This is a genomic window from Pseudoalteromonas arctica, assembly GCF_012927645.1.
Lineage (GTDB): Bacteria > Pseudomonadota > Gammaproteobacteria > Enterobacterales > Alteromonadaceae > Pseudoalteromonas > Pseudoalteromonas arctica_A.
In genome coordinates this window covers 57,672-173,014 of sequence record NZ_JABBMT010000002.1, presented here as the reverse complement: position 1 = coordinate 173,014, position 115,343 = coordinate 57,672, and the positions used below count along the sequence as shown (strand labels likewise).

The window sequence follows — 115,343 nt, the reverse complement described above, 5'->3', positions numbered from 1 at the left end:
GAAGTTAATTCCCGCTTTATCAGCTGAGCTATTAATTGTATTAAATAAAGCCGTTTCATCTTCAAGTTGATAGCGTAATACTGGCATTAGACCAATTGTATAGGCTAGAGCTTTATAATCATCGGCGAATCCCCAGGCTGCTTTTAGTGCTTCATAAGATGCCAATGACGTTTGATATTGCTCTAATAGAGACGCTAAAAATTGTGCATTGTTATCATTACTTGTCGCTAAACTTTCGATCAATGGCGTAAAATCGTCTGCACCTTTCATTTGATCTGGAATCAAATTGAAATATTTACTATAGGGAAATGGTTTTAGCTGGCCATAAAATAAAGCAGTATCAGCAGGGACGTAATCAAGTTGAGCAAGCTCTAATGAGGCTGATGAACTGTCAGTTTGTGTATAGATTATTGCACCCGCTGCTACAGCAATTGCGCAACCAGCAAGTAGTTTGGTGTTCATTTGGAAACTCCTTTTTTGTATCAGTACCAAGCAGTATATTTTATCAATAAGGTATCATAAATGTGCGTAGCCTAGCTAGGAGAAAGTCTATTAGTATTGGCTTTAGTAAGGGCACGGTTTTATATTTAATTTTTAACTTTTATTGCGATAAATCAGTGACGTTGGTATAGATGCAAATGCATAGCTCAATAAAAAATGGAACGATCCAGCTATTAGTTGTGATCTTCTTATTGGAATGTTGAATCAAACACAAATCGTTAACGAAATTGATTTTTTAGGCTTTGGTTATGATTTTCTATTAGACAGTAACGGGCGTATTCTAAGCCACCCTGATATCAAATTTAACGATCAGGGTATGATGGCAAAGCTGTTTGGTAAAAGCCTTACTTTAAAGCTGTATCTATTACTGTTGTCATAAAAAGGACTTTTTAGCGCAACACCTCTGTCATTTTTCACCTTTAGAATCTCGCTCATTGATATTAAGCAACTAGCAAATCCGCTAATTTAACGAGTAAAGGTGTATGCGATGAAAGGCGTTAAACCATTGATATTAGCTAGTATTGTAGCCATGAGTGCAACAGTGCAAGCAAATGATTTAAATAAGGTTATCGATAAAAGCAGTGAAATTAACCAGTCAGCTGCACAATCACAAACAAAAATAGACAAGATTGCAGACTCAATGCAGGGGCGTTTACAACAGTTTAAAACCCTCAATAAAGAAATTGATGGTTTAACGGTTTATAACGCACAACTAAGTAAACAGCTTAGTAACCAAATAAGTGAAATGGAAGCTATTAACTTATCTATGGATCAAGTGTCTATTATTGAACGTCAAATCACCCCATTAATGCTACGCATGATAACCGGCCTTGAGCAATTTGTTGCGCTTGATGTGCCGTTTCTAACTGATGAACGTGAAAAGCGTTTAGCGTCATTAAAAGACATGATGAACCGTGCTGATATTAATTCAAGTGAAAAATTCCGCCGTGTTTTAGAAGCGTACCAAGTTGAAGTTGATTACGGCCGTACCATCGAAGCCTATACCGCGTTATTAGATGTTGATGGTCAAGAGCGTGAAGTCGACTTTTTACGCATCGGTCGTCTAGAACTTATTTACCTTACTCGCGATGGTAAAAAAGCAGGCTCATGGGATACAACAAGCAAACAGTTTGTTGCCCTGGACGACTCAACAATCAGCCAAATTAGTAAAGGTTTACGTATTGCACGTAAGCAACTTGCCCCAGATATGTTAACACTGCCAGTACACGCTGCGGATTAAGAGGTTAAAATGAAACTTTTTACAAAAATGACCAAAATTGCTTTATTTGGTGCCACCCTTGGTTTTGCGGGTAACAGTTTTGCTGCTGAAGCAATGGATTTAGACTCACTATTAAAAACCCTTGAGCAAGGTAAAACACAGCAATCAGCACAAAACAAACAACGCGAGCAAGAATTTTCTGCACGTCAAAATGAACAAGTGCAAATGCTTAAAAACACCCAAGCAAAACGTAATCAGATGCTTGCTGAGTCTGAACGTCTTGAAACACAGTTTGAAGAAAATGAAATAAAACTTGCCAACCTAACCGATACACTATCTAAGCGTATGGGTTCATTGAAAGAACTTTTTGGTGTACTGCAACAAGTTGCTGGCGATTCAAGTAATAAATTTGCAACGTCAGTAGTGTCTGCACAACTACCAGGACGTGGTGCTTTTATGGATGAATTGGCTCAGAAAATGGGCTCGACTTCTAAACTTGCATCAATTGAAGACATTGAAAAAGTATGGTTTGAACTGCAACGCGAAATGACTGAGCAAGGTAAAGTGTCACGCTTTACTACTGATGTTATTGTTGAAGGCGGCAACAAAGCTAAGCAAGAAGTTATGCGAGTGGGTGCTTTTAACTTAATTTCAGAAGGTAAATACCTTGACTATAACACCAGCACCAATACGTTAAGCGAGCTTACCCGTCAGCCTGTTGGCCGTTACACTTCAACGGCGAGTGATTTACAACAAGCTAAATCAGGCACGGTACAATTTGCGCTTGACCCAACCGGTGGTTCTATCCTGGGTTTATTGGTACAAGCACCAGATACTTCAGAGCAAGTACACCAAGGTGGTGCGGTAGGTTATGTGATTTTAGGTGTTGGTTTACTGGCATTACTTATTGCAATTGAGCGGTTTGTTTCATTGATGTTAATGGGTGGCAAAATTCGTCGCCAGCTTAAAGACGCTGTACCGCGCGATGACAACCCGCTTGGTCGTGTAATGAAAGTCAAAGATCAATACCCTGATGTAGCATACGACACACTTGAGCTTAAATTAAGTGAAGCGATTTTACGTGAAATGCCAAAAATCACCCGCAACTTAACGCTCATTAAGATTATCTCGGTCGTTGCCCCGTTGTTAGGTCTCCTTGGTACGGTAACCGGTATGATCAATACCTTCCAAGCAATTACCTTGTTTGGTACAGGTGACCCTAAATTAATGGCCGGTGGTATTTCACAAGCGCTTGTTACTACGGTACTAGGCCTAGTTGTGGCAATCCCAACAGTATTTTTATACACCATATTGAATACCCGCTCTAAAAACTTGCTGCTTATTTTGCAAGAGCAAAGCGCAGGTATTATCGCTGAGCGTAGCGAAAAGGGAGCATAACCCATGGTGCTATTGATTGACTCAATCAATGCTATCCGTGATTTTCTCGACACTGGTGGCCAAGTTCTGTTGGTCATCGGAGTGTTAATCTTCGCGATGTGGTTATTGATACTCGAGCGATTTATTTATTTTTTTAATGGTTTTCGTAGTTACAAACATGCTGTTAAAAATAGTTGGGTAGGGCGCGTTGAGCGTAATAGCTGGAACGCAGAGCAAATCCGCCAAGCAACTATTTCCCGGGCTGGAATGAAGCTAAACAGCAATTTGGCGTTGATCAATGTGATGGTTGCCTTGTGTCCGCTGCTGGGTTTACTCGGTACGGTAACAGGTATGATAGAAGTATTTGATGTGATGGCGATTACCGGAACGGGCAGTGCGCGTTCAATGGCATCAGGTGTGTCCAAAGCAACTATCCCAACCATGGCCGGTATGGTCGGCGCGTTATCAGGTGTATTTGCTTCAACCTACTTACAACGTAAAGCGAAACGTGAAGTTGCTTTGCTTGAAGACAGTATGGTTTTAGACCATTAAACAACAATTTTTAGTATGTGGCGAAAGCCACATACAATCAGGAGAATAAAATGAGAGCCCCATTAGGAAGCCTTTTTCAAGAAGATGAAGCTGAAGAAATAAATATGACCCCGATGCTTGATGTTGTATTCATCATGCTTATTTTCTTCATTGTAACCGCCTCTTTTGTTAAAGAGTCTGGTATCGATGTAAATCGCCCAGAAGCAGCAACAGCCGTTAAGAAAGAGCGTGCAAATATTCTCGTTGCGATTTCAGATCAAGGTGAAATTTGGATCAATAAACGTCAAATCGATGTGCGTGCTGTGCAAGCAAACATTGAGCGTTTAAAAGCAGAAAACCCCCAAGGTAGTGTGGTTATTCAAGCGGATAAAAAAGCCACCACAGACACCCTTATTAAAGTGATGGATGCAGCACGCGCCGCCGGTGTATTTGATGTGTCTATCGCGGCACAAGAAGCCTAAGGAAGCCATAATGCGTTATTTAGTAGCATTATTAGTTGCCGGTGTTGTGACCTTTATGTTGTTTTTAGGCATGCAGGCGCTTATCACCGGTGGTGAAGGGGCGATGACAGAGCCAGCTAAAGGCAATGTACTTGATTTTGTAAGGCTTAAAAAAGAAGAAACTGTTCAAAAGAAAGAACGGAAACCACAAAAGCCGCCAACGCCGAAGGAGCCGCCACCGCCTATGGAATCACCGCAAATGCAAAACAGTGATCCCAATGCTTCTGCGTCTAATTTTGACTTTGGTGCCAGTGTTGATGCTGATGTGAGTCTTAGTGGTGGTCTAGCTCTTGACTCTAGTGACGGTGAATATCTACCGATTGTAAAAGTAGCACCTGTTTACCCGCGTCGAGCATTGTCACGGGGCATTGAAGGCTATGTGATTGTTGAGTTTACAGTGACTAAGCAAGGTACAGTTCGTGATGCAAAGGTAGTAAAAGCTGAGCCTGAATCATTGTTTGATCAAGCAGCCATGGATGCCGCACTTAAATTTAAATACAAACCTCGCGTAGTAGACGGTGAAGCTGTTGAAGTTGCGGGTGTACAGAATAAAATTTCTTTCCAAATAAATGGTTAACACTGAATAAATGGATAGAGAAGCGAGGCGATTATGAAATTATTAAAAACAGCATTATTTTGCTCGTTAGCACTTAGTGCAAGTGTTGCTTTACCAAGCGTAGTAAGTATCTTGCCAGGTGTTAATTTAGCAACTGCCTATGCAGAGGAAGTAAAAACAAAGCGCGTGCCGGCACTGCGTGAAAAAGTATATAGCCAATTGGCTCGTGCGCAAAAATTAGCTGATGATGGTGATGCAAAAGCGGGCCTGGCGGCACTTGATAATATTAATGAACGTTCATCCAGTATGAACTCGTATGAAAAAGCCATGATGTACAATTTTTATGGTTTTATTTATTACAATGAGAATGACTTACCAAAAGCGATCGCGTCGTTTGAAAAAGTCGTTGCTGAAGAAGAGATCCCTGAGTCATTACGATTAAGCACCAGCTTCAGTTTAGCGCAGCTTGCAATGGCGAATAGTGATTACAACAAAGTGTTAGACTTTTTAGCGCAATGGGATGCAATCAATACTAAGCCTAAAACGGATGCTTACTATGTGCTTAAATCACAAGCTTACTATCAGCTAAAAGATTACCAGAATGGTATTGATAACATTAACTTGGCTATTGCGCAAAGTGATAGTGAAGGCAAAGAGCCAAAAGAAAACTGGTTAGTGTTACTGCGTGCTATGTATTATTCACTTAATCAAACTGAAAATGTTGTTGCTGTACTTGAACGTATGGTCAAACTTTATAATAAGCCTGAGTATTGGGTGCAACTCGGTGGTATGTATGGCGAAACAGGGAAAGAAAAACAACAGTTAGCAATACTCGAAGCCGCTTACCAGCAAGGTTTTTTAACCTCTAAATCAGACTTGCGTCAACTTGCACAAGTTTATTTATACAATGGTCTAGCGTTTAAAGCAGCAGATGTTATGAGTAAAGCGATTGATACTGGCGTTGCTGAACAATCGGCGAAAAATTACGCGTTTATCGCAGAGGCCATGGTACAAGCTAAAGAAGATAATAAATCGGTTAGTTACTTTGCCAAAGCGGCGGATCTTTCAAACCATGGGAAGTACGACCAACGCATGGCTGAAGTACTTGTTAATTTAGAAAAATATGAAGATGCGGCTGATGCTGCTCGCAAAGCGCTTGATAAAGGCTCACTTGATTTTGAGTCAAATGCTTATGTTGCTTTAGGTATGGCACAGTACAGTTTACAAAATTTCGATGCGTCTATTTTAGCATTCGAACAGGCTGAGAAACATAAAAAGTCGCAACGACTCGCCGAGCAATGGATCAAATACGTAAAGCGTGAAAAATTGCATGCAGAAACATTACGTACGGCGTTGTTATAAGTAAATGTGGCGCTAAAAGCACTATTTTAACTGCAACCGATTTAAGTAAAAAGCTTATTTATAATCGCAACACCAAAGCCGCCTTAGGGCGGTTTTTTTTCCTCCAAAAATATTGTAATTATATGTTATTTAAGTAAGTTACATTGTCATTTTATGTTTATTAATGTGTAACTTTATTGTCACACAGCTCCCGTAAGGTAGTGCTCGTTGAAAAATTCAAGTGACCTTAAAGCATGGCTTACGTGTTTTTACGTGACTTAGGTTTTTACTTAATGCGCTAATAAAATAATTAAATATCTTAATGGAGTGAACAATGAAATTATCTGGTTTATTTAAAGTCAGCCTTGTGGCTACTGCAATTACACTCGCTGGCTGTGGCGGTGGTGATATTAATGTTACACCAACAACAGTTGATAATAGTGTAGATAATAGTGTAGACAACTCAGTGACTAACCCAGGTGGTGATGATGGTGGTGGTGAGGCATTAAGTTGCGCTACGTACACATTAGATGGAGCTACATTTACAGGTGAAGCTAAAGGGACTAACTGTGTTTACAGTCAAGCATTTGCAAGTAATGCAAAAGAAATTACCAGTTCTTTTGTTATCCCTGCATTAGGCAATGGCGGCGCACATGTATTTGAAGGTGCATTATTTATTGGTGATGATGTAGACACATCAACTGGCGCTACAATTGATGGTAATGGCCCTACACTGTCTATTGAAGCTGGGGCGACAATTGCTTTTACTAAGCCTGAGAGTTTTATTCGTATTGCACGTGGTGCAAATATTGAAGCAATTGGTGAAGTAGACAAGCCAATCATTTTCACAAGCATTAAAGAAGTTGATGGTGATGATTCAACAACAGCACAAATAGGTGACTGGGGTGGCGTGCAAGTAAATGGTCGTGGCCAGTCTATTCGTTGTACAGCCGCTGCTGCTGCACAGGATATGTGTAACCACTCTGCAGAAGGCATTGTATCGTACTATGGCGGTAACGATCCGCAAGATAGCAGCGGTATCCTCAAGCACATTGTTATTAAATATGCAGGTTTTGGTGTTGAAGGTGATGAGCTTAACGGTTTAACTCTTAATGCTGTTGGTTCAGGCACAACGATTGATTATGTGCATGTTCATAATGGTTTTGATGACGGTATTGAACTGTTTGGTGGTAGCGTTAACCTCAAGCACATTGTTATCACTGATACAGGTGATGATGGTATTGACTGGGATGAAGGCTGGAAAGGCTATGGACAATTCATTCTTGTACGTTCAAATGAGTATGGTAACCATGGCTTTGAAACCGATGGTGCAAAGGTAGATCCATTATCTGCAGACGCACAAGACTTAGTAACGAGTGTTTCTAACCCAACTATTGCTAATGCAACAGTTGTCACTACGGGTGACCAAGGTGCTGAAGGGCGTCGTACTGGTGCGGGTATGGAAATGAAAGAATGGGGTAAAGCGCAATTAGCTAACATGTTGTTTGTAAACTCATCATCTGTAGATGGTGCTGGCTGTTTTGATTTATACAATGAAAAAGATAAATCAGGTGATGCTGGTGTGCATGCCAATGCAAATAACGGTGATATCGCATTTATGAGTTCAATATTTGCCTGTGGTAAGAATTTTGAAGACGTAAATACACCTTTAACGGGTGCACTAGCAAGTTTTGATATAAATACCTGGTTTACTGGTGGCGATAATAACCAACTGATTGGTTTTGCTGATTTTGCAAACGTGCTTGGTGCTGATGGTGTTTCAACAGCTGAAACTATTACTGATTCACAAGGTACTGCTGTCGTTACAACAGCGAAAGACATGAGTGAAGTTAACTCTTTCTTTACTAACGCAGGCTACATTGGTGCACTTAAAGACGGTGAATCAAGCGAGTGGGCTGATTTTGTAGCCGCATCTTTACAACGCGCTAGTAATTAATCTAGACCGGCTCTAATTATAAGGCGCTACGGCGCCTTTTTTAAGGGAATTTTAGGTTTAGAGGATATAAATATGAAACATCAAAAGCAGTTTAAAACCAATCTAATAACGTTATCTCTGCTCTCCTTTTTTTCTTCATTTCATGCTTTCGCTGAACAGGCACAAGAAATAATAAATGAAGATGCGATAGAAGAAGTTGTTGCAACAGGTACGCGCCTTAAAGGCAGTGCCAGTGCGGTGATTGATGAACGTAAAAATCAGGCTTTCGTTGCTGATATAATGGGTTCAGAGCAAATATCTAGAACGGGCGACAGTGATGCCGCTTCGGCACTTCGTCGTGTTACAGGCTTATCATTAGTTAATGATAAGTTTATTTACGTACGTGGATTAGGTGAACGTTACTCAAGCGTACGTTTAAATGGCGCGGTAGTGCCAAGCCCAGATCTAACACGAAATGTAATTCCGCTTGATATCTTCCCATCAAGTATTATTGAATCCCTAGCTGTGCAAAAAGCCTATTCACCAAATATGCCTGCGGCTTTTGGTGGTGGTGACGTTAATATCAGAACCAAGAGCATTCCAAAGGATACTTTATTTAAAGTTGAAATTGGCGCTAGCTATAAAGATACAAACGACGATGGCTATACATATAATGGTGGCAGTGATGATTGGCTAGGTAAAGATGATGGCACTCGTGCATTCCCTGGTTCAGTTAAGTCGGCGTTAAATACCTATATCAATGGCTTATCTGATATCTCATACAGAAATATCAGAGATGTAGAGTCAAAACGTCAGGGGACTGATATTGGCCAAGCTGCTGCGATAGACTTAAATAAAAATTTAGCAAAAGCATTGCCAAGAGATTTTGGCTTGGAAAAAGAAAGCTTAGATCCAGATGCAAGTATTAAAGCGGTGTATGGCGACCGTTTTGATAACTTATTTGGCTTAGACGGTTCTTTTGGTTTCTTGGCATCCGTTGCTTATGAAAATGAATGGTCCAATGCTGAGAAGTTTAGTGCTGTACTTTCATCTGTTGACGCATCAGAATCTGAATGTTCAACAGACGACTTTACGTGCTACTCGGCAACAGAGAAGGAAGTGTCAACTAAGCACAATATAAAGTTAAATAGCTCTTTAAATTTAGGTTATAAAATTGGCGGTCATGATTTAACTGCAACTTATATGATGTTGCGAGATACTGAAGATGAAGCCTCTGTTGCGCTTTACCAGGAACCTTCAAAGTCATTAAGCATTGATGCTGGGCAAATACAGCGTAGTCACTTAACCTCTTTTGAAGAGCGGGAACTTGAAATACTTCAACTTCGTGGCATGCACAATTTAGAGTGGGGTTTTCTTGAAGGTGTTGGTGTTGATTGGCAGTATACTGACTCAACAGCAACAACAAGTATACCTGGTGAGCTTGAAGTAACGGTTCGTGATGAGTACTTAGATGGCGAATATCAACGTACTTTTTACAATGGCAGCTTAGGTGGCAATCCGTATTTGTATCGATTTGTTGATCTAGAAGACGATGTTGAAAACTGGGGCGTTAATGTAAACAAAGTGTTTTATTTTGATAACGCTGAAGTAGAAATTGCCGGTGGTGGTTATTTTGTTGAAAAAACACGTGATTACCGTACCGACTTTTTTAACTATCGTTTTAGCCAAACTCAATCTTTAGAGCTCGCGCAAAGTGAAGAAGAAGCACTGTCAATCGGTAGTTATTTTGCTAATGATTCAGTCATTGATGCAACGGATGTCGAGTTGTTATTCCAAGAACCAACCGCCGATGATTACCTAGCAGCGCAAATGATTGATGCTTATTACGGCTCATTTGACATTACGTTTGCTCAAGATTGGCGTTTAAGTGGTGGTGTGCGTTACGAGGACTTCCGCCAAGTTGCGCTGGCTTTTTCTCGCTCAGCATTTGATCCTGCTTTGCTGGCTGATAAGTTAAGTGCAGATGCAATTGAACAAGCAACTGTGATGGAAGATAAGTATTTTACTTCATTATCTATGACGTATAGCCAAGAAGCATATCAAATTCGTTTTGGCTATGGCAGCACGGTTGTACGCCCAGATCTGCGAGAACTAAGTCCTGTTCAATTCCAAGATCCGCTTACGGGTTATCGGACTCTTGGTAATCCATTCTTAGAATCTAGCTATTTAGATAACTTTGATGCACGTGTTGAATTCTATATGGACAATGGCGATAATTATTCAGTTGGCGCATTCTATAAAGATATCGATAACCCAATCGAAGCACTATTAACAGAAAGCGACGGCCGTTTTACTCTGCAGTTTGACAATGCAGACACCGCTTATGTTTACGGTATTGAAGCTGAATGGTTAACTGAATTGCACAGTGATTTGCTTGGCGGTGCTTTCTTTACTTCTGGTAACTTAACACTCAGTGATTCAGAAGTAGAAATTGCACAGGAGCAGCGCGGCGATCTGACGAATCTAAAACGACGTATGACAGGTCATTCAAAGTATGTTGCTAACTTACAACTGAATTACGATTCACATGATGGCATGCATCAAGCCTCTGTTATCTACAATGTATTTGGTGATCGTATTTTAGCTGCGGGTGTTAATAACTTTGATGATGCTTACGAACAACCTTTAAACTCGTTAGACATGGTTTATAGTTATTACCCAACGTTTAATACCACACTAACTTTTAAAGTGAAAAACATGCTGGGAGAAAGCTTTGAAGTAGAACAGAATGATGTACTAATTCGTTCTCAAGAAACGCCTAGAGAATTAAGTGTGAGCTTTAGTTACGAGTTTTAAGTAACAGCCCAAGGATAGGATTTATAACAACACCTAACTACTTATTAGCCCTGTATTTTATACAGGGCTTTTTTATGTGTATGAAAAATATTTAAGTTACAGTTTATTAACTGGTTTTAGTGTGTTGGTGGTGTTAGCTTAGGGCTGTAAAAATTAAATCTCACGCAATGAATTTTAATTTTTAATGATTTAGGTATTTCTTATGACTCAAACAGTGGAACAAACAATGAAAAAAGTAGGATTGGTCGGATGGCGGGGCATGGTTGGCTCTGTGTTATTAGAGCGTATGCAACAAGAAAATGATTTTGCCAATATTGACACCACTTTTTTTACTACCTCGCAAACCGGTCAACTTGGCCCTGATTTAGCGGGTCCTGCAAAACCATTACGTGATGCAATGGATTTTGACTCACTTGCAAAAATGGACATCATTATTACCTGCCAAGGTGGAGATTACACCAAAGCCGTTTACCCACAATTACGTGAAGCGGGTTGGGACGGATTTTGGATTGATGCGGCATCAGCACTGCGTATGTCAGATGACAGTATTATCGTCCTTGATCCGGTCAATAAAGATGTCATTGAACAAGGTCTTGAGCAAGGTGTTAAAACCTATGTGGGTGGTAACTGCACAGTGTCACTGATGTTATTAGCGCTGGGTGGCCTATTTGAGCAAGACTTGATTGAGTGGGTAAGCCCAATGACCTATCAAGCAGCCTCTGGTGCCGGTGCGCGTAATATGAAAGAGCTGATCGCGCAAATGGGCTCTATTCACGCAAGCGTAGCTGATAAGCTGGCTGATCCACAAGCCGCTATTTTAGAAATAGATAAACTAGTCACACAGCAAATTGCCTCAAGCGATTTACCGCAAGACCAATTTGGTGTGCCGTTAGCTGGTAGTCTTATCCCATGGATTGATGTGCCAATGCCATCGGGTCAATCTAAAGAGGAATGGAAAGCACAAGTAGAAGCGAATAAGATTTTAGGATCATGTAAGCAACCTGTACCTATTGATGGTTTATGTGTGCGTATTGGTGCAATGCGCTGTCACAGCCAAGCGATGACGATTAAACTACGTGAAGATATCAGCGTTGAAAAAATAGAACACATTTTAGCATCGCACAATGAGTGGGTTAAAGTTATCCCTAATGAACGTAACATCACAGCCACCGATTTAACCCCAGTTAAAGTCACTGGTACATTAAGTATTCCGGTAGGGCGTATTCGTAAATTAGCAATCGGGCCTAAATACATTAGTGCTTTTACCGTTGGCGATCAGTTATTATGGGGCGCTGCAGAGCCGCTACGTCGTATGCTACGTATTATTGTTGATAACAAACATTAGTTTATCAGCAGGCATTTATTACAATGAATATAGAGGGCTGGCAATGTGCCAGCCTTTTTTCTGTTGTCTTTTTGCATCGCTTTAGCTTTATCCCCGCTTAGTTAATTTAGTTAGATCGTTTCTTGCTGAATACTCAATAGCTTACTATCTTTAGGGGAGTATCTATTTGGCCTCCTATAAATGAATATATCAAAAAAATTAAAACTATCTTTTGCTTCAGCCATCGCCTTACCTCTTTTTATTATTGCAGCACTTGTGATCACGCAAACAAGAGAACAAGCTATTGATAACTTTGCGCAAATGAGCGAAAGAGAAGCACGGCAAATAGATAATGGTATCGCTATATTTTTTGCCGAAATAGAAAAAAATGTTGATTATTTAGCTTCTCATCAAATGGTCTTAGCTGCCAAGCAAGATGTCAAAACTCATGTAGATACAAATAATTCGGTGATGCTAAAACATCTTCAGGGCAGTAGTGTTGAGCGTGCCGCATTTCAACAGTTTGATCATTTTGGTCAAACTCACCCAGGGCTTGCTTATATTTATATGGGGAATGAACAAGGTGGCTATATTCAGTGGCCAGCGGGAGAAGTTAACGCAAATTATGATCCACGCTCTCGACCTTGGTATATAACAGGAAAATCAGCAGGCGGTAAAACGGTTCGCACCAGTGCTTATTATTGGGCAGCTGACGATATGGTTATTGTCTCTACTGTAAAAGCAATTAAAGATAATGGAAAAATCACTGGTGTACAGGGAATGGATGTTTCTTTACAAGGACTGACAGAAATTATTGCCAATATTAAGCTGGGCGAAACGGGTTACTTAATGCTGATTGAAGATACGGGAAACATACTTGTTGATGTTAAAAATGAAGATTTTCGTTTTAAACGTTTAGCTGATATTGAGGGTGGGAAATACAGGCAGTTAGCGGCTAATACCCAAGGTCAGTTTGAAATTGTTATTAACGACAAAGACTTTATTGCCAATATATATACTTCAGTTAAGTTAGGCTGGAAATTTATTGGCTTAGTTGAAAAGTCAGAGGTGATGAGCGCCGCAAATATCATGACCGTTACAATTTTAATTATTAGTGCGGTGCTAATTATTGTATTCATTTTAATTGCAAGTTATATCTCAAAAGTAATTTCTTCACCTATAGTTGAAGTCAGTGATGGTCTGGCTGAAATTGCGCAAGGCGGTGGTGACCTAACTCGACGGCTCACAATAAAAACAAAAGATGAGACGGCAAAGCTTGCCAATAGCTTTAACCTATTTTTAAACTTGATTGCTGATTTAGTAAGACAAATTAACGAGTGTGCATTAGATGTGAGCTGTACATCAGAGCAAACTTCTACGCAAGCATCGCAATTAACTCGTTCTACCTCACAACAACAACAAGCACTGGAAATGGCGGCAACTGCAATTAATCAAATGGCTGCGACTGCCAATGAAGTTGCTTCAAGCTGTGCTAATGCGGCAGATCTGGCTATGCAAACGCAGCAAGCATCTGAAATCGGCCAAACAGTGATCACAGAGACCGTCCAAAGTGTGGTGGTTTTGAGCGAAGTGATAAGTAAAGCAACGGATGATATATCTCAGCTTGATACTGAAAGTGAGAATATCATGTCGATTTTAGGCGTTATAAGAGGCATTGCTGAGCAAACTAATTTGCTTGCTTTAAATGCGGCAATAGAAGCTGCTAGAGCGGGTGATCATGGTCGTGGTTTTGCTGTCGTTGCAGATGAAGTACGTGCATTGTCGAAACGTACGTCTGAATCGACAGAAGATATTGCTACGCAATTAGACAAATTACGTAGTATGTCAGGTCAAATCACTACTGAAATGAAACGCAGTTTAGACAGTACTAATAAAACGGTTGAATTATCCCATGCTGCACAACAGCAGTTTACGGAAATAACAGCGTCGATTGTTAATATTAGTGATTTAAACACGCAGATAGCAACCGCTGCAGAAGAACAGCAACATGTCGCTGAAGATATAAATCGCAATGTTATAGAAATCAAAAATGCGGCAGATGATGTTAGTGAAATTGCCGCCAATACCAGTAATAATGGAGATAAATTAAAAACCTTATCGCACGTTCTTACTGATCTAGTTGGGAAATTTAAAGTGTTGTAATAATATTGACTAAGAATAAAATACAAGCTGACAATACTACTCATTCGTCTTCAATGCGAATGTTTTCAGTCAGCTCAATTACTTACTTCAATGCCTTAGCTAAATATTAAACATACTGCTGCAAAATTGATCACGAAAGGTGTCAACACGCCCTAGCTTATCAATACTTAGTTTTTGGGCTTTAATAGCACTTTTAGTTCTGCTATTTGTGCTTTTAGTTCATTGACTTGTCTTTGAGTTGCAGGCAATGAGTCTAGATCTGCTTGCTCTTCTCGTGCGTTGCGATGTTCCTCTGACATAACCTCTAAAATTGCACCGACCATCATATTTAAAAATACAAAAGCGGTTAAAAATATAAATGTAAGATAATAAATCCAGCTCAGCTTATATACGACCATGGTTTCATACATAACATCGGTCCAATCTTCAAAGGTTGCGATTCTGAACAGAGTTAGCATTGAGATTGACACATCTCCCCATAGAAATGGGTTTATATCAGAAAATAACATGCTGCCAGTTGCGGCATAAATATAGAAAATAACAAACATTAACAGCGCAATGTAGCCCATTTGTGGTATGGCTTTTAATAATGAATTAACCAACAAGCGCAGTTCTGGCACCATTGAGACTAAACGTAGTACACGGAATATTCGTAGTAAACGAGCTATAAAAATGGTCGAACCAGCAGCTGGATATAAACTGCCAATGACGATTATAAAGTCAAAAATATTCCATCCTTTGCTAAAAAAGTCTTTTAAGCCTTTACTTGCAATATAGCGGATAATGAGTTCTATTAAGAAAAACACCGTGATCCCCACATCCATCCAATGTAAAGCAAATTCAACAGTGGGGTGTAACGAATAGGTATGTGCACCAACGGTGAGCGCTGATACAACAATAACTGCGATAACAAATGATTGAAATATTTTACTTTTATCGATACGCTGGAACAGCTCTTGTAACTGCGACAACATCATAATTAGCCCTTAACGGTTATAAATATAAAGCCAGTGCAATATACAGCAAAAGTAACGAAAATTAGTAGTTTTCCGGTGAAAATATAAGGAATTTTGAATGTTAAATAATAACTTAAAGTATCTACTTTCGTTATCTGTAATCGTAGTGTTAGCAGGGTGTAGCAGCGATAGCCGCTATCATGAAATTCAATCAGCTCGATTAGGTGAATGTAGTCATATGGCCGACAAGGAATACCATGAATGTGTTAAACAACAACAAGACAGCTACAAAGAATTTAAAAAACAACAAATCGCCGAGCAGTAATAAACCATGACCAAAACCCAAAAGCAGCTAGATAAACGTATTCGTCAACAATTAACAATTGCTTGCGAGCAAATAAAAGATAACGTTGAGGGCTTTAGCTTTCTTACTCACTCGGCTGATTTAAACAATTTACCTTCTAAGTTTACTGTAAGTTGTTATTTTATTGATGATATTGCACTAGAGCAGGCTAAACAAAATAATCAGCTAGATTACATTGTGCAGCTTATTTGTAATGCATTAGCTAGTTTAAATATTCATATAAAAAACAATGCTATTTCGTTTTTTAAGCAGTAAAAATATGTACTGTGTTTTTGTTTAATTATCTCTCATTTTAAGCTGTATTAGGCATTTATGGTCTTAGTAAAAGCTTTAATATGGAGAGATTTTATTAAGCAGGCTATAATCCAACAAAATAGTAAAAGAGATCCATTATGGCAGTACCTACTCGTTCAGAAATTACGCCTGGGACTGAAGTTAATATCGTCTTAAAACAAGATCAGCGTAGCGGCACATTAACGCAAGGGGTTGTTGAGCGCCTTTTAACTAAATCACCGAATCACCCTCATGGCATTAAAGTACAGTTAGAAGACGGCCAAGTTGGGCGTGTTAAAGAGATTATTTCATGAGCGCACTTTCTTTAAGCGAATTTTGGCAATTAGTTACCGTTGCAGATAGAACCGCTGAGCCCGAATCAGTGAGTGAACGTTTAAAAGCGCTACTAACTGATTTGACTGATGAACAGCTCATTGAATTTGATAAGCAATTTAGCATTTGTATGCGCCAAAGTTATACCTGGGAGTTATTTGGTGCTGCGTTTGTAATGGCCGGCTGTAATGATGAATACGGTTTCTCAGAGTTTCGTTGTTGGTTGATCTCTCGTGGTGAAGCAGCTTTTAATGCCGCACTCGATAATGCAGATTCACTCGCTGATTGCACTCCTGTTTATCATTTAAACGAGCAACCTTACCCTTACTTAGACGAGTATGACTTGATCGCTGGTTTATTATATGAACAGCGTAATGAAGACGAATTACCCTTTGTCCCTTCAGGTCTTGAGCAACCCCAAGGTAAGCGCTTTAAAGATAAGCCTAAATTTTTAAAGCTGGCATACCCGCAACTATTTGCTAAATATTGGCAGTAACATGCTATTAAAAACCAATCATTACTCAGTATTGGTTGGTTTTTATTTTAATCGCCGTAGCTATGCTATGCTGAGTGTATAAATCAATTAATGTCGGGTATTTAATGCGCTATCGTAAAGTATTACTGTGTTTAGTGTCGGTTTGTTTAAGTACAGTTGTCAGTGCTAAAACTGAGCTGCCAAGTAATAAGAGTCAGTTTATTAATTTATTCAATACCAAGGTTGGCAGTTATCAATTAGTATCTGGTGACGCTAAAATGTGTGCTGGTGGACAGTTAGCATGGCTTGATGCAAATGAGCCTGATCTTGGCTTTAAGCTCGGTGATAAAATTATTTTTAACAACTTACACCATGGCACACAAACAAATAAAGTTGCTAACTTTTGTTTAGTCACTACTAAGTATAAATACACCACGCAAAGTATTACCATGTCACTACGTCATACTCGCTGTGAAAACGAGATCGATAATGTAAATACCAGCCAAATGCTGCGTTTTATTTCGCCTACAATACTTGCGTATAGCATAGAGAGCAGTAATGTTCGCTGTCAGTTTGAGCTACAGCTTTGAATCTAACGATAATGTGGCTTTTCATAAATCACCACTTATTTTTGGTAAATGCTGCCAACGCGTTGTGTAACCATTAAGCTGTAAAAAAGCTTCATCAATTGAATATACGTGTTGGATGTCGCAAAAACGGCTGATCACATTGATCATTTTATCGCTTAAATCCGCGTATAACTCATAGTTAGATGAGCCGATCAACCAACAATAAATCGCCGTCAGAAATACCACCTCCTGCATTGATCAGCCAGGTGCCACACCAATAAACGTCGCATCGGGGTGTTTTAGTTAACTTATGCCAAATAATGAAGCGGCGATCACTGCATATTTTTAATCATTTTTTGAGCAGTATCTAAAAAGTCATTGATTTGTTGAGGGTTTAAGTTTTTACACATTTGCTTATTAACATGCTGTTCGGCATTTAATAATTTGTCATAAAGAGCATGACCTTCAGAGGTAAACGATAAGATAAAGCAACGCTTATCGTGTTCACTGGCATCCTTGTCAATCAGCTTTAATGTAATTAGTTCTTTAACTAAACGTGCTATTTGCGCTTTGTCGCGCTGGGTTTGATTCACAATATCATTAGCAGTGCAGTGAGTTGTCGCTGCAATAATATGCAGACAACGCACATGCATCGCGTTTAACCTAAGCTCACCTGCATTAATGGCTTCGCGTATGGTAACGCGATAATTTTGCATTAAAGCAAATAATGTATTAGCTAATAAAGAGTTCATAATAAATCCAAAATGGTTGACAATATCAATTAAATCACTATAGTTGATTTTATCAACCAGTTGGGCGTTGTGCAATTAAACACGTTAATAAACCTTGTGAGGAGATTAAAATGAGTAGAAAGGTACGTCGTGCAACCGTAATAAGCACAACAGCGATAGCCCCGCATTTAAAGCGTTTGGTTGTTGGCTCAGATGAGTTTCATGATTTTCCTGCGGATCAACAAGGTGCGTACGTAAAAGTACTATTACCACATACAGGACAAGATGAGGTTGAAATTGATCTCAAAGCAGCTGAACCTGCACCTAAGCGCTCATATACAATCAGAGCGATTGATACTATTAACCATACCATTACGCTTGATTTTGTTGTCAATCAACATCGTGGCATCGCAACTGATTGGGCTAAACAAGCAAAGGCGGGTGATAAACTGGCAATTGCAGGCCCTGGCCCTAAAAAGCTGGATGACTTTAGTCAGTTGCAATATCTAATGATTGCTGATTTAACCTCAGTTAATGCTATTAACGGCTATTTACAGCAACTACCTGCTACCGCTGATGTTGATGTGATCATACATGTTGCTGACTCACAAGATATTATCAGACTTGATACGATAGAGGCACATACTCAACACCGCATTAAGTGGTTGGTTACTACAGAGCCGCAAACAGAGTTAGTAGAGCAGATCGCAGACTATTTAAATCACTATATAGATACACCATTAATTTTTATGGGTCTTGAAGGATCACTAGTGCGCACAATTCAAAACCTTGCAAAAGAGCATTTTGCAGTCCCGAGTGCAAAAATAGTGTGTTCAGCGTATTGGAAGCGTGGCATTGATGCTGATGGTAAACAGGCGCTTTAGTGCAACTAATTTTTAAAATAATGCCAGCTAGTTTCTGAGCTCTCCTTATAAGTGCAAGCACAGCACTGATCTTACTTAATCTGGCGTTCTGTTTTTTTAATTAATTCGATTTATATAATCAATTTTAACGTTTAAACAAAACTTATTAGAATAAAGTGATAAACCAAATAACATAAGGAAGGCTCACCGTGAAACCTCAAGACCTTACAACTACAGAAACTTTCAATAAACTAGCATTGATCGCGGAAGGTGGTGGGCAACGAGGGATCTTTACCGCAGGTGTACTCGATGCATGGCTTGAACATGAATATGACCCATTCGATTTATTCATAGGTACTTCTGCGGGTTCACAAAACCTTACTAGCTATTTAGCTCGCCAAAAAGGGTATGCCAAACGCTTGATCAGAGGGCTTTCGCGTCATAAACGTTTTTTTCAATTAGGTCGAGGCCTAATGGGTAAACACATTGTTGACTTAGACTGGTATTTCGAAAAAACCACTGAGGTTAATAGAGCATTAGACTTTAAAACGGCAAAAAATAGCCTTGGTGATAGAGAACTACTGATCACTGCAACCAATGCACGTGATCGTAAACCGTATTATTTATCTCCTACTGGGGATGGTAAACACTGGCGAGAACTATTAAAAGCGTCAAGTGCTTTACCTTTTTTGTATAAACAAGGTGTTCAACTCACGCCATGGTTAAACGCATTAGCTGCTAATGAAATAGAGAAAACCGACGTACACGCTAAGTCAGACTTTTACCTAGATGGAGGCCTAGCTGCGCCACTACCCGTGCGTGAAGCCTACAACCGAGGTGCGCGCAAGATTGTGGTGATCCGCACAGTGGATGCCAGCTTGCCAGTCCAATCGGCTTGGGTAAATAAGCTTAAAGCGTTTGTCTGTGCATCAGGGTATTGCCCAAAAACATTAGATTACTTATTACAACACGAGCAAGCATATGAAGATGAGTTAGCATTTATTGCCAACCACCCGAAAGATGCAGAAATAATACAAATTTTTGCAGGGAGTAAACTACACAGTAAATTACTCGGTAGTACGGATGCCGATTTGCGCAACGACTACAAATTAGGCCTAGCTGCGGGTAATAGCTATCTTAGGGATCAATATGGGTTAGGTAAAACAGAGCAAAAATATTACGGGTAACACAGCCCGTAATACAGTTTTCCTACTTATTTTTATATCTTTTTCATTTTAAATCGCATTATCAACCACCCCAGTCTAACCACTTATAGCTAACCTAATATTATTCAAATAAATAAAATATAGAAGTAACAATACGTTAATATATTGAGAGCAATTGACAGAAAATATTTTAATTTATAGTATGGGGTGTTCTCTAAGGCAATATATTCTTTATACTTAGTTTGAACAATGCGAATCATCACAACTTACAGATAGCGCTACTGTAGATCGGATGAAGGTCTGTAACGTCATATTTAATTGTTGCAGTAATAAAATCAGCTATGGATTCTGAAACCAAAATGACTATTTCAGTGGATGGAAATGAACTGTTCGATAATATCGAGCAGTTTAAAAAAGTATTTTTACCTTTACATCAATTAGGCACGCAAGCAAGTGAGCAGGTAATAAAAAGTGAAAACGACAAGTCATCTCATCAAACCTTCATAAAAAAACAAATCGATGCCTTAGAACACAGAATAAAATTTATCGAAGAAATATTTAATTCAAAGAACTTTAAAATAACTGACGATCTTTTTGAGCACATAGATGAAGATGGCGATGAGGGGCAAGAAGTGTTACTTCTACGTAGTAATCTCAAAGTTATCAATGAATTACTTAAAAAAGTAACACCTTTACAAAGCTTAAACAACACAATCGCATTAGATCCTGACGTTAACGATGCACTACAGCAAGACTTGTCAGCGTTAAAAGAACGCTGTGACGCAGCTCAAGAACAAATAAATAAATTAAAATCACAAGAAATAACGTTTTATTCTCGTTATCACCAGTTAATGGAAGACGAACGGATTCGCAAAAAAGAAGAACAAAAACTATTGCAAGAACTTGCAGAAGAAAAAACAGCCAAAGCTCTACGACGTAAAGGAATTATAAAGAGGTTACTGCTAACTAGTATCTTTGTTTTAGTCGTTGCGGGTTATTTGTATAAAAACATGTTTTAAGGTTACCGAAATGTATAATGATGATGTTGAACTAACAAGCACGAATGATGCGCGAAAAACGGTACGTGAACAAGTAAAAGAAAGTGCACTTGCAACAATAAAACCGATACAAAATACAGTTGCTACATTGAAAGGTAAAGTATTGCCTAATGCAATAAATAATATGAATGCCGACTATGAAGCAAGTAAAAAGAATGCAGCAAAGGCTGCGGCTGATTTGCGAAATATATGCGCACGATTACCAGAACCGTTAAGAGCACAACTTGACAGTGTAAATTGGGAAGAATATGACTTTGCTCATAACTACTTACCAAAAAATCTGGTCGTGGGACTTGAAGAGATCACCTATAGTTTTGGGGGATCAGGAAAGCAAGTTATTCAAGTACCAAAAGAAATCCCTTTTTACGCATCTGATAATTGTTACTCATTCGCTCAGGGTGATGATTCAATAACAATCATTAACACGCTTGTGTTTCGACTTGCAGCAATGCTGCCATATTCCTCTCAGTTTACTCTCATTGATCCAATTAAAATGGGGCAAAGTTTCCCATACACTAAACGTTTACCGTTTAAACGCATGGTTGATAACGATGTTTCTCGGGTACTCGAAGAAATATTGACAGATATAGTGCGTATTCAAAACAGCTTTTTAGATAATAATACTGAACGGTTGATTGATGTAGATGAAGAGATTCTTGGTAACGCAAAGTTTGAATTAATCGTTGCAAAGGATTTTCCGCAAGCATATGACCGCCGTTCAATAGAGTTACTAGCTAAGATAGCCAGTACAGGTCCAAAAGCGGGTAAAATGGTTATCCTTGATTTAGACAGTGATAAAGCACTACCTAATGGCGCAGAGCTATCTGTATTATTTCCTGATTTAAAACATATTTATAAAAATGAAAATCAGCTACCTTGGAATTTAGGTAAAGGCTTTAGAGACTCAGTTAGAAACACTGATACAATCAACGCGATTTTAGATGGCCTAAGTCGCGCCAAGCCAAAAGAGACTAAATTAGGTTTTTCAGATGTAATTGAAATGAACCCTGAACTGTGGTGGCAAGAAGATTCAATGGAAGTTATTTCTGCACCCATTGGTGGGTCTGGCAGTCGCAAAAATGATATTGAACTGTGGTTTGGTGAACGAAATAAACAGCCATCTTCACATGGCATGTTAGCGGCGATGACGGGTGCCGGTAAATCTAATCTTTATCATGCTTTTATACTTTCATTGGCTAGCCGTTACAGCCCTGAAGATTTACAGTTTTATTTAATTGATGGAAAGCAAGGCGTTGAATTTCAAAGTTACCCTAAGTTACCTCATGCACGCGTTGTCTCTTTAAGCACCAGCCCGCAGCTTGCGCGTAGTGTTTTACAAGAGTTGCTTGACGAAATGAATCGTCGGAATGAGATGTTTAAAAATTTAGGCCTGTCTGATTTTATAAGTTATAGAAAAGCAGGATCGCCAAATGGAAAATTACCTCGCTTAATGCTCATTATTGATGAGTATCAAACGATATTTGAAGATGATAAAACGGGATTAGGATCACAACTGATGATCAGCATTGCTTCACAAAGTAGAAGCGCTGGTATTCATATGTTTGTAGGCTCTCAAAAATTCTCTGTTCCTGGCATGTCACAACCACAAGCTACATTTAGTAATATTAATTTACGTGTTGCGATGAAAATGAGCGGTGAAGAGGTGACATCTTTACAAGAGTTTGGTTCTAAAGGAAAACAATTGATCAGAGGTTGTACTGAAACCGGTCAGGTTGTTGTTAGCCACAATGGTGGCGCGAATGAACTGCCTTGTGATACCGGACGAGTTGCTTATATTGATGAACAACAAAGACAGCAAATGTTAGAGCAACTCTCAAATAAGTGGCAGGGTACAAAGAACACAATTTTACTTGATGGTTCAGAACAACCAGAAATAAAAGATAATACTCAACTACATACCCTCTTTAGTTCACCACAACGTTTAAGTGAAGATGAATGGATATTATACGCCAACAAACCACATCATTTTGGTGGTTTAAATGACAATGAATGGTATCCAATAGAGCGCCCATCAGTATTGTGGCTTGGTAAAGAAATGAATATTCATGGCCAAGCCAAAGTAATATTACGCAGGCGCGCGCATGAGCATATGCTACTTGTGGGTGACAGTAACGAAGCCCGTTTAGGTATGTTGAGCTATATGGTGGCACAATTGCCTATTAACGCTCAAAGCTCGCAATACCAAGTGCATATACTTGACCGCAGTATTAAAGGCTCACAATGGTGTGGTGTATTGTCTGCAGCGAACGACAGTGTATTAAATAATCACGCGTCATTTAGCGAAAGTTTTAAAGATTTTAGCACGCATTTAACCAGTGTAATGGCAGAGTTTACTAAACGCCAAGATATGGATGAAGAAGATATGTTGCGTGAACCTTCTATATTCCTTATCGTTAATGAAGCCCAGCGTGTCAAAGAGCTTGTTAAAAAAGACAATTCATTTGGGATGAAAGCCTACAGTGATGATGGCGGTGTTAATTTAGCCACGCTACTTGAACAAGGGTCGGAATATGGCATTCATTTGGTATTGAGCTTTGATAACGTGCGTTCTGTAACCAAAGCATTTGATCGTAATGATATTGAAAGCTTTCGCCATAAAGTTGCTTTACAAATGTCTGAAGAAGACAGCTTTAGATTTTTGAAAACCCGTGATGCAGCCAAATTACAAGCTGATGGTAAAAAACCTATTTATGCATTACATATAGATCAAATGCAAAATAGGCCAACAAAATTTAAACCCTACTGCTACTCACAAGATGTGATATTACATGAAAACTTTGAACATTTATCAAATCTTTATGCTAAATGGGCTTAGTGTATGTCATTAGATAATGTTGAAGAACAAATTCCGTTATTAGTGGCTGAAATAGAGGCATTTAGCGGCCAAATGAGGAAGCAAGTTGGCTTACTCAGTTCAGAAGCACAGCAAGAAATGATAAAGCTTACTAATGATATGCAAATGGAATTTGAAAAAAAACTATCTGAAATTGAAGATTTATCGAATGCATTAGCTAATACGCGTTGTAATGACTTATCGACACAATTAATTCAAAAGCTAGCATTAATAAGGACATATCTACATGGCTAATGTTGAAATAAATGAATCACTACAAACACTTGTAGCCTCTACTGAACGGGCTCAAAGCGGTATAGAGTCATCTTTAGAATCATTACGTGCCCGTTGGTTTGCTTTACGAGAGCATTATCTCGGTTTGGGCGCAGAGGATATTGAGTCTGAACTTAATATTGTATTTGCCCAAACAGAACGGTTGATAGAGGCATTAGAGCAATGGCAGGATATATGCAATAGCTCTTTGCAATCGGGTAAGGAAGTGAGCGATGCAACCTAGGTGGTTAGTTTCTCAGTTAGAAGAATTAGATTATCAAACTGATTATCAAATGGAATTGGCAAGTTCACTGGTTTTTGAAACGCAGCAGCTATATGCAATAACACAAAACTTTTTAGAGCTTGCAAAGGCAGATGTTTTCGCTGTGCATGAATTATATGAAACGTTAGTTATGAACTACGAGGCAGCCCTTGAACATGCACATATGCGAAATACTCGAGTAGCACATCAAGTTGAGTTTGCAACTAATACATTAAATCATAGTGAGCAAAGCTTAGAAGAGTCACGAGATTTACAAGCCTTTTGGCATAACCAAGAACACAAAGCTGATGTGTGGTTGAGTTCTGCCAATACACATTTACATCGATGTACAGCACAAAGAGTTGAAGCAGAGAGTAAATTAGCAAGTGCTCAAGCTGAATTAGCGAGAGCACAAAGTGCATTAAATCATGTTAGGAGTTTACCACCACGAAAAATATACCGTGGTAGAGATAGAAATGGTAATGATCTTTATGACTATGAGCCGGTAAGTACTTACCAAGAAGAAGCTAGAGTGAGTCGAGCTCAATCAAGCGTTAGTCAACGACATGGGGAAGTTAATTCTGCACTGAGTGCAGAAAGTGCGGCTAGAATAGAAGTTACAAGAGCAACAACTCAATTAAATGGCTCTCGCTACGCAATAAAAGATGCAGATAACGCAACACACTTAGCTGAGCAAGCGCGTGAAGTCGCAACACACACTAAACGTGAATCTCAATATAGCCAATCTTATTCTAAGGAATGTTTAGAAACGCTTGAAAAAATTAACCTTTTACTCATCGCCTTTAAAGAAACGTGTGAGCAACAAACATCGCTGATAGGCACATTATCTACAGACACTAATGATGCTTTTTTATATCTGAAAAGTTTAGAAGGGCAGCAAGAGTCACTACAGGATCAGGCGTTTAGTTTAAAATATACCTTACAAGATAAAGTTTCTTTATTACTTTCATACGATCAACCTCTGGCAATGGCGGGTTAAGTAATGCCATCATTCGAACCGAGTTTCTATCGCATGAAACTTAACACATTAAATGAAGACGTTGAAAACACAACGTTCTCAAAGTCTGATTACAGTGAGTATTGGGAGCACTTGCGTACACAATGGCATGATGCCGCTGGCCGAGGTGTAAACACGCGAGAGATGACACCATTGATCACTACGTATGATGAGCTATTAGAGCAAAATATAAAGCTAACTAACGTAAAAGAGCGTTGTGCTGAACACTTTGAGCAGCTACAAAAACTATTGAATCAATCAGCACATCAGCATGAGCAGTTTACCGATATAATGTCTCTTTTGAGTAACCAGTCACAAGAGCGAGATCGCACTTTAAGAACCAGTGAAAATATGGCTAAGCAAGTTGAAGAGCAGCAAAAATTAGTTGCGGCAATAAAACAAGCAGCTAACTCCCATGTTAAGCCAATATAGCTAAGCTGAAATTAGCATTTTTTAGTTATTTTAATTTATTAAAATCAAAGCGAGTCGAAGTTGGCTCGCTTTTTAATGCTCAATCCTAAAAATAAAATGCGCCACCGATCGGATCCTTAATTTAACAGGGCAATACCGTGTAATTACTTAAACTTATGATGAGTCTATATACGGCGTAATGTAACTAATACTTGCTAATTTATATGATAAAGATAAAGTGGATGTAATTAAATATTCTAAAATAAAGAATTTATATTCTAACGTTGTTTTATAAAAATTATAAAGGGAGCATGTTTGATTTGATTGTAGGCACAATTAACAACTTACTGTGGGGCGAAGGACAAATACTCATTTACATTTTACTATTCACTGGTATTTGGTTTTCTGTACGTTTAAAACTGATTCAAATTTTTAAATTTAAACACATGTTCAGCCTGCTCAAAGGTAGTAGTAAATGCGATAAAAACGACATTAGTTCGTTTCAAGCATTGTGTACCGGATTAAGTGCTCGGGTTGGCACGGGGAATTTAGCTGGCGTTGCTGTGGCAATATCATTAGGTGGCAGCGGCGCGATATTTTGGATGTGGGTGATTGCCATATTAGGCATGGCCACAGGGTTTGCCGAAAGCGTACTGGGCCAAGTGTACAAAGTGCGTGATAGTAACGGCGAATTTAGAGGTGGGCCTGCTTACTATATTCAACAAGGTATAGGCAGCAAAACACTCGCAATCGCATTCGCTCTGTGTTTATTTTTAGGTTACGGTTTTACCTTCAGTGCAATGCAAACAAATACCATAACCGATGCACTTAATTACGCGTTTAAAATCCCAACCTTTTATTCCGGTATTGTTATTACCATTCTTGCGGGGTCAATCATACTCGGTGGCTTTAAAGCAATCGCCCGTTTTGCAGAGCGCGTTGTGCCCATCATGGGCATTGTATTTGTATTAGCAGCGGTGATCATCACCCTAATAAATTTAACCCAAGTACCTGCAATGCTCAAAGATATCTTTTTATCAGCATTTGGCCTGCAAGAAGCAGGTGCAGGCGCAATGGGCGCAGCAATAAAAAACGGAATTCAACGAGGGCTGTATTCAAACGAAGCAGGCGCGGGGAGTGTGCCTCACGCTTCAGCCTGCGCGACTCCAATCCCAAACCATCCCGTTACTCAGGGCTACATTCAAATGTTGGGGGTGTTTTTTGACACCATCGTACTGTGTAGTTGTACCGCAGTGATCATATTATTAGCTGATGTTGATATTAGCGGCGAAATGGAAGGAATTCGGTTAACGCAAGAAGCCATGACCGCGCACTTAGCGCAAGGCGGAGTATACTTTGTTGCAGCCGCCATAACATTATTCGCATTTACTTCTGTAGTGGCAAATTATGCTTATGCCGAAAGTAATCTGCATTTATTTAAACTTGATAGCAAACTCGGGCGCGGTGTTTATACGTTTTTATACTTATCCATGATGATATGGGGCGCATCGGCCACGTTAAAAGAAGTGTGGGATTTAGCGGATATTGCGTTAGGGTTAATGACGGTGGTTAATGTTATTGCTATCATCATCTTAACGCCAACAATACTCGCTGTGACTGCGGATTATAATAAACAAAGAGCTCAAAACGCAGCGCCCGAATTTAATGCAAACAAGGTTAACATTCAGGGCAAAACAGAAAAAGGCATTTGGTATTAACTCATTTTTAAAATGTTCAAATTGCATACTTATGCAGTTTGAACGTTAAGTAAATTAAGATATTCGATGATTGTTTTTACCAGGTTCCAGATTATCAACGCCCGTATTCTTGGGATAAAGATAACTTAGATGATTTGATTGAAGACCTTACATCTTCATATTTGGCTAAGATGGAAGATACATATTTTTGTGGTTCGCTTGTATTAGTAATAAGTATCAAATTGATTTTGAAGAGACTGTTTTAAAAGGTATAAAATTCGAAGAAACAAAGCATATTGAATGATCGGGGAATGCCATTAAGTTCGATTGATATTTTAAAAGCATCTTTGATGCAAAAGCTTAATAGTAAAGAAGACAGAGTTGCTTTCAAAGCCAAGTGGGAAGAAATAAATACCTATTTATATTACAAATTATCGACAAACCCAAAAAGCCGATTAGATAAGGAACTTATTCAAATTATTTCTGATGAAGGTAAGTCATCATCAGAAATAATCAAAGAAGTAGCTAGTAGCCTATAATTTATATTACAGTGTAAGAGAAAAGGGGTGGAAACCCCTTTATTTATAAGTAATTACGGTAGTTCACAAGTTTGACAACTCGTCAATCGTTCCTAGCTCGCTCGCAAGCACCATCCATCATTAACTTATTTCTTTCAGATTTGAATTCACTATATTCTTTTGCCCAAAATTGACACGTTTGATCGTTTGTTTTACGAGCGTTGTTGATTTTATTCTGCTCAATAGTACGAATCTTAGTTTGTTCAGCTTGATATTTTTTAATTTCTTGCTCTTTTAAATTTCGTCTTACAGCTGCTGCTTTTTCATCTCGCTCATTTTGAATGGAACGTGCTTTAAGCTCCTTTTCAAGAGTATGAAGCTGATAAGACAAATAAAGTTCAACAACGCCTAATAGCGTTAATCCTGAAAGTGTAAGGCAAAAATATAATTTAATGTAATTTAGTTTCATTTCAACTCCCTGTACGTTCTGAAATTTCACCAATAATATCTAGTAATTGAGTTTGTAAATCAGATAAATATTGGTCTTGTGTTTTATTATGCTCTTTAACTTTTTTATACATTCCTTCGGATTCACGTGCCGACCATTTATAACGATGGACTAATTGAACGTCTGAAGCGCGAACGCCACCCCAAGGAGTAGACATTGTATGATCGTGAATAGAGATTTTGCAATCAGCCCACGGACCAAAGTCGGGTAGGTAGCCCCTATAAATGATATTTAAAAGTTTTTCGACAGGTTTGCTTGCTTTACCAGCTTTCAAATATCGCCTAATTTGACGTTCACTTACGCCCAATTCTTTGGCGCCTTTTGCATAATCATAACCAAAAAGTGATAAATACTGTTTATGAAATTCTGATTTAAACATTGTGATTTTTACTCCTTTTAAAAAAATCACAATGCAAAATCATAAACTCAAACTCCGAATTGGTTTATCAAGGGCGCAAGCGCGGCATCGAGTAACTAAGGGCAGGGGTTGCGCTTCGCTTGGTTACGACCGATAAGCAGTGATGCTAAATTAATAACAGTGTGCGGTCTACATGGCTAAAGCCATAAGTAATAGGTTCGTATGCTTAGCTAAGTAATGGTACGTGATAATTGAGTTAATTATTACGTACCAATGCAGAAAGTACGTAATAAGTTACGTACCACTAAACGGCCTTTTTCATGCGGCCCGTTTTAACGTTTCGCGCCATAAAGGGTATGTGGTCTGGGTTATCAATTAAAAACTCTATCATCTGCTTAATTTCAACCTCAGAATCATCAGGTATCCAAAGGGTTACTTTTTTTAACCCTTTGCCTTTTTGCTTTTGTTCGTACTTTTGATTTCTAGTCATAGTGTCACCAGTGACGGTATCTGATTTGTGAATATTTAAACGCCAGCCTACGGTTTCAACAAGTTGAAAAGCGTAGGCTATGGCGTTTAATTGGATGAATATAAATCGTGATATTGTTCGTCTGGTACTTGGTTATCAAAGTATTGCTGTGTTGGTTTATACCTAAATACTACCGCTAAATCTTTACCGATGTAGCCCTCAATACCTAATCTGGTTTTTTTTAGCCTGTAACCTAGCATTAAAAGTTCATCCCTAGTGAATGTATCAATAACCTGTTTACTAGCTGATTCAACAACAACAAGTAAATCAGCAATTCTATCTCGATAGATTTCTTCATAAGTTATCATTGCATTGTTGTTTTGTATTGTATCCCTCAATCTTTGATATGGGTCGGTACTCGGTTTAGGTTTAGGTTTTTTTTGTGGTGCTTGGTTTAGTTCTCCAGTTGTGGCAATTTGCTGTTTTTCAACTTTTGCAACGGGCCCGTTGGTGGGTTCTTTAGATTTGGTGTTTACAATTTGTGTATCACCACTGAAAAAGCTAGTTAGGAAATAAATAGCAAAAGCGATAACAGCTAAAAATATAGGTATATAAAACATAAATTGTTTAGACTTAAAAATGTTTACTCGGTCATCTGAATATACATCGGTATTGTCTGTAGTTTGCTGGTGACTCAAGTAAGAGCCAAAATATTTACTATCGTATTTTTCAGTGCCTGACTTTATTTTTTTAAATACAACGTCACCCTTAACACCATTAATTGAACCCTGATACATTTCCCATTTGTACTTATTGTCTAGGCCGACCATAGATAACTTTAAGAATGTAATTTTGCGTTCAATTCTTCGTTTCCATGTAGTATGACAATCTGCAAGAGCTTGACCCATGCAGATTATATCCATACCTCTATGGCGATGCTCAGCAATAAATTGTGTCATTTCATCGCTAAGCTTTTGCCTTCCACTGGGGAAGAAGTTTTGAAGCTCATCAAGAACAAGTAAACAATCATTTTCAACCAAATCATAAACGGTATGCACCTGATCTTCTGTTATTTCAGTGTAAAGCGCTTTAAGTTCATCAACTGTTTTGTCTGTTAATTCACTTACTTTTTCAAAGTTAAAACCGTTTAAGCGAGCGTAAACTTTACGCCCTTTGGTTAAGCTTGGAATTATATGCTTAACAAGTGCTTCATAACTTTTACCAGAGCCTGGCAACCCCTCGTGGAAAATTATCATATTGTTACCATTGGAATAACGTTAATACTTTACGAGTTAAACGGAACGTATAACCCAAACCAATTAATGCCAGTGCTTCGCTAAAACCAGTAGCACCAAGCAAGTAACCAACATCAGAAGGTATGGACGCTGTAAAAGTGCTTATGCCACCTTGAATAAATTGGGGTGGATCTATCATCGAAAAGATGTAACGAAAACCCTCTAAGCCTTTTTCAAAAACTTGTAATGAAACCCATAGCAAAGCGTTTAAAATGAATAACAATATTTCATATATCCAATCGATAAAGCCTTGCCACATTTCACCAAGCCAGTCTAATAAATCATTCAATTGCAATTCTCCACGCGAAAAAGCCAGCAACGAGCATTAGTATTGCTCTGATATATGGCAAGATTGATTGAACAGCAGAGCTACAAAACTGGTCAATTGTAACGGTAAAAGATGCATCTAAAACGGTTACTGTTTCTTGCCAGACTGGGCAGCTACCACCAAATGAAGTCGTAAAGAAATTATCTATTGCGGAAAATAAAGGTAATGTACTCATTGCATCGTTATGCTCTTCTAAAACAGTGCCAAAATTTTCATTTTCCCAATCAAACTCTAATATTTTTGTATAACCTTCCGGCTTAGTGTCATAGTCAATAGACGGCTTATCGCCATCATATTTACCGATTTTTTCTAAATTTTCATTTTGTAATTTAAGTTCATCAGTCTGCTTTTTCATTTCAGCTAACTGAGAGTCTAAAGCAGATATAATTCCATCTTCATCAACACCGTTAACTGTGGATTCAGAGCCATCATCACACGTTATTCTTGCATCGCCGTTAGCTAATTGCTGAGTGACACACGAACCGCCATCTTTGATATCAGTGGTTGATTCAGCGCAGGCTATTCTTGCACCGTCTGGAGTATTAACAACGGAGCAACCTTCACCATCTTCACCATCAATACCATCCTTGCCGTTAATGCCATCTTTGCCATCAACACCAGCTAGGCCATCAATACCATCTTTGCCGTCAGCGCCTTTTTCACCAGTTGCACCATCAATACCATTTGTACCATCAACACCATCTTTACCATCAGCGCCTTTTTCACCAGTTGCACCTTTAGCACCAGCAACACCCTGAATACCTTGTTCGCCAGTATCGCCTTTTTCTCCCTTTTCACCTTTGAGTTGTCCAGACTGAACTAATGAATCAATATCTTGCTGGGTTAAAAAAGATGCTTCAATTTCGGTTATGCGTTGATGATTAACTACTAATTGGTCAGCGTTTTTTTGGATGCCTGTTATATCAAAACTGATAGAGCTTTCTGGGCAATCAACGGAGTAAACACCAGAACTACCTGTTGCAGTACAAAATTTATCATCACCATCATCTTTTGGTTTGGCTTTGCAATCAGTAGGTTCTTGTGAATTATATTTTGATGGTAAGTAATAACCACCTGAATCATCAGTATTAATGACACATTGTGAATCATCCTCGGGGTTGTCATAACAAATATTAGCTGGTGAAGTGGCAGTACCAAAAACATAGCCATCGGTTGATTGTGGTTCTGGGCATTTGTTATCAACTAAAGGTTTTGCACACATAAAAGCATCTGGGTTTTCGGGGGTAGGTTTGGGAACTGTTAATTTATGAAGCGGGTATGCAGCAGGAGGGCAAGCAAGTACTTTTTCATCTTCTACGAAAGAACCGAAAGAAGTAAACCATAAATCATGTGACCAATGGGTTCTAAACTCAACAAAAATAGTATAACGGTCGTTACCTGTTGGCTCGGATTTTACTGCGCCAACATTACCAGCATTTCTTGATTTTAAATCGGATTGTATATAAGTCTTGCAATCCGAAAGGGATAAGTCTGACTTATTTGGACCGTTTGTATAACCGCAAGAACCAAACGGTTCTAAGTCAGGATTCTTTAAATCTGTCATATCAACTTGTGCCATTACTACAGACGAAAAAACAGTAAACAGCATTAGGAAGAACCAAAGCTTAATGAAACCGAAGGTTGATTTTATTGGGTGACGTAGAACATATTTAAAACCACGCCAAAGCCAAGATATAAATTTACGCACCTTCAAAACCACGAATGACCGCAGCGGCACAAGCAATTCCAAGAACGGCATAATAAATTCCCCAAATCATAATAGTTCTCCATTAAAAAAGCCCCGCAACTTATAGGTGTACAGGGCTTAGTTTGCGTTTTAAGTTGACTACAAAACTATTAGCGGAACCAGCCAATAACCTTGTTGTATCCCCATTTTGCAACGCCCGGTAATATCTTGATTGCTGCTAGTGCTGTGATTGCTGCAACGATAGTAGTAGCGTCAACCGCTGATGTAACTGCTGTAAAATCCATAGGTATTTCCTTTTAGCTTGAAAAGTTTAATTGTCGTTTTCTGGTTTAAACCAGTTGATTACAGTGCCATATGCCCAAGCGGTCATATAACAGATTATGACTATCGAAAAGCCACTTATAAAAAGTGCTTGTGCTTGTTCGATAGAAATTTCACTGGGGTCAAAAAGTGATGAACCCAGTAGAAACTGTTGGTACTCGGTAGGCTCTAACATGACAAAGCCTGTGCAATCCTGAATTGATTGTGCAGTTGGTTTAAGTTCGCCATATTCGAGCTGTACACAAGTAGCCATAATTTATTTACCTTTATTTTCTTGCGGTAAACTATGCAAACGGAAGCCTTTCCAGTCCATTTGACGTGCTACGTTAGCACCTTCGTAATATTCAATATTAAGCAAAACAGGCTTTAAGCCCCAGCCGTTAGGGTCAGATTGCAGATTCTCCAATTGCTGATAAGTGCCATCGTTAAATTGGTCAGCAGATACCTTTACAGATAAAATTTGAGCTGGGTTTTTTGTGTGAAGTTTAAATTCGCCAGTCGTAGGCAGGGGAGCGCCTTTATCGTCTGTGCGGTTAACTTTTACTAGGTCTGTTATAGCGCCTTCAATATTCATAATTTCTCCAATTGGGTTTAATTTTATTAATAGTTACAGTTAATGACACAAGTCCAAGCTCGCGACTTCGTCGCTCGAAATATTGCCAGCCAGAGCTTCGTAATCCATGAATAGACACATGTTTTGATAATCTTCCAGAACACACGCTTCAAGGAACTGCATATCTTCATCGCTAGGTGCGAATAAACGACCATCATCGTGCCAGCCTTGAATTTGTTCAGACACACCACACATGATTTTACGTTGTGCCCGTAAATCTGTTTCAGTGAGTATCTGGGTAGTACCGCGTCGAGTGATTACAACAACAGCATCCCATGCAACACCAAGAATACGATTTGCTGGTTGGTCGCCGTATTTAGTAGCAAAGTAGGGCGATTTGGTTTCGCTGCGGCTAATTTCCCCAGTGATACGGTCAACAATATCAGGGAGCTGGTAGTGAATGCGTAAGGTTTGGTCTTTGCGTTTAACCTGTACGCCACCCATAGCAAGGCAAAACGCTTTCCAATCTGATGAATCAGCAGCTTGGCGTACCTTCTCAAGTGCGTATTTTGAAACTGTATCTAGTGTTGTATTCATTGCGTTTGCAACCTCACATTTGCCGGTATCACCTTGGCCTAATCGTCTAAGTTCACGCCAAAGAGTGACCGAAGGGCCGCCAATTTGCTGGAAACGTCTAATATCAAATGTACTCGCCCAAGTAGATGCACGTTCTGCGGCATCCGCTGGAAGTATTTTCATTTCACCCGCCTGCGAGCAAATCACTTTATCTATGCTGTCACCAGTCACCGCTTTAGTGATGTATTTAGCAATGTAACCAGCAGCGGAGCCTTTACTTTTATTAATCGTAATGGCCTTAAAGCGGGTGGTGCTTGTTTTAAATTCAGTGGGTGTATCTTCCGTACACAGCTTTTTCATAATTGCGCGGATTTGTATTGCATCGCCTTTTTCCATGAATAAAAGCATGTGCCAATGCGGGCAGCCGTCATGATGTGGTTCAACAACACGGAATCCATACGGGCGTAAATTTTGTTTAGAGAATAGGGCGCGGGCACGTTTCCAAATACCGTTAAAATATTCCTGTGCATCCTGCGGGGTTGAACCATCATATTTATTATTTGGTCGGCCAGTATGGTGAACTGCATGAAAACGACTAGGCGCAGATAACGTATAAAACTCGCCGCGATGGCCGTGCATGTCTGCCAGTTCTTCAAAACCACGAATGCGTACCATTAGTTCAGCCGCTTGCTGTTTGCCTGATGTGTGCGAACGTTCAATAATTGATTGCAGTGTTTCGAACTCATCAAACGGGTTTGCATCGTTTGGAACAACAAATAAATCAGACATTATTTCGGCTGATTTGCGCTTACGTTCTCGGCGGTTCTGAATGGTTGGTTGTGATACATAAGCACTCGCTTTTTTATGTACGAGTCTTAAATCTCGCGCTAATTGTTCAATAGTAAACGCTTGGATTTTACGTAATTTACGACGCCAGAAAATAGGGTCAGCAAAGCGATTTAAAATACCTGTTAAAGAGTCGGCTGAAAAATGCGTGCAATAAGGTGCAACTAATTCAGGTTCTTGAATATCAAAGGAATTTAAGTATTTAACAAGGATGTTAAATACAGATAAAGTATGGCCGTTTTTACTTATTTTCAGCTCGCAATAACGCGCTTTTTGCTCTGCAATTTCGCATAATTCATCGTCTGAGCATGATAAATTTATATGCCCGTACTCAAAACTTCCCAGAGTTAAAGCGGTATCAGCAGATTTTAAACGCTTGTTTGCCTCAGCTAAATTATTGAATTTTTCAGCCAGAAAATAGCCGGTACTGAGCATGTGAGCAAGGTTTGAATGACGCTCAAAAATGCGATTTCGCCATGATTCAAAGTCAAAAAAACGCTCTTTCATTGGTTTAGAAAGGTTCTCAAAAACGTCTTTTGCAGTGTTCGCAGGGTGCAAATTTGCCGTTAAATTCATTGCAGTATTTAACGGGAAAATTTGAGCGTATTGGGCGTTAGATAATGAGTTCATTTGCTAGCCTTTAAAGTCATAGGCAAATTGATAAGCTTTTGGGATAAAGATTCGCATATAGATAATCGCTCTTTATATGAGATTAAGGCTTTAGTAAATTCAGGTTGAGGGATGGAAGATAAATCTAAATTAGCTTCAAATAACTGAATATCTGATATGTAACGAGATTCAGCCAGAGCTAAAGCTGAAATTAAAACTGTCATTTCTGAATTAGTTAAATTTAATATGTTTTTATCAGAACTCATATCCGTATTCCCCCTTAAAGTCCGATACTATTCAGTATTGGACATTGCATTAAAATATAACTCTCAATCCGAGAGTTTGAGTTATGATAGACTCTCAATTTGAGTATTGTCAAATTATTATTTATCAATAAGTAGGTCTATAATGAAACCGTCCGAGGAGGAATTATGAATTTTAGCTATGAGTTAACGCAAAAATACAAGGAATTCAAAGGGTACACACAAGATAAGCAAGTGTGCCTAGATGTTAATGGATTAACCACAGGGAATTTAAGTGACATAAAAAAGGAACGTAGACACCTAACAGCAAATCAGGTAATTTTTATTTGCAAAGAGATGGAAATTGATTTCAAGCCTGAATTAATAAAACTAGCAATTGAACGCTCAAAGACTAAAGAAGAAGTTAGCGCGTGGACTGAAGTTGCAAAAAAGATTAGCGCTGCATGTGTAGCGGGTTTGCTGTTAATTACGGCATCTTTCACCCAAGTTCAAGGGGCGCATTCGCGCAAACATCATAGCCTATAATTTATATTATGTTAAATAGGCGAGGTGAATTAAAGTGGGCGTAATTATACAAATTATCCCACTTTTAGAAGGGTTTTGAGGTCTTAATTTAGCTCAGAATCTACCCAAAACTTAGTGCCTTTTAATACGGCTTGTAATGCTAGTCCACTTTCGGTCAATGAATAAACAGTTACTTGGTCTGCAATCGCTTCAGCAACAATGGCACCGCCGGTTTCTTGGTATTTAGCAGCCACATCAGCGTTACCACCAAAGGCCCAACCATGTGCAATAAAGCGGTTTAGTGCAGCCTGATTATGAAAAACCATTACAACGTTAAAATCTTTAACACCTAAACCAAGTCCTAAACCGGCTTCACCCATATTCATGTAAGTAGATTTACCTGTTAGGTTATTTTTAACAACCCCATAACCACCACCAAAACTGGCTAATACAACGTTAACATTGGCATTATCGAAAACAGCATAACCTGCCGCATTTTTAATTTGCTCTTTAACATCTGGTTTTTCTTTGTATAATTTACTGAGTGTATCTGCTCGCATATTTTGCACTAGATTACGCTTTTCAGTTGGAGAAGCACTACCTGTTGTAGCACAACCAGACAGGACTAATGTAAGAGCAACTAAACTTAAAACTATTAACTTTTTCATATGCCTTCCTTAAACCAGCAACATTACTTGGGTATTATCTAATTAGCTTAACAATATAATCATTCACTAAGTCCAATACTAGACAGTATCGGACTTTAAAGTTAAACTGTAACTACTTTATTTTATTAGTAATAACTATATTATGCTTGTTGCTTTGGTCGATACATTAAAACAATTACGGTACCAAATTGCCCATCTTGAAGATGATACATTGCAATCAGAATACCCAGAACTTGCCATCTTTATACAGCAAGTTGGCTTGATTGTCGCTGAATCTAAGCAAGAATTAATATTTTTGTATCAATTTTTATATGTTTATGGTCGAAAATCAGAAGCGACCTATAATCGTTTTCGTAACGAGCTCGAACGTTTTTATTTATGGTCTTGGTTAATTGCAGAAAAATCAGTATTTGAATTAAAACGTGAAGACATAGAAGCCTATGTTGATTTTATGGTCGAACCCGATAAAAGTTGGACGATGACTTCAGTTCAATGGCGTTATAAAGATGAGCAAGGGATCCGTAGATTAAACGAAAATTGGCGTCCTTTTATGCTCAAAGAATCTGTTGCCAGCCAACAAACATTAGCTGCCATGTTTACTGCTTTAAATGTATTTTACAAGTTTGCTATTTTAGAGGAAAAAACCTTTGCTAACTTTGTACCGGTTGTAAAAAAGAATAGCCCTTATTTAGTTGTGCAATCACAAATAAAAACTCCTGATACCTTGAGTGATATTCAATGGGAATATGTATTTGGTGTCACACGCGATAAGTGTGAGCAACAACCTGATTTTGAAAGAAATTTATTTACCTTAGCGTGTTTAAAAGGTCTTTATTTACGGATCTCAGAACTATCAGAGCGACCACAATGGTCGCCTGTTATGTCTCATTTTTGGCAAGATAATGATGGCTTTTGGTTTTTAAGAATTATGGGTAAAGGAAATAAATTACGAGATGTAACACTCAGTGATGATTTTGTAATTTATTTAAAACGTTACAGATTATACAGAGGTTTACCAGCCCTGCCCCGCATTGATGAGTCTGATCCGTTGGTGCATAAAATTCGTGGTCAAGGCGGAATGACCGTTCGACAAATTCGTCGTTTAGTTCAACAAAGTTTTGATTTAGCCAAGCAATCTTTACTTGATGATGGCTTTACTGATGATGCCGAGCAACTAGAATCGGCAACAGCGCATTGGCTCAGACATACTGGTGCTACGCATGATGCACAAACTCGCCCTTTAAAACATTTATCAGAAGATTTAGGACATGCAAAAATTGCCACCACTGATCAAATATATATTCAGACAAATATCAAAGAACGAGCAAAATCAGGACTTAAAAGGAAAATATAAATGGAATATGTTGTATTAGCTGCTGTGGGTTTAGCCTTTTTAATTTATTCATTATCTATGCATCAATTAGAGCGAGCAGAAATTACCGGACCTATGTTTTTTGTTATTATCGGTGCGTTGATTGGGTTTTTGCTACCAAGTAAAACGGCTTATTTAACCAGAGATTTAGATCATTTATTACCGTTAATAGAATTAACACTGAGCATATTTTTATTTACTGATGCGGCAAAAACTAAACTGACGGTTTTAAAACATAGTTTTCAATACCCTAGCCTATTACTTTTTGTTGCTTTACCACTTACCTTGTTTGCCGGAATAATTATTGCGAGTTTAATGTTTACCCAGCTCACACTTATTCAAGCAGCACTAGTTGCAATAATATTAACGCCGACAGATGCAGCGCTTAGTAAAGGATTATTAAATAGCAGTGCGGTGCCTGAAAAAATTCGTGAAGGGATCAATACTGAAAGTGGTTTAAACGATGGCTTATGTGTGCCGATATTTTTAGTTTTGATGTTGTTAGCAAAAGAACCAGCATCTACATTTTCGGTTTATGATACGGCCATTGTTTTTGCGCGGGAATTAGGTGTGGCCATTTTGGTTGCAATTACTGCGATGGGATTGATCATTCCCGCGATTAAATTTGCTATGCAACGTCATTATTTTTCAAATAATAGTAGCCCTTTTTTAGTGGTTGGTATGGCAATGGCCATTTTTTCGATCGCACAAAGTTTACATAGCAGTGGTTTTATTGCGGTGTTTATTGCTGGATTAATTTTTGATAGATTTACTGATCAGGCTTTACGCTTAAAACTTGTTGAAGATAGTGAGCACATAGCTGACTTTACTGGTTTGTTGATCTGGTGTTTATTTGGTTTTGTGTGTAGCTACTTAGTTCTGCCAGAAGTATCATGGGTACTTGCTGTATTTGCACTACTGAGTACAACGCTTATTCGAATTATTCCTGTGATGTTGTCATTACAATTTACAAAATTAAAAATGAAAGAACGTTTTACTTTTGCTTGGTTTGGCCCGAGAGGCTTAGCATCTATTGTATTTACTTTAATGGTGATTGATAGCAGCATAGAAAATAAATACCTTATAGCTACGATTGCGATGACAACTATTTTATTTAGTGTTTTTATTCATGGCATGAGCACTAAGCCTATTGCTGATAGTTATTTAAAATAAAAAATATGTTATAAAAAATGCCGCATTCTTTTTTAAAAAGTGTGCGGCATTTTCATTTATATTAAATACTATTACTTAGTTTATTTGCTAGTAATTCTATTGGGTGTTTTGGCTTGAATTTTTCATAACGTTTCACTTGGCTACGACAAGAAAAACCAGTTGCTAATAATTGCTCAGGTTTATTTTTCTCTACAACACCTTGCCAACTCATTTCATATAATGCTCGAGAGTTTTTTTGGTTTTGCGCTTCATGGCCATAAGTCCCCGCCATACCGCAACAGCCTGTTGTTGTTGTATTAAGTTTTAGGCCTAAGTCAGTAAATATTGTTTGCCATACATTCGCCGCTTTTGGTAACGCGGTTGTTTCAGTACAGTGACTTAATAACGTAAATGTTATATCGCTATCTATTTTGTTAGCTAATGCTTTAAAAGATTGTGTTGCTAACCATTCATGAGCAAGTAGCACTTCAAACTCACCACGTTCATCAGCTAAAATAGAATTATATTCATCGCGATAACACATTACTAATGATGCATCTAAACCTACAAGTGGTGCATTTATTTCAGATAATGAATTTAAAAATGTTGCTGCATTTTTTGCTGTTATTTTAAATTCATTTAAAAAACCTTTAACGTGTTGCGGTTTTCCATTTGGCTTAAATGGTAACAGTATTGGCTTCTTGCCGAGTGCGGAAATTATTTTTATAAAACTTTCTACCAGCTCAGCTTCATAAAAACTGGTAAACGGATCTTGCACGATTAGTACATACTCACTTTGTTGCTTGGGAGGTAAGCCTGAAAGTTGTGCAAAATTAAATTCGTGTGTTTTACTAATCCGTTTTGTTAAACGTGGTGAACTAAGCACGGGTGTATCAACATAGCCAACAGATTTTTTTATTAATGAGTTGACTAATTTAGTTTTTACAATGGGGTTTATTACACTTGAAAATTTAGCCATTAATGGTGCGCTGGCTTCAATATTTCCGACTAGATAATCTTTCAGTGGACGTGCGTAGTAACTATGATAATAATTTAAAAAGCGTGATCTAAATGTCGGCACATCAACTTTTATTGGGCACGCTGTGGTACATGCTTTACACGCTAAACACTCATCCATTGAGGCTTTAACTTCATGAGAAAAATCATACACGCCTTTCTTTTTATCGCGGCTATGTTGAAAACGCTCCCACCAGGTGATCACTTCACCTTTATTGAGTTCCTTTTCAACCTCAATTAAATCAATCTCTTTTGCTTCTTGTAAACGCAGCCATTCGCGCATTAAACTTGCGCGACCTTTAGGTGAATTACGACGATCACCGGTTACTTTATATGATGGACACATAGGAGAATTTTCATCATAGTTAAAGCAAATACCATTACCATTGCATGTCATTGCATTATTAAAACTAGTTTTAACATCAACCGAAATTTGTCTGTCGAACCACGCCCGTTTTTGATCGTCAACACTAACTAGTGAGTCCTTACTTTCAATTGGCGTGCATATTTTACCGGGATTAATTCTATTGTTAGGATCAAAAGCTGATTTTATAAGACGTAATTGCTTAAATAAATGCTCACCAAAAAACTCAGGGGCATATTCACTTCTATACCCTTTGCCGTGCTCGCCCCACATTAAACCACCGTATTTAGCTGTGAGTTTAACAACGTCATCAGAGATCACCCGCAGTAATTTTTCTTGTTCTGGGTCGCACATATCTAGTGCCGGCCGCACATGTAATACACCGGCATCAACATGACCAAACATGCCATATTGTAAATTATGGCTATCGAGTAACGCTCTAAATTCGACAATATAATCGGCGAGGTTTTCTGGAGGGACAGCGGTATCTTCAGCAAATGCTAATGGTTTTTGTGCACCTTTAACACTGCCCAGCAAGCCAACTGATTTTTTACGCATGGCATAAATTTTTAAAATATCAGCCTTACTGCTGGTCAGTTGATAACCAATTACGCCATTTTTTTGTTGTGCAACACAATCATCGAGTAATGCACATAGCGACTCAACTTTGTCTTTTATGTCATCAGGCGATACAGCATTAAACTCAACCATGTTAAGCCCTTGCATATCTTTATTTGGTACATCAGTTATTAAGTCTGATACTGAATGCCAAATAATATCTTCACGTGCAAGATTTAAAACTTTGCTGTCAACGGTTTCAACTGAGGTAGCGCGTGCTGCAACTAAAAATGGTGAATGGCGAAGGGCTGAGTCAAAACTATCGTACTTAATATTTATAAGAGTTTTAAATTCAGCAATTGGTGTGATATTTAATTTAGCCTCAGTCACAATACCAAGCGAACCTTCTGAGCCCGTTATTAGCCTACTCATATCAAAAGTTTGTAAGTCATCACTTAGCACATGCTCTAGGTCATATCCAGTCAAAAAGCGATTTAAACGAGGGAACTTGGCTAAAATTACATCCCGCTCAGACAAGCAAATATCAAGCACGGTGGCGTACAGTTTGCCGATTGTAGTGTTTTGTTCGGCAATTAGTTTGGCTTTATCAATCTCTATTGGCGTCGTTGACATTTGTGTGCCATCGATTAAATAAGTGGTAAGTCCTAAAACATGATCGCTAGTTTTACCATACACTAGTGAGCCTTGTCCTGATGCATCGGTATTAACCATTCCGCCAATTGTTGCGCGATTACTCGTTGATAAATCAGGTGCAAAGAAAAATCCATAAGGGCGTAAAAAATCATTAAGTTGATCTTTAATCACACCCGTTTGCACTCTTACCCAACCTTCTTCAGGATTAATTTCGAGGATTTCTCGCATATAGCGTGATAAATCGACAACGATCCCAGGAGTTAATGATTGACCGTTGGTGCCTGTACCACCGCCGCGAGGGCCAAAAGTCAGTGATAGATAAGGGTCTTGTGCAGCAGTTTGTAAGGCAATTTGAATATCTTTTTCAGTTTTAGGAAAAATAACACTTTGCGGTAACTGTTGGTAAATACTGTTATCAGTTGATGCAGTTATACGAGTAGCATAACTTGCATCAGTGTCGCCAGTAAACCCTTGTTTAATTATAGTTTTTAAGTAACTTGCGACTAAATCGGTCGCGGCATCTTGTTGGCTAATAGTTGCTATCATGACGGTTGTAAATTAAGGCATTTGTTCGATTATACCATGCAAATAGCTATATAAAATTGCTGTTTTTACAGTTTGTAACACTCTTTTTATCGTATTTAGGCGTGTATTAATTATACTGAATCGTGCAAATTTTTAGACAAAAAGTTAGCTCGCTAATTTTATAAAATAATTGAGTAAACAAAAATGCCAGCAATTACGCTGGCATTTTTTATACTTTATCGATTATTTTGCTAATTTTTTAGCAAGGTATAACCAAGTTTCAAGTACTGTATCTGGGTTTAGTGAAACAGAATCTATTCCCTGCTCTACTAACCACGCAGCAAAGTCTTCATGATCTGATGGGCCTTGACCACAAATACCAACATACTTTCCTTTTGCTTTGGCAGTTTGAATTGCCATAGAAAGTAGTTTTTTGATTGCTGGATTACGCTCATCAAATAAATGAGCAATTAATCCTGAGTCACGGTCTAAACCAAGCGTAAGTTGCGTTAAATCGTTTGAACCAATTGAAAAGCCATCAAAGTGTTCTAAAAATTCATCAGCAAGTAATGCATTTGATGGAAGTTCACACATCATGATTACTTTTAAGCCATTTTCGCCACGTTTAAGACCATGCTCTTCAAGTAATTCAATAACACGTTTACCTTCTTCAAGGGTGCGTACGAATGGGATCATGATTTCAATGTTGGCCATATCCATGTCGTTACGAACACGTTTGATTGCTTCACACTCTAGTGCAAAACAGTCACGGAAATCTTCCGAAATATAACGTGCTGCGCCACGGAAACCAATCATTGGGTTTTCTTCTTCAGGCTCGTATTGTTGTCCGCCAACTAAGTTAGCATATTCGTTTGATTTAAAATCAGACATACGGACAATTACACGCTCTGGTGCAAATGCACAGCCTAAAGTCGAAATACCTTCAACTAATTTAGTAATATAGAATTCAACTGGTGATTCATAACCTGCAATCATCTGTGTGATTTCAGCTTTTAACGCATCGGTTTGAGCATCAAAATTTAGCAATGCTTTAGGATGCACGCCAATCATACGGTTGATAATAAATTCAACCCGCGCAAGACCAACACCTGAGTGTGGTAAGCGTGCAAAATCAAATGCACGATCAGGGTTACCAACGTTCATCATGATTTTCATTGGTAGTTCAGGCATTTTATCGACACGTGAAGTGAGGATTTCAAAATCTAAAATACCCTCATAAATAAAGCCTGTGTCGCCTTCAGCACACGATACAGTTACTTCTTGGCCAGCTTTAATTAGGTCAGTTGCATTACCACAGCCGACGACTGCTGGAATACCTAGCTCACGGGCGATGATTGCCGCGTGACATGTACGACCACCACGATTAGTTACAATCGCTGCAGCACGTTTCATGATCGGTTCCCAATCTGGATCAGTCATATCGGTTACTAAAATGTCACCTTGTTGAACTTGATCCATTTCATTAATCGAGTCAAGTACACGAACAACACCTGAACCAATTTTATGACCAATGGCGCGTCCTTCAACGATCACAGCACTGCTACCATTTAGTTGGAAACGTTCCATAACATTAGTGTCTTCGTTTGAACGAACTGTTTCAGGACGAGCTTGTACAATGTATAGCTTGCCATCATTACCGTCTTTTGCCCACTCGATATCCATCGCGCGGCCATAATGTTTTTCGATGATCACAGCTTGCTTTGCAAGCTCTTGAACTTCGGCATCGGTAATGGAGAATTTATTTGAAAGAACAGCATCTACATCTACGATTTCTACTTGTTTACCATGCGCTTGATCGGCAGAGTAAATCATTTGAATCGCTTTTGAGCCAATATTACGGCGTACTACAGATGGCTTACCTTTAGCAAGTGTTGGTTTATGAACATAAAATTCATCAGGGTTTACTGCGCCCTGTACAACCATTTCACCTAGACCATAACTTGAGGTGATAAATACGACATCTTCGAAACCTGATTCAGTATCAATACTGAACATAACGCCAGACGATGACTTATCAGAACGTACCATGCGTTGAATACCCGCAGATAATGCTACGCCGCGATGATCATAACCCTGGTGGACACGGTATGAAATGGCACGGTCATTGAAAAGCGATGCGAACACATGCTTAATGGCGACCATTACTGAGTCGATACCACGTACATTAAGGAAGGTTTCTTGTTGGCCTGCAAATGATGCATCAGGCATATCTTCAGCTGTTGCTGATGAACGTACTGCGAATGAAACATCGTCTGCTGCATTGCCGTGGAGTTGGCTGTATGCGTCGCGAATGGCTTGGTCTAAATTAGGTTGGAATGGGGTGTCGATAATCCACTGACGAATATCAGCACCGACTTTTGCTAGTGTATTTACATCTTCCACGTCCAGTGTGTCTAAAATGTCGTGGATCTTTGCATTTAGTCCTGATTGCTCAAGAAACTCATTAAATGCGTCTGCGGTAGTAGCAAAACCACCGGGGACTTGTACACCAGCGTTTGCTAGGTTAGAAATCATTTCGCCGAGTGAGGCATTTTTGCCGCCAACACGAGGAACATCTTGCATACCAAGCTCTTGATACCAGAGAACGTATTCTTGCACGGATCTTTCTCCAAAAAAACAAATTGTAGTAATAACTGTGAGAGTTAAGAAAGAAAACCTTCTAAAAAGGTCACCTTCATTCTACACTGGCAATAGACCTTACGTAAACCGTAGGGTGGCTATTTTAACTATTAAACGTAATAAAAAGGTTAATATGAGAACTGCATTTTATATTTCTGACGGTACAGCTATCACTTCTGAAGTATTTGGCCACGCCACTTTGTCATTATTTCCCGTTGAATTTAATCATAAAACTATTCCTTTTGTTGAAACTGAAAAAAAAGCGAACGAAATAAAAGCATTGATCAATGCAACGGCACACCGCGAAGGCGAAAAACCATTGGTATTTTTTACTTTCGTTAACCATAATTTAAGTGAAATTATTCGTTCATCAAACGCGGTTACTTATGATTTTTTAACTACTTTTAGTGAGAAAATAGAGCAAGAACTCAAAGTTGCGCCGGTGCCTAAAATTCATCGGACTCATTCAATGCATGAAAAAAGTTATGACTTTAGAATTGATGCTGTGAACTATGCGCTTACTAATGATGACGGTGCTAATATTAACAACTATGCAGAAGCTGATATAATCTTAGTTGGCGTAAGTCGCAGTGGTAAAACACCCACCAGTTTATATTTAGCGCTACAGTATGGTATTAAAGCTGCTAACTACCCTATCACTGAAGAAGATTTAGATTCGGGTAAATTACCGCAGTGCTTAATTGCCTATAAAGATAAGTTGTTTGGTTTAACAATTGATCCGGTGAGATTGGCAGATATACGCCAACGGCGTATGGCTAATTCAAAATATGCTTCGCTTAAGCAATGTCGAATCGAAGTACGTGAAGTTGAAATGTTGTATAAAAAACATAAGTTGGCGTATTTAAATTCGACTCATCATTCTGTAGAAGAAATTTCCGCTAAGATTATTTCTGATACTAACCTTGAGCGACGTAAGTACTAACTTCAATTTAGCTAATTTGGTAATACAAGGTATAAAAAATAATACCGGGCATTAAAAAAGCCGCATACGCGGCTTCTATTTTTTGGACTAACTTTACTTACGTGCGTCTTTTAATAAATCTGCAACTAAGAAGCCAAGTTCTAATACCTGATCAGCATTTAAACGTGGGTCACACTGAGTGCGATAACGTTGTGCTAAATCGTCATCAGATAATCCGTAAGCACCACCAGTACATTCTGTAACATGTTGGCCTGTCATTTCTAAATGAACACCACCTGCATACGAGCCCTCAGCTTTATGAACTGCGAAAAACTGGCTGATCTCACGTAAAATATTATCAAAGCTGCGAGTTTTATACCCTGATGTCGCTTTTTCAGTATTCCCATGCATTGGATCAGAACTCCAAATTACCTTACGGCCTTCTTGTTGAACGCGACGTACTAAGGCCGGCAACTTTTCAGGAAGTACATCAGCACCCATACGTGTGATCAATGTTAAGCGCCCTGGGATGTTGTCTGGATTAAGCGCATCAATTAAACGAATTAAGTCGTCAGGAGCCATTCCTGGGCCAACTTTTACCCCAATTGGATTTTTAATACCTTTAAAGAATTCGATATGAGCATGATCAAGTTGGCGAGTACGTTCACCAATCCAAACAAAATGTGCTGAGCAGTCATACCAATCGCCTGATAGATGATCACGGCGAGTAAGCGCTTCTTCATACCCCAGTAATAACGCTTCATGAGAGGTGTATAAATCAGTCTCTTTAAGGCTTGGTGCAATTGTTGAGTTAATACCGCACACTTCCATAAACTCAAGCGCATCTTGAATCTTATCAGCAAGTTGTTGGTATTTTTCTTTAAGTGGGTTAGCGGCAACAAACCCCATGTTCCAGCGATTTACCTGATGTAAATCTGCAAGCCCACCTTGTGCGAATGCGCGTAATAAATTTAATGTTGCTGCACTGTGATGATAAGCCGTCATTAAGCGTTGTGGGTCGGGAATACGCGCTTGTTCAGTGAACTCAAAATTATTTACGATATCACCACGATATGAAGGTAAAGACATCCCATCAATGGTTTCTAAATCTGCTGAGCGTGGTTTAGCATATTGCCCTGCCATGCGCGCAATCTTAACTACAGGGCATTTACCGCCATAAGTTAGTACAACTGCCATTTGCAATATTGTCTTAAATGTGTCACGAATATTAGCGGCATTAAAGTCACTGAATGATTCAGCACAATCACCACCTTGAAGTAAGAAGGCACGGCCTTCACAAACGTCTTCTAGTTGTTTAAATAAACTACGGGTCTCTTCTGCAAAGACCAGTGGCGGTGCACTCTTTAATTGGCCTTCAACAGTTTTCAGCGCTTCTTGATCTGGATACTGTGGCTGCTGAAGTATTGGGAGCTCTCTCCAGCTATTTGGGTTCCACGACTGCATATTAATTTCCTCATTCCTACATTTACCTGATAGATGAAAATTAACGTATGCAGTGCCCCTGTTCAAGGACTATATTCGCTAATTATCAATTATTTAGTTATGAGATAAATATTATTGATGAATTGCGATGTTCTATTACACTTCCCCTTTTTTAAATATCAATTAAGTAACGTTTAACTTATTAATATAAAACACAAAATTAAAAAATAGACCGTGCCCGTAATAAATTAATCAAGAGGAGGCTCTCTAAGTTGCAATAAGAACACATCATACTTAAACTACAATGCCACGTACACTTAACGTTACAGTGTTCATTGAGTTATTTTTCATACCAAATAGCTAGCGTTTAAAATTTGTGCTACTGCTTCAAGGGTTGTAAAAGTCATTACTAAATTGAATGACGTTCTGCTCGCCTGATGGCGCTAGTAATTACCTTGTTAGAGTCATCTTGGCACACACATATCAAATTACTGATAGTTGTTAATTTAAGCCCCAGGGTATTGCTATGAAAAAGCGGTGCCTTTTAGTAACCCAAATAATCATAATTAAATTTCAAGCTTGGTTGTTTTTAGTTGACTGATTTTATAAGCGCTCTAGCTCCTAAATAAGGAGAACACATCATACTTAATTGTTTGAAAAAATAACTTTGCATCGAGTAAAACTAATCAAATAAATAATCATAGAAAAGTACACTGACTCATTTTTAGTTTAAGTGGCGTTATGGTAAACTATTATTCTCTATTTTGTATGATGTGTTCTTATGGTAACTAAAGTACAAATTCGCAGTCAGTTCGATTTACTTAGTGATTTAACTAACCACTTTATTGATGATTTAATGCAATACGACTATTCAAAGGCTGATTATTATCAATTACCTGATATTGATAGTCATGCTGAAAAGATAGTCCCTCAATCGATCAATGTCACAAAAATTACAGGGGCTGCTGGCCAAAAGTTAATTTTAAATTCATTTCACGATATCTATAAAAAATCAAGCCTAAGTAGTCGTGTTTTAAAACGTCACCCTGGATTACTGGTGATAAAAAATGCGGATCAAAAACAGCTTGTTGCTCGTATTCAGCAAGTAAACAAAGCTAAAGCAGCATTTAAAGAATGTATTTTAGCTATTGATAATAATGACGCCCGCTTTGAAGCGGTTCATAATGCAATTCCAAATTTAATAACACTCGCCGCATACCGTAAAATTCATTTTGAAGTAAACTCTCCTTTTTCAGTTCGTTTTACATGGATGCACAAACATGCGACTAAAACACTGACAAAAAAGATGGCTCTAGCCATGCTCGAAAAATCAGCCGGTTATTCCAATCCCAGAATGATCGACCAACTCAGTTGGCAAGCACTCGTAGCTCAAGAACAATTACGAGTCGCTAGTTTAGGTGATAAGGAAAAATTACGAATAAGACGACCAACCCGCGTTAGCCCACAAGTAAATGTGAGATACACTGCGAAAGATCGCTATCATGTTAGTGCCGCGCTACCTTTTATTTTGATAAACCCTGAACCGGATGTAAAACTAGGTACGTTAGCGGATTATCAAAAACCACAAAGCCATCCGCGTAAACGTGAGTATGATTTTCTTGTTGATAGATTATATTTGGAACAAGTTGATAAATAATTATGTTAAAAGGCCTCTTAATAGCGGCCTTGAATCAGGAATAGGTAAATTAATCTTTGACTATTTCTTCAATTTTATCTTCGTCGATTAAAACAGCATTTTCAACTATGCGTTTACCACCTTGAATTTCAATACGTTTGTTATGCTTATTCAAAGTAAGTATTTCATCACAAAACTGATCTGACGGATGCATCTCGTATGTATAATCTACGATGTTGCCAGTTTTATCATCTTTAACATTCGTAATGCTATATTCTGAAATAGCACCTTTTTCGATAAGATCTTTCATCGTGGTGGTCATATCACGGCGCAATGCTTTTAATTTATTTTCAGTGATATCGTCGGTTGAATAGATTGAACCATATTTTTCCATAATAGATAACAATCTAAAGTGATATGTTTTTCCTGGTGCTGCATAGCGCCAAAGATGGTAAAGACGCAACATCATCCAGCGAGATAACCCGCGCTTTAATTCTTGCGCACTATTGAAATAGTATCCCTTGTATTCAAGGTTATCGATCATGTTATGAACAAATGCATTCAAGCACGCCACACATTTAACATTACCACCCTGCCCTTTTTTACCACTAAAGTGCAAAGAAGAAAGAAAGTTCATATTTGATTCGTAAAATGAATCATCAATATTGGTATTTTTAGTATCTGTCGCTGAATACTTAAACGATAACTTAGAACCTTGCAGTGCTTCTAATGCTTCTTTTATTTGTGGATAAGGCATCGATTGACCAACAGCTTTAAGTTCTTGCGCTAATTCGTTCATCGAAAAAACCACGGCATATTGAATACCGGACTTAAAATTAATTTTTACAATTTTACCTTTAGAAGCTAAACGAATTAGTGCACGTTCTACTTTTTCTTCACGATCAGATGGCCAAACTAAATATTCAACATCTTCACCGTCTTTACGGGTACTTACTACCGCAGGAGTAATTTTAATTTCACCATCATACAAAATTCCATCCACTTTTTCGGATATTTTTCGAGTAATAATGGTTTTTTTAGGTGCTTCTTCGAGTGGTAATTTTTTATGACCAGAGCGAACAAAACGTCCCCACAAATCATAATGATTAAAAGTATTCGAATAGGCCCTTAGTCCATGCGCTGCATTTTCTAATGAAATCCGCACATCTTTGTTGTCTGTAAATAATGCGAGGCTTTCGTTATCTATTGCGCTTTCCACCCCGTGGATCTGACCCCGTAATGTATCGGGTAAGTTATCTACCGAGATGTTGACCTTTCGGTTCATTGTTCTTATTTCCAATTTTATTGTGACAGCTAATAACAACACATTAAACAGAAAAAGTTAAATGTTTAAGTTAGTATAAAACTGATCTAGGATTAAAATATATGTTCAGATCACTATTCTACTAAGTAATCTCAATGATCTTGATTTTCAGATCAGTTTTTTACTAACACTCGCATTATAAATCTAAATTTTACTAACTCCCCCATATTTTTGTCCGTCTATTTCTGTTTTTTAACCGTAAATACACGACATAAAACTAATTTTTACTAATACCTGTGGATAATCATCGAATCAGTTAGCATAGATCTGATCTATACCTACTAGAGATCAGATCTATACTAATTAAACAACCTATTCTTCCTGATCATAAGTGGATAAGTTCTTAATAATCTTAGTAAAAAACTGATCTCAACAACAGTTTTTGTGAGTAAACTTGTGCTTAAACTGTGCATAACTTAATTATCAGATTTAAGGTTAGTAAAATAGCGATCTATTAGTTACTAAAGATCTGATCTTAACCAAGTATAAACCTGATCCACTTTTTCTATTATTATTTATATAAATCATAAGCTTAAAGTACATTTTATGCTCTTAACCTTTATTACCTATATATTTAACCACTTTTAAACTTCTTTATTTATACTAAGCAATTTTAAAATTACAAATTAATTCTAAATGTCTTGTTATTAAAAGCCATGTCGTCATAAATAGTTGTTTACAGTAAATTGAATGGACATTATACTTAATTCCTAACTTTGAGGAATTAAGTATGTCAATTCATAATAATGCGCTATCCACCTATCGGCTTTTAAAAGCAACTGCAGAAGTCGCAGAAAAATCATTAGCAGGACGCATTCAGCATTATCGTGCCCACTTAAAATCTGAAGAAAAAGAGCTTCGAACTTATACTCAAAAAGCAGCAGCAGATCTGTTAGGCTGTAACAATCGTACCTTAAAACGTCGTCATGACAATGGTGACTTTGACGAGCTAAATATCAAACGCGGTGCAAACGGCCATTATGCTTATACGCTAGTAAATATATTTGCTATGGCAGATATAATGGATATTCAACCAGACCACCGTAATGTTGACGATAAACTACAAGTTATTGTGATTAATTCTCTCAAAGGCGGCTGTGGTAAAACAACCAGTATGGTCAATATTGCTGCGGCCCTGGCTACGACTAATATTAAACGATATCGTATTGGTATTATTGATTTAGATCCACAAGGATCATCATCAAGTTTTTTCCCACCTAGTGAACCTGAGCCAATTACAGTTGGTGATTTAATGCGAGATTGCATTGATTTAGATCCAGATGAAACTTGGCAACAACTTGTTACAAATGCTTTTTTACCTACGCATATCCCAAATATACGTATATTGCCCTCAGGTATGGATGACTTTTACTTTGAACACGAAACTGCAACGTTGCTAAAAGATAGTTCAAGTTATGAAAAAACCCGTCATTACCATAAATTATTAGAGAAAGTGATTGCTCCGGTTAAGGAGCAATTTGATATTATTTTAATTGATACGGCTCCTTCTCTTAACTTTATGTTTTATAATGCTTTAATGGCATCTACGGCAATGCTTATTCCGGTTCATCCTGAAGCCGTTGATTTCGATGCTAATAATAAATATCTAAAACGTTTAGGTGAGATCTATCATACCGTTGCATCTTTAGGTCATGAAGGCTGGGACTTTATGCAATTTTTAGTAACTAATTACGTTAAAGGCAATCATTCACAGCGTGACATCGTAAAAGATGTACGCAGTGCATTTGGTCGTCAGGTAATGAGTTACCCAATTAACCACAGCTCGGCGATTACAGCAAGCTCTTCGTCATTCAATACTATTTTTGATCAAAAAACATCTGACAGTTTAGCAAGTAGAGAATCATTGATCAGAGCTCAAGAAAATATAAAAGATGTTGTTGATGAATTAGAAATGCTGATCCGTTCAAACTGGCAATCAACACAATCTCAATTGAATGAACCTAAGTAAGGTAGTTAACAAAAAATGGCTAAAAAACGTAAAAATGACACCAGCTTAGATCCTTTTGCTACTTCAATTGGTAATAGCAATCTTGATGAATTACTAGAGCAAGCAAATGCAGGCGATGTGATCAAAATGCCTGCACCAAGTGATCCTAGTCGTCAGATCACACTCGTTTGCAAAGTGATCCCACATGCTGAAATAGAAAATACCACGAAGGTGTATGCAAAAAATCGTCGTGTTCAAGTATTACTCAATGAAAAGTCTGTCGCAGATATACTCCCTGCTATAGCCGAGGACGGTCGTAACCAACATCCCGCTCTATGCTGGGATAAAGGTGATGAAACGCTGGTATTAGCCGGCTCACGTCGCCGTATGGCATGTATAATCGGCAATGCTGACTACATGGTTTTTAGTTCGAGTGATTTTACTGACTTAGATGCTAAGATTTTAGCGGTATCTTCAGACCAATATATTGCTCCGAGCCTATGGGAACTTGGCCAAGCATATCAACAAACTAAAGATGAATTAGTTGCACAAGGTAAAAAAGGTTCTTATCGAGAAGTGGCCGCCATTGAGGGTGTATCGCATACAGCCATTGCTGATGCTATTAAAGCCTTTGAGAAGCTCCCTGCTGCTGTACTTGCCCTTTATCCAACAGCGAACCATGTTGGTCGTGAAGTAGCTAAAAAGCTGATTGCAGCAAAAGAACGTGATGAACATAGCTTTAATCAGCAAGTAAATCATTTAACACACAACAACAGCTTAGAAGAGATAATTGGAGATGAGAAGCGTGCAATGGCGATCACTAAATTGCTCACGGCTGAGCCACAGTTAGCTCAACGTCGAGAAGCATTACTAGAAAATAGTTACATAAGCCTGCAACGTAATTTAAAAAGTGGTGATTTATCAATTAAAATTGATAATAAAGTGATTACAGACAAACGGTTAGAACAACTAACTAAGTTATTAAATGCATTTAACTAGTTAATAAAAATCTGATCTGAAGGCGCTCTTTTGTTAGTAAAATTCTGATCTAAAACTGTTTTTTGTTAGTAAAATAATGATCTTAAACATCAATAAATCATATTATTTAGCTCATAGATCATTTTTTTACTAACTGGTAAGCCACATTCTTCACTCTTGCCGCTATTTTTTTTATAACTTAGTAAAAATGTGATCTGTAAACACGCTTAATTATTAGTCATATGTTTATAACATGTGGGCTTGTTGTTGGTTAGTTGTGTTTATCTATTAATTTTAGCTGATTTTATATTGAGATCATTTTTTTACTAACTTATCAGTTCCAACACTCTTTTTAATGCTTTAGCTCGGCGCCGATAAATCATATACTGATAAAATTATTTTAATTTTTTACTGCCCTGAGCAATATGTCTGCTAACTTATCTAAGAATGACCTACTCGCTATTTTTGAAGAGATCAAGCAAGAACAAGCGACTCAATTTCCTTTATCTGAACGATTTATTAAACAGTTGTTTAAGCCACATGTGCTCAGTAAAGCAAAAGAGTACGTAGCAAATGGTCAAATTAATTGGTTAGAGCATAATCATGATTTCTCTGTCATTGATGCCTCAGTGTTTGGAAATCAAGGCAGCACTTTTACTCAACATATAGAGATAAAGAAGTTAGCAAATGGTTTTGCAGTTGATCGGCATTGTTCATGCAATGCCAAAACTAACTGTCGCCACTTAGCTGCTGTTTTATTAAAGCTAAAGATTGAGCATTCTGGCGATTACGGCCAAGACTATATAATGAACGATTGGTTTGAAGAGCTTAAAAAAATTAAGCAAACTCAGTCAGACATAGCAAAAAACGTTTTACTATTTGTTTTTGATGTTGACGCGTCTAAAGTTGTGTTAACACCAAAAATAGCAGCTGCTTCTAGGGAACATAATTATACTTTAGGGCGAAACCTGACGGATCAACAGCTTAATAGTTTTGTTACTCCCACAGATCTCCTTGAAAGTGATTTTAGACTTTATAGTTGGATCCGCTCACAAAATGCGCTAGGTAGCCTAGAGCTTAAAGGTCAATGGGGGTTCGCAGCGTTGCAACAACTTATTGCAACCCAAAGGTTGTTTTTTGGTCGTACGCGAAAGTCGATCAAGCCTGGTGCGGCTGTTGATTTAAATTTTGCTTGGTCTGAACCATCAGAACTTATACAGCTGAGAGTAAGTATTCATAATAAAGATTCATGGCTGCTATTAAAAACTACACCACCCACTTACCTTGATACAGAGGCACTACGCATAGGCCGGTTACGTACACCATTGAGTGGTGAAGAAGTTGCTCATATTAGAGCGATCCCAGCCATTCATACTGCTAATTTTGACCGTGTTTATAAGCAATTAGCTGCAAATTTTGGTGATGGTGTGATACCTCATTATCAATCATCTGAACGTAAAAAAATAAAACGGGTAGCCGATATTTGTGCTGTTGTGGAGGTGAGTAATAGCAATAACCAATTGCAACTTACGCTCTCCTTTAACTATCAAGATGGTAATTACGCTCCAAATTCAGCACCAGCAAGTATTCTCAATGCATCGCTTGAAAATACCGTTATCACAGAGCTGACAAATTTAGGCTTTGAATTATGTAAAGGGGCTTTACAAAATAAGTTTATTTTTAATAAACAATCAATTATTCATCAGCATTGGTTTAAATACGAGGTTTTGCCTAAGCTTCGTCAGCGTGGTTGGCAGGTAACTGATAAAAAACTTGTGATTAAAAAATCAATCACTAATGTTAGCCTAGATACTAAACGTGGTAAAGGTCATCAAGTTATTAGTAAAATAATGATCTCAAATGCTAAAGCAGCCACAGTGTTAGCAAACGATCGCCCTGAATTTCAATCACTTAACCGGCAAAGCGAACTTTTTTATTATTATGCAAATGGTACACAGTTTGGGGTAATTACTAAACCTGCTTTTGATACGCTTACTGATTTTAAAGATCGTTTTGAGTTCATAAAAACACGCGATGAATTACTTATACCTTTATCATTTTTAGTACATTTAATGAAGATGAGCTGTTTTAAAATTAACTTAGTCGACGACAGCTTAGAGTCTTATTTAGCTGAACTAGATGCACCAACTACTGCTACTACAGTGCTACATGGTTTGAATTCGGGCGTACGACTTCGTGAGTATCAACAGCAAGGGGTTCAATGGCTACAGTTCTTAAAACGCCATCAGTTAGGCGGAATACTAGCTGACGACATGGGGTTAGGTAAAACCTTACAAGTTATTGCATTTTTAGCTAACGCACGGCAATGGGAGCAAGCAGGCCCTACGTTAATTGTCTGCCCAACGAGCTTAGTCAGTAATTGGCAAAATGAAATGACTAAATTCGCCAGTAGCATTAAAGTGACGACCCTATTTGGTAGTGCGCGGATTGAGCAATTACAACATTTAGCTCAGGCTGATTGCATTCTTACTACCTATCCATTATTCAAGCGTGATATCGCTTACTACTCGCCGTTATATTTCGAGAATATTATTCTTGATGAAGCGCAGTATATAAAGAATGACAGTGCGCAAGTATCTCGTTTAGTTAAGCGTTTAAATGCACAATTTAACTTATGTTTAAGTGGTACACCGATTGAAAATAATTTATTTGAATTGAAATCATTGTTAGATTTTGCAATGCCTTCCTTACTTGGTTCACAAGCTCATTTTAAGCAGCATTTTCAGACTCCGATTGAGCGTGACGCTGATAGCGATCGTGCAAAAGAACTTAAATCACTGATCTTGCCTTTTATTTTACGTCGTACTAAAGCTGAAGTTGCGCAAGAGCTACCACCAAAAACTGAGTTGATCAAAGAGTTTGAGTTCGAAGCACAGCAAAAAGATATTTATCAAGGCATTACGCATTCTCTCGAGGAAAAAATGGTCGATCTGTTTGCTTCCCAAGGCGCACAAAAAAGCAAATTGGCCTTTTTAGAGGCGTTATTAAAGTTACGACAAATATGTTGCCACCCGCGTTTGATTGACGAACACACCTCAGCTAGAAGTGCAAAACTTGACTGGTTGAGTAGCCATTTACCTGTGATGTTAAGTGAAGGCCGTAATATTATTATTTTTAGCCAATTTACTTCTGCATTAGATATTATTGCGCAGCAGCTAGCATCATTGGAGATCAATTACAGCCTGCTAACGGGGCAAACGCGTCATCGCGAGAAAGTGATCGAAGAATTTACCAGTGGTCAAACGTCGGTATTTTTAATTAGTTTAAAAGCTGGCGGTACTGGGCTTAATCTTACGCAGGCAGACACGGTGATCCATTTCGATCCTTGGTGGAATCCAGCAGTAGAAAAACAAGCGACAGATCGTGCTTATCGGATCGGTCAAACGAATCCTGTATTTGTTTATAAACTTATAATGGCAAATTCAATTGAGCAAAAGGTATTTAAAATGCAACAACATAAGCAAGCGCTTGTTGATGAATTATTTACTGAAAAATCAATGAGTTTTACAAAGTTTGATGAACAACAAATGCTTTCTTTGATAAAAAGTTAGCATTATTTCAAAATTAGCCTAATTTATTTTGAACTAAATTAGCGTGAGGACGTCTACTCTTTTGCTTGTTGTTGAATTGCAGTTTACACAAGCATCATTGTTGATTTCCCTATTTGGTTACTAGTTTTAGTAATTATTGAGCCAGCCCATTTTGCGCTGGCTTTTTTTATGCCTGCCATTTGGCGCACACAGTATTATTTTCAATAGTTTTAAATTATTTTTGAACTAAATTAGCGTGAGGACGTCTACTCTTTTGCTTGTTGTTGAATTGCAGTTTACACAAGCATCATTGTTGATTTCCCCTATTTGGTTACTAATTTTAGTAATTATTGAGCCAGCCCATTTTGCGCTGGCTTTTTTTATATCTCATTCTTTCACTTATCCTTTTAATAAACGATTGCTGTAATAGTACGTAATGTTTATTTTGCCTTGTTGTTTCTAAAATACTGTTATCTGGCCGCAATTGTTTGCGGATTAATATATGAATACATTGAATGTTAATTTTTTGTTTTATTTTGGTTTGGTTGTGTCTATTATGAAGAATTGATTGTAATATCAATAGTTAGACACGTACCTCATCATTCGATAAAAGGTAGTGATAATGGCTTATTTAATTAATAAACATACAAATAAATATTGTTTTTTATATGCGCATCATAGTTTTGGGCGCTTTCAATATTCTGTGGATACACTTGTAAATGATCTGAGTGTGTCGAAAATACATACCATTATTGAGTGGTTAAATGGCAAGTGGTATATCCGTGATTTAAGCTTGAACGGTACTTGGTTAAATCACAAACGTTTGGTAAAGGATGACTCTGAAGAATTAAGTATTGGCGATAAAATTTACTTTGCCGGTAATTCAGAGGTTACTTATGTGGTTAAAGATCTCAGTGCACCTGCTGACCAATTAATCAAGTTAGATGATGAGCAAAGTAAAACTGCCGAGACAATTAAGCTTAATCATTACCACCTATTGCCAGAGCAGCAACCTGATAGCGTGGTTGTTTTTGAGCAAAGTAGCGGCCAATGGTTGTTAGAATCATTACACGATGATGAGTTTACGATACGAGAAGTCTTAGAAGATCATAGTATTATTACTTTAGGTGGTGAACAATGGATGTTTATTTCTAGTCATCTGGAAGTTGCAACTCAGATGAGCTCTGTACCACAATTGTATATTAGTGATTTAGATTTTATTTTTAACCTAAGTTTGGATGAAGAAACATCAGCATTAAAAGTTCAACATCACAATAATAAAGATTTTGATTTGCATGTTCGCTGCCATCACTACTTAACCTTAAACTTAGCGCGTTATAGAGCTTTAGATGCTAAAAAAGGAGTATTACCAGCTAACCAAGGCTGGGTAAATACGGAGCAATTAGTGAAAGATTTAGGTGTCGATATGCGCTATTTAAATATACAGATACATCGTGCTCGCAAGCAGTTTTCAGAAGTTTTAACAAATGTTCATGATGCTGAAAATATCATCGAAAGACAATTGCGAAAAGTACGGTTTGCTGGTGCATCCTTTATGATTTATAAAGGATGTGAATTAGAGAGTGCCTCGGATGTCGTTAGAGCATGAAACAGTATTAAAATTTAATAAAGTCATCACTAACTATAAATTAATTAAGTTACTTAACCAAGGAGGAATGGGAAGTGTGTATCTTGCAGAGGATACACGTTTAAAGCGCTATGTTGCGATTAAATTATTAAAGCCTACAGAGCATTCAATAGAACATAGCGATCCCTTAGTTGAAGCGCAGCTGCTTGCTCGTTTAAATCATCCTAATATTGTACAAATACACGATGTACTTTTGTATGAACAGCGAATTTGTATCGTAATGGAATACTTAAAAGGCAAAACATTACAGCAGTTTCAACATCAGCACATCACCACACTCTGCGAAAAGCTTAATTTATTAGCACAACTGTGTGCCGGTTTAGCCCATGCTCATAGCCAAGATGTGATGCATTGTGATTTAAAGCCTAGCAATATTTTAATTGATAAAAATGAGTTAAAAATCACCGATTTTGGTATTGCAACATTACAAAATAAGCCGCTTTGTGAGCAACGTGATGAGTCCAGCTTTGGTAGTGCTAGTGCGATGTCGCCTGAGCAGCTTAATAAACAGCCGTTAGATTTTCGCAGTGATTTATTCTCCTTTGGTATGCTGGCCTATATGTTTATTAGTGGCCGACATCCATTCGGAGAAGGCTCAGCACAAACACTTGCTAATAATATAGCTAATGGAAAAGCTGTTGATGCACATGAAATTATTCCTAAATTACCAAATGAGTTATGTGATTTATTAAACCAACTTTTACAACGAAAAAAAGCGCTTCGCCCAGTTGATGCCAAACAAGTTGAACGCAAGCTGCGAGATGTGGTGATTGCACTTAAACAACAAGAAATCTTAGCGCAAAATACGATTCCAATTGAGCAACTCGATTTACAGAAAAAATCACCTTTGAAATCTATTTTTTTTGTGGGGTTATCTGTGATTGCTTTGGCGGCCGTTGGGTTAACTTATAAACTCAATGAATCACCAAAAGAGCACTATGTTGCATTTCTACCGCCTGTAATAAAAGCACAATCAAGGTTTAATGCAGATATTGATATGGTAAAAGCTACAATTGATGATGCTGTGAGGCAAGGGGTCATAAATAGTAAACACTTACATTTAATTTCCCGAGGTGAGGTTGAAACTATAGGCAAAGGGGGAAATGAACAACTTAATTTAACTCAGAAGCTAAATAAATTAAGCCAAGTAACAGGTATGCAAGAAGCTATAAGTGCAGAACTCAGCTGCGCGCAATTGCAGTGTTACTTAACACTTGTTCGTTTAGAGGCACCTAATTGGACAGTAAAAGCACGTAAACAATGGCCAATTATTGTAGATAACTACAGCCAGATGTATCAATCAAGTAGTCAGCAGTTGACCGCACTTTTTCCTGATTTTGATAGTAAGTATTTAACGTTGTCTGAGCTTAGTGATGCTGTACAAATTGAGCATATTGCGCTTTTCCAAAAGGTGCAGCAAGTTGAGTTGCATTCAGAGCTGTTATTCAAACGTATTGCAGAAGCTGTTGAACAAACCCCTCAGTTGTATGCTAATTATGAGTTATTGCGTGAAGTTGCATTGAGCCTGTATCAACTGTCGCAACAAAAGCGATTTTTAGATATTGCTAGTAAACTATTGTTTAATGCGCCTTCTGAGTATCAAAACACCCCCGCATTCGCTAAAAATGCCATGCTTATTGCGATAGCAAAACAAGATTGGGTAGCCGCTGAGCAGTATTTAACTAAAGCAAAGCAAGTAGGCGCCAGTACATTAATGCTTTACGAATTAAAAGGAATGTTATATTTGCATCAAGATCAACTGCTTGAGGCACAGCAAGTATTTGAACTGGCGCTAAAAATACGCCCTAATCCTATAATAAAACAAAATTTAGCCCTTGTGTTGTGGTGGCAAGGCAAAATAGCTGAGGCAAAACAATTACTCAACGAAGTGATAACGATAAGTCCAAATAACTATACAGCAAATCAACTACTCGCAGATATCGCACTCACCGAAGGTGAATTGAGCACAGCAATAGATCAATATAATCAGGCAATTGCCATTAAGCCAGAAAGCACAGACTTGAGTAATTTAAGCATTGCTTATTCATTAAAAGGCGAATTTGAGCAAGCGTTACAGGTCGCGCAGCAAGCGGTTGATGCTAACCCGGAACACGTCAGTTTTAGGCTTAATTTAGCTGATATTGAAAAAGCACTCGGGCTTAGTGAGTCTTACCCAGCTAATTACTTAAAGGTGATTGAACTGACTCAGGACCAACGCACGCTTGATAGCTATTTAGAATCCGCCCAAGCGTATAGCCAACTTGGCGAAGCAAAACTTGCATTACAGGCATTAAATAAAGCCATTAGCATTGCGTCGGATCACTACGAATATGTGTTTACTGCCGCTTTAGTTTATAGCGTAATAGGTGAGTACCAATCTGCGTTAATGTACATAGAAAAGTCACTAGAGATAGGCTATCACCCAATGTGGTTTAACCTCCCTTGGTTTAAACCTTGGTGCCAAAAAGAAGGGTTTATCAGCTTAATGCAGCAATATGACCCTTCATTTAATTGTAGTGGTGTATTGAATTAAAGCGTTGCACCTGGTCTACGGACTACAATTTTTGGGTCTTGCGACATATATATTTTACCTGAGGGTAGGTGCTTAGCTGTATATCTAAATGAGATAGGTAAATATTGAGTATGTTCACCTTCGGTGACTTCAACAACTTTATCTAAGTTGTCTTCATCTACACCATTAAATTCGTAAGTTGGTACTACTTGGCTTACGCGTAAAATCAACGTGTCATCATCAGTGATCTCGGTATAAATATTATATTGGCAATTGCTATCTGCACCACAATATTCAACGCCATTACCATAAAATTCCCAATCATTAGCCACTGACGGATCTAGGCTGATAATAAGCTCTACGTATTGTCTTTTCTCAGTGCTGGTTGGGTCGTTTTTTCCCGCATTATTAAATAAAACACTTAGTGACTCAGTTGGGTTTGTTTCGTTATTAAAAAACGTTAACCAATTTTCTTGAGTATGAGGTAAAACGGTTAATGTTTTAACGGAAAAATAGTTATCTGCTTTACATTGCACTTCAATATTTGGGGTTTTGATATCGTTCATTTTTTCAGTCCTTGTAGGTGAATTACTTAAAAACGGAATTATCAAACTGTATGAGCATGTCATAAAAACATGGCATCATGCGATTGATGTAACTAACTACCAAACCTGAATTAGGTTTATTTATACCCAGTGTAGAAGATAATATTTTATATAACTAATGCAGATGAGGGTTTTGTAATGTTCTGTAATAATTTGGGGATCATAAAAAAGTAAAAAAGCCTATCTTGGCTTTTTAAGATTAGCTATGATGGATATCTTTTGGTTAATAAAGTTTATTTATGTATATACAGTTACTTACAAACATTGATAGGGTAAGTGTTGGCGTTGGTTTTGCGATCTGCACAGTGCTTTTTAGTGTTATTAGTGCCGTTCGTCGAAAGCGACTTTTATCTGATCTTAGCGAACAACAGCAACAGATGGCTTTATTGCAAACTCAATTCAATGATAAACAACAACAATATTCTGTATTATTAGACGAACACGATTTGCTTGAGCAAAGCCACCAAGAACAACGTGACGAAACTCAACACTATAAAACCCGCTTCACTGAGCAAGAAAAACAAAGCCATCAATACAATCTTTATTGGCGCAAGGCTGAAGCTGATTTAACAACACTACGAAGTGAATACAATGCCCGTGATGTTGAGCTCAATAATATGCGCACTATGCTTGAGCAAAAGCAAAGCCATTTTGAGCAACAGTTACAACATATTAAAGAAAGCAAAGAACAACTTAAAAAAGAATTTGAAAATCTTGCTAATCAAATCCTAGAAGAAAAATCGCAAAAATTTAAAGTCCTTAATCAAGAAAGCATTGAGCAGCTATTAAAACCTGTCCAAGGTGAGCTAAAAGGCTTCAGGGATAAATTGGAATCAATTCATGTTGAAGATGTAAAACAGCGTGAAGCCCTGAAAATAGAGTTATTACATCTACAAGCGAAAAGCCAAGCAATCACCGAACAAGCTGATAAGCTCAGCAATGCGCTACAAGGGCAAAAGAAAACCCAAGGTAATTGGGGGGAATTAATGCTCGAAAATGTCCTCGACAGTGCAGGGTTGCGTGCTGGTAGTGATTATAAACGCGAGGTATCGTTTAATACCGAGGAAGGCCGCCTGCGGCCCGATGTGGTGGTGTATTTGCCTCAAGGCCGGCATTTAGTGATTGACGCTAAAACATCGCTAAACGCTTACACACGTTACGTAAATGCTGATAATGAACTGGAGGCGCAACAAGCAATTAAAGAGCATGTTGAGGCCGTAAAAGCCCGTATTAATGAACTGGCCAGTAAGTCATACGACCACCTACCCGGGCTTAACTCGCCTGAAGTGGTGATCATGTTTGTACCGATAGAGTCAGCTTTTGTTGAAGCCCTTAAATATCAAAGCGATATTTATCAACAAGCGATAGAAAAAAACATTTTGGTTGCCACCCCTACTACCCTTTTAACCAGCTTAAATATTGTTAAGCAATTATGGCGCTTTGAAGAACAAACTAAATATTCAAAAGAGCTGGCAAACCGCGCGGAACGTTTTTACAGCAAACTTAATGGCTTTTTATTAAGTATGGAAGGCGTTGGTAAACAGTTAGATAAAGCCAAAGAAAGCTACGATAAAGCGTTTTCTCAGTTATATCGTGGTAAAGGTAACCTAATTAAACAAGCTTCTGAGTTTAAAGAGCTTGGTGTCTCTGTGCAAAAAGAGTTACCCAAAGAAAGCGTTGAGCGGGCGCAATTAGAGCTGGATTAAAACTCATATGAAAAACCTGCTAAACAAAGGAATAGCTGCGATAAAGTCGACGTCGGGGCAATTAATAAATGAGCTTAACAAAGGGGTGGTTTTAGTCACTGAAAAACTTAATGGGCTGCCAATTTTTATGTCTTTGGAGCGTTTTGGTAAGCAAACCCCCACTTCTTATGATGAGAAACACTATTTTGTCATTCCTTTTGAGTTATCAGAATATAAATTTGCACTGCATACCATGCGCCTTTTTACCGAAAGGCGTCCCTGAAGTAAATAATCTACCAAAGCGGCGTATTTTTCACTTTGCTCATGAGCATGCAGAAGCGGGTCTTCGCCAATACATGCTACACAGCACCGATGAAATAATGCGTGAACAAGCAAAGGAAAAAACCAATACTTTGCAAGAGTTGGCAAATAGTATTGATGAACTAGACCGAAAGCTCACTTATGGTATGCTGTTGGTGGGTGGCCTAGCAGCTATTGTAAATCCTATAGTAGGTGCTGGTATCGCAGCTAAAGCAGTGTTACCTAGCATAACTGGCTTACTCAATAAGTATGGCTTGCGTGCTTCTGCAGATAAGCTGTCTCGGTATCAGCTTGAAAAAGAAATTAATGCAGCGCAAAAAACGATTATCGATGAATTTGAAGCAGCAAACACGGTGCAGGCCATCAACCCTATTCTACAAGAGCTCGACCTTACTCTCAGAACAACAGAGGTTGAACACGATCCGCTTTCCAGCTTTAATTTAGCGGATGCGCACTTACCCGAGTTTAAAGATGATAAGTGGCGTGAGCTAACGGAAGTAGCTATTTGCCACGTTTATAAAGAGATTTACGATGACCCCTCACTCCATAAGCAAGCTAATTTAGAAGCAAAAGATTTAAGATGGCTAAAATTAATGTTTGCTGCAAATAAAGTGAGCTAACGCAAAGCTAAACATAGGAATTTATATTTACGATGATGCAGAGGTGCTGGACTTTGCTAGCCCTTTTGAAGTGTTTAGTGTAAACCCCCATTACAGTTTTGTTTGAGTTGATGCGATATATGATCGCGCAGCGCTTGTTGCCCTCCCCCATGAAATGAGAGAAAACTACAGCCAGCACCTTATTGAAATAACAGGCAATGCGCCGCAACTTCTGGCGGTATTTGAGTGAAATGGCAGGCTCTCCTTTTAGTGTCGTAGCGAGCGAAATACAAGCACTTTATGCAGCGCATTATAAAGTTAACTTATTGTGTGAAGAGCCTGTTGAAGGTGGTTTAAAAAGGCAAGTGAGTGCTAATAATGTAATTTGGTACTTAAATTAAAGTTTGCAGTGAAGGTTGCGCTGTGAAAAAGCTGAAAAGCACTTTGTGCAGCTCAACCTACAATTTATTTACGAGGAACTTTTAACTTATCGCTTTTGAGCTTAATCTTATCTATATTGCGATAAAGGTTCAGATCTTAAACGTATTTTTTGCTAAAGTGATATAACTCACATAAATAACTACAATAAGCGCTATGCGCATTTAGGATCTCCATATGAAATTACTTAAATCTTCGGCTTTAGTACTGTCGGTACTGGCCGGGCTTTCGTTATCAGGCTGCTCTGTAACGCAAAATACCACAGGGAATACTACGGTGAGCCAAGTTAGTAATCCGCTTACCCTTGAACAAATCTATAAAGATAAATATTTCAAAGCGCAGCGTAGCACTTACTTTAAATGGCTAGATGATGGTACTGGCTACACAGTGCTTGAAGCGCGTGAGAGCGAACAAGATAAAAAAGACGACGCTGATAATGCTAAAGCTGATGACGACAAAGAGCACGGCGTAAAAGGTAACGACATTGTATTTTACAACGCTGACGGTACAGGTCGCAAAGTTTTAGTTGAGTTTGAAAAGCTACTGCCAGAGGGCGCAGATGAGCCATTTGCAATCGAAAGCTACCAATGGTCAAAAGACGGTAAATGGCTTATGGTATTTACCAATAGCGAGCAAGTTTGGCGCTCACGCAGCCGTGGGGATTTTTGGTTACTCAATCTTGAAACCAATCAATTACAGCAATTAGGTGGCGCAGACGTTGAACCTACCAAATTAATGTTTGCTAAGTTCTCACCAGATAGCTCAAAAGTGGCTTACGTGCGCGATAACAACATTTATATGCAAGCGGTTGGTAGTAACGATGTAACAGCGCTTACAACCGATGGCAGCGCCACTATTGTTAACGGCAACTTTGATTGGGTGTACGAAGAAGAGTTCACCATTGCTGATGGCTTTCGTTGGAGCCCAGATAACAAATCAATCGCCTATTGGCAGCTTGATACCAGTGATGTTAAATTTTTCACTATGATCAACAACACCGATGAGCTCTATCCTACTCTCAAAGAATTCCCTTACCCTAAAGCCGGTGAAACTAACTCAGCCGTACGTGTTGGTGTGGTGAGTATTGCAGATAAACAAACCCGCTGGGCAAAACTTGGAGGCGATAATCGCGATCGCTACATTCCGCGTATTAGCTGGGCAGGCACTGGGAATGAGTTAATGATCCAAGATTTAAACCGCCCGCAAAGCCACAATAAAGTGTGGTTATTTGATTGGCAAAAGCAGCAACTGACTAAAATTTTAGAAGATAAAGACGATGCGTTTATCGAATGGTTTTATAAAGCCAATTGGTCAAAAGACGGCGAGTTTTTTATTTGGCACAGCGAACGTGACGGCTGGCGTCATCTTTACCGTGTATCGCGCGATGGCAAAACCATTATTGACCTAACGCCTGGCGATTACGATATTGTTGATATGCTCACGATCAATGAAGACAAAAACGTCATGTATTTTATTGCTTCACCAAACGATCCAGGTCAGCGCTATTTATATAGCACGCCACTTGATGGCAGTAGCAAACCTGTGCGTGTAACCCCTGCTGAGTTTGAAGGCTCAAACAGCTATTACATGTCTAAAGATGCCTCATGGGCAATGCACAGCTATTCTAAATTTGGCACACCGCCCACAAAGCAAATCATTAACGTGAACGATCACACTAATGTAAAAACCTTAGTTGAAAATAAAGAGCTAAAAGAAAAACTGGCTGAGCAAAGCTTACCAAGCCACGAATTTTTCAAAGTGAATGCGCAGGATGGCACCGAGCTTGACGGCTACATTATGTTCCCAGAGAACATGGATAAAAGTAAAAAATACCCAATTGTGTTTTACGTATACGGTGAACCGTGGGGCTCAACAGTACAAGACCGCTACGAGGGCAATAGCTACTTGTACAAATCACTGTTAACCCAAAAAGGCTTTATTGTCGCATCGGTTGATAACCGAGGTACTCGTGCGCCAAAAGGCCGTGATTGGCGCAAATCGATTTATAAAAAAATCGGCTCTGTCACCGTGCAAGATCAAGTTGATGCGCTAGATGCTATGGCAAAACGTTGGGATGTAATAGACACCGACCGCGTTGGCGTGTGGGGCCACTCAGGTGGCGGTAGTTCAACCCTTAATTTACTGTTCCGCCACGGTGATAAGTTCAAAGTGGGTATTGCCTCAGCGCCCGTGCCAGATATACGTTTATACGACACTATTTACCAAGAGCGTTATGCGGGTAACCCAAATACTGACCCTGAGAGCTACGATAACACCTCGCCTATTACGTTTGCTAAAAACCTAACCGGTAAGCTATTGCTGATTCACGGCACTGGGGATGATAACGTGCACTATCAAGGCTCAGAGCGTTTAATTGACGAACTCGTTAAGCACAATAAACAGTTTGAGTTTTTCTCATACCCAAACCGCTCACACAGCCTACGTGAAGGTAAAGGCACTACCTTGCACTATCATACTATGATGGCTGAGTTTTTTGAAAAGAACTTATTAAATCAATAACTCAGAAAGTTAGTTTAGAGACTAAAAAGCCACATACTAATTATTAGTGTGTGGCTTTACTAAACGGACATGTAAGGTGAAACTGGGATGAGACAAATAAAAAAGCCAGCATAACTATGCTGGCTCTATTATTTTTTGCTGGGGTTGATCTTAATTACTCGAACCACCACCGATACAGTTAATTTTTCTATTCATTATTACTCCCCCTTTCATGTTTTATTAATCTATTGATACCTATATTAGTGTGACTTTTCTTTAAATGCTAGCTAGTTTTTCTTGACCACCAAAATATGACAGATTGATATGGAAATATTCCATTCGCATGATCCCAGTGGTAAGTACCTGAATCTGGATCATTTGAAATGACTTCTAAGGGCTGTGAATTATTAACTTTTGCATCAATACCTAAGTTATCAATAGCACTTGTAACTCTTAGAGTCATACCATCAGAAGGTATTAATGATGCCCATAACTCAGAGTCTGTATCTCTTTTAACTAGCTGACCCTGCATATTTACTCTAATTCGGTCTCCAATCCGTGATCATTTAAAGTTTTCCTCATTGTCTTCCCTAGGAGTGTTTTGAATTACTTTATTTTATGGGGTAGTGTGGATTAGGGCAAATTTTAAATCTCATAATTATTGTTTAATCATCTAGTTTTTTTACTGATTCCATAGTCCAATTATTAAAAGACCAAAAGCCATTACTATCTTGAAATTGGCCCATGAGCTGTTTGCCAGCATACACATCGAGTGATCTATTACTCATGATCCGCAACCATGTTCTGGATTTGCGTTATTAATTTACTTTTAGCCTTTTCATCGTGTTGAGGTACAACTACGTCTATTTTTACTTCTAAACCTAAAGCTTTCATTAAATCGAACGCGCGGCCAATTGATAACGATTCCTATAAATTGAATCAATTATCTAATTAAAAACACCTATAACCTGAGGTTATAAATAGGCTACTTTTTGTCAATTGTCTTATTAGATCTTATTGTGCACTGTGTGAAATGCAATCAACTTACAAACTATAACCATTAAAAACATAAGTAGTTAGGGGAATCACATGTATGCATCTCATCAAGAAAAATATCAGTTAAATAAAATTAGTTTATGTTTATTATCTGCATTAGGCGTCATGTCTTTACCTGCAGTTGCTGAGCAAAGTAATCAGGTGAATGTGAAAGAAACTGAGGTTTCAAACCAACATACTAAAGTAGATGAAGATGTTGAAGTAATTAGTGTGGTAGGTTCTATGATTAAGGGAGCTGATATCGGAGGGGCATTACCCGTTTCTATTATTGACTCTAAAGATATTGATGCAATTGGTGCAACTTCAGGGAGTGAATTATTTGCATCGATCCCTAGTAACGGCACAGTTAGCTTTAATGGTAATGATGTTGTTAGTGGTGTTTACGCCTCTCGTGGTGATGTTGCATCAATAAATTTACGCAGTATAGGTACGGGAAATACCTTGGTACTTTTAAATGGTCGGCGTTTAGTACAGCATCCAGGTTCTCAAACAGAAAACTCAGTGCCTGTAACAACTGTTAACGTAAACTCTATTCCTGTAATGGGGATTGATGCTGTTGAGGTGTTGCATGATGGTGCCGCTGCTATTTACGGCTCTGATGCTGTTGCTGGTGTTGTAAATACACAAATGCGCGAAGATTTCAGTGGCTTTCAATTTGATATGCAGTATGGCCAAGCTGAAAATACAGAACGCGAAAAACTTAATTTAAATGGGCTAGCTGGTTGGGACTTAAATGATGGAATGACCAATGTAACGGCTTCTGTCAATTATTACTACGGCTCAGAAGTGATGGCGTCAGAGACTAAATACTCAGCTAATTCTGATCTGCGCCCTTTTCTTGATGGGACTCGTTGGGAAGGCGATTCTAATTTTCGTAATTCATCAACAACAACTCCTTGGGGCCGTTTTGACGCGAGTCAATCTGTAGATGGTTTAACTAGCTCGGCTGGGCGTTTTCATATTGAAGGATCAGATGCAAGCGACGCTGATCAGCAGTGTGTATTGGCCGATGGTTTATGTGTTGATAGTGGTGCGATCAATAGCGGCACGCAATCATACAACACTAACGCAAGCCGCACTTTGATCCCTGAAACCGAACGACTTAACTCATTTGTATTTATTAATCACGATTTAGGAAATGATACTGAGCTATACAGCGAGCTTGGTTATTATAGAGCAGAATCAAACTCTCAACGTGGTGAGACTGCAACACTAACCTCAGCCCCAGTTACAATTTCAAGTTCTGCGTATTGGAATCCATTAGGTTCAGGAGTTAATCAACTAAGCGGTTACGATATTCCAAGTGAAGGTCTTGACGTTATTATCGATGCCTATCGCGTTGTTGACGCTGGAGTGCGAAAAATTAATGTAGAAAATACTTCATATCGCTTTTTAGGAGGTGCACGCGGTGATATTGATAATTGGAGTTGGGATAGTGCCGCTTTGTATTCTGCAGCTAAAACAGTTGATAATACAGGTAATCGTATTAGTTTGAGTTTGTTTCAAGAGAGCGTAAATAAGCAAGATAGCTCAGCGTATAACCCATTTTGTAATGCACAGTGTAACTCACAAGAAACAATTAATAGCTTTTTAGTTGATACCTCACGTACTGGTGAAACTGAGTTAGGGCTTGTTGATTTTAAAATATCAACGCCTTCTTTATTTTCTTTACCTGCTGGAAATGTTGGTGTGGCATTAGGGGCAGAATGGCGTTATGAAAGTTTTGAAAACAAGTACGACGATCGATTGAATGGAACGACAACGTACACAGATAGTGTTACTGGTGAAAACTATGCATCAGACATCATGGGTTCAAGTGGTCAACCTAATTCAGATGGTTCGCGTAATGTTGCTTCGGCATTTGTCGAATTTGCGGGAGCGTTGATCAGTCCTGAAATGGACATTCCACTTGTTGAGCGATTAGATTTTCAAATTGCAGGTCGTTTTGAGCAATATAATGATGTAGGCAGTGTTTTTAAACCTAAAGCCGTTTTAAGTTGGTACCCAGTTAACAGCTTACATTTTAGAGCATCATACTCGGAAGGCTTTCGTGCTCCCAACTTAGAGCAACTCCACACTGCAAGCACTACTCGAGTAAATTATCCAACAGATTATTATCGTTGCCAAGCACAAATTAATAAAGGTGAGTTAAGTAGTTTAAGTGAATGTAGCAGCAGCGATAGCGTCTCTAATATTCGCTATGGTAACCCTGACTTGAAACCTGAAAATGACTATAACTATGGTTTAGGTCTGGTTTATTCGCCAGAACTGATTGATAACCTGACCTTTACTGCTGATTATTGGCGTATAGAACAAGAAGATTTGATTGGTATTCGCTCATATCAAAATATTACAGATCTTGATTATTACTATCGCTTAAATGGAGGTAGTAACGAAAACGTGATCAGAGCGGCCGCAACGGCTGATGATGTGGCATTTTTTAGTGGTTCAGGGCTTGATGCTGTAGGTGATATAACCGAAGTGATAGGTTTATTTGAGAATCTAGATTCGCGTGTCACAGAAGGGCTTGATTTAAGTATTAACTACAGAATTAATGATACGCAATTTGGTGATTTTGACTTTAAATTGAACACTGCGAAATTGCTTAAAGCGTACCAAAGCCTAGATGAAGAGTCAGCCCAACTAGCTGAGCTAGGGTTTGCACTAGAGGATGTGGGCGATTTGATGCAAATGGATGGCAGACCCGAGTGGCAAGCAACAGGAACCCTTTCTTGGAGCTACGAGAACTGGGGAGCTGGGCTATACGGTAAATATGTGGGAGACTTTTATGATACTAGTGCAATACATAATGAGACTGGTGAATTTTGGCACGTAAACAGTTGGACTACATTTAACCTTTATGGTCAATATACTTATGATTCAGGTTCTTTAGAGGGAACTCGGGTGCGTCTTGGTATGCGTAATATCTTTGATAAAGAGCCTCCACTCGCTGATGAAACATATGGCTACAATGCGAGCTTACATGATGCTGAAGGGCGTTATGTATATGTTAGTTTAAGTATGAGCTTTGATTAAATAATCATTAGCAAATTTTAATATGAGCAATGTCAGTTGCTCTTATTGTTCTATACAAAGAATAGGATTGAGTAATGCCAATTACTAAATTAACAGCACTTGTAGCTGTTGTGACAGCAGCCCTTATTGGTTGTAGTCGTGAAAGCACATCAATAGATTTAATTATAACCGGTAACACGATTTATCAAGGGGCAAATAGAGAGCCAATTAAGGGGGCGATTGGTGTTGATAAAGGTAAAATTATATTTATTAGTGAGCAAACACCAGTAAATGTACGAGCAAAAAAAGTAATTGATGCTCAGGATCATATAGTTGCACCTGGATTTATTGATCCTCATACACATGCTTGCAGTGATTTTTCAGATAATAACGTACCTAATTTAAATGCAAATTACATAACACAAGGTGTGAGCAGTGTTTTTTGTAATGTAGATGGTGGTGGTGATATTGACGTAGCGAATACTTTTGGGCAATACGAAGAGCAAGGTATAGGAACCAATGTGGGATTATACATTGGCCATGGCTCAGTACGTACTGCAGTGATGGGGCGTACAAATCGCGCACCAACGTCCGCAGAGCTTGCACAAATGAAAGGCCTGGTTGAGCAAGCAATGCAAGCAGGTGCACTTGGTTTGTCTACTGGACTTTATTATGTACCGGGTAATTACGCAACAACGAATGAAGTGATTGAGCTTGCAAAAGTTGCAGCCCGTTATGGAGGTGTTTATGACAGCCACATTCGTGACGAAAGTTCTTATAGTGTTGGTTTAGTTGGGGCAATTAAAGAAGTGATCACTATCGGTGAGCAAGCAAAACTTCCTGTGCATATTGCACATATTAAAGCCCTTGGTGTTGATGTGTGGGGAGAAAGTACGCAAGTTATTAATTTAATTGATCAGGCTCGTGAAAACGGTATTGATGTTACCGCTGATCAATACCCTTGGCGTGCATCGGGTACGAGTATTGCGGGCAGTTTAATGCCGCGCGAAACGTTAGCGGGAACAAAAGCTGAGTATATTGCGCGGATACAAGACGAGGCCCAATGGCCGTTACTCAAAGCTGCAATGCAAGAGAACTTACGTCGTCGAGGTGGTGCTGATTCATTGTTGATAAGTGACCCTGCCCGTTCAGAGTTACGCGGTAAAACATTACTCGAAATAGCCTCTATGTGGGGTGTATCACCTATTGATGCTGCGCGTAAAATTGTTATTTCAGGAAATGCACGCGTTGCTAGTTTTAATATGTCAGAGCAAGATATACAGGCTTATATGTTACAGCCTTGGGTGATGACATCTTCTGATGGAAGTCCTGGCCATCCACGAAAATATGCATCATTTCCGAAGAAATATCATGAGTTCGTAAAGCAAAATAAATGGCTAACAACAGGACAGTTTATTGATCAAAGTAGCACTTTAACCGCAAAAACCTTTGGTTTAACTGATCGAGGTGAACTCAACGTTGACTATGTTGCCGATATTGTTATTTTTGATGAGAACAAATTTACACCGAAAGCAGATTACATTCATCCAGAAGAGCTAAGCGAAGGTGTACGTTGGATGGTTGTTAACGGTGAACTGGTTATTTCCGATGGTAAGTTGACTAATATTCTTGCGGGTCAAGTGATCCGTCATTCTCAAGCAAAGGCAAGTAAGTAATGAAAACCCTTTTTTTATTTTTTAAACTCAGTTTTTTCTGTGTTGTCTCATTGTTTAGTATTGCAATATGTGCAGCGCCTCAAGTAGATACTATTTTTGATTCATCAGTAACATTTGATCCAACAATCACTGAGCCTGAAAGTTTCTTAGGTCATCGCCTTGGTGACCAAATGGCACGTAATGACCGTATGATTGCGTATTTTCAAGAGCTCGCAGCTCAGTCAGAGCGCGTAAAATATGAAGTGATAGCTTATAGTAATGAACGTCGCCCTATTGTTACTCTTACTATAACATCAGTCGATAACCATAAAAACTTAGCCCAGTTACAAGCGCAACACATGAGCTTACAACAAGGTGCAACTCCCGAACTTATTGATATGCCAGTGGTTAGCTGGATCAACTTTGGTGTTCATGGTGGTGAAGTGAGTTCAAATGATTCTGCATTGCCGATTGCTTATCACTTAGCTGCTGCACAAGGCAAAGAAATTGATAAACTATTAGATAATAGTGTAATTTTACTTACTGCGAGTATGAATCCAGACGGTAATAGCCGTGAGTCAGCATGGAATCTTAAATATTCTTCACAAGTCAGTGTGAGCGACCCTAATCATGCACTGCATGGATCGCCATGGCCTTCAGGAAGAACAAATCATTATTGGTTTGATTTAAACCGCCAGTGGATGTTGCAACAACAACCAGAGCCTGTTGGTTGGGTAAATAAGTTTCATCAGTGGCGACCAAACATAGTGGCTGATTTTCATGAAATGCGCTCATATAAATCATTTTATTTCCATCCAGGTGCCCCAGACCGTGTTCACCCGATTATAAATAAACAGGCAATGACACTGTTGAGTGACGTTGTACAAGGCCCTCGAGACTTTTTGGATAGTGAAGCGCGTGCGTATTTTAACGAAGAAGCCTACGATAATTTTTATTTGGGTAAAGGCGCAACGTATCCGCATTTATATGGCAGTTTAGGTATCTTGTTTGAGCAAGCAAGTTCGGCTGGTTTGCTCTCTACACCGCGTGGAATTTTATCGTTCCGTGATAATATTCGTACTTATTATCATGTGGGATTAGCGTTATTAAATAATGCTGTCGATAAAAAAACTGAGTTACTTAGCTTTCAACAGCAGTTTTTTTCTCAGGCTAAAGAACAAGCAAAGGGTGATAAAGTAAAAGCGTATGTTTTTACTGCCCCTGAAGATCCTGCACGGCTGTTTCACTTTTTACAATTACTTGAACGAAATAAAATTACTGTTAAGCCATTGCAAAAAGACTTAAAAACCAACGGTACACAATTTTTTGCTAATAAAGCATATATCGTAGAAACAGCGCAAGCTAGTTATCCTATGGTAAAAGGGTTATTTTCAAAAGTAACTGAATTCGAGAATAATACCTTTTATGATGTGTCTGGTTGGACTATGCCACTTGCTTTTGGTTTACAGTATGAGCCACTTACTCGCCGTAATTATAAAGTCGGCGACCCTATTAAAGTTACTTTTCCTCGTCAATCCGATGTCCCTATGGCTAAAGTGGCTTATGCGTTTGAATGGAGCAATTATTATGCTCCAAAAGTGTTATATAAATTATTATCACAAGGTTATCGTCCTCGCATAGCAAATAATGAATTTCAGGCAAATACAGATAAAGGCCTGCATACTTTTCAACGGGGCAGTGTTGTGGTGTCAACTGGTTGGCAAGGGGGTAGCAATAATACTGAGCTACATCAATTAATGAATGATGCAGCAACAAAAGAGGGGATCCCTGTATTTACCTTAAACAGTGCTAATACACAAAGTACTGGCATGGACTTGGGCAGCAATAACATTGAACCTGTTAGTTTACCTAAAGTATTATTAGTTGTAGGTTCTGGCATGTCTCAGTACCAAGCAGGTGAAGTATGGCACTTGCTTGATCAGCGTATGAGCATGCCGGTTGTATTACTTGAAAAGTGGCGTTTAAACAGTGTTAAATTATCTGATTACACACACTTAGTAATGGCTGATGGTACGTATTCAGACATGACCGCTGAGCTTACAGATAAAGTAACAACATGGGTTAAATCGGGTGGTACATTTGTAGGGATAGGTGATGGTGCTAAATGGGCGGGAGAAACATTACTCGACCTGAATACGGTGAGCATGAAACCAGGTAACGGTAGTGCTCAACCACGGATTAACTACTCATCTAAAGCACATTTAGAAGCGCAAGATATAGTGGGTGGAGCGATAATGGCCGGTGATCTCGATATAACTCACCCATTAGGTTATGGTTATAGTCGTCGAGAAATTGCCAGTCATCGTAGTGGTTTACTTGCCTTTGAACCACCAAAAAATCCTTATGCAACTATAGTTAAAATTGCTAAACAGCCTTTATTAACAGGTTTCACTTCAGCTGAAAATCAACAGCAGCTTGCAGGTAACGCAATGCTCGTTGGGCAGCGATTAGGGCAAGGAAGTGTCATAGTGTTTACTGATGATCCTAATTTTAGAGGGTATTTTTACGGTACAGAAAAGCTGTTTATGAATAGTTTGTTCTTCTCAAAATTATTTTCTAACCCGCGCCCGTTAGCGGCAGAATAAAAATAAATGCCTCATTAATATATTTCATTAGTGGGGCTTTTTTGTGTTGTAGCAGGTAACCCCTGACCTTCTCTATAGCAACTGTAAATTAAAAAAGATTACACACTATGATAATTAATAAAAATGTCTTGGCGTTTGGTATCTTACTTTGCGGCTTATGTATGGCTTTGTATGTCAATTTTTTTACGCAACAAACATGGTTAGAACAATCTTATTTATACGATACTTATAGCACTGAATCAGGTCAAAGTGCTTATATCTATAAAGGGAAAGAGATAGTAATAAAAAATGTAGTTCCATATGCTGAATCTCCAATAAATCAGGCTTCATTATCAAAAAATCAAAGTACGCCACGTTTATCTGAGCAGTGGGTTAAAAAAAATGATGGACAACTTTTATTGCTTAAACCGGCTTTTCATTATGGTTTTTGGTCGTTGCTACCCGCATTAATTACTATTATTTTATGTTTGTTAACCAAAGAGCCTCTGACTGCTTTATTTAGCGGGATTGTTGTTGGTGCGTTTATGTTAGGTGAATATGACCTTACCGATAAAGTGTTGATCCCAAACCTTGCCAGTGAAGGAACTGCAGCTTTATTGTTACTTTATTTGTGGTTATTAGGCGGGCTACTTGGTATTTGGTCTAAAACTGGAGCGGCGCAAGCCTTTGCAAATTTTATGACCCGATATTTTGTCAAAGGGCAACGTTCTGCAAAGTTTATATCATGGTTTTTAGGCGTATTGTTTTTTCAAGGTGGCACTATGAGCACAACGCTTGTAGGTACTACTGTGCGCCCATTGGCAGATAAAGCAAAAGTTAGTCATGAAGAAATGAGCTATATTGTTGATTCTACAGCCTCCCCTATTGCATCCATTTTAGCATTTAATGCTTGGCCTGCTTACGTTCAGGCGCTTATCTTTGTTCCTGGTGTGTCGTTTTTAGCAACAGAATCAGATCGAATTAAATTTTTTTTTAGCAGTATCCCGTTAAGTTTTTACAGTATTTTAGCCGTACTTGGAACTTTATTGTTGAGTCTAAATATAACTCGTTTTTCAGGTAAACGAATTCGTCAAGCGCATCTGCGAGCACAAGAAACCGGTCAATTAGATGCCCAAGAAGCCAAACCATTAAGTGCAAAAGAACTACGCGGTACAAATATCCCCGACGGTTATAAACCCCATGTTTTAGAATTTATACTTCCGTTATTGACTTTGATCACAATAGCAGTGATGACATTTTTTTATTCAGGTACTCCAGAGGTTAACTGGGCATTTGGTGTGGCTTTATTAATGTCGGCGTTGATAGCTTTAGCTAAAGGAATGTCCCTTGATAACTTAATAGAGGGGCTGGGAACTGGCTTAAAAGGGGTTGTGGTTGCATCAGTTATTTTAATGTTAGCAGTCATTATTGGCAGTATTAGCAAGCAAATAGGTGGCGGTTTATATTTAGTTTCATTGTTAGGTGAACAATTACCATTTTGGTTATTACCTGTTATTTTGCAACTTATTACCATCATTATTGCATTTTCAACTGGGACAAGTTGGGGGACTTACGCTATTGCATTCCCACTGGCAATGCCGCTGGCATGGGCTATGTGCCAATCGCAAGAGCTAGCTAATCCCGAGTTATTTATGATGGTGTGCTTTGCGGCAGTGCTCAATGGCAGCGTATATGGAGATCAATGCTCGCCTATTTCAGACACTACAATCCTAAGTGCAATGACAACTGGCTGTGATTTAATGGATCATGTTAAGTCTCAGCTTGTACCTGCATCTTTGGCAGCAGGTGTTGCAGCCGTTATGTGGACTGCACTTGTTTATTTTGTTGCCTAAATTTTGTCATTGAGGAGTTGATCTATGCGTTTACGACATATTGAAATATTTCATGCCATTTACACCACCGGCTCAATTACCAACGCAGCAAAGATACTGCATGTTTCTCAGCCATCAGTTAGTAAAGTGTTATCTCATGCTGAGATGCAATTAGGCTTTAAGTTATTTGAACGAATAAAAGGGCGACTGATCCCAACTGATGAAGCAAACATGCTGTTTGATGAAGTGAATAAAATTTATTTACAGATGCGAACGATAAAAAGTACCGCTGAAAATATCAAAAAGTCGGAGTTTGGCAATATTAATCTCAGCGTCACTCCTGCGCTCGGCTTTGAAGCTCTACCTAGTGCGATTGCTCTGTTTCATAGCTGTTACCCCAACGTTAACTTTAATGTGCAAACGGTGCATAATAATGAAGTATTACAAGCCTTACTAGAGCACAAATGTGATATTGCAGTGCTTTTTTCTCCCTGCAATATGCCTGGAGTAAAGTCCATCGAACTGGCTCGTTCAGAGTTGGTGATTGTTTACCCTAAAACGCTATTCCCTGAAGCACCAGAACAACTGACATTTGATGATTTAGCAGATTATGAATTTATTGATATTAGTGATAGTGGGCCATTAGCTAATTTGTTATGGGGTCGTATGATGGAAGAAAATATAGAATTAAATTCAACAATAAAAGTACAGACTTACTTTATTGCCGCAAGACTGGTGGCGCAAGGTGTTGGTATTTGTATTGTTGATAAGTATACGGCAATAGGGAATTTGTCTGATAATGTTGCTATTGCTTCATTTGATCCTCCGCTTTATTTTAATGTTAATGCTCTGCAGTTGGAAAATAGAGCACTATCGAATCCAGCAAGTATCTTTTTAGAGCAATTAACACTATGTATTTAAAGTGATTTAATTTTTCTTATAGCCTAAGGTTATAGGTTTTCTAATTCTTCTTACTATCTTTGTAGTGTTGATCTTATATGCTCAGTGAAACCTTATTATTCTTTGCTCATTAGAGAACTCTTATGAAAATTACTCCTCCTTATTTGTTATTTATTGGTGATGTTACGGATCAGCTATCAATCAAAATGGCGCAAAGTGCTGCATATTGGCGGCCTGAATTGTGTATAGGCGAGATGAGTGTAGCTGGGTGTACAGTGACCACAGGATTAACACAGCATACCATTAGCGATGCGGCTAAATTGGGTGCAAAAACATTTGTTTTAGGATTTGCTAATAGCGGTGGCATACTTGATAAAAAGTGGTTACCGTTTATTTTAGAAGCGCTAGATCAAGGTATGGATATTGTAAGCGGTTTGCATGAAAAACTAACTAACTTCGATGAAATTGTTAGCAAAGCAAAACAATGTAATCGCCAACTTTTTGATATTCGACATCCTACCAGTCAGTTTACAACAGGTACTGGGCGTAAACGTTCTGGGAAGCGGCTATTAACAGTTGGTACCGATTGCTCGGTTGGTAAAATGTATACAACTCTGAGCCTTGAACAAACAATGACAGAAAAAGGTATGGATGTTAACTTTCGAGCTACTGGACAGTGTGGTATTTTAGTTGCAGGTACAGGCGTTGCAATTGACTGCGTGGTTGCTGACTTTATTTCAGGGGCAGCAGAGACATTATCTCCAGATGCTGATGAACAACATTGGGATGTTATTGAGGGGCAAGGGTCATTATCACATCCTGCGTTTGCAGGGGTGAGTTTAGGCCTGTTACATGGCTCTCAACCAGATGCTTTGGTAATTTGCCATGCGTTAAACCGCAGCCATATGCGAGGGTTATCAAATACCTCCTTTCCAAGCATAGAAACAACAATAGAGCTGAATTTAGCCGCAGCAAAGTTAACTAACCCTAATGCTCGTATAGTTGGAATTTCAGTTAATACTTCTAGCGTGAGTGTTACTCAAGGGCGTGAAATTTGTGCGCAATTAAGCGAGCAATTTGGCTTACCTTGTGTTGACCCTGTGCGTGATGGTACAGCATTGATTATGGAAAACTTATAATGATACAGCAAACTAACAGTTTATTACCTGCAACAGGACTGATAAGGCTTGTTAAAGTCTCTCATCAGTTATTACCGTTAAAAGCGGTTTTCCGTATCGCTCGCGGTGCAAAAACACAAGCGGATGTTGTTACCGTGGTGCTTAGTGATGGCCTGAACTTTGGTTGGGCAGAAGCAGTTCCTTATACCCGCTACGGTGAGTCTGTTACTAGTGTGGTTGCACAAATTGAACAAGTCGAAAGCTCTCATGTGGCTGAGTTTATTGCTCAGGTGGCGGCAATGCCGGCGGGTGCTGCACGAAATGCATTAGATTGCGCACTTTGGGATTTAAAAGCAAAACAGCAAAAAACAACAGTCTCTGAATTATTACAAAAATGCATCGCCCCTTGTGTATGTGCGCAAACTTTGAGTATTGACACACCTCAGGCAATGGCAGAGGCAGTAATAGCTTTGAATAATCCCCCGTTAGTAAAAGTGAAGTTAGATAATCAAGACATTTTGAAAAAAATGACTGCGATTGCAAATGCTGCACCACACAGCCAATTTATTGTTGATGCAAATGAGGGCTGGAGTTTTCAAGATCTTGTAAACTGCTGTGAGCAACTAAAACAATTAAATGTCGTTTTAATTGAGCAACCTTTACCGGTGGGCGATGATCACGATTTACTAAATTTTGACTCTCCAATTCCTTTATGTGCAGATGAGTCGTGTCATACTCGTGCTGACTTACCTTATCTTAAAGGCCGTTATCAAGCTATAAATATAAAACTAGATAAAGCAGGGGGGCTGACTGAGGCTAATAATTTAGCAAAAGAAGCAAGGCAATATGGTTTTGAACTAATGATTGGTTGTATGGTGGGAAGCTCGTTAGCAATGGCTCCGTTATCGCTATTGAGCAGCGAAGCTAAATATGTTGATTTAGATGGCCCGCTGTTAATAAAAACGGATCGCGTCGGCGGCTTTGAATTTAATGCAGGTATTATGCAGCCGTTAAACTACCGATTATGGGGCGGACAAAACAGCAAAACATTAGATTCAATATTAAGCCAGATGAACAACCTCGTTTAACGTACAAAAAATACTCTGGTTTCTGGATGAACTGGGCGTGAGTTACCAACATATTGAAGTGGGTGGTCGTTTCGGTGACCTTCAAAGCGATGACTTTTTAGCCTTGAACCCGCTACAAAAAGTACCAGTACTTGTTGACGGTGATAATGTTATTTGGGAGTCACATTGTATATTACGCTATTTGGCGGCAAGTTATGGCACGACTGATTGGTACTATGCATCACCCTATCAGCGTTCGCTGTACGAGCGTTGGATGGATTGGTCTCAGGTGATTTTTCAACCCGCTTTTATGGCCGTATTTTGGGGTTATTACCGCAAAGCGCAAAACAAGCGTTGTATGGAGCAAATTACTCAGGACTTGCAAGAGTGCGAGCAATGCTTACAGATAATTGAACAGCAGCTAAGCCATGCCCCCTATCGGTAAAATCGCTTTGGCTGATATTTGTGTGGGAGCAATTTTATTTCGCCTAACATCGCAGGGATTAGCAATAACATTGTCGGAGCGAGTGACTCAGTGGTTTGAATTACTAAAAACCAGAGCTGGCTATCAAAAATGGATTATGAGTGATTTTACTGAGCTCCAAGGGCGTGAAGACTTTTAATTTTGTTTTAACGCTTTTAACTAAACAAGGATTATAGTGAAATATTTATTATTAGCCGCTTATGTGCTTTTTACTCAGCCTAATATGTTTGAAAGTTACATTATCGGTAGCCCGTCGGTGTGGTTTGATAATGAGAGCATACTATCCCAGCCGGTTACTACAGCTACGCAAGACGTTAGGGTTTACTTATCAGTAGGTAGTAAAGAAACCCCTGAATTTGGCAAAGGACAAGATATGGTAACTGGGGCTTACAAGTTAGCGAGTAAAATACGTCAAGCGGATGCTAAAAACATAAAGCTTGAGTTGTCCATAATTGACGGCGCAAAACATAGCACGGCATTTCCAACCACGCTGATCCAAGGTTTAGATTGGCTTTATGATAAATAGCGCAGATATTAAAAAGCCCACTGATAAATTAATCTCAGTGGGCTTTTAATACGTTAAAACGTATTAACTAAAACAATCGCTTAGATACAAACGATGTTTTCAGCTTGTGGGCCTTTTTGACCTTGAGTAACAGTAAACTGTACACGTTGGCCTTCAGCTAGAGTTTTGAAGCCGTCACCGCTGATAGCGCTGAAATGAGCGAAAACGTCAGGGCCTGACTCTTGCTCGATAAAACCAAAACCTTTAGCTTCGTTGAAGAATTTAACTGTACCAGTTGTAGTAGTAGACATAATAGATATCCTAGATATTAATAAAAGTGTGCCTAAAATCAGGCGGTTTAGCTGAAAAAACAAGTATTTAACTGAGGATAACGCGATGAATTATTACTAATAACAACGTGGTACGTACAAATAAACAGAATTTCTTTCAAACTTATAGTGCATTAACGGGTTATTACTAACCCATTAATTAAAAATTAGATGCAAACGATATTTTCAGCTTGCGGGCCTTTTTGACCTTGAGTAACAGTAAACTGTACACGTTGGCCTTCAGCTAGAGTCTTAAAGCCATCGCTTGAGATTGCGCTGAAATGAGCAAAAACGTCAGGGCCAGACTCTTGCTCAATAAAACCAAAACCTTTAGCTTCATTAAACCATTTTACTGAACCAGTTGTTGTATTAGACATAAAAAGTATCCTAAGAATTAATAAAAGTGTGCCTTAATTTAGGCAATTTAACAGGAAGAAAACAAGCATTTAACTGAGGATAGCGCGAAGGATTATTACTAATAACAACGTGGTACTTACAAATAAACAGGGCTTTCTATCAACCCGATGCAGAGCAGGATAACAGCAACTTAAACCACATAACAAGCTTTATTTAAATTTCTTTTTCTTATTAAACTTTATTTTGTGCATATTAATCCAGCAACTACGGTGTTTTAAACGCTTTACAGCCACAGTTTAGTTACTGCGGCCTCTGATGCCGAAAATGCACTACTGGGTCAGTAGTGCTAAGCGTTATAACCACACATGTGATTTATTTGTTTTCTTATGCTGGCTCTTCTGTGCTATTGCGAGCATTTGTGGTTAAGGCAACAAGCGCTTTTCGCACCGCTTGTGGTGTCTCGCACACGTTTTCAAAGCTAATAAAATAATTACGTTGTTGGCTTTGAATATAAAACCCCTGCGGCAGTATGCCACTCATAACCGGTGCATTATCTGATACGCAATAATGCTGAGCTAATATTAGAGCCATTGCATTTTGATGATCTTCATTCATATGAGTGATCATACTTTGTTCTTGATCTTCGTCCCAGCTTTTAGCAGCGCTTTGCCACTCATCTTTTTCAAGCCAAAATATTTTTCCAAAACCACCAATATAACGCACACGCACTACATCTAATTGCCATAACTGAAAATCATGCGCATTGCGGTAGCTTGCAGCCTCTGGATACAAAGCTATATATTTGTTAAGCAGTACTTCGGTTTGTTCGCTAGGAACCACACTAGCGTCGCCTACAAGAGTTACACGGCCATGTTCGTTTTGGTCGCCACGGTCATCAGCGGCATCAAAAATAGTTAAGCTCATACGAGAGTCGTGCTTTAAGTTTTTAGTGTGTTGGGCTATATCGCTGATAAAAAAGTAGATGCGGCCCTGTTCATCACACATATAAGGGGTTACCGAACCAAACGGATAACCTTTTAAGTTGTAAGAAATAGTCGACATAACACCAGCATGGGTTTTAAAAACCAGCTTTTGTGCATCGCTTAATGCTTGCTCTCTCATGAAAACTCCTGACGTTGAGAAAAAACCATGGGTGCATTGTTATATGGATGAGAATTAACATGCAGTTTCATGGCGTACATTTGTTGTAAATTAGATTCTGTAAGTACTGTGTTTATTGACCCGCTATCGAGTACTTTTTGAGCATGTAATAAAATAGCGTCGGTTGCGTAAAGGCTGGCCAAATTTAAATCGTGAATGGCTATAATGGCACTGTTGCCCTGCTCTACAAATGCTTTAACACAACTCAATAGAGCATGTTGATGGCGCATATCTAGTGCTGATGTAGGTTCGTCAAGCAGCAGCAATTTAGGCTTGGTATGAGCAGAAAAAGCATCTAATTGAGCCAAAGTACGCGCCATATGAACGCGCTGTTGCTCACCGCCTGAAAGCTTACTGACACGGCGGGATAAGTACTGGGTTAAGTCCATGAGTGCGGCATACTTGTGGACTTTTTCAGCTTGCATTTTAAGAGACTCGGCATAGGGGTAGCGTCCCATTGCAATGAGCTCAAATACACTAAAATCAAAGCCAACAAGATTGCTTTGCATCATTACTGCTCGTTGAGTGGCTAAGTGTGCTTGAGATAATGTACTCAGAGGGTAATTATTAAACCGTACTTCTCCTTTAAAGTCATAATGCCCAGCTAAAGCATGCAGCAGTGTTGATTTTCCTGCACCATTTTCGCCTATCAGTGCTACCAGTTGAGCTTTTGCAATGTGCCCACTTATGTTTGTTAAAACACTGTGATTGCCAAAACCAACACTTAGATTATTAAAAGTAATCATTATTACCCTCGCTTAGTTTTAATGATCAGATAAATAAACAAAGGTGCGCCAAGTAGCGCGGTAATAATACCAATGGGTAGCTCTGCAGGCATAACAACTAAACGCGCTAACCAGTCAGAAAGCAGCAGCACAACAACGCCTAATAACATGCACAGCGGTAACATTTTACGTAAATGCGGGCCAACCATTAAACGGGCAATGTGTGGCACAACTAAGCCAACAAAACCTATCAAGCCAGTAAGTGCTACAACGGCACCAACACCTAATGCCACGAGTATAATGACATACAGTTTAAGCTTGTCTGTGTTGACACCTAAATACTGTGCTTGAGACTCACCAATCAATAGTAAGTTCATCGGTTCTTTGAGTCGCCACAGACCAAGAATACTCAGTAGCAATAATGGTGTTGCTTGAGTTATGGCATCCCAATTGGCACCACCTAATGAGCCCATCGTCCAGTAGTTAATTAATCTAAGCGCACTATCGTCAGCGAAATAGCTTAATAAGCCAATAACAGCAAAGGATAAAGAATTGATCGCAACTCCCACTAAAATTAGTGTGGTGATATTGACCTGCCTATGCTGCTTAGCAATTAAATACACTAAAGAGGTCACTAACAATGCCCCTAAAAATGCGGCATAAGGTAAATAGTGTTGAGCATTAAAATTAAACTGGGCGCTAAATGCTATAAAGGCGACTGCGACCATGGCTGCGCCTGCGCTAATACCAATAATTGATGGATCGGCCAAAGGATTACGACACAAAGCTTGTGTTGCCGCGCCTGTTTGGGCAAGCACTAAGCCAACCAATACAGCCAGTACAAATCGAGGTAGACGTATTTGCGTAACCACATTGATTTGTAACGCATCAAATTGATTAAAATACTCTGGGGCAATCCATGCGATGGCTAAACGCCAATCCCAGCCTGCAGGTCCATAACCGATACTCAGTAGTGCTAGCGCAAAAATGCACATACTAATTAGCAGCATCCACTTTTGATTTACAGTTATAGAAACTGGCTTTAAACGGTTCAAAGTTAGGGTGTTCATAAGGTGGCTTTATAGTTGCTTAATTCTTTAATACCCGTGGCTATGCGCGGCGACATTCCCAGTGATAGCAGGCTATCCATCACCAATAATCGGCACTGCTTTGCAGCTGTTAATAAGCGCAGTGTTGGTTGATTACAAAAAGCCTCTTTACCGCCAAGGCTATAAACAACATGGGCTGGTGCGATTAAAAAATCGGGCTGTTTTACGGCAAGTACTTCGTTATTTATTACTTTAAAACCTTTGTGTGTAGCGCCTAAATTAGTGACTCCAGCATAATCAAGTAATAAGTCAGCAACCGTGTCAGTGCCCGCAGCAACAAGCCCGCGCTCATTAGCTGAGAGTAAAAATAACGCGCTGTGTGTTTCTTTGGTCGCTTTGGGAGGCAGTGAGTTTTTTATTTGGGCTACGAGGGCGCGGGCTTTGTCGTTCGCATTTAAGTCTTTACCAAGGCGTTTAACAAGATTTAGTAAGTCATTAATTGAGTTAGGTTTTTTATAGTGGATAAGCTCTACACCAGTGGCTTCTATTTGTGCAAGCGCGTGTGATCGTCCTGCTCCTTCAAGTACTAATAGTTTAGTTGGGCGCACCGAAAGTACACCTTCTGCGGCTAAATCACGGTAATAACCAATTTGATCCAGCTGTGTCGCTTGCTTTGGATATAGGCTCGATTGATCCACCGCGACAAGGGTATTTTGCTTATCTAAAGCAAAAATAATTTCAGTTAATGTACCGCCTGCACTCACTATACGCTCCTGTGCGCTTAGAGGGTGAGTTGTCAATAAAATCAATATAAAAAGGTATCTCATAAAAAACTCCAATTATTATTTTCGATTATTATACTCATTCCAATGCAAATGAAAATGATTATCATAAACAATTGATCTTATTTTTAGTTAGTTGTAACATCCCTCCCCTACTTAATAACAACAATTATCATTTGGAGTTAATGTGAATTTTCCTTCTTTTCAACTTACTGCTTTAGCAACGTTACTACTTGGTTCGGGCTCTGCCATTGCCGAGGAGATAATTGGTGAGCATATTGTTGTCAGTGGTTCTCGGTTTGAACAAAAACTTGAAGACGTAACAGGCTCTGTAACTGTGATTACAGAGCAAGACATAGAGCGTAAATTGGCTGTTGATTTACAAACAATGTTTCGTTATGACCCCAGTATATCAAGCACGGGCAGTGGCTCTGCGGCTCAAACGCTTTCAATTAGAGGAGTTGGTGGTAACCGCGTGGTGTTTATTAAAGATGGCCGTCGAACTAACGATGGTTATGCTGGCGGAGACGGCTATTTGGTTGGTCGTAGCTATTTTGATGTCGCTGGGATAAAGCAAGTTGAAGTCGCCAAGGGAGCCGCGTCTTCATTGTATGGCTCAGATGCACTGGGTGGTATTGTGGTGATCACCACTAAAGATCCGAGTGATTATTTATTAAACGAAAATAGTTTTGCTCAAGTGGCGCTTGGCTATCAAGGTCAGAGTAATCAAATGTCGGTAGATATTACTGCAGCTAAAGATTTGGGAGATTTAGGTGTTAGTGCCGTTTATAGCCACAGAGATAGCGAAGAAGTACAAAACTTTACTGACAACCTACCTGGTTATGATGCTAAATCAGATTCGTTATTGGTTAAACTAGAGCAGCAACTTGATGAACAGCGCACGTTAAAATACACCTTAGATTATTTTAATCAAACTACTGAACAAGTAATCACCAAAGGAAGGCAAGAAACTGAAGACGAAAACACTAATTGGTCGCTAGCGCTGGATTACGACTCAAAAGCCGCCACAGCAGCGTTTGATCAATGGCATTGGCAAGTATCGTTTAGTCGTTATGAGCAGCAAAGTGATCAAATTAGTGCTACAGCAGCGCATACAGATTACAACGACTATCGCTTTGAACAAGATATTTTAGGGTTAAGGGCTGTATTTAATAAAAAAATAGCCTTACAAGATGCGACCCACAACGTTGTTTATGGTGCTGACGTAGATATATACGATACAACACGTCCACGTTATAAAACACGCTTATTGGCTGATGGAAAAGTCGATTTTACAGCTCAAAAGCAAAAAGCTTTTCCTGGCGCTGATACTTCTTTAGTGGGCGTTTTTATGCAAGACAATATTAAATTTGCAAATAGCGCGTGGTCTTTAATTGCAGGTGTACGCTTTGATTATTATTCATTAGCAGCTAAAAATGATGATCTTTATAGCGATGCTGAGCTTGATGACATTACCGAATCTGCGTTTTCACCAAAACTTGGGATGATTTATCAAGTTAATGATAATTTATCTTGGTATGGGCAATATGTACGTGGCTTTAAAATTCCCCCGCATGATCAAGCGTATCAAAGCCATGGTGTTGAACCATTTTATCAAATATTACCAAATGCAGATTTAGCACCCGAAAGCAGCGACTCATATGAGCTTGGTATGCGCTTTTCTGGTAATGATATAAACGTTACTTTAAGCGCATTTTACGCCGCTTACGATGACTTTATTGATGTTGCAATTGCAGGTGTTGAGCCAACGTTCATACCGAATGTAAATAAAACTTTTTACCAATACCAAAATATTAGTGAAACACAGATCAGCGGTGTTGAAGCGAGCATGTTGATGCATGTAAGCGATGATGTTTTACTTGAGGCAAATGTTGCATATGTTGAAGGTGAAAACAAAGAAACAGACGAGCCGTTAACCAGTATCAGTCCATTAAACGGTTCAATACAGTTAACAACAGCACTTGGCGATATTGATTGGACCGCAGCATGGCGCTTTGCTAAATCACAGTCTGATGTAGTACGAGATGCAAGTGGTGATAAAACAACGCAAGGATATGGTTACGGTATTGTGGATTTATACGCAAGTTATGAATGGCAAACATGGCAGCTAAATGTGGGTGTAATTAATTTGCTAGATAAAAAATATGTACCCTTTGAACTGATTGCAGGGCAATCTCAGGGGGCTGATTTTAGCCAATATACTCAGCCCGGGCGTAACTTTTCTGCCCGCGTAAGTTATCAGTTTTAAAACGTAATCAACGCTGCGCATAAGTGCAGCGTTTTAATTTTATTACTTTACTTATTCATTGCGCCTTGGCTAGATAATATTAAATAAGTCGTGGTTTTAAAGTTAATAAAGACTGGCCAAGCGATACAAAAATACTCACTGATCAGTACTTACCCGCCAATCTACTCAATTTTTAATGTTTCCCTCGTTTGTTACAGCACTTAGGTAAATAAGTTAATTTACTTAGCACGCTAACTATCGTAAACTAGTTAGCATGCTAAATAAATGGAGTATGTTATGACTTCACCAATTCCTTTTCATGAAACGTTAGATTTAACCCTATGCGGCAATATGGGCCGCGTACATCGTTTGTGTCGAGAAGCGATCACTGCAGTAGTCGAGCCGTTAGGTTTAACACAATCGCGTTGGATTGCGATGATCCACATAAACCACCTGACAGAGGGAGCAACACAACAACTGTTAGCCCACAGCTTAGGGATTGAAATGCCTTCGTTAACTCGAACTGTTAAACAGCTAGAGCAGCAACAGTTAATTATTCGATGCGTTGATGAGGACGACAAACGCAGTAGAAAAATTTATTTTACTGAGCAAGGTCAGCAATTGCTCAATACACTTAAAGTGTTGATCGTCGATGTTAAGCAGCAACTATATGCAGGGCTAACGACTGAACAATTAGATACGATGGCTTATGGACTAGTACAAATGGAAGAGAATGCGCGCCGTTGTTTAAAACTTTTAAGCCAAGAGAAATAAAGAATGACACCTGATCAAAAATTTGCCCGTTATGTAAAAATCTCATTAGTTGGGTTTATCCTATTATTTGCCTATTTTGTCGTGGCTGATATGTATTTACCGGTGACGCCACAAGCGCGGGTGTATCATCCTGTAGTACAAGTTACCCCGCAAGTTAGTGGCCGTGTTAATCAAGTATTGGTGAACAATAATCAAGCGGTAAAAAAAGGCCAGCCATTATTTTTAATTGAAGCGGCACCCTTTCAATTAGCGGTTGAACAAGCGCAATTGGCTTTTGCTGATGCGCAGTTACAAAATCAGCGCTTAGATAGCAGCGTTAAAGCAATTGAGGCTCAGTTGGCTGCGGGTAATGCCAAATTGCATGAGCAAAAGTTGTTATTTGATCGCAGTGAATCCTTATTGAAAAAACGCTCTATTTCAGAGCAAGAATATGAAACCATCAATGCGAACTTTCAATCAAGTAAAGCTAATGTCGCGGCAATTGAGGCGCAATTAACTGAGGCCAAATTAGCACGCGGTCAATTAGGCAGTGACAACCTTGCGTTACGTCATGCGCAGAATCAATTGGCTCAGGCAGAGCTTAATTTATCGTACAGCACAGTGAGTGCGGATACTGATGGTAAAGTCGCAAACTTGCAAGTGAGCACCGGAACCTTTGCGAATAAAGGCCTGCCAATGTTAGCCATTGTGGCAAATAAAGCTGATTTAGTGGCTGATTTTCGTGAAAAATCATTGGCAAATTTTGCCTTAGGTAGCGGTGCTAAAGTGACATTTGATGCGTTACCTGGACAGGTTTTTGACGCCAATATCAGCTCATTTGAAGCCGGTGTGAGTGATGGTCAAATCAGTGCGAATGGCTTACTTAGTAGCACCGAAAACAGCAATCGCTGGGTGCGGGATGCGCAGCGTCAACGTATTCATATAAATTTAGAACAGCCGCAATTACTGAGTAAGTTACCCAGTGGGGCACGGGCTACAGTGCAGTTATTACCAGAATCAACAATAGGCCAATGGTGTGCAAGTGCACAGATCCGTATGATTAGCTTACTGCATTTTATTTATTAAGGAGGCAACATGTCAGCACCATATGCCCTTGATAAAAATGGCCTAAGACAGGCACTGCGCATTGCTGGCGGTAGCGCGCTGGGTTTTAGTCTATGTAAGTTAATGAACTGGCCTAATGGGATTTTCTTTACCATTTATCCAATGTTGTTACTGGGTTTAGTACCGATTTTAAATGCGCATATAATTCGTCAGTTTTTTGCCAGTGCCGTATTTAGTGCTTTATTTGTGCTGATTGTGCAAGGGTTGTTTTCGCATTTACCTATAGTTATGACCATGTTGAGCTTTTTAGCATTTGCGTTTTTGTTTTATCAAATGAGTCGTGGTGCTAACTTTTTGTTCGGTGCTTTGGGGGTCGTGAGTTTATCTATTCAGCTCCACTTTGCTAGTTACGTTGGCAATGGCACCAGTATTTATCCGCTCATTATAAGTAATGGCTTAGCGGTTTTAGTCACTGTACTGACCGCGGTATTAATGCACTTTATGTTTCCTGATGTTGCGCCTCGTCAAGGTCGCGTAATGCCAACTAAAGCAAAAGAGAGCATTCGCCATGAGGTACTGTTATGTGCAACGGTAGCAACGTTATCATTTGTACTGTTTCAGGTGTTTGATTTACAAGATTCAATTTCAGCGCAAGCAGCCTCGATTTTAATTTTGTTTCCGCTGTGTTGGAAAGCCGCGGGAATGGCTGGCTGGCAACGAGCTATCGGTACTTTAATTGGCTGTAACTTGGCGCTGGTGTCGCAGTTATTTTTATATAACCACACGGACATTTTACTTTTCCCGGCGCTAATATTATGGATTTTGACCTTTATATTTAGCCGTTATCATATTGTCGGTGGCGGGATCCCTGGTGTTGGTTTTGGTATTATCACCACCTTTGGAATTTTATTTGGTCAGTCCTTAGGCCCAGGACAAGACTTGGTTTACAGTGCGCTTTATCGGTTTTCGTCAGTATCGGTTGCGATAATCGTGAGTTTATGTGCAGTGTATATTATGCATCATATTCTTAATCGGTTTAGTGTGACGCGCCATCATACTTTTGACTAATATAATAACCGCCTTAGTCAGTTCTTTATGCACTCGTGCGGTTATTACTTTGTTATACATGGTGTGTTTAAATAACGCTCACTTTAAGCGTGAGTTTATTGCGAGTATTATTTTCACAGCATCAACCATAAAGTCAGCGCGTCTAACAATATCCTCCAAAATGCAGATCCAATAGAAAATAAAGTAAGCTCAGAGGTGGTGAGCAAAAAGTGTTCATTGCCGTTTCTGTGTAGTAACTATACCCAAGTCATCGCCTGCAATACTTCACTGTCTCAATTAATTGTGAGTGTTTTTTATTGCAATAAAGCTTGTAACCTAAAAAGGTTTATTTGATAAGTTAATGTTAATCTAACGTGTTGTATTTTTAGGGTTAAAATTATTTTTTAATAGATTTTATGTGCTTAAATTATTAACTATAAGATTAATATAACAAATATTTAAAATTACTGTTTTTATTTTAGGTAACAAATTTATGCTTGCGCTTTAATTTACTCTGATGTAAAAACAACAATATATTAACCTTTAGATCTAAAAGAGAGACAAGTGAAAAGGACTATTGCATTTATTATTGTCGTTCCGATCAGCGCTTTTTTGTTATATGAGTTTGTTATCGAAAAAGAAAACAATATAACCCATTCGGTTCCTGCGAGTGAAGTTCAGTTATCGAGTATAGCGCCTAAGAAGCTAGCCGCTAAAGTATCAGCTGATTTATCGTTGCCAAGTGTGTCAGCTACACAACAAGCTGAAGTAGATCAAACACACGATGAATTTGATGCTATTAATCGTCTCTCGAATAAAGCTGAGCAAGTTCTCAAAGCCTCAGGATTATTGCCTACAGATTTACATAATGAGGCTTATATAGAGTTCGATTTAGTTGCGCTCAGAAAGCTCAAACAAGGCGATAATTTTGATCTAGCGATTCCGCAAACCGCTGAAACATTTAGCGCAGAGGTGACCAATATTATTGCAGCAAGCAATGGTGATAAAAGTATTTTTGGCCGAGTGCTGGGGGCTGATGGGCGATTTCACACTACCGTAATGACTATTGGCGAAGACGCTATATATGGTCAATTAACTGCACCAAGTGGTAATTATGTATTTGAAAGTAAAGGGCAATATGGTTGGCTTGCAGCAAAGCGAGAACTTTACAAAAATCATATGGAACATCAAGTTACTAAACAACCAACTCCTCAACCAAGTAATGGTGAAGATCCATTTGCTCCAAAACCTGCGGGTAATAATTTATAAAAATTTAGTAAAAAATTTTTATAAGGCAATAAACACAACAAAAAAAGGAACTAACATGAAAAAACGATTAACTACCTTAGCTGCATTTTGTGCATTAGCTATGACAGCAAATAGCCATGCTGCGACAATTGATATTGCGATTTTATATACAGATCAAGCTGCGGCTGCCACTGCAAACATGAATACTAAAATTAATCAGTATATTGCCTTTAGTAACCAGGTTTACAGTCAAAATGGTATTGATATTACGCTTCGATTAGTTGGTAGCAAAAGCTTGGGTAATCATGCGATTACACCTTCAAATAGCTGGTTAAACTCAGTCACTGATAGTAGCTACATTAAAGGCTTACGCAATAGCTGGGGGGCTGATATGGTCGCGGTACTTGGCACCAGTCAAAGCACTGACAGTAACTTAATTTCGTGTGGTATTGCATGGGTTGGCAGTGGCAGTAACGGTAATTTATATAGCTCAGTAAGTAACAGTATGTACAGCATTACAGCGGTGGACTGTGGTGCAACAACCTTTGTGCATGAGTTAGGTCATAATCAAGGCTTAACGCATTCTCGTAAGCAAGATGACACATCAGGTGGTGTTTATGTTGATGGGATGGGGCATGGCGTACAAAACCAATTTGCCAGCATTATGGCGTACCCTCATGTGTTTGGTAGTGCCACGCAATACGATTACTTTTCTAATCCGAGCTGGGGTGTAAATGGTATCCCCTATGGTGTAACTGGTGAGTCGTTTGCATGGCGTACAGTCAATGCCACCAAAGACAGCATTGCTAACTTTAAATAAACGGCCTTGTTTTTACTTTTGAGCGCATTTGCGCTCTTTTTATTTAAGCTAACTAGCGGTAGTTCAGCGAATATAGCGATGAAAGCAGCCGCTAGAGATAGAATGCTTTGATCTCAGGTTAGTTATTTAAGGCTGGCCAAAGTGTGGCTCCATCACTGTCAATTTTGCTCAATAGCTCAATTCCTAATACTTTGGCAATAAGTGGATAAATATCTAAATTATTTACTTCATCGATTACCAATGAGTTTTTAAATGCAGGCCCTTGGGCGATAAACGTTGCTGCCATATCATCGTTATATGCATACCCATGAGTGCCTAAATAGCTTACTTTTCCTGAGTTAGAAAATGCCTTAGGTGCAGTTGTTTGTAAAATAATGTCGCCAGTACGACCATTGTTTTGATAATGATGCTCAGCACGTTGAGCATCACTAAGTACTGTGTAGCGCCCTTTTGCAGCTTCAGCTAAGCGCTTTTTGTACGCTGTTATTTGCCCTTGAGTGGTTTTATTATTGGCATAAATAAGTACCCGAGGGCTGGTATTTTTAACCATGAATGCGTCATCTTCAGGTAAGCTATTCAAAGCGATGCTTTGTTCTGGGTCAACTTTACTCATACCGTGATCAGATACTAAAACTAAGTTAGCATTAAGTGATAGCGCATTGATACGTGAATGTAATTGGCCAATTAATTCATCAAGCTGATGTACCGCCGCTTCGGTTTGCTCTGCATCAGGGCCAAACTCATGCCCCATACTATCAACTAGCGAAAAATAGCTGATCACCAAACGAGGTCGCTGCGCTTTTGGTAGTGTTAACCACTGCACTATTTGGTCAACTCTATTTTGATAATCGCTATGTTTTGAATAATGGTAATAATAATCGGGTAACATACCATTAAAGCGAGCATCTGATTCAGGCCAAAAATAGGTGGCTGACTTTAAGCCCTGCATTGAGGCCAGGTTCCACAGTGGAATACCATTAAACCACGTACTGTCGTCTTTCCCCTTGCCCATGCTGTAGCAGTCATTACGCACGGTGTCGCAAAAACGGTTATCAACAACACCATGATTTATAGGCAACAGTCCGGTAATTATTGATAAATGATTTGGGAAGGTTTTAGTTGGATAGACTGGGCGCATTTTATTACCCCGTACACCCTGCTTAGCGATCTGTGCGATATTTTTCGCATTATGCTTTTCGATGTAATCCCAGCGAAAACCATCAAGTGAAATGAGTACCACAGTTTGTTCATCACTCGCGTTTGAATCGAGACTGGTTATAGCGATAAAAATAAAAATTAAGCTTAGTAAACGCATTAGTATTCCTAGTTAAACTTGATAAGTTAATCGTTGCATAAACAGATGCCAGTAATATAGCAGCCACGACAAATAAACTAAATAATACCTTGTTGGCAATGTTGCATTTTAATTCCTTGTGAATTTACTGATGAGTTAGGGTGATGTTTAAGTTTTTCTCACCCGCATCTAGTTGATGCCATCTGCGATAAGTTCTGTAACCGGGCGCAGACACTTGAATATCATAACGACCAGATTTAAGAATCATTCCGTGTTTATATTTAGGGCCTATATTCATAATACGCACAGTAAAGTTTGCGGCATTACTTTGTACTGTTAATTTTGTTTTTTGTGTAACCACATAGTTGCGTTTTTGTTGTTTAGCGCTCAAATTTGTAGTGTCATGACGCAAGATATCGACTTTTGCTAACGCATGGCTTAGCGGGCTAAATTGTTGGTACAGATGAAAATGTTCTTCAAATTTCAATCCCAGTGGATGTAATAAAGGTTGAGCATGTAAAGTCCAACGAATTGCATAGCTAAATACGGGGTTACTCGACTCATCGACTTTTTCTAAAAAGTAATTAACAGGGCTTTGGGTATCTTTAGTAAAACTGTTCGAGACAAACATAACTGGCACAATTAATATAATTGCTGGCATTAATAGCTTGTTTAACAGTGCTATAACTGAAAACCCTTGTTTAGCTTGGGGTGGCATAATGAGCTGCCATAGTTTGAGCGGCAATTTACTAAATGTTAAGCAAATTAAAAACAGCGATAACGACATTGATATAGGTGGAATAATGACAGAGCGTAATGCTTGTTTGCCATATTGCGCATATTTTTCACCATCAGCGAATTTTCCTTGTGAACCAGTTAGCATCGCCATGTATCTGTCTGCTCGTTTAGCCACATTCGGGTCAAGAACATGCTCCTTAAAGTTCTTTTTATTCCAATCTGCGCGAATACCTTTAACATATAAGTCGCCCATTCGATTAGCGATTCTTGCCTGAATTTGTGGCTCTAGTTGAAATTGCACCCAGCTTAAATTGGGCTCAAGAGATAACTTACGTTGAGCCATTTCTTGACGCCATGAGGCGTTAGCTTGCGCCGTTACTTTAGTATGTACGGCAGCTGCAAATATTGAACGTTGCGCTACAGTCCAGTTATCAGGTAATTTTAGCCCCTTACTTTTAAAATGAGAGCGCAGCTTTTTAGCGGTCGTTTCATGGCTTCTGAATACCATTAAATCGTCTATTGTAAAAGGGTAGCCCGTTTCTTTTTCAAACATACTATGAAAATTAGGATGCTGTAAAAAGCGCACTTGATAATGATCCGGGTCGTCGGTGTATTTATAACGTTTATCTTTTAGCCCGCCATCACCTCCTGTGGCTAAACTGGCTGCTTGCAACGCTGTATATACACCACCCGTTAGCACTCCCATCAATATACTGCCTGCGGCATTTTCAGTTGCTGATATGTCTTCAACAATGAGCCAATAATCAGGTTCAATATAGCCTAGGCCTGCCTTTAAAATATTACTTCTATAATCAGCACTTGCACGTTCATAGCAACGGTTTCGGCGATCTTTTTGGCTGCTTTTTTCATAACGGTCACTGCATTTATTTATGCGTTTGTGATAGTCATATATTTTAGGGCCGTATTTTTGTGCGCGTGCTGAAGCTTTGGTGATATGGGCTTTTTGAGCTTTTTGATATTGTCCCCAGCCATCATGGATTTCTTGTTCTACTTGCTGCCAATACCCTTGTTCACGTTCATTAATAGTGGCTAGTGTATGGTTATATTTTTTACTGCCTTGTGCGTATGATTTATATTTCACGACGAGTTCATCATAAAGCTGGCTGTAATCATGATAATGCTTATCAAAATCTTGGTAAGCATTTTTTTGTACTAGTGCTGCGATAATTTTTCGTTTGTCTTGTTCGATATTGTCTGAAAGCGCTGCATCACTGTAGAGCAAGCCGCCAAAAAGAGCGAGAAAGGTTAAGTTTTCTGAGCTTTTTAAATCAGCAGAATCATAATCTAGCCCATTCACTTTTATTGTATTCATCGCTAAAGCATCTCTTAGCGCTGCACTGTAAGTAGCAAATTGCCGTTGTTCGGCTGTTGAGGGCTCAATTAGCGTTTTTTCTATTACATATTTTTGGCCGTAAAACACAACAGGCCAAACTAAACATAACAGCGCGGCTAATGAAATCATTCCTCGGCCAAACTTAGCAACCCATGATTTTGGTAAAAAATCAGCCAATAATAGCGATACACCGACTCCCGACACAGCACGGCCATAAATTTCTAAGTGCTCTAAGTCTTTGGCGTCTGGTGTTCCTAACCCAACTAGCGACACTAATTGCGAATTAAATATTGCCTCAGGAATAAGGTATAAGGTAGCAAGTATGAGTAATAAGTAGCGCCACCAAAATGGTTTTGTGTTTGTTTTCATAATTTAAGCTTATTATTTTTTACGAAGTTCTAGTTCAATTACAGGGTCGGTTTCTAAGCTAAAATCTTCATCTGCTTCTCGACTACCAATATCAAAATTTGTCGCTGGTTCAACGTGTGGTGTTTTAGGTACATAAGATTGAGTTGATGTAGATTTAAGTTTGTTACCTACGGCAGGGTAGAGTTGATTGTGAGTATAACTCGCTAAATTATTTAGACGCTCTAAATCTAGGTCAATTGGCATGCTGGCAATTAATTTAGCATCAATATCATCGGTGTAAACGGGCTTTACAGGAGGCAACTCAAACACAGAACAAAATCCATAGACAGTGTCATCAATAATGACAGAGTCGGGCTGAAGCTGTTTAGCTTGCGCTAATAAACTCTTTTCGTGGTAATCATGGCCATTGATGGAGTAAGTGGCTAGAGGGATCCCTTGGCGTTGAGCCGCACGTTTTAACGTAGTGGCTGATTGTTTGTAGTGGCGTATATCCAGTACATAACCAAAATTGCGGTTGAGTTGCTTTTTAAGTTTATCTAGCTTGAGGGGCTTATCATAGCGAGTAATGCGATGCCGGCGGTTACCAAATGCCTGAATACTTTCAAGCTGTTCTTTATTGCGCTCGTAAATAGGGTCGCTCCCTGCCCCTCTTTTTAAGTCCGCAGCCAGTTTTTGTAATGAAGCTTTTGCGGGTGATTGAATATACGCTAAGTAAATATCAGGGTTTATATTTCGCATGCGAATTAAATTACGGATTTCTAGGCTACTAAAAAAATAATTGCCAGTGCCAATATATTTGTGTGCTAAGTAATCGAGCATTTTTAAGTTATCAATACCAGCACGAGATTTGATTTCAATATTTATGCTTTGTCCGGGCTTACGTGCATTTTTAAAAGCAGTGGCTAACGCAATAAATGATGGCGGTACACTGGCAGTTAGCATTGCTGTTTCTTGGTCCCGCTCTCGTAAATAACCCCATTCTTTTTCATATCGAATAGACTCTATTGTACGCCGTTGGTTGTCAGTTGTGCCTGTTTCACGACCGGTGCGCGCATCATGATGAACCACCCATACGTTGTCACGAGTTATACGTACGTCGATCTCAATCACGTCAAAATTATTATCAACAGCATCAAGCACAGCGTTAATTGAGTTTTCAGGATAGCGAGATGATCCGCGGTGGCTTTGCACTTGAAAGTTATTGCACTGGCGTAGACCAATATAATTTATATTGCCAATACTGGTTTCATAAAACCCCCTTGCTGCTAATACCTTAGCATGGGCTTCTAATGTATTAATTTCAGTCTCGCTGAGTGGCGGCGCTTGCTCTGAGGGCGTGCTTTGGCAAGCAGTTAAAAGCACACAACTAATGAGTAGGTGTATTACAAGGCACTGCCTAAGGAGAGTTTTTTGCATCATGCTTCAATAAAGCCGTAAAAAGGCTGTCCTTATGAATAGAATAATAACCAAAATGAATAGTATATTAATGGATGGGTGAAATTAAAGTAATAATTCAAATATTTTAATTTATGATACAAGCTGTCGATTTATTCAAGATTATATCCGCGGCATGACAGATCAATTTGCTTATGATGAGTACCGTACTTTGATGGTAATAGAGTGACTTATTAAATGAAGCTAGATAAATTGCTGTGGTACTATTAAACTTAATTTATTGTGTTATTTTTTTAATAGAATTATGGTCACTTATTTATTACGGCTTAGCCTTTTTATTTTACTTACTTGCAGTTTCAATAGCTTTGCTAAATATAGTGAAGCTATGTGTATTTTGTATAAACAACAAATGCAACAGTACAGCGATAATACTAGTAGCCGTAGTTATCGAAATGCAGTAAAGGATTATAAAAACAACTGCAGTAACCCTCCTCCAGCTACAACACCTCAAGCGCAACCTGCATCTGTAGTGGTTGCACCAAAAGCACACGATGACGATAAAGTAAAATCTGTATTAGAGACACAAAGCTCGACTGTAAACCCCCTTGACAGCAATTTGTTAGTAACTAAAAGTGAGCCTGTAGAAGTTCAAAGGGAGGCGTCTATAATTGTTGAAAATGTTGAAAATGTTGAAAATGTTGAAAGTTCGCAAGTTAAGCAAAATAGCAGCGCAGAAATTACCGTCGAACCTGCAACGATAAAGGTAACAGCTCCAGAACCAGTACGCGCTGAGCCGGACTCGTTAGTAATGCCAAGTTTATTGTTGTTAGTGGTATTATTATTAGCCGCAATGTTGCTGCTACGCTTACGCGCTAACAAAAAAGCAGCTGTTGAAACAGCACCGCTAATCCCTGCAACAGATGAGGCTTCAATTACAGAGGCTGCTGCAGTATCAAAATTAACCTCGGTACTGGCTGCGCCCGCTGTAGGCGAATCCACTGTTTCCCCGAAAAAAGCGGTTATAGCAGAGCAAGTAGCCATTACAACACCACAAACTGAAGTGGCAAGTTCAGATGATATGAACGTAAAAGTTGAGCTAACGCAGCGGTTTATTAAAAATAAACATGATTTTAAAGAGCCTGAAGTACGTATGTTCGATCCTGATGCGCCATTACCTGGTCAGCAGCCACAACAACCTAAAGGTGTTATAAAGCCTGCGACGATAAATGTTGAAGCTGATCTTGAAATTAATTTAGAACCACAACAAACGAGCACAACAGAGCAACATAGTGCATCAGAGCACGATGAGAGAGATGATATATCTGGTGCATCTGAAACCGATTCAGCTCTGAGTAAAACTAATTCATTTGCTAATTTATCACTCGACCCCAGTTGGGATCCAAATTCAAAAGAAAAGCCGACTATCGTCCCGAAAAAAACAGTGCCAAAATCAGCCAAATTAATTGCAGCACAAGAGCGTGCAAAACAGTTAAAAATAGACGATTAATATCGATAGTCGTTGAAGATTGTTTATTCTCCAAAGTTCAGGCTATTTGCCTAGTAGCAGCCAGCTTTGGGCTGTTACTTACTGCTATAAATTACTTTATTTGTATGAGTTAAGATTATGAACCGCTTCACTTTTTTAGCTTGTCGCCAACTAAAAAGTAAAATCACAACAGTCATAAACAAGCAAATATACACAATTCCCATTAGTGAAGAAGCATGTTGTAATAAGCTTGTTTGGGAAAGTGGCTTTACGTTTTGAGTCGCTAAACTAATCGATTGCATGCCTTTTCTGGGTAGGATAATTTCATAGACATGATCATTTGGTTGTATCTCGGCACGTTGTAAGTTGCCTGCTGATAACTCATAAAAATTATGCCATGCGGTCTGTTTTGTCGTGTTGTTATATAAATGTGGATAAAAACCAGCTGTTATTGGTGATTCAATTATACTCGCTAAACTGTGTGTATTAGTAGGTGCTGTAATGTTTTCTCTGTTATTACAAAAATCAGCTAGTCGAGTGAGTAGTGTTGGGTCAGGTTGTTCTAATTGCGTTTTTGTTAAAGGGGGGTAAACAGCAGTTGCAGTACATAGTGAGCTGAAACTGAGAGAAATTAACATAAAAATCCATTTTTTCATTAGTTACGTCCTGTAAAAGATGAGCGTACAGCCTACCATTATTTTTTGTGATTGCAAACTTTATAGGTACATATAAATAAGGTGGCAACCGTTAAAGCGGATGAAAAGTCATTGTTGATTTTAAGTTTAAGTGTGCCAGTACATCGTTGTAGGTGAATCATCTACAAATGCATGTATAGGTAATAAAATTTCGTAATGTTTACCTGTAACATAATATTGTTAAAGGTAAATTATTCGTTTCGTTTAACGTTTTTGTGCCACATAACCACTAAAACCGAGTGCTTTAAAATACAACTTGCCACTATTGAAGCCTGTTTCATCGAGTAAGTCGGCAAGGCGAATTCTATCGAGCGGGAAAAACTCATGCTCAAAATTATGCTGCATGCGCTCTACTCCTGTTTCAGTTAAGCCTAATTGTTTGCTGAGTATCAACTGGGCATCGCGCTCAAAAAGTGTTTCTGGACGCATTAAATCGGCTAAATATAATTGCCCATGTGCTTTTAGCTGTGTGCTAATTGCTTGCAACATGGCTTTTTTATCGCCGTTATCTGCCACAAAGTGCATTACTAATAAGCATAATGCGGCATCTGCTTGCTGTTTAAGCTCACATGGTGAGCCTAAGTGTAAAGTAACCTGCTCACTGATCCCAAGCTTAACAAATCGTTGTTTTGCGATATCGAGCATGTCTTGCGAGATATCTTGAGCAGTAAAATGCCATTTCGGCTGCAGGGCAGCAAGTTGTGCTATTTCTTTACCTGTACCAGCGCCTACCACCAAAATATGCGCTTCATCGCCGAGTGTTGCTTGTAGTTGCGCTGCGGTACTGTTGTGCAGCAATTCATACCCCGGTACTAAACGAGGGATGCGAGAATCATACTGCGTTGCTTCGTCTTGTGTAAATGTTGGCATTACGATTCCTTAAATAATTGTAACAGTCGAATAGCCACCAGGTTTCTTGGCGACATGAACTTGGGTAGCAACCCGCTCTGTCATTTGCGATACATGGGAGATCACGCCCACTTTGCGCCCTTGCGCTTGTAATGAATCAAGTGCATCCATGGCAATGCTTAATGTTTCACTGTCTAACGTACCAAAGCCTTCATCAATAAACAAAGAGTTAATGCTTACTTTATTGGATGACAAAGATGCAAGCCCTAGTGCAAGTGCCAACGAGACTAAAAACGACTCGCCGCCGGATAAGGTATTAACTGAACGTTGCTCATCGGCCATGTCTTTATCAACAATGGCGATATCCAAGGTTTGCTCAATAGCAGTCAGCTCATAGCGTTTGTTCAATGTTCGTAAGTGGCTGTTTGCATAGTGTAATAATATTTTTAGCGTTTGCGTTTGCGCTAAGTTACGCATGGTTTTACCCGTTGCATCTCCCAATACTTTATTAAGTACATGCCATTGCTCTACGTGTTTTTGCAAGGTTGCCAATTCAGTTTGCTTGCCTTGCAGCGCCTGACGGTTTTGCTTGTGCTGCTCAAGCACCGTATTGGTTGCAAGCTGTGCTTTGTGCTGCGCTGCTTGCTGATCGTTTAAATTGGCTAACTGTTGAATAAGTTCAGCATGGGGTTGCTTAGGTTTATCGGTGTTTTGATGCTGTAAGTATGCGTGTTTGTGCTGCTTTAATGCGGCATTTTCATCGATTAAAGCTTGCGCTAATTGTTCATGTTGCTTCAAATGTGTGTTAATTTCATCGCTACTTAGTGTTAGTAAGGTTGTGATCTGTTCGTGGCTTGCATCGCTGTAGCGGCTTTTAAATTCAGCAAACCATTGATTATAGCGAGTATCGAGAGCCGCTTGTTCTTGCGCATTTTCAAGTAGTCGTTGCTCGATACCTTGCAGCGTTATAGCCTGCTCGTCGCGTTGTTTTATCGCGTTATCGTGCGCTTTTTGGCTGTGCTGGAGTTGTGCTTGGCATTGCTCTTGTTGAGCAGCTAGTTTTGCTTGGTAATCGTCAGCACTGATCTGTTCATTATTAAATAGCGCTAATCGCTCACTTTGCATGCTGCTATATTGTTGTTGTGCTGTGGCTAAATCATTATTTAAGTTTTTTAAGATTTGCTCTGCATTACTGATCAGCGGTGTAAACTGCTGCATCTGTTGGTTAGCGCTATCGAGTTGTTTTTGCGCTTGTTCAAGCTGTTCTAGGTTGTGTTTGTATTTCTCAACCTGCTGATTTAATTCAGTTAAATTAAGCGCGTTTGTTTGTAATTGTTGCCAAAATTGAGCCTCTTGAAATTGTGAGTCAAGGATCGCGGTTAGCTCATTAATTTGTGTGCTTAGCTCACTTAGCTTGCTATTGAGCCGATTTTGTTGATTGCTTAGTTCAACATGGCGTGCATGCAACTGTTGTTGAGCTTGCTGCTCATTTTTAACGATGCTTTGCAGTTGGTTTACTTGCTCTTGCAAGTTGCGCTGTTGTTTTTGTGTTGCATAATACTGTGTTTTTTGTGCATTGAGGGCAATGTAACTGGCTTCCAATTGCTCAGGGGTTAAGTCATTAAGTTCAGTTCGCGCTGCTTGCATGGTCTGTTTTATTTCAAGCAGTTTTGTCTGTGCAGTCTGTACCGCTTGGCTGTGTTGTGTGTGTTCAGTAACGAGCACCGCATGCTGAGTTTGATGCGAGTGAAGATCTGCGAGGGCATTGTCGTAGTGCTGCTTTGCAGTTTTATAGTCATTTTCAAAAGCAGCGATCAAGTTAGTCAATTGCTGATCTGCGAATGGATGTTCGGTTGCCCCACATACCACACAAGGTTCATTTGGTGTAAGTTGAGCACGCAAATGTTCGACACTTTCGCTGGCACGCAAGCGGGCTTGATTTAGTGCGTATTCACTGTGTTTAAGCGTTTGCTCTCGTGTTACAAGGTTCTGGGTTAGTGTTGTGTGTGTTTGCTCGCCCTGGCTTAGCTTGGTTGCAATAACACTTTGTTGTTGCGTGCTTTGCTTTAGCTCTTGATTAAACTGTTTATAACGCTCGCGTTGCTCTTTTAAGTAATCGATACTTTTTAGTTTGGCATCACATTGCTCAATATTAAACTGGCTGTGTTGCGTGTTTAGCTGCTCAAGCTTTTGCTGTTCGCTTAAAAGTGTTTGTTCGCTTAGCGTCAGTGTTTTAGTTTGTGTTTCCAGCTGCTCGTTTTGCCGTATAAGCTCTGCTGCTAGCTGTGTACTTTGCTCAGTCGTTGTTGCAAATTGTTGCTTAGCGTGCAAAAACTGATTAAAGCTATGCTGATAGTAATTCCAATCACTCGCTAGTTGTTTAAGTTGACTATGTTGGTTCAGCCATTGCTGATGTTGCTCGGAGTGTTTTTTTGCCTGCTGATAACTTGCTTGGCTTTGTTTAAATTGCTGCTGTAAATGAGTAAGTTGTTTTTGCTCTTTTTCATTTTGCCTTGTAATGCTGGTTATTGTTTGTGTTTGCATCGCAAGTTGATTATCGAGCTCACGCGCTTTAGCAATGAGTGGTTCTGCGCTTTTTTGTTGTTGTTTTGCCGTTTGCAAGCTCTCGCTGTGCTTTTCAAGTGCGCAGGTAAGATCAGTAATAAGTGCCATGTGATCAATACTCTTTAAATCACTTATCTTGGTATTTAGCTCATTATTTTGCGCTGTTAAACTTTTAAAACGATTGCGGTTGTCTTTAATTTCCAACGCACTTTGTGCTTGTTTAGCCTGTTCACTTTGTGCTGCAATGGCTATAAGCGCTGCATTGGCTTGTTGTTGATTTTGTTGTGCTTGATTAAGTGCTTGCTCTAAGCTATTGGCTTGCTTATACCAGTTTATGCCCTGCTCGATGCCAGCTAAAGTTTTTATAGTATCTTCAATTTGCTGTTTTAAATCATCAAGTAGTTCAGTTTGCGCGGCAAGTTCTTCGTCAGTGAGTAAGGTATAACTGGCTAAACTGGCTTTGAGTAGTTCGAGTTTATTTAGCTGTTCCTTATGACGCTCAAAAATACGTTTACCAATCAAGCTAAACTTATCTGTGCCAGTTAAGCATTCTAGAAGCTGGGCTCGTTCATCACCCGTGGCTTTTAAAAATGCTGCAAACTCATGCTGCGCTAATAATACCGCCCGCGAGAATTGTTCAAAGTTGAGCCCTATTTTACTTTCGACTTCTTTTATGGTGTTGCTTTTATCTGCGATTAGCGTTTCGTCTGGCAAAGTATAAAGGCTGTGCTCTGCTACTTTTAACTTGCCGGTTATTTTTTTATGCGTTCTTCGAATGGTATAGCGTGCGCGATAGAGCTGTTTATCTTGGCCTAAAAAATCGACCTCGGCAAAACCTTGCCATTTACCCTTACGTAATAAGTTACGTGGATCATTTAACTTTATACTGTCGCCATTAAAATCTATTAAGTTACCTTTATCACCTCTTAATCGAGCTGTTTTGGTATAAAGGGCTAAGCAAATCGCATCTAAAAAAGTGCTTTTTCCTGCACCGGTGTCGCCCGTTATGGCAAATAAACCAGCATCCTTTAACGGTGCTTTGGTAAAGTCGATTTCGGCATCAACAATTGAGGCTAAGTTATGGATGCGTACTGCGGTTATTTTCATAGTTGTTCTTGCTCCGCAAGTTCGCTTATTACATCGTTTAAAAGGGCTTTTAGCTCATCCGGGACAGTTTGCCCCGCCATGTCTTTGTTATTAGCAAACGCTTGCTCTAATAACATGTGTGGGTTGAGCATTTCGACTTGACTTAAATCTTCAAAGACAGTTAAACGCTGCTCTTTATTTTGCTGCCGAACGCGTTCTATGCCGCAAAAGCGCACTTCTTTGTTCTCTAGTGCTTGTTCAATTTGCTCTCGAAAAGTTGTATCGGTATCCCCTGCACTGAGCTTTACTCTTAAATACGGAGCTTGACTATACTGGCTTAGGTCTAGACTCGATAATTGTTGGCATAATTGTTCAAGCGGTACGCACTCTCCTTCAGGTAATAAAATCACTTCTGTTGGGCGAGGAATGTAAAGGGGGGTTACAGTCACTGTAATCGTATCATCAGTCGTGGTTGTAAACTCAGCCACACATACTTGGTGTTTATAGTTGCGCTCGGAAAACGACATCGGCATTGGTGTACCGCTATAGCGGATAGTGTCTGACTGTGCGACTATTTGCGCTTTATGTAAGTGACCTAGGGCAACGTAATTAGCATGCTTGCTGAATACGTGTGCCGTTACAGATTCTTCTCCGCCAATTACTAAATTTCGCTCTGAATCACTGGAGATATCGCCGCCCTTGGCATGCAAGTGGCCCATCACTATCAACGGCGTTGTTGCAGGCTTATCACTGAGCGCATGTTCAATACTTAGCTGGTACGCCTTAGCTATGCCTTGAGCGTAATCGTAACCGTTTTCAGTGTGACTAAGTGAGCTAACATCACTGGCACGTAAAAATGGCATTGCAACGATATGAGCTGTTACAGAGTTACTATTTAAACGCAGTACTACATCTGCGGGGTTGTTCGCATCAAAACGCCCTACGACCTGAGTATCAAACTGAGCTAGCAGAGGTTGGGCGGCCATTATACGATTTGCAGAATCATGATTACCGCCAATCAGCACTATTTGTAATGTAGGGCAGTGTTTTTTGGCATCTTTTATAAATTGGTAGAGCTGATTTTCACTGCTAGCTGGCGGGGTAGCTGTGTGATAAATATCACCTGCAACTAACAGTAGATCTATTTGTTGTGTGACGAGCGTGTCTATTAGCCAACTAAAAAATACCTGATGCTCTTGGCAGCGATTGTGTTCGTAAAATTGTTGGCCTAAATGCCAATCGGAGGTATGTAAGACTTTCATGTCACGCTCTTAAAAAACAGTTAAGAGCGTCAATATACCCAAGCTAAATTAAGATGCAAGGGCACAAGCTAAATCTTTAACTTGTTAGGTTATACCAAGCAAAGATCACCATGGGTAAAGCTAACAATGCCAGCACTAATGGTACTTTGAGTGCTTTGGTTTGTTTGGCCTGTAGTACTTTTAACGCATTCGTTTCGTTACAGGCAGCTACTTTATCAATATAAAAATAACCTGAATCTAAATACTGTTTACAACTTTGTTCATCTGCTGGAATTGCAATTACTTCTCGTTGTTTTTTTAGGATATAAAAATCCATATGCCCACCGCATTTTACTAGTATGTTGAAACATTTTTGAGGAAAAAAGCGGCGCTTTTAACCCCTCAAATCAAAAAAGTGGGCGATTTTAAATACAAATGACTATAAAGGTCAACTAAAGAATTCATTATTTAGCCATTAATACAAAAATAGCCGCAATCAAGTCTGAATTTCGTACAAAAGTTGCTGTAAACCCCCTTTACAATAATTGCCTTGTTGTTAATCATCAGTATTTCAGTGTTAGTTATTTTTTACCCTATAAATGCGGCGGTTTATCGCTATTTAATTGAATATATCTTACTATTTTGACAAAGTATGCTTACGAAAAATTAACAGGATTAATTATGAAAAAAGCAGTTGTAACTTTTGGGGCTATATTTTTACCGTTAGCTCTCTCAAGTACTGTTATGGCTTCTGCAGTTGAGCAAACAAAAGGCAGTTATGTTGATAAGTTTCGCCAACTTGATGAAGTGCTGCCTACACCGAATGTTTATCGCAGTGCAGCAGGTGAACCTGGTGAAAAATATTGGCAACAGCATGTTAATTACGACATCGATGTAAAGCTTGATGAAAAAGCGCGTCGCTTAACAGCAAGTCAAACCATAGAGTATAAAAATAATTCACCACACACACTCAAGTATTTATGGTTGCAACTCGATCAAAATATTTTTAAAAGTGACTCTATTGCAGAACGTAGCGCAACTTTTAATGGTTCTGCCTTGCAGGGAGATCCACAACCAAAAGCAACTAAATTAAGTTTAAGCCAGCTACGTCGTCAACAATTTATGAGTGACAATGAACTTGGCTTTACGATTGCTAATGTTAAAGATGACAACGGTAAAGAATTAAAAGTTACAGTTGTTGATACGCTAATGCGTATTGACTTAAATGAACCATTGAATCCAGGTAAAGACACCGAATTTAGTATGGACTTTGCTTTTAACATCGTTGAAGAGGATGCCGTTGGCGCTCGCTCTGGTTATGAGCACTTTGAAAAAGATGGCAACGATATATTCTTACTTGCTCAATGGTTTCCACGTTTAGCTGCTTATACAGACTACGAAGCATGGACTAATAAAGCCTTTTTAGGCAGTGGTGAGTTTACGCTAGAATTTGGTGATTATGATGTTGAGATCACGGTTCCTGCCGATCATATCGTCTCAGCAACGGGTAAGCTTGATAATGCTAGCAGTGTGCTGACCCGCACTCAGCGAAACCGTTTAGAACAAGCCAAAAATACAAAGCGTCCAGTATTTATCGTTACTGAAGATGAAGCCTTAGAAAATGAAAAAGAAGGCACAGAGAAGACCAAAACATGGCACTTTAAAGCTGAAAATGTGCGTGACTTTGCTTGGGCGTCGTCGCGTAAATTTATGTGGGATGCAAAAGGTTATCAACAAGGCGGTAATGATCAGCCATTAGTGATGGCTATGTCATTTTTCCCCAAAGAAGGTGGCGATTTATGGAAGAAGTATTCGACCGAAGCAATCGTACACACGATGGAAGTTTATTCGCGCTTTTCATTTGATTATCCATACCCTGTTGCGCAGTCAGTCAATGGTCCTGTCGGCGGTATGGAGTATCCAATGATCACCTTTAATGGCCCACGAACTGAGTTACAGGATGACGGTTCGCGTACTTATTCACAAGCTGAAAAGCGCTTTTTAATTGGCGTGGTGATCCACGAGGTTGGTCATATTTACTTTCCTATGGTGGTGAACTCTGATGAGCGCCAATGGACTTGGATGGATGAAGGTTTAAACAGCTTTTTAGATGGGGTTGCTGGGCGTGAATGGGATCCAACTATTCCATGGGGTGTTGAACCACGTGATGTTGTTGCCTATATGAAGTCTGAAAATCAAGTGCCAATAATGACTCAATCAGACAGCGTACTACGTTTAGGGCCCAATGCTTATACCAAACCTGCGGCCGCACTGAATATTTTGCGTGAAGTTATTCTAGGCCGTGAGCTGTTTGATTTTGCGTTTAAAGAATACGCTCAGCGTTGGAAGTATAAGCGCCCTACCCCTGCTGATTTTTTCCGTACAATGGAAGAAGCATCAGGTGTTGATTTAGATTGGTTCTGGCGTGGCTGGTTTTATAGCACTGATCATGTTGATATCTCGCTCGATAAAGTCTATCAATTACGTTTAGATACCAAAAACCCTGATATAGATTTTAATCGCTTACGTGATATTGAAGCGGCTAAACCTATGCCACTATTTGTTGAACGCAATAAAGCTGAAGCTAAAAAGTTATGGATTGAAGAAAATACCGACGTAACGGATTTCTATGATGAAAACGACCGCTTCACTGTTACAAACAAAGAGCGCAACTCGTACAATAAATTCTTAAAAGGCTTAGAGCCATGGGAGCGTAAAGTACTGGATCGCGCAGTCGCAGAAGATAAAAACTACTACGTGCTTGAATTTTCGAATTTAGGCGGCCTAGTAATGCCAATTTTACTTGAGCTTACCTATGAAGATGGTACTAAAGAAGCGCGTATGATCCCTGCCGAAATCTGGCGTCGCAACCACAAACATGTGCAAAAACTTATTATTACTGATAAGAACAAGCCTTTGGTATCGGTAACGGTTGATCCTCGTTGGGAAACTGCAGACGTAGATGTTGAAAATAATAACTACCCTCGTCGTATTATCCCTTCACGTATTGAAGTGTATAAAAAAGAGCAAAGTAAAGCCAAAGTCAGCCGTGATATTATGCACGATATTAAAACTGAACTAAAAACAGGTGATGAAAAAGACAGCGATAAGGAACCAGAATAATGCGTATTATGCTTATTATTCTTGCTTTTATAGCTGTTATGCCAGCAATGGCGCATCAACTTAAAGCATCAGTAACTACTGTTTTATTCAATAAGCGGACGAGTAATATTGAGTTGATGCATCGTTTTTATTTACATGATACCGAGCATGCTGTGGAACATTTATTTGCCAGTGGTGCTGATATTATTAGTAATAAAGAAGATCAGCAACGGTTTGTAGATTACATAGAATCACATGTTGCTTTACAAACACTCGATGGTGAGCCGCTAGTACTGAAGGAAGTGGGTGCGCAAGTTGATGGTAAGTTTTTTTGGGTTTACCAAGAAGCGCCAATCCCTAACGATATTAAAGGTATCCGTATGAGTCACGGTGCGTTGCGTGATTTATGGCCTGCACAAGTGAATATGGTTAATGTTGAAGGCCAAGGCAAAGTGAAAACACTTTACTTTGCCCAAGATGACACTTGGTTAGAAGCACGTTTTGAACCAGCTAATACTGCGGTAGAGCAAACTCAGTAGGCAGTCCCCAAATCGACGCGCACAGTAATTTTGTGCGCGTTTTTATTAGTTTTTATAGTCAATACGAATATATTCCGTTTCATGTCCAATTGCTCAAGTTAATAAATAACTTAGGGCAAACACAACAATCTCGACTTTTAAATGCTTCCGTTTAGTTGGTTATATATATTATGTTAAATAGCATGTTGTTTAACTTTTATAAATGTAAGTTAAGTGTCAAATAAAATGTCATTATTGTGATTCTGTAGCTATTTAATCACTAGCTCAATACTGCGCAAATTGTTAAAATGTTGCCAATATCGAGTTTCCAATAGAGGCATAAGATGGGCAGAGCATTTGAAGTACGTAAAAGCTCCATGGCGAAAACAGCCAATGCTAAAACCAAAGTTAATTCTAAGTACGGTAAAGAAATTTACGTAGCAGCAAAAAATGGTGAACCTGATCCAGAAGTAAACCAGTCGCTAAAACGCTTAATCGAACGTGCAAAGCGAGATCAAGTACCAGCACATGTTATCGAAAAAGCGATAGAAAAAGCTGCTGGCGGAGCTGGTGAAGATTATGCAACAGCACGTTACGAAGGCTATGGCCCAGGTAATTGTATGGTGATTGTTGATTGTTTAACAGATAATCCAAATCGTACTATTAAAGATGTCCGCTTACCGTTTACTAAAACCGATTCAAAAATAGGTACGCCCGGCTGTGTAGCTCATATGTTTGATCATTTGGCTGTACTTGGCTTTAGTGGTGACGATGATGAAGTGGTACTTGAAGCTTTAATGATGGCTGACGTTGATGTAACCGATGTTGAAGTTGAAGACGGTAAAGTATCGGTTTTTGCTCCCCATATAGAATATTACAAAGCCAAAACAGCATTAGAAGAGGCGTTTGAGGGTATTAATTTTGAAGTTGACGAAATCACCTTTGTGCCACAAGTGCATATAGACATTACTGATGCCGATGTTATCGCTAATTTTGATAAATTCATTGCGATGTTGGAAGATTGTGACGACGTACAAAACGTTTATCATAACGCCATTGTAGTGAATTAGGCTAAAGGATAATTTAAGCAAAAAAAGCCAGCCCGAGGGCTGGCAATATGACACGAACAAACTCGAAAGGGAGTTATCGTTGCGCTTTATATTTTATACGAAACGCATGCAATAATGGTTCAGTATAACCACTAGGTTGTTTAACTCCTTCTAATACAAGGGCTAATGCTGCTTGATATGCAATACTTTGCGCTAAGCTTTGCGCGGGATCAGCCATATTAATATAAGCAGGATCCCCTTCATTTTGGGCATCCACTACTTTTGCCATTTTCGCCATGGTCGTTACTATTTGTGCCTGCGTGCATATCCCATGCTGCAACCAGTTAGCCATATGTTGGCTTGAAATACGCAAGGTAGCCCTATCTTCCATTAACCCTATATGGTTAATATCAGGCACTTTAGAGCAGCCTACACCTTGATCAATCCAACGTACTACATAACCTAAAATGCCTTGTGCATTGTTATCCAGCTCTGCCTGAATATCTTCTTTGCTCAAACTATTAGGATCAACCATCAAAGGCGGAGTTAGTAGTTGTGTTAAACTAGCTTGTTGACGCTGGGCAATCGCTTTTTGACAGGCGAACACATCAACCTCATGATAGTGCATTGCATGTAAGGTGGCTGCAGTAGGGGAGGGCACCCAAGCAGTATTAGCGCCTGATTGTGGGTGGGTAAGTTTTTGCTCCATCATCAACGCCATTTTATCGGGCATTGGCCACATACCTTTGCCTATTTGTGCGCGACCACTTAACCCAGTTTGTAAACCGATATCGACATTTCTGTCTTCATAAGCACTGATCCAAGGTTGCTGCTTAATGGCTGTTTTTGGTAATACTACGCCTGCTTGCATTGAGGTATGTATTTCATCACCAGTGCGGTCTAAAAAGCCCGTATTGATAAATACCACACGTTGTTTAGCAGCATTAATACAAGCTTTTAAGTTCACCGAGGTACGGCGCTCTTCATCCATAATGCCCATTTTTATGGTGTTTTTGGGTAACTGTAAAAGCTGTTCAATACGACTAAATAATGTATTGGTAAAAGCAACTTCTTCAGGGCCATGCATTTTTGGTTTGACGATATTGATACTGGCTGCCGTTGAATTTTTTACTGGACTATTGCCGTTTAAGTCATGCATTGCGGCGGTGACCGTGATCATTGCATCCATGATACCTTCAAATACGTTGCGGCCTTGGCTATCTTGAATCGCGGGGGTTGTCATTAAATGGCCAACATTACGCACAAACATCATACTACGCCCTTTTAGACTTAGCGGTTTGCCATTAATACCAGAATAACTGCGGTCTTTAGCGAGTGCACGCTCAATCGTTTTGCCATCTTTTGTGAATGACTCAACGAGAGTGCCTTTCATTAAGCCTAACCAATTTTGATAAACTTGCACTTTATCTTCACCGTCAACGGCGGCAACGGAGTCTTCACAATCCATGATGGTAGTAAGTGCAGCTTCTAGTACGACGTCTTTTAAGCCCGCTTTATCGGCTTTACCAATGTTGTGGTTATGATCTATTTGTAACTCTATATGGAGGCCATGGCTGAGTAATAAAATTGCACTGGGATTTTGTGCTTCACCTTGGAAACCAACAAGTTGAGATGGTTGTTTTAAGCCTATTTGTGAGCTATCACGTAGGGTGATGATGAGTTGCCCATTAACCACCGAGTAATTGGTACTTTCAATATGTGAGCCATTTTCAAGAGGTAAGGCTTTATCTAAAAACTGCCTTGCATAAGCCATTACTTTGAAACCGCGAACCGGATTATATGTATTGCCTTTTTCCGCACCATCTTCTTCACTCAGTACATCAGTGCCGTACAAAGCATCATATAATGACCCCCAACGCGCGTTTGCTGCATTAAGTGCAAAGCGTGCGTTGCTTACTGGCACAACGAGCTGAGGGCCTGCTGTGCGGGCTATTTCAGGCTCAACATTTTCTGTCTCAATGCAAAAATTATCGGGTTCTGGGACTAAATAACCAATGTCAGTTAAAAATTGTTGGTATTGCGTTGCATCCCAGTGTTTATTTGCTAGGTGATAGCTATCAATTTGGTGTTGCAGATCTTCACGCTTAACTAATAATGCACGGTTAAGTGGGGTAAGATCATCAATAATTTCAGCAAACCCTTGCCAAAAGTGTTGTTCGCTAATACCTGTACCGGGTAGCAGTTGCTGGTTAATAAAATCGGCTAATTGGTTATCTACGGTTAATCCAAATTGGCAGTGAGAGAGAGTCATAATCGATATCCTTTTAAACGGTCGTGGTGCTAATTAAATGACTGGCTGTAGTAGTCGTGCTGTAACCATAACTCAAAACTACGTAATTAGTGTTCTTTTGGTCATTCACAAAATATATAGCCAGCATAACAACTATAAATTTACTAAATCGAACTAATCAGCCTAATGTTGATTTAAGCGCTACGGAGCATTAACTCTTTAGCCTCCCATACAACCATATAAATAAAATTTAGTTTTAACCCGTTCAAAGGATTTTTTATTATGACTACTTATCAACGTGAAACCGATACTTTAGCGACACTTTGTCAAGCACAAGGTAATGCATGGCAAGCAATTAATCCTGAATATGCAAGCCGTATGCGTTTACAAAATCGTTTTCGTAGCGGATTAGATATCGCCCAGTTTACAGCTAATATTGTGCGTGAAGACATGGCTGCATATGATGCTGATACCAGCCAATACACACAATCGCTTGGCTGCTGGCATGGTTTTACCGCCCAACAAATGATGATGGCGATTAAACGTCACCAAAAAACCACTAAGCGCAGCTATGTATACCTAAGTGGTTGGATGGTTGCTGCACTGCGCTCTGAGTTCGGCCCATTACCGGATCAAAGTATGCACGAAAAAACCTCAGTACCGGCGTTGATTGAAGAAATTTATACTTTCCTAAAACAAGCGGATGCCCGTGAACTTGACCACTTATTTAAAGACTTAGATAACGCCAAAGCAACTGGCGGTGATGTACAAGCGGTACTTAATAAAATAGATAACTTTGAAAGTCATGTGGTGCCGATCATCGCAGATATTGATGCCGGTTTTGGTAATGAAGAAGCAACCTACCTACTCGCTAAAAAAATGATTGAAGCGGGGGCGTGTGCTATCCAAATCGAAAACCAAGTATCTGATGCTAAACAATGTGGCCACCAAGCCGGTAAAGTAACTGTACCTCATGAAGACTTTTTAGCAAAAATTAACGCCGTGCGTTATGCGTTCTTAGAGCTGGGTATTGATAACGGGATTATTGTCGCACGTACCGATTCACTTGGGGCTAGCCTAACGCAAAAAGTGCCAGTATCACAAACACCTGGCGACCTTGCTAGTCAGTACAATGCGTTTTTAGAAACCACGCCAATTAACGGTGTTGAAGATTTAAATGAAGGTGATACGGCAATGAAGCTGAACGGCCAATTATGTAAGCCGACTCGCCTTGATAATGGTTTATACCAATTCCGCGAAGGCACAGAAAAAGACCGAGTGGTACTCGATTGTATTACCAGCTTGCAGTCGGGTGCTGATTTACTGTGGATTGAAACCGAAAAGCCACATGTTAAACAAATTGCTGAACTGGTTAATCGCGTTAAAGAGCAAGTTCCTGACGCTAAACTGGTTTATAACAATTCACCTTCTTTCAACTGGACATTGAAATTCCGCGAGCAAGTTTATCAACAATGGTTAGACGAAGGCAAAGATCTATCTGCTTATCCAAGTATTGATGATAATAAGGCGCTCATGGCACCAGAGATGGATGCAACTGAACTTGCAGTCGCAGCGGATGAGTTAGTACAAAACTTCCAACGTGATGGCGCGCGCGAAGCCGGTATTTTCCATCACTTAATTACACTACCAACTTATCACACGGCTGCATTGAGCACCGATATTCTATCTGAAGGCTACTTTGGTGACTTAGGTATGCTGGCTTATGTACGTGATGTGCAGCGTCAAGAAATTCGCCGCGAACAAGCATCCGTTAAGCATCAAGACTTAGCAGGCTCTAACATGGGAGATACCCATAAAGAGTACTTCTCAGGTGAGAATGCGCTTAAAGCGGGCGGCGAAGCAAATACTATGAATCAGTTCTAATATAACAGCCCAACTCAACAATGTTACATAGGGCCGCAAGGCCCTTTTTTGATGCTAGCAACTACAGAAGGTGTTCGCTTTACACTTGTAACCTTCCCATTTAGATCAGAGTTTAACTAAGGCTTGGATCAGTATTTAACTAGCATCAGATTTATTTTTAAT

Annotated in this window: 101 protein-coding genes and 2 pseudogenes (1 of these 103 only partly in view); 65 read left to right on the top strand and 38 right to left on the bottom strand. The window is 39.1% G+C overall.

What is annotated here, in order from left to right; genetic code table 11:
* Positions 1-462, bottom strand: partial view of a hypothetical protein gene (locus HHO47_RS02335; RefSeq protein WP_169018511.1) — the start only. 1,269 nt of this gene lie to the left of the window's left edge; only the first 462 of its 1,731 coding nucleotides appear in the window; it begins with the start codon at positions 460-462; the stop codon falls past the left edge of the window.
* A 235-nt stretch (positions 463-697) separates the two neighbouring features.
* Between HHO47_RS02335 and HHO47_RS02330 the strand changes: the two genes are divergently transcribed.
* The 11 genes from HHO47_RS02330 (at position 698) to HHO47_RS02280 (ending at position 14,286) form a co-directional block, all read left to right on the top strand.
* Positions 698-880: a hypothetical protein gene (locus HHO47_RS02330; RefSeq protein ID WP_169018270.1), complete on the top strand. Its 183-nt coding sequence runs from the start codon at positions 698-700 to the stop codon at positions 878-880.
* Positions 881-988: 108 nt separating this feature from the next.
* The gene (locus tag HHO47_RS02325; RefSeq protein ID WP_169018509.1) at positions 989-1,741 is read left to right on the top strand and encodes a DUF3450 domain-containing protein; all 753 of its coding nucleotides are present in this window, start codon (positions 989-991) and stop codon (positions 1,739-1,741) included.
* A 9-nt stretch (positions 1,742-1,750) separates the two neighbouring features.
* Positions 1,751-3,118 carry a MotA/TolQ/ExbB proton channel family protein gene (locus HHO47_RS02320; protein WP_169018507.1) on the top strand — a complete coding sequence of 456 codons (1,368 nt, stop codon included), beginning with the start codon at positions 1,751-1,753 and terminating at the stop codon, positions 3,116-3,118.
* Positions 3,119-3,121: 3 nt separating this feature from the next.
* A complete protein-coding gene (locus tag HHO47_RS02315) occupies positions 3,122-3,649 on the top strand; it encodes a MotA/TolQ/ExbB proton channel family protein (protein ID WP_169018505.1) in 528 nt (175 codons plus the stop codon).
* A gap of 50 nt (positions 3,650-3,699) precedes the next feature.
* Entirely contained in the window at positions 3,700-4,110 is a 411-nt protein-coding gene (locus HHO47_RS02310) for an ExbD/TolR family protein (protein ID WP_145235576.1), read from the top strand.
* A gap of 10 nt (positions 4,111-4,120) precedes the next feature.
* Positions 4,121-4,726 (top strand): energy transducer TonB, encoded by a 606-nt coding sequence (locus HHO47_RS02305; protein ID WP_169018503.1) that lies wholly within the window; start codon positions 4,121-4,123, stop codon positions 4,724-4,726.
* Between the two features lie 33 nt (positions 4,727-4,759).
* Positions 4,760-6,067 (top strand): tetratricopeptide repeat protein, encoded by a 1,308-nt coding sequence (locus tag HHO47_RS02300; protein ID WP_169018501.1) that lies wholly within the window; start codon positions 4,760-4,762, stop codon positions 6,065-6,067.
* A gap of 313 nt (positions 6,068-6,380) precedes the next feature.
* Positions 6,381-8,003, top strand: coding sequence for a hypothetical protein (locus tag HHO47_RS02295; RefSeq protein ID WP_169018499.1), 1,623 nt, complete (start codon positions 6,381-6,383; stop codon positions 8,001-8,003).
* Between the two features lie 72 nt (positions 8,004-8,075).
* On the top strand, positions 8,076-10,799 hold the full coding sequence (locus HHO47_RS02290) for a TonB-dependent receptor domain-containing protein (protein ID WP_169018497.1): 2,724 nt from the start codon (positions 8,076-8,078) through the stop codon (positions 10,797-10,799).
* Between the two features lie 202 nt (positions 10,800-11,001).
* Positions 11,002-12,144 carry an aspartate-semialdehyde dehydrogenase gene (gene asd / locus HHO47_RS02285; RefSeq protein WP_169018495.1) on the top strand — a complete coding sequence of 381 codons (1,143 nt, stop codon included), beginning with the start codon at positions 11,002-11,004 and terminating at the stop codon, positions 12,142-12,144.
* A gap of 180 nt (positions 12,145-12,324) precedes the next feature.
* Positions 12,325-14,286 carry a methyl-accepting chemotaxis protein gene (locus HHO47_RS02280; protein WP_169018493.1) on the top strand — a complete coding sequence of 654 codons (1,962 nt, stop codon included), beginning with the start codon at positions 12,325-12,327 and terminating at the stop codon, positions 14,284-14,286.
* Positions 14,287-14,453: 167 nt separating this feature from the next.
* Here the strand turns inward: HHO47_RS02280 and HHO47_RS02275 are convergent, their stop codons facing one another.
* Positions 14,454-15,260, bottom strand: coding sequence for an ion transporter (locus HHO47_RS02275; RefSeq protein WP_211183588.1), 807 nt, complete (start codon positions 15,258-15,260; stop codon positions 14,454-14,456).
* Positions 15,261-15,360: 100 nt separating this feature from the next.
* Between HHO47_RS02275 and HHO47_RS02270 the strand changes: the two genes are divergently transcribed.
* The 5 genes from HHO47_RS02270 (at position 15,361) to HHO47_RS02250 (ending at position 17,277) form a co-directional block, all read left to right on the top strand.
* Positions 15,361-15,567: a hypothetical protein gene (locus tag HHO47_RS02270; RefSeq protein ID WP_010388825.1), complete on the top strand. Its 207-nt coding sequence runs from the start codon at positions 15,361-15,363 to the stop codon at positions 15,565-15,567.
* 6 nt (positions 15,568-15,573) lie between these two features.
* Complete coding sequence (locus tag HHO47_RS02265) at positions 15,574-15,861, top strand: hypothetical protein (RefSeq protein ID WP_169018489.1); 288 nt, start codon at positions 15,574-15,576, stop codon at positions 15,859-15,861.
* Positions 15,862-15,998: 137 nt separating this feature from the next.
* A complete protein-coding gene (locus HHO47_RS02260; protein WP_169018487.1) occupies positions 15,999-16,193 on the top strand; it encodes a YwbE family protein in 195 nt (64 codons plus the stop codon).
* Positions 16,190-16,708 (top strand): DUF4240 domain-containing protein, encoded by a 519-nt coding sequence (locus HHO47_RS02255; protein WP_169018485.1) that lies wholly within the window; start codon positions 16,190-16,192, stop codon positions 16,706-16,708. Before HHO47_RS02260 ends, HHO47_RS02255 begins: the two co-directional genes overlap by 4 nt.
* A 74-nt stretch (positions 16,709-16,782) precedes the next feature.
* Positions 16,783-17,277 (top strand): hypothetical protein, encoded by a 495-nt coding sequence (locus HHO47_RS02250; RefSeq protein ID WP_348981626.1) that lies wholly within the window; start codon positions 16,783-16,785, stop codon positions 17,275-17,277.
* Between the two features lie 66 nt (positions 17,278-17,343).
* Here HHO47_RS02250 and HHO47_RS02245 read toward each other — a convergent pair.
* Positions 17,344-17,472, bottom strand: a pseudogene (locus tag HHO47_RS02245) (DNA polymerase V subunit UmuC); the annotation flags it as partial.
* A 116-nt stretch (positions 17,473-17,588) separates the two neighbouring features.
* Positions 17,589-18,008: a MarR family winged helix-turn-helix transcriptional regulator gene (locus tag HHO47_RS02240; RefSeq protein WP_169018483.1), complete on the bottom strand. Its 420-nt coding sequence runs from the start codon at positions 18,006-18,008 to the stop codon at positions 17,589-17,591.
* A 110-nt stretch (positions 18,009-18,118) separates the two neighbouring features.
* Here HHO47_RS02240 and HHO47_RS02235 point away from each other — a divergent pair, with 110 nt between their 5' ends.
* From HHO47_RS02235 to HHO47_RS02185, 11 genes are all read left to right on the top strand, one after another.
* Positions 18,119-18,871: a siderophore-interacting protein gene (locus HHO47_RS02235; RefSeq protein WP_169018482.1), complete on the top strand. Its 753-nt coding sequence runs from the start codon at positions 18,119-18,121 to the stop codon at positions 18,869-18,871.
* A gap of 188 nt (positions 18,872-19,059) precedes the next feature.
* Positions 19,060-20,037: a patatin-like phospholipase family protein gene (locus HHO47_RS02230; protein ID WP_169018480.1), complete on the top strand. Its 978-nt coding sequence runs from the start codon at positions 19,060-19,062 to the stop codon at positions 20,035-20,037.
* A gap of 338 nt (positions 20,038-20,375) precedes the next feature.
* Positions 20,376-21,035 (top strand): hypothetical protein, encoded by a 660-nt coding sequence (locus HHO47_RS02225; protein WP_169018478.1) that lies wholly within the window; start codon positions 20,376-20,378, stop codon positions 21,033-21,035.
* Between the two features lie 10 nt (positions 21,036-21,045).
* Positions 21,046-23,910 (top strand): FtsK/SpoIIIE domain-containing protein, encoded by a 2,865-nt coding sequence (locus HHO47_RS02220; protein ID WP_169018476.1) that lies wholly within the window; start codon positions 21,046-21,048, stop codon positions 23,908-23,910.
* Positions 23,911-23,913: 3 nt separating this feature from the next.
* A complete protein-coding gene (locus HHO47_RS02215; protein WP_169018474.1) occupies positions 23,914-24,183 on the top strand; it encodes a hypothetical protein in 270 nt (89 codons plus the stop codon).
* Complete coding sequence (locus HHO47_RS02210) at positions 24,176-24,445, top strand: hypothetical protein (RefSeq protein WP_169018472.1); 270 nt, start codon at positions 24,176-24,178, stop codon at positions 24,443-24,445. Before HHO47_RS02215 ends, HHO47_RS02210 begins: the two co-directional genes overlap by 8 nt.
* Positions 24,435-25,463, top strand: coding sequence for a hypothetical protein (locus HHO47_RS02205; RefSeq protein WP_169018470.1), 1,029 nt, complete (start codon positions 24,435-24,437; stop codon positions 25,461-25,463). The genes HHO47_RS02210 and HHO47_RS02205 overlap by 11 nt, the downstream gene beginning before the upstream one ends.
* A 3-nt stretch (positions 25,464-25,466) precedes the next feature.
* The gene (locus HHO47_RS02200; protein WP_169018468.1) at positions 25,467-25,913 is read left to right on the top strand and encodes a hypothetical protein; all 447 of its coding nucleotides are present in this window, start codon (positions 25,467-25,469) and stop codon (positions 25,911-25,913) included.
* A gap of 290 nt (positions 25,914-26,203) precedes the next feature.
* Positions 26,204-27,610 (top strand): alanine/glycine:cation symporter family protein, encoded by a 1,407-nt coding sequence (locus HHO47_RS02195; RefSeq protein ID WP_169018466.1) that lies wholly within the window; start codon positions 26,204-26,206, stop codon positions 27,608-27,610.
* A 53-nt stretch (positions 27,611-27,663) separates the two neighbouring features.
* The gene (locus HHO47_RS19715) at positions 27,664-27,855 is read left to right on the top strand and encodes a GmrSD restriction endonuclease domain-containing protein (protein WP_169018679.1); all 192 of its coding nucleotides are present in this window, start codon (positions 27,664-27,666) and stop codon (positions 27,853-27,855) included.
* 45 nt (positions 27,856-27,900) lie between these two features.
* Complete coding sequence (locus HHO47_RS02185) at positions 27,901-28,128, top strand: hypothetical protein (RefSeq protein ID WP_169018464.1); 228 nt, start codon at positions 27,901-27,903, stop codon at positions 28,126-28,128.
* Positions 28,129-28,210: 82 nt separating this feature from the next.
* On the opposite strand, the gene HHO47_RS02180 is transcribed toward HHO47_RS02185, so the two are convergent.
* The 11 genes from HHO47_RS02180 to HHO47_RS02135 all read right to left on the bottom strand — a co-directional run bounded on the left by HHO47_RS02180 (position 28,211) and on the right by HHO47_RS02135 (position 35,944).
* Positions 28,211-28,576, bottom strand: a complete 366-nt coding sequence (locus tag HHO47_RS02180) for a hypothetical protein (RefSeq protein ID WP_169018462.1) — start codon at positions 28,574-28,576, stop codon at positions 28,211-28,213.
* A 1-nt stretch (position 28,577) separates the two neighbouring features.
* A complete protein-coding gene (locus HHO47_RS02175) occupies positions 28,578-28,994 on the bottom strand; it encodes a hypothetical protein (RefSeq protein WP_169018460.1) in 417 nt (138 codons plus the stop codon).
* Positions 28,995-29,277: 283 nt separating this feature from the next.
* On the bottom strand, positions 29,278-29,463 hold the full coding sequence (locus HHO47_RS02170) for a hypothetical protein (RefSeq protein ID WP_169018458.1): 186 nt from the start codon (positions 29,461-29,463) through the stop codon (positions 29,278-29,280).
* An 86-nt stretch (positions 29,464-29,549) separates the two neighbouring features.
* Entirely contained in the window at positions 29,550-30,698 is a 1,149-nt protein-coding gene (locus HHO47_RS02165) for a zonular occludens toxin domain-containing protein (RefSeq protein ID WP_169018456.1), read from the bottom strand.
* Positions 30,699-30,702: 4 nt separating this feature from the next.
* On the bottom strand, positions 30,703-31,026 hold the full coding sequence (locus tag HHO47_RS02160; protein WP_169018454.1) for a hypothetical protein: 324 nt from the start codon (positions 31,024-31,026) through the stop codon (positions 30,703-30,705).
* Positions 31,019-32,674 carry a hypothetical protein gene (locus HHO47_RS19535; RefSeq protein ID WP_282435201.1) on the bottom strand — a complete coding sequence of 552 codons (1,656 nt, stop codon included), beginning with the start codon at positions 32,672-32,674 and terminating at the stop codon, positions 31,019-31,021. The genes HHO47_RS02160 and HHO47_RS19535 overlap by 8 nt, the downstream gene beginning before the upstream one ends.
* 248 nt (positions 32,675-32,922) lie before the next feature.
* On the bottom strand, positions 32,923-33,057 hold the full coding sequence (locus tag HHO47_RS19530) for a hypothetical protein (RefSeq protein WP_282435200.1): 135 nt from the start codon (positions 33,055-33,057) through the stop codon (positions 32,923-32,925).
* A 26-nt stretch (positions 33,058-33,083) separates the two neighbouring features.
* The gene (locus HHO47_RS02150) at positions 33,084-33,347 is read right to left on the bottom strand and encodes a hypothetical protein (protein ID WP_169018452.1); all 264 of its coding nucleotides are present in this window, start codon (positions 33,345-33,347) and stop codon (positions 33,084-33,086) included.
* Between the two features lie 3 nt (positions 33,348-33,350).
* Complete coding sequence (locus HHO47_RS02145) at positions 33,351-33,668, bottom strand: hypothetical protein (protein ID WP_211183578.1); 318 nt, start codon at positions 33,666-33,668, stop codon at positions 33,351-33,353.
* A gap of 39 nt (positions 33,669-33,707) precedes the next feature.
* Complete coding sequence (locus tag HHO47_RS02140) at positions 33,708-35,699, bottom strand: replication endonuclease (protein ID WP_169018446.1); 1,992 nt, start codon at positions 35,697-35,699, stop codon at positions 33,708-33,710.
* Complete coding sequence (locus tag HHO47_RS02135) at positions 35,696-35,944, bottom strand: hypothetical protein (RefSeq protein ID WP_169018444.1); 249 nt, start codon at positions 35,942-35,944, stop codon at positions 35,696-35,698. Before HHO47_RS02135 ends, HHO47_RS02140 begins: the two co-directional genes overlap by 4 nt.
* 165 nt (positions 35,945-36,109) lie before the next feature.
* On the opposite strand from HHO47_RS02135, the gene HHO47_RS02130 reads away from it, so the two are divergent.
* Entirely contained in the window at positions 36,110-36,466 is a 357-nt protein-coding gene (locus tag HHO47_RS02130) for a DUF3693 domain-containing protein (RefSeq protein WP_169018442.1), read from the top strand.
* A gap of 83 nt (positions 36,467-36,549) precedes the next feature.
* On the opposite strand, the gene HHO47_RS02125 is transcribed toward HHO47_RS02130, so the two are convergent.
* The gene (locus HHO47_RS02125; RefSeq protein ID WP_169018440.1) at positions 36,550-37,113 is read right to left on the bottom strand and encodes a YSC84-related protein; all 564 of its coding nucleotides are present in this window, start codon (positions 37,111-37,113) and stop codon (positions 36,550-36,552) included.
* Positions 37,114-37,255: 142 nt separating this feature from the next.
* Here HHO47_RS02125 and HHO47_RS02120 point away from each other — a divergent pair, with 142 nt between their 5' ends.
* Both HHO47_RS02120 and HHO47_RS02115 read left to right on the top strand, forming a co-directional pair.
* Positions 37,256-38,467, top strand: coding sequence for a tyrosine-type recombinase/integrase (locus HHO47_RS02120; RefSeq protein WP_169018438.1), 1,212 nt, complete (start codon positions 37,256-37,258; stop codon positions 38,465-38,467).
* Entirely contained in the window at positions 38,468-39,658 is a 1,191-nt protein-coding gene (locus HHO47_RS02115; protein ID WP_169018436.1) for a cation:proton antiporter, read from the top strand.
* Between the two features lie 61 nt (positions 39,659-39,719).
* On the opposite strand, the gene ydiJ is transcribed toward HHO47_RS02115, so the two are convergent.
* Together ydiJ and ppsA are read right to left on the bottom strand one after the other, a co-directional pair.
* The gene (ydiJ, locus tag HHO47_RS02110; RefSeq protein WP_169018434.1) at positions 39,720-42,776 is read right to left on the bottom strand and encodes a D-2-hydroxyglutarate dehydrogenase YdiJ; all 3,057 of its coding nucleotides are present in this window, start codon (positions 42,774-42,776) and stop codon (positions 39,720-39,722) included.
* A 222-nt stretch (positions 42,777-42,998) separates the two neighbouring features.
* A complete protein-coding gene (gene ppsA, locus HHO47_RS02105) occupies positions 42,999-45,374 on the bottom strand; it encodes a phosphoenolpyruvate synthase (RefSeq protein WP_169018432.1) in 2,376 nt (791 codons plus the stop codon).
* A gap of 154 nt (positions 45,375-45,528) precedes the next feature.
* Between ppsA and ppsR the strand changes: the two genes are divergently transcribed.
* Complete coding sequence (ppsR, locus tag HHO47_RS02100; protein WP_169018430.1) at positions 45,529-46,338, top strand: posphoenolpyruvate synthetase regulatory kinase/phosphorylase PpsR; 810 nt, start codon at positions 45,529-45,531, stop codon at positions 46,336-46,338.
* A gap of 93 nt (positions 46,339-46,431) precedes the next feature.
* On the opposite strand, the gene HHO47_RS02095 is transcribed toward ppsR, so the two are convergent.
* Entirely contained in the window at positions 46,432-47,781 is a 1,350-nt protein-coding gene (locus HHO47_RS02095) for a class II 3-deoxy-7-phosphoheptulonate synthase (RefSeq protein ID WP_169018428.1), read from the bottom strand.
* Positions 47,782-48,541: 760 nt separating this feature from the next.
* On the opposite strand from HHO47_RS02095, the gene HHO47_RS02090 reads away from it, so the two are divergent.
* Positions 48,542-49,417 carry a DNA replication terminus site-binding protein gene (locus HHO47_RS02090; protein ID WP_169018426.1) on the top strand — a complete coding sequence of 292 codons (876 nt, stop codon included), beginning with the start codon at positions 48,542-48,544 and terminating at the stop codon, positions 49,415-49,417.
* Between the two features lie 49 nt (positions 49,418-49,466).
* Here the strand turns inward: HHO47_RS02090 and HHO47_RS02085 are convergent, their stop codons facing one another.
* On the bottom strand, positions 49,467-50,681 hold the full coding sequence (locus HHO47_RS02085; RefSeq protein ID WP_169018424.1) for a replication protein A: 1,215 nt from the start codon (positions 50,679-50,681) through the stop codon (positions 49,467-49,469).
* Between the two features lie 769 nt (positions 50,682-51,450).
* Here HHO47_RS02085 and HHO47_RS02080 point away from each other — a divergent pair.
* The 5 genes from HHO47_RS02080 (at position 51,451) to HHO47_RS02060 (ending at position 61,378) form a co-directional block, all read left to right on the top strand.
* Positions 51,451-52,689, top strand: coding sequence for an AAA family ATPase (locus HHO47_RS02080; protein ID WP_169018423.1), 1,239 nt, complete (start codon positions 51,451-51,453; stop codon positions 52,687-52,689).
* Between the two features lie 15 nt (positions 52,690-52,704).
* Entirely contained in the window at positions 52,705-53,667 is a 963-nt protein-coding gene (locus HHO47_RS02075; protein ID WP_169018421.1) for a transcriptional regulator, read from the top strand.
* A 404-nt stretch (positions 53,668-54,071) separates the two neighbouring features.
* A complete protein-coding gene (locus HHO47_RS02070) occupies positions 54,072-57,218 on the top strand; it encodes a DEAD/DEAH box helicase (RefSeq protein ID WP_169018419.1) in 3,147 nt (1,048 codons plus the stop codon).
* Between the two features lie 601 nt (positions 57,219-57,819).
* Positions 57,820-58,806, top strand: coding sequence for an FHA domain-containing protein (locus HHO47_RS02065; protein ID WP_169018417.1), 987 nt, complete (start codon positions 57,820-57,822; stop codon positions 58,804-58,806).
* Positions 58,790-61,378, top strand: coding sequence for a serine/threonine-protein kinase (locus tag HHO47_RS02060; RefSeq protein ID WP_169018415.1), 2,589 nt, complete (start codon positions 58,790-58,792; stop codon positions 61,376-61,378). The genes HHO47_RS02065 and HHO47_RS02060 overlap by 17 nt, the downstream gene beginning before the upstream one ends.
* On the opposite strand, the gene HHO47_RS02055 is transcribed toward HHO47_RS02060, so the two are convergent.
* Entirely contained in the window at positions 61,375-61,923 is a 549-nt protein-coding gene (locus HHO47_RS02055) for a hypothetical protein (protein ID WP_169018413.1), read from the bottom strand. The genes HHO47_RS02060 and HHO47_RS02055 overlap by 4 nt on opposite strands.
* A 278-nt stretch (positions 61,924-62,201) precedes the next feature.
* On the opposite strand from HHO47_RS02055, the gene rmuC reads away from it, so the two are divergent.
* The 6 genes from rmuC to HHO47_RS02030 all read left to right on the top strand — a co-directional run bounded on the left by rmuC (position 62,202) and on the right by HHO47_RS02030 (position 67,525).
* Positions 62,202-63,668: a DNA recombination protein RmuC gene (rmuC, locus tag HHO47_RS02050; RefSeq protein WP_169018411.1), complete on the top strand. Its 1,467-nt coding sequence runs from the start codon at positions 62,202-62,204 to the stop codon at positions 63,666-63,668.
* A gap of 7 nt (positions 63,669-63,675) precedes the next feature.
* Positions 63,676-63,930, top strand: a complete 255-nt coding sequence (locus tag HHO47_RS02045) for a hypothetical protein (RefSeq protein WP_169018409.1) — start codon at positions 63,676-63,678, stop codon at positions 63,928-63,930.
* On the top strand, positions 63,887-64,588 hold the full coding sequence (locus tag HHO47_RS19165; protein WP_211183577.1) for a DUF1269 domain-containing protein: 702 nt from the start codon (positions 63,887-63,889) through the stop codon (positions 64,586-64,588). Before HHO47_RS02045 ends, HHO47_RS19165 begins: the two co-directional genes overlap by 44 nt.
* A 154-nt stretch (positions 64,589-64,742) precedes the next feature.
* Positions 64,743-64,817 (top strand): hypothetical protein, encoded by a 75-nt coding sequence (locus tag HHO47_RS19705; protein ID WP_432651926.1) that lies wholly within the window; start codon positions 64,743-64,745, stop codon positions 64,815-64,817.
* Positions 64,786-64,968: a hypothetical protein gene (locus tag HHO47_RS02035; protein ID WP_211183576.1), complete on the top strand. Its 183-nt coding sequence runs from the start codon at positions 64,786-64,788 to the stop codon at positions 64,966-64,968. The genes HHO47_RS19705 and HHO47_RS02035 overlap by 32 nt, the downstream gene beginning before the upstream one ends.
* 214 nt (positions 64,969-65,182) lie before the next feature.
* The gene (locus HHO47_RS02030; RefSeq protein WP_169018407.1) at positions 65,183-67,525 is read left to right on the top strand and encodes a S9 family peptidase; all 2,343 of its coding nucleotides are present in this window, start codon (positions 65,183-65,185) and stop codon (positions 67,523-67,525) included.
* A gap of 262 nt (positions 67,526-67,787) precedes the next feature.
* Here the strand turns inward: HHO47_RS02030 and HHO47_RS02025 are convergent, their stop codons facing one another.
* Both HHO47_RS02025 and HHO47_RS19525 read right to left on the bottom strand, forming a co-directional pair.
* A complete protein-coding gene (locus HHO47_RS02025; protein WP_169018405.1) occupies positions 67,788-68,036 on the bottom strand; it encodes a hypothetical protein in 249 nt (82 codons plus the stop codon).
* A gap of 133 nt (positions 68,037-68,169) precedes the next feature.
* A complete protein-coding gene (locus HHO47_RS19525; protein WP_282435196.1) occupies positions 68,170-68,292 on the bottom strand; it encodes a hypothetical protein in 123 nt (40 codons plus the stop codon).
* Positions 68,293-68,593: 301 nt separating this feature from the next.
* Between HHO47_RS19525 and HHO47_RS02020 the strand changes: the two genes are divergently transcribed.
* The 10 genes from HHO47_RS02020 (at position 68,594) to HHO47_RS01980 (ending at position 81,742) form a co-directional block, all read left to right on the top strand.
* On the top strand, positions 68,594-71,596 hold the full coding sequence (locus HHO47_RS02020) for a TonB-dependent receptor domain-containing protein (RefSeq protein WP_169018403.1): 3,003 nt from the start codon (positions 68,594-68,596) through the stop codon (positions 71,594-71,596).
* Positions 71,597-71,670: 74 nt separating this feature from the next.
* Positions 71,671-73,251 carry an N-acyl-D-amino-acid deacylase family protein gene (locus HHO47_RS02015; protein ID WP_169018401.1) on the top strand — a complete coding sequence of 527 codons (1,581 nt, stop codon included), beginning with the start codon at positions 71,671-71,673 and terminating at the stop codon, positions 73,249-73,251.
* Positions 73,251-75,836, top strand: a complete 2,586-nt coding sequence (locus HHO47_RS02010; protein WP_169018399.1) for a M14 family zinc carboxypeptidase — start codon at positions 73,251-73,253, stop codon at positions 75,834-75,836. Before HHO47_RS02015 ends, HHO47_RS02010 begins: the two co-directional genes overlap by 1 nt.
* Before the next feature lie 107 nt (positions 75,837-75,943).
* On the top strand, positions 75,944-77,668 hold the full coding sequence (locus HHO47_RS02005) for a Na+/H+ antiporter NhaC family protein (RefSeq protein WP_169018397.1): 1,725 nt from the start codon (positions 75,944-75,946) through the stop codon (positions 77,666-77,668).
* Between the two features lie 24 nt (positions 77,669-77,692).
* On the top strand, positions 77,693-78,568 hold the full coding sequence (locus HHO47_RS02000) for a LysR family transcriptional regulator (RefSeq protein ID WP_169018395.1): 876 nt from the start codon (positions 77,693-77,695) through the stop codon (positions 78,566-78,568).
* A gap of 122 nt (positions 78,569-78,690) precedes the next feature.
* The gene (gene dgcN, locus HHO47_RS01995; protein ID WP_169018394.1) at positions 78,691-79,686 is read left to right on the top strand and encodes an N-acetyltransferase DgcN; all 996 of its coding nucleotides are present in this window, start codon (positions 78,691-78,693) and stop codon (positions 79,684-79,686) included.
* Positions 79,686-80,753, top strand: a complete 1,068-nt coding sequence (dgcA, locus tag HHO47_RS01990; RefSeq protein WP_211183575.1) for an N-acetyl-D-Glu racemase DgcA — start codon at positions 79,686-79,688, stop codon at positions 80,751-80,753. The genes dgcN and dgcA overlap by 1 nt, the downstream gene beginning before the upstream one ends.
* A 37-nt stretch (positions 80,754-80,790) precedes the next feature.
* Positions 80,791-81,177 carry a glutathione S-transferase family protein gene (locus HHO47_RS19155; RefSeq protein WP_348981625.1) on the top strand — a complete coding sequence of 129 codons (387 nt, stop codon included), beginning with the start codon at positions 80,791-80,793 and terminating at the stop codon, positions 81,175-81,177.
* Positions 81,161-81,355 carry a hypothetical protein gene (locus HHO47_RS19150; RefSeq protein WP_211183574.1) on the top strand — a complete coding sequence of 65 codons (195 nt, stop codon included), beginning with the start codon at positions 81,161-81,163 and terminating at the stop codon, positions 81,353-81,355. Before HHO47_RS19155 ends, HHO47_RS19150 begins: the two co-directional genes overlap by 17 nt.
* A gap of 36 nt (positions 81,356-81,391) precedes the next feature.
* Positions 81,392-81,742 carry a hypothetical protein gene (locus HHO47_RS01980; RefSeq protein WP_169018392.1) on the top strand — a complete coding sequence of 117 codons (351 nt, stop codon included), beginning with the start codon at positions 81,392-81,394 and terminating at the stop codon, positions 81,740-81,742.
* An 80-nt stretch (positions 81,743-81,822) separates the two neighbouring features.
* Here the strand turns inward: HHO47_RS01980 and HHO47_RS01975 are convergent, their stop codons facing one another.
* From HHO47_RS01975 to HHO47_RS01950, 6 genes are all read right to left on the bottom strand, one after another.
* Entirely contained in the window at positions 81,823-82,032 is a 210-nt protein-coding gene (locus HHO47_RS01975; RefSeq protein WP_016706518.1) for a cold-shock protein, read from the bottom strand.
* 185 nt (positions 82,033-82,217) lie between these two features.
* Positions 82,218-82,427, bottom strand: coding sequence for a cold-shock protein (locus tag HHO47_RS01970; RefSeq protein ID WP_169018390.1), 210 nt, complete (start codon positions 82,425-82,427; stop codon positions 82,218-82,220).
* A 364-nt stretch (positions 82,428-82,791) separates the two neighbouring features.
* Positions 82,792-83,529 (bottom strand): HugZ family protein, encoded by a 738-nt coding sequence (locus HHO47_RS01965; RefSeq protein WP_169018388.1) that lies wholly within the window; start codon positions 83,527-83,529, stop codon positions 82,792-82,794.
* On the bottom strand, positions 83,526-84,314 hold the full coding sequence (locus tag HHO47_RS01960; protein WP_169018386.1) for a heme ABC transporter ATP-binding protein: 789 nt from the start codon (positions 84,312-84,314) through the stop codon (positions 83,526-83,528). The genes HHO47_RS01965 and HHO47_RS01960 overlap by 4 nt, the downstream gene beginning before the upstream one ends.
* Positions 84,315-84,316: 2 nt before the next feature.
* On the bottom strand, positions 84,317-85,363 hold the full coding sequence (locus tag HHO47_RS01955) for a FecCD family ABC transporter permease (protein ID WP_169018384.1): 1,047 nt from the start codon (positions 85,361-85,363) through the stop codon (positions 84,317-84,319).
* Positions 85,360-86,169: a heme/hemin ABC transporter substrate-binding protein gene (locus HHO47_RS01950; protein WP_169018383.1), complete on the bottom strand. Its 810-nt coding sequence runs from the start codon at positions 86,167-86,169 to the stop codon at positions 85,360-85,362. The genes HHO47_RS01955 and HHO47_RS01950 overlap by 4 nt, the downstream gene beginning before the upstream one ends.
* 142 nt (positions 86,170-86,311) lie before the next feature.
* Here HHO47_RS01950 and HHO47_RS01945 point away from each other — a divergent pair, with 142 nt between their 5' ends.
* The 6 genes from HHO47_RS01945 (at position 86,312) to HHO47_RS01920 (ending at position 93,305) form a co-directional block, all read left to right on the top strand.
* Positions 86,312-88,393 (top strand): TonB-dependent hemoglobin/transferrin/lactoferrin family receptor, encoded by a 2,082-nt coding sequence (locus HHO47_RS01945; RefSeq protein WP_169018381.1) that lies wholly within the window; start codon positions 86,312-86,314, stop codon positions 88,391-88,393.
* Between the two features lie 276 nt (positions 88,394-88,669).
* On the top strand, positions 88,670-89,146 hold the full coding sequence (locus HHO47_RS01940) for a MarR family winged helix-turn-helix transcriptional regulator (protein ID WP_169018379.1): 477 nt from the start codon (positions 88,670-88,672) through the stop codon (positions 89,144-89,146).
* Between the two features lie 3 nt (positions 89,147-89,149).
* Positions 89,150-90,211: an HlyD family secretion protein gene (locus tag HHO47_RS01935; protein WP_169018377.1), complete on the top strand. Its 1,062-nt coding sequence runs from the start codon at positions 89,150-89,152 to the stop codon at positions 90,209-90,211.
* A gap of 9 nt (positions 90,212-90,220) precedes the next feature.
* The gene (locus tag HHO47_RS01930; protein ID WP_169018375.1) at positions 90,221-91,258 is read left to right on the top strand and encodes a DUF2955 domain-containing protein; all 1,038 of its coding nucleotides are present in this window, start codon (positions 90,221-90,223) and stop codon (positions 91,256-91,258) included.
* Between the two features lie 543 nt (positions 91,259-91,801).
* The gene (locus HHO47_RS01925; RefSeq protein ID WP_169018373.1) at positions 91,802-92,506 is read left to right on the top strand and encodes a hypothetical protein; all 705 of its coding nucleotides are present in this window, start codon (positions 91,802-91,804) and stop codon (positions 92,504-92,506) included.
* 100 nt (positions 92,507-92,606) lie between these two features.
* On the top strand, positions 92,607-93,305 hold the full coding sequence (locus tag HHO47_RS01920) for a zinc-dependent metalloprotease family protein (protein WP_432651925.1): 699 nt from the start codon (positions 92,607-92,609) through the stop codon (positions 93,303-93,305).
* A 118-nt stretch (positions 93,306-93,423) separates the two neighbouring features.
* Here the strand turns inward: HHO47_RS01920 and HHO47_RS01915 are convergent, their stop codons facing one another.
* The 3 genes from HHO47_RS01915 to HHO47_RS01905 form a co-directional block, all read right to left on the bottom strand.
* Complete coding sequence (locus HHO47_RS01915) at positions 93,424-94,620, bottom strand: ectonucleotide pyrophosphatase/phosphodiesterase (protein ID WP_169018369.1); 1,197 nt, start codon at positions 94,618-94,620, stop codon at positions 93,424-93,426.
* Positions 94,621-94,744: 124 nt separating this feature from the next.
* A complete protein-coding gene (locus HHO47_RS01910; RefSeq protein ID WP_169018367.1) occupies positions 94,745-97,060 on the bottom strand; it encodes a PEGA domain-containing protein in 2,316 nt (771 codons plus the stop codon).
* A 12-nt stretch (positions 97,061-97,072) separates the two neighbouring features.
* Positions 97,073-98,422: a glycerophosphodiester phosphodiesterase gene (locus HHO47_RS01905; protein ID WP_348981624.1), complete on the bottom strand. Its 1,350-nt coding sequence runs from the start codon at positions 98,420-98,422 to the stop codon at positions 97,073-97,075.
* Between the two features lie 178 nt (positions 98,423-98,600).
* Here HHO47_RS01905 and HHO47_RS01900 point away from each other — a divergent pair.
* Positions 98,601-98,684, top strand: a pseudogene (locus HHO47_RS01900) (hypothetical protein); the annotation flags it as partial.
* 156 nt (positions 98,685-98,840) lie between these two features.
* Complete coding sequence (locus HHO47_RS01895; RefSeq protein ID WP_169018365.1) at positions 98,841-99,962, top strand: hypothetical protein; 1,122 nt, start codon at positions 98,841-98,843, stop codon at positions 99,960-99,962.
* Between the two features lie 74 nt (positions 99,963-100,036).
* On the opposite strand, the gene HHO47_RS01890 is transcribed toward HHO47_RS01895, so the two are convergent.
* From HHO47_RS01890 to HHO47_RS01870, 5 genes are all read right to left on the bottom strand, one after another.
* Entirely contained in the window at positions 100,037-100,597 is a 561-nt protein-coding gene (locus HHO47_RS01890; protein WP_169018363.1) for a hypothetical protein, read from the bottom strand.
* Positions 100,598-100,840: 243 nt separating this feature from the next.
* Positions 100,841-101,506 (bottom strand): class I SAM-dependent methyltransferase, encoded by a 666-nt coding sequence (locus HHO47_RS01885; RefSeq protein WP_169018361.1) that lies wholly within the window; start codon positions 101,504-101,506, stop codon positions 100,841-100,843.
* Positions 101,507-101,515: 9 nt separating this feature from the next.
* Complete coding sequence (locus HHO47_RS01880; protein ID WP_169018359.1) at positions 101,516-105,157, bottom strand: AAA family ATPase; 3,642 nt, start codon at positions 105,155-105,157, stop codon at positions 101,516-101,518.
* Positions 105,154-106,398, bottom strand: coding sequence for an exonuclease SbcCD subunit D C-terminal domain-containing protein (locus tag HHO47_RS01875; RefSeq protein ID WP_169018357.1), 1,245 nt, complete (start codon positions 106,396-106,398; stop codon positions 105,154-105,156). The genes HHO47_RS01880 and HHO47_RS01875 overlap by 4 nt, the downstream gene beginning before the upstream one ends.
* Positions 106,399-106,474: 76 nt before the next feature.
* On the bottom strand, positions 106,475-106,714 hold the full coding sequence (locus HHO47_RS01870; RefSeq protein WP_169018355.1) for a hypothetical protein: 240 nt from the start codon (positions 106,712-106,714) through the stop codon (positions 106,475-106,477).
* A gap of 344 nt (positions 106,715-107,058) precedes the next feature.
* Between HHO47_RS01870 and HHO47_RS01865 the strand changes: the two genes are divergently transcribed.
* The 3 genes from HHO47_RS01865 (at position 107,059) to HHO47_RS01855 (ending at position 111,067) form a co-directional block, all read left to right on the top strand.
* On the top strand, positions 107,059-109,500 hold the full coding sequence (locus HHO47_RS01865) for a M1 family metallopeptidase (RefSeq protein WP_169018353.1): 2,442 nt from the start codon (positions 107,059-107,061) through the stop codon (positions 109,498-109,500).
* Complete coding sequence (locus HHO47_RS01860) at positions 109,500-110,018, top strand: DUF6702 family protein (protein WP_169018351.1); 519 nt, start codon at positions 109,500-109,502, stop codon at positions 110,016-110,018. Before HHO47_RS01865 ends, HHO47_RS01860 begins: the two co-directional genes overlap by 1 nt.
* A gap of 323 nt (positions 110,019-110,341) precedes the next feature.
* A complete protein-coding gene (locus HHO47_RS01855) occupies positions 110,342-111,067 on the top strand; it encodes a YebC/PmpR family DNA-binding transcriptional regulator (RefSeq protein WP_169018349.1) in 726 nt (241 codons plus the stop codon).
* Between the two features lie 73 nt (positions 111,068-111,140).
* On the opposite strand, the gene HHO47_RS01850 is transcribed toward HHO47_RS01855, so the two are convergent.
* Positions 111,141-113,318 (bottom strand): malate synthase G, encoded by a 2,178-nt coding sequence (locus tag HHO47_RS01850; protein WP_169018347.1) that lies wholly within the window; start codon positions 113,316-113,318, stop codon positions 111,141-111,143.
* A 261-nt stretch (positions 113,319-113,579) separates the two neighbouring features.
* Between HHO47_RS01850 and HHO47_RS01845 the strand changes: the two genes are divergently transcribed.
* Entirely contained in the window at positions 113,580-115,181 is a 1,602-nt protein-coding gene (locus HHO47_RS01845; RefSeq protein ID WP_169018345.1) for an isocitrate lyase, read from the top strand.
* Positions 115,182-115,343: the final 162 nt, after the last annotated feature.

What these genes read in the sequence shown, in the direction of transcription:
- HHO47_RS02330 (WP_169018270.1), top strand. Translation starts at nt 698, where the DNA reads ATGTTGAATCAAACACAAATCGTTAACGAAATTGATTTTTTAGGCTTT.
- HHO47_RS02325 (WP_169018509.1), top strand. Translation starts at nt 989, where the DNA reads ATGAAAGGCGTTAAACCATTGATATTAGCTAGTATTGTAGCCATGAGT.
- HHO47_RS02320 (WP_169018507.1), top strand. Translation starts at nt 1,751, where the DNA reads ATGAAACTTTTTACAAAAATGACCAAAATTGCTTTATTTGGTGCCACC.
- HHO47_RS02315 (WP_169018505.1), top strand. Translation starts at nt 3,122, where the DNA reads ATGGTGCTATTGATTGACTCAATCAATGCTATCCGTGATTTTCTCGAC.
- HHO47_RS02310 (WP_145235576.1), top strand. Translation starts at nt 3,700, where the DNA reads ATGAGAGCCCCATTAGGAAGCCTTTTTCAAGAAGATGAAGCTGAAGAA.
- HHO47_RS02305 (WP_169018503.1), top strand. Translation starts at nt 4,121, where the DNA reads ATGCGTTATTTAGTAGCATTATTAGTTGCCGGTGTTGTGACCTTTATG.
- HHO47_RS02300 (WP_169018501.1), top strand. Translation starts at nt 4,760, where the DNA reads ATGAAATTATTAAAAACAGCATTATTTTGCTCGTTAGCACTTAGTGCA.
- HHO47_RS02295 (WP_169018499.1), top strand. Translation starts at nt 6,381, where the DNA reads ATGAAATTATCTGGTTTATTTAAAGTCAGCCTTGTGGCTACTGCAATT.
- HHO47_RS02290 (WP_169018497.1), top strand. Translation starts at nt 8,076, where the DNA reads ATGAAACATCAAAAGCAGTTTAAAACCAATCTAATAACGTTATCTCTG.
- asd (WP_169018495.1), top strand. Translation starts at nt 11,002, where the DNA reads ATGACTCAAACAGTGGAACAAACAATGAAAAAAGTAGGATTGGTCGGA.
- HHO47_RS02280 (WP_169018493.1), top strand. Translation starts at nt 12,325, where the DNA reads ATGAATATATCAAAAAAATTAAAACTATCTTTTGCTTCAGCCATCGCC.
- HHO47_RS02275 (WP_211183588.1), bottom strand. Translation starts at nt 15,260, where the DNA reads ATGTTGTCGCAGTTACAAGAGCTGTTCCAGCGTATCGATAAAAGTAAA.
- HHO47_RS02270 (WP_010388825.1), top strand. Translation starts at nt 15,361, where the DNA reads ATGTTAAATAATAACTTAAAGTATCTACTTTCGTTATCTGTAATCGTA.
- HHO47_RS02265 (WP_169018489.1), top strand. Translation starts at nt 15,574, where the DNA reads ATGACCAAAACCCAAAAGCAGCTAGATAAACGTATTCGTCAACAATTA.
- HHO47_RS02260 (WP_169018487.1), top strand. Translation starts at nt 15,999, where the DNA reads ATGGCAGTACCTACTCGTTCAGAAATTACGCCTGGGACTGAAGTTAAT.
- HHO47_RS02255 (WP_169018485.1), top strand. Translation starts at nt 16,190, where the DNA reads ATGAGCGCACTTTCTTTAAGCGAATTTTGGCAATTAGTTACCGTTGCA.
- HHO47_RS02240 (WP_169018483.1), bottom strand. Translation starts at nt 18,008, where the DNA reads ATGAACTCTTTATTAGCTAATACATTATTTGCTTTAATGCAAAATTAT.
- HHO47_RS02235 (WP_169018482.1), top strand. Translation starts at nt 18,119, where the DNA reads ATGAGTAGAAAGGTACGTCGTGCAACCGTAATAAGCACAACAGCGATA.
- HHO47_RS02225 (WP_169018478.1), top strand. Translation starts at nt 20,376, where the DNA reads ATGACTATTTCAGTGGATGGAAATGAACTGTTCGATAATATCGAGCAG.
- HHO47_RS02220 (WP_169018476.1), top strand. Translation starts at nt 21,046, where the DNA reads ATGTATAATGATGATGTTGAACTAACAAGCACGAATGATGCGCGAAAA.
- HHO47_RS02215 (WP_169018474.1), top strand. Translation starts at nt 23,914, where the DNA reads ATGTCATTAGATAATGTTGAAGAACAAATTCCGTTATTAGTGGCTGAA.
- HHO47_RS02210 (WP_169018472.1), top strand. Translation starts at nt 24,176, where the DNA reads ATGGCTAATGTTGAAATAAATGAATCACTACAAACACTTGTAGCCTCT.
- HHO47_RS02205 (WP_169018470.1), top strand. Translation starts at nt 24,435, where the DNA reads ATGCAACCTAGGTGGTTAGTTTCTCAGTTAGAAGAATTAGATTATCAA.
- HHO47_RS02200 (WP_169018468.1), top strand. Translation starts at nt 25,467, where the DNA reads ATGCCATCATTCGAACCGAGTTTCTATCGCATGAAACTTAACACATTA.
- HHO47_RS02195 (WP_169018466.1), top strand. Translation starts at nt 26,204, where the DNA reads ATGTTTGATTTGATTGTAGGCACAATTAACAACTTACTGTGGGGCGAA.
- HHO47_RS02185 (WP_169018464.1), top strand. Translation starts at nt 27,901, where the DNA reads ATGCCATTAAGTTCGATTGATATTTTAAAAGCATCTTTGATGCAAAAG.
- HHO47_RS02180 (WP_169018462.1), bottom strand. Translation starts at nt 28,576, where the DNA reads ATGAAACTAAATTACATTAAATTATATTTTTGCCTTACACTTTCAGGA.
- HHO47_RS02175 (WP_169018460.1), bottom strand. Translation starts at nt 28,994, where the DNA reads ATGTTTAAATCAGAATTTCATAAACAGTATTTATCACTTTTTGGTTAT.
- HHO47_RS02170 (WP_169018458.1), bottom strand. Translation starts at nt 29,463, where the DNA reads ATGACTAGAAATCAAAAGTACGAACAAAAGCAAAAAGGCAAAGGGTTA.
- HHO47_RS02165 (WP_169018456.1), bottom strand. Translation starts at nt 30,698, where the DNA reads ATGATAATTTTCCACGAGGGGTTGCCAGGCTCTGGTAAAAGTTATGAA.
- HHO47_RS19535 (WP_282435201.1), bottom strand. Translation starts at nt 32,674, where the DNA reads ATGCTGTTTACTGTTTTTTCGTCTGTAGTAATGGCACAAGTTGATATG.
- HHO47_RS19530 (WP_282435200.1), bottom strand. Translation starts at nt 33,057, where the DNA reads ATGGATTTTACAGCAGTTACATCAGCGGTTGACGCTACTACTATCGTT.
- HHO47_RS02150 (WP_169018452.1), bottom strand. Translation starts at nt 33,347, where the DNA reads ATGGCTACTTGTGTACAGCTCGAATATGGCGAACTTAAACCAACTGCA.
- HHO47_RS02145 (WP_211183578.1), bottom strand. Translation starts at nt 33,668, where the DNA reads ATGAATATTGAAGGCGCTATAACAGACCTAGTAAAAGTTAACCGCACA.
- HHO47_RS02140 (WP_169018446.1), bottom strand. Translation starts at nt 35,699, where the DNA reads ATGAACTCATTATCTAACGCCCAATACGCTCAAATTTTCCCGTTAAAT.
- HHO47_RS02135 (WP_169018444.1), bottom strand. Translation starts at nt 35,944, where the DNA reads ATGAGTTCTGATAAAAACATATTAAATTTAACTAATTCAGAAATGACA.
- HHO47_RS02130 (WP_169018442.1), top strand. Translation starts at nt 36,110, where the DNA reads ATGAATTTTAGCTATGAGTTAACGCAAAAATACAAGGAATTCAAAGGG.
- HHO47_RS02125 (WP_169018440.1), bottom strand. Translation starts at nt 37,113, where the DNA reads ATGAAAAAGTTAATAGTTTTAAGTTTAGTTGCTCTTACATTAGTCCTG.
- HHO47_RS02120 (WP_169018438.1), top strand. Translation starts at nt 37,256, where the DNA reads ATGCTTGTTGCTTTGGTCGATACATTAAAACAATTACGGTACCAAATT.
- HHO47_RS02115 (WP_169018436.1), top strand. Translation starts at nt 38,468, where the DNA reads ATGGAATATGTTGTATTAGCTGCTGTGGGTTTAGCCTTTTTAATTTAT.
- ydiJ (WP_169018434.1), bottom strand. Translation starts at nt 42,776, where the DNA reads ATGATAGCAACTATTAGCCAACAAGATGCCGCGACCGATTTAGTCGCA.
- ppsR (WP_169018430.1), top strand. Translation starts at nt 45,529, where the DNA reads ATGAGAACTGCATTTTATATTTCTGACGGTACAGCTATCACTTCTGAA.
- HHO47_RS02095 (WP_169018428.1), bottom strand. Translation starts at nt 47,781, where the DNA reads ATGCAGTCGTGGAACCCAAATAGCTGGAGAGAGCTCCCAATACTTCAG.
- HHO47_RS02090 (WP_169018426.1), top strand. Translation starts at nt 48,542, where the DNA reads ATGGTAACTAAAGTACAAATTCGCAGTCAGTTCGATTTACTTAGTGAT.
- HHO47_RS02085 (WP_169018424.1), bottom strand. Translation starts at nt 50,681, where the DNA reads ATGAACCGAAAGGTCAACATCTCGGTAGATAACTTACCCGATACATTA.
- HHO47_RS02080 (WP_169018423.1), top strand. Translation starts at nt 51,451, where the DNA reads ATGTCAATTCATAATAATGCGCTATCCACCTATCGGCTTTTAAAAGCA.
- HHO47_RS02075 (WP_169018421.1), top strand. Translation starts at nt 52,705, where the DNA reads ATGGCTAAAAAACGTAAAAATGACACCAGCTTAGATCCTTTTGCTACT.
- HHO47_RS02070 (WP_169018419.1), top strand. Translation starts at nt 54,072, where the DNA reads ATGTCTGCTAACTTATCTAAGAATGACCTACTCGCTATTTTTGAAGAG.
- HHO47_RS02065 (WP_169018417.1), top strand. Translation starts at nt 57,820, where the DNA reads ATGGCTTATTTAATTAATAAACATACAAATAAATATTGTTTTTTATAT.
- HHO47_RS02060 (WP_169018415.1), top strand. Translation starts at nt 58,790, where the DNA reads ATGTCGTTAGAGCATGAAACAGTATTAAAATTTAATAAAGTCATCACT.
- HHO47_RS02055 (WP_169018413.1), bottom strand. Translation starts at nt 61,923, where the DNA reads ATGAACGATATCAAAACCCCAAATATTGAAGTGCAATGTAAAGCAGAT.
- rmuC (WP_169018411.1), top strand. Translation starts at nt 62,202, where the DNA reads ATGTATATACAGTTACTTACAAACATTGATAGGGTAAGTGTTGGCGTT.
- HHO47_RS02045 (WP_169018409.1), top strand. Translation starts at nt 63,676, where the DNA reads ATGAAAAACCTGCTAAACAAAGGAATAGCTGCGATAAAGTCGACGTCG.
- HHO47_RS02035 (WP_211183576.1), top strand. Translation starts at nt 64,786, where the DNA reads ATGCGCCGCAACTTCTGGCGGTATTTGAGTGAAATGGCAGGCTCTCCT.
- HHO47_RS02030 (WP_169018407.1), top strand. Translation starts at nt 65,183, where the DNA reads ATGAAATTACTTAAATCTTCGGCTTTAGTACTGTCGGTACTGGCCGGG.
- HHO47_RS02025 (WP_169018405.1), bottom strand. Translation starts at nt 68,036, where the DNA reads ATGCAGGGTCAGCTAGTTAAAAGAGATACAGACTCTGAGTTATGGGCA.
- HHO47_RS19525 (WP_282435196.1), bottom strand. Translation starts at nt 68,292, where the DNA reads ATGAGTAATAGATCACTCGATGTGTATGCTGGCAAACAGCTCATGGGC.
- HHO47_RS02020 (WP_169018403.1), top strand. Translation starts at nt 68,594, where the DNA reads ATGTATGCATCTCATCAAGAAAAATATCAGTTAAATAAAATTAGTTTA.
- HHO47_RS02015 (WP_169018401.1), top strand. Translation starts at nt 71,671, where the DNA reads ATGCCAATTACTAAATTAACAGCACTTGTAGCTGTTGTGACAGCAGCC.
- HHO47_RS02010 (WP_169018399.1), top strand. Translation starts at nt 73,251, where the DNA reads ATGAAAACCCTTTTTTTATTTTTTAAACTCAGTTTTTTCTGTGTTGTC.
- HHO47_RS02005 (WP_169018397.1), top strand. Translation starts at nt 75,944, where the DNA reads ATGATAATTAATAAAAATGTCTTGGCGTTTGGTATCTTACTTTGCGGC.
- HHO47_RS02000 (WP_169018395.1), top strand. Translation starts at nt 77,693, where the DNA reads ATGCGTTTACGACATATTGAAATATTTCATGCCATTTACACCACCGGC.
- dgcN (WP_169018394.1), top strand. Translation starts at nt 78,691, where the DNA reads ATGAAAATTACTCCTCCTTATTTGTTATTTATTGGTGATGTTACGGAT.
- dgcA (WP_211183575.1), top strand. Translation starts at nt 79,686, where the DNA reads ATGATACAGCAAACTAACAGTTTATTACCTGCAACAGGACTGATAAGG.
- HHO47_RS19150 (WP_211183574.1), top strand. Translation starts at nt 81,161, where the DNA reads ATGCCCCCTATCGGTAAAATCGCTTTGGCTGATATTTGTGTGGGAGCA.
- HHO47_RS01975 (WP_016706518.1), bottom strand. Translation starts at nt 82,032, where the DNA reads ATGTCTACTACTACAACTGGTACAGTTAAATTCTTCAACGAAGCTAAA.
- HHO47_RS01970 (WP_169018390.1), bottom strand. Translation starts at nt 82,427, where the DNA reads ATGTCTAATACAACAACTGGTTCAGTAAAATGGTTTAATGAAGCTAAA.
- HHO47_RS01965 (WP_169018388.1), bottom strand. Translation starts at nt 83,529, where the DNA reads ATGAGAGAGCAAGCATTAAGCGATGCACAAAAGCTGGTTTTTAAAACC.
- HHO47_RS01960 (WP_169018386.1), bottom strand. Translation starts at nt 84,314, where the DNA reads ATGATTACTTTTAATAATCTAAGTGTTGGTTTTGGCAATCACAGTGTT.
- HHO47_RS01955 (WP_169018384.1), bottom strand. Translation starts at nt 85,363, where the DNA reads ATGAACACCCTAACTTTGAACCGTTTAAAGCCAGTTTCTATAACTGTA.
- HHO47_RS01950 (WP_169018383.1), bottom strand. Translation starts at nt 86,169, where the DNA reads ATGAGATACCTTTTTATATTGATTTTATTGACAACTCACCCTCTAAGC.
- HHO47_RS01940 (WP_169018379.1), top strand. Translation starts at nt 88,670, where the DNA reads ATGACTTCACCAATTCCTTTTCATGAAACGTTAGATTTAACCCTATGC.
- HHO47_RS01935 (WP_169018377.1), top strand. Translation starts at nt 89,150, where the DNA reads ATGACACCTGATCAAAAATTTGCCCGTTATGTAAAAATCTCATTAGTT.
- HHO47_RS01930 (WP_169018375.1), top strand. Translation starts at nt 90,221, where the DNA reads ATGTCAGCACCATATGCCCTTGATAAAAATGGCCTAAGACAGGCACTG.
- HHO47_RS01920 (WP_432651925.1), top strand. Translation starts at nt 92,607, where the DNA reads ATGACAGCAAATAGCCATGCTGCGACAATTGATATTGCGATTTTATAT.
- HHO47_RS01915 (WP_169018369.1), bottom strand. Translation starts at nt 94,620, where the DNA reads ATGCGTTTACTAAGCTTAATTTTTATTTTTATCGCTATAACCAGTCTC.
- HHO47_RS01910 (WP_169018367.1), bottom strand. Translation starts at nt 97,060, where the DNA reads ATGAAAACAAACACAAAACCATTTTGGTGGCGCTACTTATTACTCATA.
- HHO47_RS01895 (WP_169018365.1), top strand. Translation starts at nt 98,841, where the DNA reads ATGTGTATTTTGTATAAACAACAAATGCAACAGTACAGCGATAATACT.
- HHO47_RS01890 (WP_169018363.1), bottom strand. Translation starts at nt 100,597, where the DNA reads ATGAAAAAATGGATTTTTATGTTAATTTCTCTCAGTTTCAGCTCACTA.
- HHO47_RS01885 (WP_169018361.1), bottom strand. Translation starts at nt 101,506, where the DNA reads ATGCCAACATTTACACAAGACGAAGCAACGCAGTATGATTCTCGCATC.
- HHO47_RS01880 (WP_169018359.1), bottom strand. Translation starts at nt 105,157, where the DNA reads ATGAAAATAACCGCAGTACGCATCCATAACTTAGCCTCAATTGTTGAT.
- HHO47_RS01875 (WP_169018357.1), bottom strand. Translation starts at nt 106,398, where the DNA reads ATGAAAGTCTTACATACCTCCGATTGGCATTTAGGCCAACAATTTTAC.
- HHO47_RS01870 (WP_169018355.1), bottom strand. Translation starts at nt 106,714, where the DNA reads ATGGATTTTTATATCCTAAAAAAACAACGAGAAGTAATTGCAATTCCA.
- HHO47_RS01865 (WP_169018353.1), top strand. Translation starts at nt 107,059, where the DNA reads ATGAAAAAAGCAGTTGTAACTTTTGGGGCTATATTTTTACCGTTAGCT.
- HHO47_RS01860 (WP_169018351.1), top strand. Translation starts at nt 109,500, where the DNA reads ATGCGTATTATGCTTATTATTCTTGCTTTTATAGCTGTTATGCCAGCA.
- HHO47_RS01855 (WP_169018349.1), top strand. Translation starts at nt 110,342, where the DNA reads ATGGGCAGAGCATTTGAAGTACGTAAAAGCTCCATGGCGAAAACAGCC.
- HHO47_RS01850 (WP_169018347.1), bottom strand. Translation starts at nt 113,318, where the DNA reads ATGACTCTCTCTCACTGCCAATTTGGATTAACCGTAGATAACCAATTA.
- HHO47_RS01845 (WP_169018345.1), top strand. Translation starts at nt 113,580, where the DNA reads ATGACTACTTATCAACGTGAAACCGATACTTTAGCGACACTTTGTCAA.